A 101,491-nucleotide genomic window follows, 5' to 3' on the forward strand; every position below is an offset into this window, starting at 1 on the left:
GATCAGTAGTCGACCGGATCGCGGATGATCGGGCAGGTCATGCAGTGACCGCCGCCACGTCCGCGGCCCAGTTCGGCGCCGACGATCGTAATCACCTCGATGCCCTGCTTGCGCAGCAGCGTGTTGGTGTAGGTGTTGCGGTCGTATGCATAGACGACGCCCGGCGATGCGCACACGAGGTTCGCGCCGCTGTCCCACTGCGTGCGCTCGCGCTGGTAGTCGGTGCCGCCGGCCTCGACCACGCGCAGCTTCTTCAGGCCGAGTGCCTCGGCCACCACGTCGGTGAACGGCTTGTTTTCCGCATGCAATTCGACGCCGCTCGGATGGCTACTCGGCCGGTACGAGAACGTGCGGGTCTTCGCCATGAAGTCCGGCGCGACCAGCACGCAGTCGCGGTCCGCGAACGTGAAGACCGTATCGAGGTGCATCGCCGCGCGAATCTTCGGCATCGCCGCGACGATCACGCGCTCGGCGGCGCCCTTCTGGAACAGCGTGGCGGCCAGTTGGCTGATCGCCTGGCGCGAGGTGCGCTCGCTCATCCCGATCAGCACGACGCCCTTGCCGATCGGCATCACGTCGCCGCCTTCGAGCGTCGCGAGGCCGTGGTCCTTGGTCGGGTCGCCCCACCACACGTTGACCTTGCCCGCGAAGTCCGGGTGGAACTTGTAGATCGCGGTGGTGAGGATCGTCTCTTCGTGACGCGCCGGCCAGTACAGCGCGTTCAGCGTAACGCCGCCGTAGATCCAGCAGGTGGTGTCGCGCGTGTACAGCGTGTTCGGCAGCGGCGGCAGCAGATATTCGGTGCCTTGCGCAGCCTCTTTCGCGACTTCAAGCGCCTTGCCGCCGTGCGCTTCAGGAAAGTCGTGAGTCGACAGACCGCCGATCAACGTTTCGGCGAGCTTACGATTGTCGAGCCCTTCCAGATAGCTGCGCAATTCGTCGATAAAGCCGAGGCCGACCTGGTTCGGCACCACCTGGTTGTCGAGAATCCACTTCTTGCCCTCGGGCACCGCGACCGTTTCCGCGAGCAGATTGTGCATCTCGACCACTTCGACGCCGCGGTCGCGCATCTTCGTCACGAAATCGAAGTGATCGCGCTTGGCGTTCTCGACCCACAGCACATCGTCGAACAGCAACTCGTCGCAATTGCTCGGGGTCAGGCGCTGATGCGCGATGCCCGGCGCGCACACCATCACCTTGCGCAATTGTCCGACTTCGGAGTAGACACCCAAACCGCCCGCTTTCGCTTCTGTATTCGCCATCATGATCTCCTGAATGCCAATATTGGCCAGCTATGTTCAACCGAGTCCGTCAGAGTGCGATCCTGCCGGTCGCGAGTCCATAAATACCGATGATCGCGCCGATTGCCGCAACGATAAAGATGATCCAGTCCGAGCCATTGAAGACGCTCTTGTTCTGTTCGCGCCGCGCCCATACGTAAAGCGCGGTGCCCGGCGCATACAGCACCGCCGACAGCAGAATGAATTTGAGGCCGCCCGCCCAGATCATGAACACCGTATAGATCACCGCGACGGCCGCCATGATCAGATCGCGCCGGCGCTCTTCGGGGCGCACGTCGTAACCCTCGCCGCGATTCGAAATCATGAACCCGTACGCGGCCACGAACAGATACGGTATCAGCGACATCGCGCTGGTCAGATTGAGCATCAACGCGAACGCGTCGCGCGAGAAGTACGTGCTGATGACCAGCAACTGCACGACGATGTTGGTCAGCCACAGCGCGTTGGCCGGCACCTTGTTGGCGTTTTCCTTCGCGAACACCGACGGCATGTCCTTGGTCTTGGCCGCGGTGAACAGCACTTCCGCGCAGATCAGCGACCACGCGAGATAGGCGCCGAGCACCGAGATCAGCAGACCTACGCTGACGAACACCGCGCCCCAGTGACCGACCACCGATTCGAGCACCGCGGCCATCGACGGCTGGCGCATTCCGGCGACGTCGGCGCGCGCGAGCACCGCGTACGGCAGCATCGACACCAGCACCATCAGCGTCGTGACGACGACGAAGCCGAGGATCGTGGCCTGACCGACATCGGAGCGCTGGCGCGCATAACGGGAATAGACGCTCGCCCCTTCGATACCGATGAACACGAACACGGTGACCAGCATCGTCGCGCGCACCTGTTCGAGGATGCCGCCTTCGAGACCGCCGCCATACAGATTCGCCTGGAACAGGTCCAGCCTGAAGCCGAAGATCAGGATCACGATGAACACCAGAATCGGAATGACCTTGGCGACCGTGACGATACTGTTGATGAAGGCCGCCTGCTGCACGCCCTTCAGGATCATGAAGTGGAATAGCCAGATGCCGATCGATGCAACGACGATCGCGACGATCGTGTTGCCGTCGCCGAACACCGGGAAGAACGCGCCGAGCGTCGACTTGATGAGCACCCAGTAGGAGACGTTGCCGATACAGCTGCCGATCCAGTAGCCGAAGGCGGAGAGAAAGCCCGGATAATCGCCGAAGCCCGCTTTCGCATACGCGAACACGCCGGCGTCCAGATCGGGTTTTCGTTCGGCCAGCGACTGGAACACGCGCGCCAGCATATACATCCCAGTGCCGGCGATCAGCCACGCAATGATGGCGCCTATAGGTCCGGTGGCATTCGCGAAAGTCCGCGGCAGGGAGAAGATCCCGGCGCCGACCATGCCGCCCACCACCATCCCGGTGAGCTGCATCTTTGACATTTTCTGTGGAGTAGACGCCATTCGGATTCCTTTTCGTTACCTTTTTAACTACGGTTTGTAATCAGATACGAACGAAACGTGTCTCTCGACCAATCGAGTTTCCGATCGGCCGCACTACCCGGCAAGCCAAGACGTGAAAAGAATGGGCTGTCCGTTGGCGTTTGTCAATTGAATGGCGGATTAGATAGCTGTTCTTTTTTGATCCGTGTCGTGTGATTCGCGCACGCTTACCCTGGGAGGCGATCGGTGTCGAGCCTTTTATGAATACCCACACGATTGCCGCGAAAAATCGTAACGCGGCAATAAGGCAATTCGTCGGAGCAACCGCTTGATGCGGCGCCGTGGCGGCCAGATCGAGCGGGCGCCTGAGCGAAAAGCCACACGAACACGCGTAGTGGACGGACGCGCCAAAGACCGTTACACGGTGATTGTGCAACCGCAATAAAGCGGGGACATGCGCGGGTTTAAGAGAGCCGCAATTGGCATCATTTGCGGCTTCGATTTGACAATGTTATTGCGGTGGCGAACAAAACCCGAATGCGGCGGGATTGGCAATACATGCGCCGGTATTGCGATAAGCCATTTATGTTTAAAGCAATTTCCTCAATCTCAGGCGTGCTTCGAGTCCGCCGCCTGCGCGATTGTGCAGCGTCAGCGTCGCATCCATCGCGAGCGCGAGTTGCCGCGCGATCGCCAGTCCGAGGCCGGTGCCGCCGGTCTGCCGGTTGCGCGAGCCCTCCAGCCGGTAGAACGGCTCGAACACCGTTTCCAGTGCGTCGGCCGGAATCCCCGGGCCGCGATCGAGCACCGAGACGGTCGCCTCGCCGTCGTGCAACGCGCCGATCTCGATCCGCGCGGTCCCGCCGTACTTCAGCGCGTTATCGACCAGATTGCCGACGATGCGCCGCAACGCCTGTGGCCGCAGGGTCAGCGACTGGCCGAAGCGCCCCTGCAGCGTCACGTCCTGCCCCGCATCGACGTAATCGCACACGAGACTGTCGAACAGCGCGTCGGGATCGATCCGCAGCGGCACCTCGGCGGTGCCGTGCATCGTGCGCGCGTAGGTGACGCCCTCCTTCACGAGCGCCTCCATCTCCTGCAGATCCTGGCGCAGCTTCGCGGCCTCCGCTTCGCTGTCCATCGTGTCGACGCGCAGGCGCATGCGGGTGATCGGCGTTTGCAGATCGTGCGAGATCGCCGCGAGTATCTGCATGCGCTCGGTCATGTAGGTCGCGATCCGGTCCTGCATCGCGTTGAACGCGCGCGCGGCGCGCGCCACTTCGGACGGCCCGCTCTCGGGCAGGCGCGCGGCCTTCAGGTCGGGGCCGAGCGTGTCGGCCGCCAGCGCCAGCTGGTGCAGCGGCCGGGTCGCGAGCCGCACCGCGAGCCAGCAGCAGGCGGCCAGCACGATCAGTTGCAGCGACAGCACGAGCGGCAGCCAGCGCGACAGCGGCGCGCCGGACATCGGCCGCAGATCGATCGTCAGCGGCGTGCCGTCGGACAGGCGCAGATGCACCTGCAGGCGCTCGCGCTCGCCGGGCACCGCGTTGACCGTCAACGGATAACGCGTGCCGATGCCGTCGCCGATCGATTGCGCGACCCGCGCCGACAGACTCGCATCGACCGGCGCGCCGGGCACCCCGGGACCGAGCATGAATTCGTAGCTGCGTCGCGCGAGCCGCGGCAGCCACTGCGCGCGCTCGTCAGGCGGCAGATGATCGAGCAGCGCGACCGAACTCGCGACCTCGCGCTCGATATAACCCATCATCACATTGGTCATCGTCTGGTCGCGCTCGGTCATCGTCAGCCAGAACGACAGCGTCTGCGCGAGCGCGAGCCCGACGAACAGGATCAGCGCGAGCCGCGCGAACAGCGTACGCGGCCAGTGCGGCCAGCGCCAGCCGCGCGTGCGTTGCGGCAACGGCAGCGCGCTCATCGCGGCTCCGCGAGCGAGGTCACCGCGGCGGAGAACACATAGCCCTCGCTGCGCAACGTCTTGATGTAGCGCGGCTCGCGCGCGCCGTCGCGCAGCCGCTGACGCAGCCGGCTCACCATCAGATCGATCGAGCGGTCGAACGGATCGGCCTGGCGGCCCTGGGTCAGGTTGAGCAGCTGGTCGCGCGTCAGCACTCGCTGCGGATGGTCGAGAAACACTCGCAGCAGCCGGTACTCGGCACCGCTGAGCGCGACCATCGTGCCGTCCGCGTCGAGCAGATGGCGCGCGGTCGTGTCGAGCCGCCAGTCGCCGAAGCACAGCATCTGCGCCGACTCGCTCACCTGCATGCCGGGCGGCAGCATGCGCGCGCGGCGCAGCACCGAACGAATCCGCGCGAGCAGTTCGCGCGCCGCGAATGGTTTGGTCAGGTAGTCGTCGGCGCCCATTTCGAGGCCGACGATCCGGTCGGCTTCCTCGTTGCGCGCGGTCAGCATCAGCACCGGCACCGTGCGGAATTTGCCGAAGCGCAACTCGCGGCACAGCTCGAGGCCGTCTTCGCCGGGCAGCATCAGGTCGAGCACGATCAGGTCCGGCGCGCCGTTTTCGAGCGCCGCGCGCATCATCCGGCCGTTGGCCGCGAGCGACACGCGGATGCCGTTCTTCTCCAGATAGCCGGCGAGCAGTTCGCGAATGCCGCGATCGTCGTCGACGATCAATACGTGGTCGGTGGATTCCATTGACGGTTTAACTGTTGCGGCGTTTCGGTTGCACGGCGCCCGGCTGGATCAGGTTGCACTGGAGCGGATGCGCGAGTTCGGCCGCGAAACCGCCGGCGATCAGCGCCGCGATGGCGAGCAGGCGTCTCATGCGTCCTCCAGTACGGACAGACTCGCGCCGTCGGCCACATTGGCTTCGAGCGCATACGGGTCGACCCCGTCGAGGCAGCCGATGTTGACGCGCCATTGCCCCGGGTCCTTGCGGGTCTGATGAAACGGGTAGATGCCGCAATGCTTGCAGAAGTAGTGCTTCGCGACCTTCGTGTTGAACTGGTACAGCGTCAGCGCGTCTTCGCCGCTCAGAATCTTCAGTTGGGCGGCCGGAAAGAGCGGCGTCATCGGTGCGCCCTTGCGACGGCACAGGCTGCAGTTGCAGCGGCCGGCGGGCGTGATTTCAGTCTGGACTTCGAAGCGAACGGCCCCGCAGTGACAGGACCCTTGCAGTACAGCGGCGCTCATCGTGCACTCCGTGATTTGACAATGTCTGCTTTATAGCCTGGTTCGTCAGTCCAAATATGTCGTAATGTATCTGCCGATCGGGCCGATACATAAGCTTGCAATTAAAGTGTGCTCAGTCGCCGTTGCGCAATCGCGCGGCGGATAAATTTATCCCTGTCATTGGCATGGATAAATGCAGACAAATCCGCATAAGGGTCGGCCAGGCCCGCTATATTCCGCCGTGCAGCGCCCGCTTGCCAAGCACAATCGGAATGTGTCAGCAAGTGGACAATGAGCGAGCGCGGTTTATCCGGCGTAAAGCCGGCCGTCAAAAATGAATACGCTTGACTTTTAATCAAGGCCCACTTCCAATAGCCATGTTGCAGTGCGGCGGCGCACCAATTAAAGGCGCGCCCCGTATTCATTGCGCGCTTCAATCCCGCGTAATTCAACCGTAATTCAGCCTGCCGTTGTTTCGTCCGCCGTACTCTCGGTGTCAGCTCGAAATGGAGCACTCCTCAATATTGGAGTCGTCTTGGCCGCAACAAAAAATCAACCTACTCCCCGCGATCCCGCCCGCATCGACCTCGCGCTGCAAGGCGGCGGCTCGCACGGCGCATTCACCTGGGGCGTCCTCGACCGTTTGCTCGAAGAGCCGTGGCTGCAAGTCGAAGGTATCTCGGGGACCTCGGCCGGCGCGATGAACGCGGCGGTGATGGTGAGCGGCTATCAGCGCGACGGCGCGGCCGGCGCGCGTGCCGCGCTCGAAGCGTTCTGGCGACGCGTGTTCGAAGCGTCGGTGTACAGCCCGTTCCGGCGCAGCCCGTTCGACGTGATGATGGGCCGCTGGACGCTCGACTATTCGCCGTTCTTCATCGCGATGGATCTCGCGGCGCGGATGTTCTCGCCGTACGACCTGAATCCGCGCGGCGTGCATCCGCTGCAGAAGATCCTGCAGGAGTCGATCGATTTCGAGCTGCTGCGCGACGCGCCGATCAAGCTGTTCATCACCGCGACGCGCGTGCGCACCGGCCAGGCGCGGGTGTTCCGCAATGCCGATCTGACGCCCGAGGTGCTGCTCGCCTCCGGCTGTCTGCCGACGCTGTTCCAGGCGGTGAAGATCGACGGCGAGGACTACTGGGACGGCGGCTACGCGGGCAATCCGACCATCACGCCGCTGGTGCGCGAATGCACGTCGAGCGACACGCTGCTGATCCAGGTCAATCCGGTCGAGCGCGATGAGACGCCGCGCAGCGCGCGCGACATCATCAGCCGGCTGAACGAAATTGCGTTCAACTCGCCGCTGCTGAAAGAGCTGCGGATGATCGCGCTGCTGCGCCGCGCGGCCGACGCCGGCAGCGACGAAGGCCGTCATTGGGCGGAAATGCGCATCCACCGGATTTCGAGCGAGGTGATGACGGAGCTCGGTTATTCGTCGAAGCTGAACGCCGAGTGGGGTTTCCTGACGATGCTGCGCGACGAGGGCCGGCGCGCGGCCGAAGCGTTCCTCGCCGAGCACGGCGATTCGATCGGCGTGCGCTCGTCGCTCGATCTCGACGCGTTGCTCGACGGAGTCTGACCATGGACGTCATTACGTTGACACCGCTCGCGATCGGGCTGGGTCTGTTCGGCATGCTCGCGAGTCTGGCGCTACTGATCGGTTTCGCGTATCGCGGCTGGACCGTGCTGCTGCTCGCGCCGTTCGCGGCGATGCTGGCCGCCGCGATTTCGGGCGAGCCGATTCTCGCGCATTGGACCCAGACCTTCATGAACAGCGCCGCGCGCTTTCTCGCGCAGTTCTTCCCGCTGTTCCTGCTCGGCGCGCTGTTCGGCAAGCTGATGGAAGACAGCGGCTCGGTCAAGGCGATCGCCGGCTATATGACGGAGAAGCTCGGCGCGCATCGGGCGATCCTCGCGGTCGTGATCGGTGGGGCGCTGGTCACCTATGGCGGCGTGAGCCTGTTCGTCGCGTTCTTCGTGATCGCGCCGATGGGCACCGCGCTGTTCCAGGCCGCCAATATTCCGCGCCGGCTGATGCCGGCCGCGATCGCGCTCGGCACCTCGACCTTCACGATGTCCGCACTGCCCGGCACGCCGGCGATCCAGAACGCAATCCCGATGCCGTTCTTCGGCACGACGCCGTTCGCGGCGCCGGGGCTCGGCGTGATCGCGAGTATCGTGATGATCGGGTTCGGGCTGTGGTGGTTGTCTTTGCAACAATCGCGCGCAAAGGCGGCGAATGAAGGGTTCGACGGCGTGGCCGTTGTGGGTGGCGCGGCGGGTGCCGCTGTTGCCGCGACGCCGGCCACAAGGCCAGCGCCCGATGCGGCGCTCGTGCGCGAACGCGCAACCGTGTCGCAAAGTTTCGATCCGGAAGAAGCCGCGCGCGGCCATATCAGCGAGGACCTGCCGTCGTTCGGTATCGCGATGACGCCGTTGGTGCTGGTCGTGCTGCTGAACTTCGTGATGAACGTGCTGGTGCTGCCGCGCATCGATGCCGACTATCTGGCCGAGCCGCGGTGGGGCGAGACTTCGCTGGCGGCCGTCGGCGGCGTATGGGGCGTGTGCGTCGCGCTGACCGTCGCGATCGTTGCGCTGATCCTGCTCAATCGCCGCCGCCTGCCGGCTTTGCGCGCGACCATCGATGCCGGCGCGAACGCGTCGGTGCTGCCGGTGCTGAGCGTCGGCAGTCTGGTCGGCTATGGCGCGGTGATCGCCGCGCTGCCCGCGTTCGAGCTGGTGCGCGAATGGGTGCTCGGGATCGGCGGCGGGCCGCTGGTGTCGCTCGCGGTCGCGACCAACCTGCTCGCGGCGCTGACCGGCTCCGCGTCCGGCGGCCTGACCATCGCGCTCGATGCGCTCGGCAGCACCTATCTGCAACTGGCCGGGCAGTACGGCATTGACCCGGCGTTGCTGCACCGGGTCGCGGTGATCTCGTCGGGCACGCTCGACAGCCTGCCGCACAACGGCGCGGTTGTCACGCTGCTCGCGGTGTGCGGCTCGACGCATCGCGAGAGCTATCGGGACATCGTGATCGTCGGGATTCTCGGCGCGCTGCTCGCGCTGGTGGTGGTGATCGTGCTGGGGACGCTGTTCGGGTCGTTCTGAGTCCGCAACGGTGTTACTTCCGGCGCTCCGAATGAGCGCCGGAAGTAACGAGGGGTCTTGCATTGACGGTGGTTACCGTCGATGCAAGACCCCTTTGTGTTTCTGCCCGCTGCCAGCTGCTCAACCTGCTTTGCAGGGCTTGCTGCGCGGGCCACCGTATCGCCGCACTATCGGTAGCAGCGCGCTGATCCTCGCACTATCACGCCGCCGCGCGCGCCGCGTTCATCCGGCCGAACACGAACTGTCCCAGATACCAGACCAGCTCGGTATTCGCGAAGATCGCCTCTTCGGTCACCGTCGACGCTTCGAGCTTCATCCGCCGCAGCATCAGCTTGCCTTCGCGCGACGTCGTCCACGCATGCATCAGTTCCTTGCGGGTCTTCGCATCGGCGGCGCTGAAGTGGTCGCGGCCCTTGCGCGAGTCGTCGTTCATCCGCGCGCGCACTTCTTCTTCGCGGCTTGCATGACTGTGCGCGATGGTCTGGCGCGTTTCGGTCCTCACCGCCTGCTCCTGCGCCTCGTCGGCGAGCAGCTTGGCCTGCACGTCGACCATCGTGCGCTCGGCGTCGGACATCTTCCAGTTGTCGCGCAACGCGCGCATCAGATAGCCCGCGGGGCTCTTCTTGACCTGACCGCGCTTGATCCGGAAGCGCGTGTATTCGACCGCCTGCTGGATCCGCTCGTCGGTCCAGATATCGCGGCTCTCCGAGATCTCGGTGAACTGCTTGGTCGACAGCCCGAATTCGTCGGTGAGAATCTTGTACAGATGGCTCGCGTCCGCGAGGCTCGCGAGCACCGCGTCGGCGGTGTCTTTGCGTTTGAGCAGAAAGCGGATGCGGTCGATCTTCTTCGAGGTCGTCGACGCGGTGCGCGTCTCGTACGACAGCTCGATATCCGACACCTCGTTGATCTCGCGCACCGCCGGTTCGAGCCAGTCGCGCTTGAAATATTTGAAGATCGCCGCGTTCGCGCCCATCTTGCCGGGCCAGTTGCGCATCTCTTCGAGTTGGATCCAGTCGGTACGCGCCGCGGGTACGTGCGGCAGCACCTTGTCGTAGATTGCGCGTGCGAGCGAGCGCGTGAAGGCGGTGGAAATGCGCAGACTCAGCCAGTGCGATTTCTGCGGGTCGCGGATATGCGGCACGAGCCGCGGATGCACGTCGAAGCGCATCCGGCCGCGGTGAAAGCCGACCATACCGATCAGCTGCACCTGCACCCACAGGTCGTTTTCGGTCGGATCGCGGTCCGCCGGCGTATTGGTCACGCGGACCTTGGCGTTCTGCGCTTCGTCGGCGATCGTGCGCAGGTGCTTCAGATTGCGGCTGTCGTAACGCATCAGCCACTTGAAGTAATTCAACTCGACGTCGTACTGATCGCGCTGCTCGGGCTCCTGCGCGACGATGAAGTACGCCGCGTCGAGAAAGCGCCGCGCCGGCAGCCCCATGTTGACGATTTCGGTGAAAAAGTCATTGCGCTGATAGCCGATTTCGCGATTGGCCTCGTTGATGCGCAAGCCCTGGTCGAACATGTCTTCGAACAGCGCCAGCGCCATCTGACGCGAGGTCGCCTTCGACTTGCCCTCTTCCGGATTCTCCGCTTTCTCCGCTGCCATGGCCTTCGTCCACTTTTTCGCTCCCGGGACTCTAAGCAGGCGGTGGTGAGCTGTCAACACACAGAACCTCACCATCGCGAAAGCCGGGCCGGTGCGCAGCGAAACTCGACGTTCCGAACGCTGTTGCGCACACAAAACCTCACCGTCATACACAACCAACCTCACCGTCAAACCGCGGCGCGCAGCGGCAAAGCCTTGTGCGACGGCACTTCCGGCGCTGTGACGAGCGGGGCGCACAACCTACCTCACCTTTGCGATACCCGTGTCGTGGATCCACATCGAGCCTCACCTTGGTGGGGAAAAAGCCTCACCTTGCTGCACAGCGAACCGCACCTTTGAACACATTCAACCTCACCTTTGACACAATGCACCTCACCTTTGAAACCCTAAGTATCTGAATCAACTTGAGATTGCGTTTCTCTGTGGGTTTGTTGGTTCGTTGTCGTTTTTAAAAAACAACCTACAAACCGAGCTGAGCAGAAAGGTAAGAAATGGCGCAACGCAGCATGGTGAGGTTGATTGTGCAATTCTCGTTTTCGCTATCATGATGATTTTCAGACGATGGTGAGGTTAATTGTGCTTTGACGCTCGACGTACTTTTTCGGCCTTGGAAATGACTGCTTCGGAGCGTTGCGCAGAGATCTCCAAGGTGAGGTTCGTTGTGCGTTTGGCCTTTTGAGTGACCATGAGCTGCGTAATGGGCGTATTTCGGCTCGGCGAAGCGCGCTGAAGGTGAGGTCGATTGTGCGCAAGGGTCTAAATGACGAATCGCGGAACCGCGAAAAGGCACAAATGACCTCACCTGTTGCCGGTTTTTTGATCAAAGATGAGGCTCGGAAGGCCCGCCACGTAAGCAAGGTGAGGTCATTTGTGCCTTTTCAGGACGGCTGGCCGCGCTCACGACGGCTTGGAAACGATGTGTTTTGATCCGCTGGGGCCTGAAAAATGTGAAAATAATCAAAAAAACTGCGTAAAAACAGTAATTTAAAAAGCTATTTTCAAGTATTTCCTGTATTCTGAGGTTTCTAGAATTTCACGGAAAAACCTCAGAATGGTCAGAACGAGCCAACTTCCCGCCGTAGACCGAACCGTTCACTTTGAACAGATCAGCCAGTTCGCAGAAAAAGTCAGCATTTTTACGAATGAGCTGCGCGAGACGATTCTGGCTCCGCGTCCAAGAAAAACGGCTCCCGTTTTCAAAACCGGCGAAATCGCGGAGATGTGCAACATCTCGCATTCGCAGGTTCAGTACCTCGCGACCAAAGGCGACGGCGAATTGCCCTCCGGGACGGCTGCGGGCACCGGCCGCACGCGTACCTTCACGCTGGAAGAAGCGCGTATCTGGGTGCAAAAGATTTCCGACATCTACCAGACGCCGCTCGTCACGCGTCTGAAGGAGCCGGACGGCAAGATCATTATCACCGCGCAGCTCAAAGGCGGCTCCGCCAAAACGACCACCACGATGTGTCTCGCGCAAGGGCTGTCGCTGCGCGGCCGCAAGGTGCTGGTGGTCGATCTCGATCCGCAGGCATCGCTGTCCGAATTGTGCGGCTTGTACGCGGAAAAAGATGTGTCGCCGGAAGATACGGTGCTGCCCTACGTCTATGACCAGGATATCGAGGGCGGTCTCGAAGGCCGGATCCAGTCGACGTACTGGGACGGTATCGATCTGATTCCCGCGCATACCGAATTGATCGGCGCCGAGTTTCATTTGCCGGCGATGCAGAAAATGCGACCGGGTTTCCGCTTCTGGACCGTGCTTCGCCAAGGGCTCGAGCCGCTGCGCAAAAAGTACGACTACATCCTGATGGATACGTCGCCGTCGCTGTCGTATATGAACCTGAATGCGCTGCTGGCCGCCGACGCAATGGTGATGCCGATGGTGCCGGAAAATCTCGACTTCATCAGCTCGCTGTCTTTCTGGCGTCTGTTCTCGGACGTGTCGAAAAGCTTTATCAAATTCGAGAAGGACAAGAAATACGACTTCGTTTCGCTGGTGTTGTCGCGGGTCGATTATGGGCGCAATTCATCCGCGCCGATCGTGCGGGCATGGGCGCAAAGTGCGTACGAAAACTGGCTGCACTCGATCGAAGTGCCGGCGAGCTCGGTGATGAGCACCGGCGCCTTGGCGTTCTCGACCGTGTTCGATATCAGCAGCAACCACAGCGCGGCCAAATCGCTGCAACGCGTGCGGCAACCTCTTGTCGATTACTGTCGATGGATCGATGAGATTTATTCGGAAAAATGGAGGAACGCGCAATGAGCAATATGCGAGAACAGCTGCTGGCCAAGACGTCCGGCATTCGCAAAACTTCGTCCATTAACGAGGATGAAGTGAAGCGCAGCAATCGCACCCAGACGGCGCCGGGCCTCGCCGGCGCGCTGGCCGTTGCGCAACTTCGCGTGCAGGAACTCGAGTCGACCGGTGTTGCGTCGCAACTGGCGGTAAGCGGGATTCTGCCGAATCCGTGGCAACCGCGTCGCGTGTTCAACGAAGCCAAACTTGCCGAGCTCGCGGAGTCGATCCGCGAAGTCGGGCTGATGCAGCCGATCGTGGTTCGCCGGATGGCCGACGACTACCAGATCGTGGCCGGTGAGCGTCGCTGGCGCGCGCACAAGATGCTGGGGCTCGACACGATCAAGGCGGTGGTGGCGGATTGCACGGACTCTGACATGGCCGTGCTGGCGATGGTCGAAAACATTAGCCGCGACGATCTGGCCGACTACGAGATCGGCGTCGCGATTCGACGGTCGGAGACGGAGTTTCCGAATCGCAAGCGGCTGGCCGAAGCGATGGGCTTGTCGCGTGCGGGTCTGTATCAGTTCCTGTCGTTCGAGAATCTGCCGGATTTCATCAAGAAGGATCTGGATATTCAGCCGCGACTGCTGGGCGGAACGGCGGCGCAGGCAATCGGGGCGGCGATCAAGAAGCACGGGGACGATGGCGTTAAGGCTGCTCGTGAAATCTGGCCGCTGCTGGTTCGCGGCGAGATGGATCAGGGAAAGGCGGCTGCGGCGATTACCGCGTTGGCGACCCGGCAGACGACGTCGACCGGAACCAGCGGGCGCAGCATCGAAAAGTTTTTCGCGGGCCGGGATCAGGCGGGCAGCATCACGAAGGACATCAGCAATTTCACGATCAAGTTCAAGACGGGTGTGATTACCGAGGCGCAGGAAGTCCAGATTCGACAGTTGATTGGGCAGATGTTCCAGTCGCAACCGAAGACGAACTGATCGAGAGTCGGTTTGTTGGTTTAGAGAAGAGCCCGCTTATGCGGGCTTTTTTGTTGGTGGTGAGGCTGTGGGTGCGAGGGGTTGTTGTGTCTAGAGTCTAGACACGGGCGCGAAAGGGATGCGGTGGTTGGAAGGTGGGTGGTTAGGCGGTGGGATGCGTGCCGTGATGGGTGTTTTTCGGGTTAGGTTGGAGTTCCTAGGTTGCTTAGTGGCAGATGGTGAGTCGGGTGTCTTGGCGGAATGGTGAATGTCGGTGTCTAGAGTCTAGACACGCGCTGGGGTGGTTAAAAACCAGGCGCTGGAGTTCGGGTGCGCGGGCAAATGCTTGGACTCGGTGTTTAGAGTCACGGCACTCTGGTCTTGGAGCGGAGTGTCCAAGCTTGATGCATGGGGTGAATGGTCCGGGGGTGGTCTGTGTCTAGAGTCTAGACAGTTGGGCCAAGTGGCCGCGGTGAGTGGCCGAATGTTAGGCGGTGGGCGAAGAGCCAAGAGTTCAGTGTTTAGAGTCTAGACACTTAGGGCGGAGAATAAACGTAGGGGTTTGCGGTCTAGGCCGCCGGCGAATGGATGACGGCGAGTGTCTCGACTCTAGACATTCCGGCCACTGTTTGATGAGGTGCCCGAAATCAACGCGATCGATGGATGGGCAGCCGCCGGCGTCTAAGGTTTAGACGCCGGCCGCCTGAGCCGCTACTCAGAGGGGCATAGCTGATTGCCGAGCATTCGACGAAGGCAAGTAGCATGCTGTTTAGAGTCTAGACACTCGGCTCGATGGCCGGGCGGGGATGGCTCAGGGCTTACATGTTCAGCGACGAGGCGCAGGCAGGTGTCTAGAGTCTAGACATTTGAGTCGTTCGTTGGGGCGGGGGAGCGAGTTCGGTGGTCTGGCGGATGGGCAGAGGTAAGTGTCTAGAGTCTAGACACGCGAGTCAGCCGATGGATGTGGAGCGGTTCGAGCTTGGTCGCTCGGTGGCGATGGTGAGAAAACTCTCTGGCATCTGGAGACTTGAGCAAGCGGTTCGAGGCGAGGTCTCCGAAGCTAAGGTGTTCGGCGTCGACGGCTTCTAAATTCAAACTCAAGCCGACGTTGGCAGGGGGGCGAGTTCAACAGTTAGCGATTGGCGAATGGTGAGCTGTCTAGATACTAGACAGCCTAATGAGTGGTTAGAGACTACGCATATAAGGCGGCGATTGCGGGATGTCTCGATGTTCGGATCGCCACGATAGGGGCTCCGTCGCCGATGCGCAGTCGATCGGCGACAGCCTTAAGCTGTGCCCCGCATGAAAGATCGAATCCTCTATATCCCGCTCGCGGACTGACGTCTTCAGTGAGTGCAAGGACAATTTGCACCTCGCTCCCCTCTTGCGCTGATACTTCAGGAGAGTCGGGGGCGGCGTCTGAATTGCGGACCCGGGTGAGCGCCCAAACCGAGGCGACGAAACTCGGTTGGATGCGTCGCATGATCACAACCCAGCTAGCACTTGTTGTCTCCAACCGCTCACCGGGATTGATACACACCACGCGCGTGAGAGTGCCGAGAGCCGACCCAAGCGTGCGCCGCCCGAAGCAGATACGCCGGCTGCACTACCAGACGAACCGCGAACGGCGAATATAAGTAACGGGCTACGAAAAAATCGTCCTCAGGTGTGCCAGACAGCGTGGGCCAATGCTGGTCCGCGGATTAAGTTTGACCGCCTTGTCGCTTGCCCCCATTCCGTCCTAGGCGCTAAAACACATTCACCGCCGTCCACTGGTGTGCGGCCAATGTCTGCGTTGCCGCATTGCGCGTGGGGCAGGCGTGCCGACGATGCCGAGGTTTCGGCTCGGCAATTTGGGGTAGCTCGGGGCACGTGCGTCATCTCCCTAACCACGTGAGAAGTTAGCAGCGAGCGATTCGAGCCGACCAGCCCGCCCAATCGGCGGCAGCGTTTGCTCCAATCCCACTGATTGCTCCGGCGTCGGCTCTTTCGCGCATCATTGCTCGGGCCCGAAGCCGCAGTCTTGCAAGTTTCTCTCAACCCGGCGATGGCTAATGCACCGCGATGCAACCTGGCAAGCGGTCTCTGTCCGTGCCGCTCGAAATCCTCGCACCAGGAATCTGTTGTGCGTTGGTCCTTCCAGAAACCCGGTCCACCCGACAATGCCGGGGCCGAGGCGACCTTGGTAACCCGCTGGCTCTCTCGGTGACCTCGACCACCTCCCCTCGCCTCGAGCGATGACCGGGAAATCAAGAGTACCGATTTCAGGACGGTTAGCGGGACAGCGACAAATTCACCGCCGGGCCCCGCTGGAGTAACAAGTCCGGCCTTCGCGGTTTGCAAGAGCCGTTGCGATGACGGCAACCTCGACTGTCTGCGCAGAGGCGTCGTGCCTAAATCGTGTCCTTGGTCGGATTTTCAGAGCCGCGCCGGGGCCAGCGCAGCAGCCAGCATTCGTGGCCCTGAGCATTCGAAGCGACTTAGCACTGGTCGCCAACAAGTTCTAACTGAGTAACGAAGAAGCGTCACGATGCTGACCAACCCCGAAACCGGTGCGGTGAGTACGCCCTCACAGGCCCCTGTTGGATTAGATCAAGGCCCATGTTCGATCAAGGTGATAGCGGGAGGGCTGCCGTATCCGGGCTCGTTTCGGTAGTAAGGCAACCACCTCGATCGCGGCAGATGCAGAGCGCTACATCGACCCTCGCTCGGTTACCGCTCCGCAATCCCCCCAAGCGATGACGTGCCCAATGCGGACCACGCGTTCAACTGCCGCCATTCATCAACGCCTGACCCCGGCCGATCCTTCTAAAAAATTCAACCAGCGTCCGTCGCGCGACTGGCGTGTTGAAGAGTGGAGATAGTCATCTTGGATGAGTGCTAACGGGGCGCTGCACTAGCGGCCGCGCATCCTTCGTCGCTCGCGTTCGTGTCTGTCCGCACCTGTCATCTCCTCGCACGTCAGCTTCTCTCCAACAAAGCGACCGCGACCATTGCCACATTATCTCCGGCGAGCGGTGCCCGATGTTGGAAGAAAGAAGAGAGGGGAGGGAATCTGCGCCTGGCATCCATTGAGCACCGTCGTCCACATCGCGCCCCATCGCAAACATCCCACTGGCCATGGCTCGACTAAAAAAACTCCACCGCATGCTGACTAGCTCAGTCGCAAGACAGTGTCACCTAAGACAAGCATGCTCGGCATTTACAGCGATGACCTCAAACCAATAATTGGGGACATAACAAATAACCTTCATTCCCGCCGTTACAGGCACAGATTGACCCCACGTTCCCGCTTTGCAGCGCAATAACGCTCTATCCAACCGAATCTGCCTATTTTTTCGCCGTGAAACATCAAAGAACATCAGAATTCCCCGCCAACCTCATGTTTTTATGCGTCTTTTATGAATTCGGAGAGGAATGTTTCACGAAAAAGGGCAGTATCTACCCAAAAATCGGGCTCACTTCGACAAACTCGGGCCTCAAGTGCGCTTTATCGCCCACGGCTACGCAACCCGTAGCATTCAATACGTAATTTGTAGCGAATAACCGAACGCCTCAAAAATCGCGTCTTTTACCGTATCTCGCAGCCCACTCGCCCGCTTATTTCCCAACTCCTGCTTCCCCACAAACCTCGCCCCGCAGATCGACCTGATCGATGTCCTCATGCAGGATCCGCCGGATCTCGAGAATCGCCTGCGGCGTTTCCTGCACGCTATGCCCGGCCACGATCACCTTCTCCGAAAGCGCGCCCGCGAGATGCGCGCTGCGGAACGGAACCACACCGTCGTTGGAATCTTCGAGCGGTCCGTTCTCGCGGCGTCGCGCGATGATCGAGTGGAAGCACACCTGCGGACTGATCGGCAGCTGCGACGTCGCGCGAATCATCGGATCGCTCTCGCGCAATTGTTCGATGCTGTTCGGCACATGCAGGGTCTTGCCCTGCGAATCGATGTCGGTCGCGGTCTGCAGCACGTCCTCGATTTCATTGAGCAGCGCGAGCGGCAAGCGAACAAGGTTCGCGGCCCAACGCGACAGACGGTTGCTCGCGAACGGCGTGCCCCGATGCGGCGCGGCGATGAAGATCGCGCGTTCGACCTGCGGCATCGGCGTAAAGCTCAGCAGTCGATTGAGCCGCTCTTCCTCGCGATCGATGTCCGCCCCTTCCGGCACGTACGCGTCCTTGAACGCACCCCACAGTTCGTCGCCGGAACTCGACACCAGCAGTCGCGCCAACACCCCACCCATGCTGTGCCCGATCAGCACCATCCCGTGCGACGCAGGTGCCGAGCCATACGGATCGAAGTGCGCGAGCGTCTGTTGCGCGGCGCGCCGGATGCGCGCGAGGTTGACCAGAATCGGTACGTTGGTGGGATAGTAGACCTGCCAGACCTGGAAATGCTGGCGCAATACTTCGTCGCCCTGAATTTCGTTGGCGACGTTGACCCATGCCTCCGGGCTGCTCGCGAGACCGTGCAGCATCAGGATGATCCGGCGATTCGGGTCGTACGGCTGCATCATGTAGATGCGCGGACTGTCGATTCCGCGCGCGCGCCCGAACAACGTGCGCAGCGACTGACCGGCGAAGCCCGAGCGCGCGAGCCAGATTCCGTAGCCCGCGCTGAAGTTCGCCGCGAGCGGCACGGTCTGGCCATGCCGTTGCACGCTCTCTTCGCGATACGGATCGTAGACCGACAGCACGACGCCGTGCGACGCGAGCACCTGTTCGAGCGAGTCTTCGTTGAAGCCGATCAATGCGGTCACGTTGGGCGACGGCATTTCGCTGAAAAACTGCGTCACCTGCGCGGGACGCTTCGGCCGCGCACCGCCGCGCGGCGACATGCCAGCAGCTGCGGCCGGTGCACCTGTGCCGGCGCGGTTATCGCCGCCGCTTGCACCAACGCCGGCGGCGGCCGACGCATCGGCGCCGACCTCGCTGCGCTCCGCGTCCGCCGCATCACCATCGACCTCGCCAGCTTGTCCGGGCGGCGGCACGTTCATGACCGCAACGAGTTCCGCGCCAAGGCCATCGCGCCGGTAGATGCTGCGGATTCCCGCGAACGAAAGCCGCGATGCGGGAATCACCTCGCGCGGCTCGCGCACACCCTCCGGCAAACGCACCCGGCTCAGATCGATATGGATGCTCCAGCCCGCGATCAACTGCGTGCCCGGCTCGTCGCTGCCGGCATCGGTGTGCAGCGCGCCATGCACGAACAGCGCTCGCGCGAGTTCCTGCGCCGCATAGTTATAGTAGTCGCGCACCTGGGTCTGCCGATCCTCGAACGCGCGCTCTCCGGCGGTGCGTTGACCGAGGAACAGGAACGCATAGGAAAACCGCACGGCTCTAAGCCACAGATCGAATTGCGCGTCGCTCCATTCGGTCGCATTGGCCGGCGTGTTGTTAATGGCCATCTGCAGCGACAACTCGGCGAGGCTCGCGAGCCGGCGATCGGTGTTGATCGCGCCGAGGTTCGAAATCCTATCGATACAGTCGAGCGGCGCGCGCTGACAGGTGTTCTCGTCGAGCGCGGCGACATGCAACGTGTCGCGCGTTGCCGCGCTCAACCGGCCGGTCGACAGAATATCGCCGCGCCGCATCGCGATGTACTGCTCGGGGCCGAGCGAGCTGACCGTCACCATCGCGCAACCGGATAGCAGACTGAGTGCGAGTAGTGCGAGCGTCAGACCGCGAGAAATCCATAACGGGTGCGGGCGCGTCATCATGCGGCGGCTCCCGTCACGCGACGCGGTGTCCGGCGAGCAGCGCATGGTTCGGTCGTACCCATTGGCGTGCAGTCAGTCATCGTGCTGTGGACCGTTGTCATCGCTGAATGACCGAAAGAACCCGCCGACTGCGCGCAGGTCTGCGTGGCCGGCTGACTGTGGCGCGGCTGCGGCCGGCGACCGTCCCGCGCCGATTCGACTGACTCGCCGCAGCCCGCCGTGTGGGACCAGGGAGTCCAAAGGAATTGATCGATTCGCCGAGTACTGTACGCGTGGCCAATTGCTTGCGCAAGGACAGCAAAGGCGGGCGACATGGATCGAATGCCGGATGAAAGATTGCCGAGTGGCAATTTAACTTTGCTCGCCATAGGCGAAACGCAATTCCTTTAAACATATAGCAATTACCGGCTCGAAGCCGCTGCTTAGGAAACCGGAATAGCCATACCTGTCTTTTTGACAATGCAAGTCAAAAAACATGGAATAAATCGGCTTCCGTTGGTTGGCACCCAAAGCAATTGACGGCGTGTGCATTGATCGGCCATCATGCCGCTAATGAACTTTGCGAGGGGACGGTGACGTACACGTGACACGAGTGCTCCGCTTATTGATGTCGTTGCGATACCGCTTATCGAAGCTTAAGCGGGCTGACTGTCCGTGCAGTGCGAACAACGGATCGTCCGCATGACCGGATGCCTGATAAGCGGAGTCGGAATGCCAATACGCGTATTGCCGTTGCAGTCATTGTCTTTTAACCCAAATAGCTAATCCTCTGAGTCGTTGTCCGGAGCGCAAGTGGCCTGCCAGTTCGACTGGTTACGCCAACGAACAAGGAATGAATCTGGAACACGAGGAACCAGCATGAAAACACAGCTCCGCGCTGCGCAAGTCCCAACCGGCAAATCACCGTAACTGCCAACACAAGCCTTTGATCGATCGACGGTGCCGGGATGATAAGAGGGCGCAGGCAAGCCCCTGAATCGGACTGGCTTTGGATGTTGCAGCGAAGGCGCTCAAGGCGCCGCTGCAACGGAACCCTATGAAGTCCTGAGCAACCTGTAAAGCGACGTCGGTGCGCAACCGTCAGGTGCAGTGCTGCCGCGCGTACGACCCGGGTTGCGTCAGTAGTCAGCCGAGAACGTCATGAATGCAAACCGCTCCGCTGCAGCGCCGGTTCCCCGACTGGCCGGCGCCGCATTGCTCTGTTGTGTAGTTGCGCTGTCGCTGGCCGCGTGCCAACGCCAGACCGAAACGGTGAACGCCGATACGCGGCCGGCCGTGCAGCTGACCCGGCTCGAACCCGCCGATGCTTCGGCGATCCGCATTTTCACCGGCCGCGTCGAACAGACCAGCATTTCGCCGCTCGCATTCGAAGTGCCCGGACGAGTCGTGCAGATCGCCGTGCTCGAAGGCGCGGCGGTCAAACGCGGTCAACTGATCGCGCGGATCGATGAGGAACCCTACACGCTGCAACTGCAACGCGCGAACGCGCAGTACCAGCAGCTCGCCGACAACCTGAAGCGTCAGGCGATATTGCGCAAGGACGGGATTCTGTCGCAGGCGGCTTATGACCAGTTGTCCGCAGCCACCGACGCCGCGCGCGCGGCGCGCGATCTGGCGAGCCGCGATCTGCGCAACACCCGGCTGGTCGCGCCGTTCGACGGCCGGGTCGCTCGCCGCAACATCGAAGTCCAGCAGATGGTGCAGGCGGGCGCGCCGGCGTTCAATTTCGAAAACGTCGGCCGCGTCGATATCGGCGTCGATCTTCCGCAGAGCATCGCCGAGCGCTTGCTGGTCGACAAGACGCTGCGTGCCGAAGCCTGGCTGCCCGAGCGGCCCTCTGCGCGCTTTCCGCTGGTGTTCCGCGAACGGACCACGCAGAGCACGCCGACTTCCGGCGGCTACCGGCTGGTGTTCTCGGTGCAGGGACAGCAAAGCGCGTTGCTGTTCCCCGGCATGGCGTTGCGCGTGCAGATTTCCGATACCGCGCGCCAGGTCGCGCAGCGCGAGAACAGCTACTACGCGATTCCGATCGCCGCGGTGTCGATCGGCGCCGACGGTCAGCGCAGTCTGTGGCGCTACGATGCCGCGTCCGGTCGCGTGCACGCGGTGCCGGTCAACGTGCGCGAAATCCGCAACGACGACGCGGTCGTCAGCGGTGCGGTGGCGGAGGGCGACCGCGTGGTGGCAGGCGGCTCGCAGTTCATGAAAGAGGGAATGGCAGTCCGTCCGATGGATGCACCTCAATGAACCTCGCGCGCCCTCTTATCGAAAAGCCGCTGATCGCGTGGGTGCTGACGCTGATCTCGCTGTTGGGAGGCATCTTCGCGTACTACAACATTGGCCGGCTCGAAGACCCGAAGTTCACGATCAAGACCGCGGTCGTCGTCTCGCTCTATCCGGGTGCGAGCGCGCACGAGGTCGAGCAGGAAGTGACTGACCGGATCGAAAGCGCGATCCAGCAGATGCCTCAGGTCGAAAAGCTGACTTCGCGTTCGACGCCGGGTTACTCGGAAGTACGCGTGCAGATTCGCGACCAGTACACATCGGCACAACTGCCACAGGTGTGGGACGAGTTGCGCAAGACGGTGTCGGATGCGCAGGTCCGCTTGCCGCCGGGCGCCGGCCCGACCCTCGTGCTCGACCGTTTCGGCGACGTCTACGGGATGTTCTATGCGCTGACCGGCGAAGGCTACACGCAGGCGCAACTGTATGAATATGCGCGCGAGTTGCGCCGCCAGTTGCTGACGCTCGACGACGTGTCCGACATCGTGATCGCCGGCAACCAGCAGGAGCAGATTTCGGTCGACGTCGACCAGTCGCAACTGATCGCCAACAATCTGTCCACCGACGATCTCGCGCAGACGCTGTTCCTGCAAAACGAGGTACGTCCCGCGGGCCGCGAACGCGTTGGCGATCTGTCGTTGCGGATCGCGCCGACCGGTTCGCTCGATTCGTTGCAGGCGATCCGCTCGCTGCCGGTCGGCAATGCGGGCGGACCGCTGCTGCTCGGCGACATCGCGCGCGTGAGCCACGGTTACGCGACGATTCCGAATCAGGTGATTCACTACAACGGGCAGCCGGCGGTCACGATCGGCATCAGCGCGAGACCGCGCGTGAACGTGGTGCGCGTCGGCGAGGAGATCAAGGCGAGGCTCGTCGAACTGGAGCGCGATCGCCCGATCGGCATGAAGCTTCATTCGCTCTACGATCAGCCGCAGGTCGTCGACGAGAGCGTGCGAGGGTTCATCTTCGACGTGTTCCTTTCCGTGGCGATCGTCGGTGTCGCGCTGGGTATCGCACTCGGCTGGCGCGCGGGTGTCGTGCTCGGCGTCGAGCTGTTCCTGTCGATCCTCGGTACGCTGCTGGTCATGTACGCGGCGGGCATCGAGCTGCAGCGTATCTCGCTCGGCGCGCTGATCATCGTGATGGGGATGCTGACCGACAACAGCATCGTGGTGGTCGAGGGCATGCTCGTGAAGGTCCAGCGGGGCATGTCGCATCTGCAGGCGGCGACCGAAATTCTTAAGCAGAGCCAATGGTTGCTGCTCGCGTCGACCATCGTGGGGATTCTGGCTTTCTCGGGCATCGGCCTGTCGCCGGATTCGGTCGGGGAATTCTGCGCGTCGCTGTTCGCGGTGGCGGCGATTTCGCTGCTATTTAGCTGGGTGATCGCCATCGCGCTGACGCCGCTGTTCGGCACGTATCTGTTCAAGCCCGCGGACATCATCGATGAAGACCCGTTCAAGTCGAAGCTGTACAAGCGCTATGGCGAGCTGCTGTCGTGGGTTACCCGCCGCCGCGTGATCGTCGTGATCGGCCTCGTCGCGATGACGGGGCTCGCCGGCTGGGCGTTCCGTTTCGTAGAACAGAGCTTTTTCCCCGCGTCGACCACGCCGATCTTCTATGTCGATATGCGCCTGCCACGCGGCGCCGATATTCGCGCGGTCGTCGAAAAGAGCCGCGAAGTCGAGAAGGTGCTGCTCAAGCACGAAGACGTCACCAACGTGCAGACCTATATCGGCTCGGGCGCGACGCGTTTCTTCCTCGTCTACGATCCGGAGACGCGCGATCCGTCGTACGCGCAGTTCATCGTCGGCGCGAAGGATCAGAGCCTGATCGACCACATGCTGCCGGAAATCGAAGCGGATCTGAAGAAACGCTTCCCCGAACAGCACTGGACGGTCACGCGGCCGAACTTCGGTCCCGGCGGTGGCGCGGCCATTCAGGCGCGTTTCTCCGGACCCGATCCGGCGGTGCTGCGCCGCCTGTCGCAGGAAGCGCAGAAGGTGCTGACCGCCGACGGCCGCATCATCGCGATTCGTGACGACTGGGAGAATCCGATCAGTATCGTGCGGCCGGAATTCGACGAATCGCGCGCGCGTTCGCTCGGCGTCACGCGCCGGCAGGTCACCGACACGATGGCTTACGCGACCGAAGGTCTGCGCGCCGGCATCTATCGCGAAGGCGATCAACTGCTGCCGATCGTGTTGCGTTCGCCCGACTACACGCGTGGCGTTGCCGGTCTTCAGGACCTCCAGGTATTCAGCGCGGGGTTGCGCCGTTACGTGCCGCTCGGCGATGTGGTGGGCGGCTTCACGGTCGGCACCGAGGAAGGCCAGATCGCGCGCGAGAACCGGATCCGCACGCTGACTGTGTCGGCCAATCCGGTCTATGGGCAGAACAGCGTCGACGCGTTCAACCGCATCCGCCCGGGGATCGAGAACATCAAGCTGCCACCCGGCTACAGCTTCGAATGGGGCGGCGAGCACGAATCGTCGACCCGTGCGCAGGAGAGCCTGTTCCGGCAGTTGCCGCTCGGCTTCATCGCGATGGCGCTGATCGTGCTGATGATGTTCGGGCGCCTGAAGCCCGCGCTCGTCGTGCTGCTCGTCGTGCCGATGTCGATCTGCGGGGTGACGCTCGGTCTGCTGCTGTTCCGCGGCGCATTCGGCTTCATGGCGCTGCTCGGGCTCCTGAGTTTGTTCGGGATGCTGATCAAGAACGGCGTGGTGCTCGTCGAGGAGATGGACAGCCAGATCGCCGCGGGCGTGCCGCGCATGCAGGCGGTGACCCAGGGCGCGATGAGCCGGCTGCGGCCGGTGGTCCTCGGCGGCGGCACGACGGCGCTCGGGATGGCACCATTGTTATGGGATCCTTTCTTTAAGGACATGGCGATCACGATCATGGCGGGCCTCGCTTTTGCCACCGTGCTGACGCTGGTCGCGGTACCGGCGCTGTACTCGATGCTGTTTTCGATCAGGCAGTCGGAATGGGAGCCGGGCCAACACCCGGAGGCAAAATGATCCGCGCGCGTCCTTACCTCTTTGCGATCGCGGCCCTGCTGCTCGAAGCCGGCTGCACCGGATCGCTGCAGCTCGAGAAGCCGGCCGAGTTCGCGCCGCAATATTCGCAGGCGCAAAGCGCCGCGGCGACGCCGATGTCCGCGCAGGATCTGGCGACATGGTGGACCCAGTACAACGATCCGACGCTGAACCGGCTGATCGAACTTGCGCTGGCCCGCAACTTCGACATTGCCACTGCGTTCGCGCGCGTCGACCAGGTGCAGGCCGGCATTCGCGCGGCTCGCTCGCAGTTGCTGCCGTCGGTCGGCGTCGGCGCGAGCGCCGCGCGCTATCACGGAGGCGAAACGCAGCTCGAGTTCGAGGAAATACTCGGCATCAACAATACCGATGCGCAGTTCTGGCGTGTCGGCCTGCAGGCGCAGTGGGAGATCGATCTGTTCGGGCGCGGCCGGGCCCGGCTGTCGGCGGCCCGCGAGCAGACTCGCGCGGCCGCGGGCGATGCGGAAGCGGTGCGCCTGAGCGTGGTGTCGGGTGTCGCCGATCTGTACGTCACGTATCGCGGGCTGCTGCGGCAACGCACGATCCTGCTGCAGAGCCGCGCGATCGCAGACGATTTCGTCAGTATCGCGGAGAAGAGTTTCACCGCGGGGCTCGTGCTCAGCACCGATATCGAAGCGGCGCGCGCCGGTCGCGCGCAAGTCGATGCGCGCCTGCAGGAAGTGGAGAACGGCATCGCGCAGGCGCGGCTCAATCTGCAGAATCTGTGCGGCGTGCAGCCGGCGGAATTCACAGGAGTCCTCGACGACAGCGATACGTTGATGGCGGCGCTGCCCGGCATCGAGCCGGGCCAGCCGGTCGATCTGCTGATGCGCAGGCCGGACCTGATCGCCGCGCAGGCGCGTCTGAACGCGGCAGTCCGGCAGTCGGACGTCGCGCGCCTCAATTACTGGCCGACCGTATCGCTGAGCGGGTTGCTTGCGCGCAACGGCTGGGAGATCGCCGGTCAGAGTCTCGGCGCGAGCACGTTCTGGCTATTCGGCGCGGCGATGGCGATGCCGCTGATCGACTTCGGCGCGCGGCGCTCGCAGGTGGAGTCGTCGGATGCGCAGGCGCAGCAGGCGAACTTCGCGTATGAAAAGGCCGCGCTCGGCGCGTTCTACGACGTCGAACGCGCGTTGGCACGTTTGAACCGCCAGGACGAGCTATTCAAGGCGCGTAACGAAGAAGTCACGCGGCGCACCACGCAGCTCGGCCAGGTGCAGCGCCGCTATGAAGTCGGCGACACCGGCCGGCTCGACATCGATCAGGTGCGGGTCGCGTTGCTGGAAAGCCAGTCGTCGCAGGTCAGGGAACAGGTCGGCAAATTGCAGGCGCAGTTCGCGCTGTTCCGGGCGATGGGCGGCGGCTGGCTCGCGAATCCTCCTGTGGCTGCGAACGGGCAAGCGCCGGCGGAGCCGGCGCCGGCTCCGCAGCAAGCGGCTGAGAACGCCAAATAGGACCGGACGCCTAAATAAAAACGCCGTCGCCGCGAGATTGCGGTGACGGCGTTCTTACTATCGGCTCTGGCAGTAGGGAAGCAATCACGCCGGCGACGTCGCGCCGGCGCGGGAAGTCCCGATGATGCCCGGTTATTGAGGCGCGGACGCCGACATCGTGGCCGTGGCGCGCTGACGCGACTCCGAAACAGACTGGTTGCGCTCGTCGCGGGCCTGGCGCTGCGACTCTTTCATTTTCGCTCTGGCCTGTGAGTTCGCAGCGCGTTGCTTCTGGTTCGCTTCGCGCACTTCCATCCGCTTCTGAACGATCGGGTCGCTATGCGTTGTATTCGCGCCCGCGGCCGGCGCTGCGCCTGCGTCGGGCTGGGCCGCTGGCTGCTGCGCGAGTGCCGGTCCGGCAGCGAGAACACTGAAGACGACCAATGCAGAAGCGATTCCAAGAGTAGTACGTGCCATCATTTAGACTCCACCAGTTAAGACGACTAATTACTTTACGGAGCTGCTGAACAGATGTTTTTCTGATCGCGATCCCGACTATTGCCTGACGGGCTGCGGGAATGTTGAGGAATAAACCTTCACATTTCCGCGCGATTCCAGTGCCGCCGTACGACTGACTTGCGGATGACATAGCCATTGCAAAGTCATTCTTTTCGCCGGCGACAAAGCGCATGTACGTTGCACGCAGCGCCCACTTTAACACTCTGCTCGAAGCATGCAACGGGTACCAATCGTAAGGATGACGATTAACCCGTTGTCGAGGATAGTGGATTTGAGTCGCTTGTCAAATCCGGATGCGATTCACAATGGCGAATAGCGCGCGAGTTAGCGCGTGTATCGACCGTTTAAACACGCTTTATCGAGGTCGTGTTGATGTCACGGCGGGGAAGATAATTTATGATGGCCGTCAGGCTGGCGTTGGGTATTGCATGCGTGTTGCGGTTGCTTTCCGGATAAAACTTACTTTTCTGAATGGTAAACAATGGCAACTCAGACCGAGACCAAATTGTCGTTGCCCGCCTTGACCGCGATGGTCGTCGGCTCGATGGTGGGGGCAGGGATTTTCTCGCTGCCGCGTAATTTCGCCCGCGCAACCGGACCGTTCGGCGCGATCATCGCGTGGTGTATCGCGGGCATCGGCATGTATGCGTTGGCGCGGGTGTTCCAGGCGCTCGCCGAACGGCGCCCCGAACTCGACGCCGGCGTATTCGCTTATGCGCGCGCGGGCTTCGGCGACTATGCGGGCTTTCTCTCCGCATTCGGTTACTGGATGGCCGGCTGCTTCGGCAACGTGTCGTACTGGGTGCTGATCAAGTCGACGCTGGGCGCATTCGTGCCGGTCTTCGGCAACGGCAATACAGCGACCGCGATCATCGTGTCGTCGGTCGGTATCTGGCTGTTCCATCTGGTGATGTTGCGCGGCGTGCAGCAGGCCACGATGATCAACACGATCGTCACGGTCGCGAAGGTGATCCCGATCGTGCTGTTCATCATCATGCTGATCGTGCTGTTTCGCATCGACATGTTCCGCGCGAATCTGTGGGAAGGCAGCGACGCGTTCGGCACGGGCCTCTTTTCGCAGGTGCGCGCGACGATGCTCGTCACCGTGTTCGTGTTCGTCGGCATCGAGGGCGCGAGCGTGTACTCGCGCTATGCGAAAAAGCGCTCGGACGTCGGCGTCGCGACGATTACCGGCTTCGTCGCGGTGCTGTGTCTGCTGGTGCTGGTGACCTTGCTGCCTTACGCGACCCTGCCGCGCGCCGATATCGCGCTGATGCGGCAACCGTCGATGGCCGCGGTGCTCGGCGCGCTGCTCGGTCCGTTCGGCGTGATTTTCATCAGCGTGGGCCTGATCGTGTCGATTCTGGGCGCGTACCTCGCGTGGTCGCTGATCTGCGCGGAAGTGCTGTTCGCCGCCGCGCGGCTCGAGACGATGCCGCGCGTGTTCTCGCGGCAGAACGAACGCAAGCTGCCGGTCGCCGCGATCTGGCTGACCAGCACCGTCGTGCAGCTGTTCGTGATCAGCACGTACTGGTCGACCGACGCGTTTGCGCTGATGCTCAACCTCACCAGTTCGATGGCGCTGATCCCTTACTTCCTCGTGGCCGCGTATGGGATCAAGGCCGCGCGTCGCGATCGCGAACAGGGCGGTGGCGCGGCGAACGGCGCGCTGCGCAAAGAGTATTTCGTCGCGATCTTCGCGATGCTGTACACCGCGTTTCTGCTGTTCGCGGGCGGCCCGAAATTCCTGATGTTGTCTGCACTCCTCTATACGCCAGGCACGGTGCTTTATGTGCTGGCTAAACGCGAGCGCGGCCAGCGCGTGTTCTCGAAAGTGGAGTGGGTCATCTTCGCGGTCGCGGCCTGCGGTGCATTGGCCGCGCTGATCGGCCTCGCGACCGGGACGATCGTCATCTGAGCGGTCGCACGATGGACAAGCGCGTCAGACTTTCCGCGCCGGGCCTGATGGCGATGGTGATCGGCTCGATGGTCGGGGTCGGGGTTTTTTCGCTGCCACAGTCGCTCGGCCGTTATACCGGTGTAGTCGGTTCGCTGATCGGCTGGACGATCACCGGCACCGGCATGCTGACGCTCGCGCTGATCTTTCAACGGCTCGCGTGGCGCAAGCCCGAACTCGACGTCGGCGTCTATACCTATGCGCGGGTCGGGTTCGGCCGCTATACCGGTTTCCTGTCGGCGTTCGGCTACTGGTGCGGCAGTTGTCTGGGCAACGTCACTTATCTGGTGCTGATCAAGTCGGCGCTCGCGATCGTCGTGCCCGCGTTCGGCGCCGGCAATACGCTGAGCGCGATCGTCAGTTCGTCGGCGCTGATCTGGATATTTCATTTCCTGATTCTGCGCGGCGTGAAGGGCGCGTCGATTCTGAATGCGTCGATGACGGTCGCGAAACTGCTCGCGCTCGGGCTGTTTTCCGTGCTGGTGCTGTCCGGCTTCAAGTGGAATCTGTTCATCGACAATCTGTGGACCGCTCCCGATCCATCGACAGCCGGCCTGTTCGGCGAAGTGCGCAAGACGATGCTCGGCACCGCGTTCGTGTTTCTCGGCGTCGAGGGCGCGAGTGTCTATTCCCGCCATGCGCGCGAACGCCGCGATGTCGGCGTCGCGACCGTGCTCGGCTTTCTGTGCGTGCTTGCGCTGATGGTGATCGTTACGCTGCTGTCGTATGGGGTGCTGCCGCGCGAGCAGATGGGGGCGCTGAAAAATCCGTCGCTGGCCGGGGTGCTGAGTGCCGCGGTCGGCGGTTGGGGCGCGGTGGTGGTCAAGCTCGGGCTGCTGCTGTCGGTGCTCGGTTCTTACCTCGCGTGGACGCTGCTCGCGGCGGAAATTCTCCATGCGGCCGGCAAGAGCCGCACGATGCCGGCGTTTCTCGGCAGGGAGAACCGCAATCACGTGCCGGTCGCCGCGATGTGGATGACGAGTCTGGTGATTCAGGTGTTTCTGATCATCACGCTGTTTTCGAAAGAGGCGTTCACGCTCGCGAAGGAATTCACGACCTCGATGAACCTGATTCCGTATCTGCTGGTCGCCGGCTATGGGCTGAAGCTCGCGTCGAGTGGCGAGTCGTATGCGGGGCAACTGTGGGCGCGGCGCATCGACTTCATGCTCGCGTTGGCCGGCTGCGCGTACGCGCTGTTTCTGGTGTACGCGGGCGGGCTGCACTATCTGTTGATGTCGACCGTGCTTTATACGGCGGCGACCGCGTGGTTCTATCTGGCCGAGCGGCGCAAGGGGCGGCGGCAGGTGTTTACGCTGCTCGAGCGTGGTCTGTTTGCGGTCGTGCTGGGGGCCGCGCTGGTTGCGTCGGCGGAGTTGGTGCGAAGGTACTTTGCGACGTGAAGGTGATGTGATTCGTTGTTCGCCTTAAGCCTCCCTTAAGCAGACTCCCACCATAGTTCACCCTCTTGCCGCTGCGCGACGCGCGGCGATGACCATTCCGATCACCCTACGTATCGACTGGCAACCGCGCGACCTTGCGGCTGCTAAACGTTGGGCGTCGCGTTGCCATCACCCCATGAACATTCACCGGATCCTCGAGCGAGCCGATTTGCGCCCCACGCTGCCACGCGTGCTCGTGCTCGAGTTTTTTCATCAGCACGCGCGCGAGCACTTCAGCGCGGAACAGCTTTACAAGCGCCTGAACGGCGACACGCAAAACATGAGTCTGGGTACGCTTTACCGCGTGCTTGGACTGCTGGTCGAAAGCGGCTTGCTGAGCGGCGTCGCGCTCGGCGAAGGCCGCATGGTATACGAACTGAACGACGGCAAGCCGCACGATCACCTCGTGTGCACCGGTTGCGGCGAGATCCATGAGTTCTTCGAGAAAGAAATTTATTCGCGACAGCGGGACGTCGCGGAACGTTTCGACTTCGATGTGTCGGCGCAGCAGCAGGTGTTGTACGGCGTGTGCGCGCAGTGCCGACGGGCAGGCCGGGCAAAGCCGTTACGGTTTCGATAGGCGATAGCGAGAGCGGCCCGCGCCAGCGGCCGCTCTCACACAACCACGCAGAAGCGCGGAAGCGATAGCGTCGTACCGTTTTCGCTCAGAGCCCGCTCACCGTCTTGACCGTCACCCATTGGCCGTTCTTCACCTGATAGACCGTCGATGAGCCGTTCTTCAACGAGCCGTCAGAGTTGAATTCGATATGGCCGGTGATGCCGTCGAAGCTGATGCTTTGCAGCTTCGGCCGGTAGTCGTCGGGCTTGGTCGAATTGGCGGCCTGCATCGCCTTGATGGCCGCCCACGTCGCGTCATAGCCGAACGGCGCGTACGAAAGGACATCCTCGCCGAACTTCTGCTTGAAGCGGTCGGCGAACTTCGCACCGACCGGCGTACTGTCGAGCGGACGACCGTATTCCCATGCCATCGCGCCTTCCGACACGTCGCCCGCGAGCTTGATGAAATCGATGTCCTTGACGCCGCCGCCGCCCACGTACTGCGCCTTGATGCCGAGCTGGTTCATCTGCTTGATGATGCCGGCCGCCTGCGGATTGAGCGCACCGACGAAAATCAGATCGGGGTTTTTGGCTTTGAGATTCGTGAGCTGCGTCTTGAAGTCCGTCGCCTGATTCGTCGTGTACTCGTGATCGATGATGTTGCCGCCGTGTGCCTTGACCGCTTTGACGAACTCGTCGGCTTCGCCCTGGCCGAAAGCCGTGCGGTCGTCGATTACCGCGATGCGTTTCGCCTTGGTCGTCTGGACCGCGTACGCGCCGGCCGTGCCGGCGTTCTGCGCGTCGCTCGAAATCACCATGAAAATGTTCTTGAAGCCGCGACCGCTGATGGTCGGATTGGTGGCGGCCGGATCGATGACGGGCAAGCCCGCCTTTTCGTACAGATTGGAAGCGGGGATGGTGGTCCCCGAGTTGAAGTGCCCGACGACGACGGACACGTTTTCGTCGACGAGCTTTTGCGCGACCTGCACGCCGACGCGCGGGTCGGCCTGGTCGTCCTGCGCGATCAGTTGAAACGAAACAGGCTGACCGTTGATTTTGACGCCTTGCGCTTTCGCGTCGTCGAGCGCCATTTTCACGCCGTTCTCCAGATCCTTGCCGTAGTTGGCGTTGGGTCCGGTGAGCGGCGCGGCAAAACCGATTTTTACGACTGTATCCGCGCGCGACGCGAGCGGTGCCACAGCGACGAGTGAGACGACCGCAACTGCGATAGGACGGAGGATTTTCGCGACACGCATGTTATCTCCTGTTTGCCGTCAGGCATGAGGTTATCGGTGGGTCGTGCGAGCTGCCTCTGGTGCCACTGGGCGGGGACTGCTGCAACGAAAGCGTGATACCGGACCGGCCGCTCAGGTGAGGGATGCCGCGGCGATTGCACCAAAAGATCTGCGCAAGCCGTCTTTCCGGTTCGAGCCTGCGCGACTTCCCCTGTAAGCATTTCCACACGCCAAAATGAAGCCGGACAATCCGGATAAATACCCGCTTGGCGGTGTCACGCTCGCGCAGCGGTTCTGCACGCGTGGATCGCCGGGGTCGATATTCTTCCGATTAATACGAATAGCGAGGCTGTCGTGGGCAAGCACGTCGGTTCGGCGGCGAGTACGATGAACTCACTTGACCCATATGTCTCGGGAGGTGCGATGAAAGCGGTGTGCCCGCTGCATGGGCCAACCACCATCGTCGGGACGAACGCATACGGCTTCCCGGTCTATGCGTGTTGCCGCGACGACGTGCGCTCTGTTACGCCCGCCGACGCCTGCACGCGCGAACCGGTACGGCAGGGAGATCAGGCGGCGGAGCGACCCCGGCAACCACCGGAGCGGAAGGAATCACGCTGACGGTTCGCGCCGCGGCTCATCCTGTCAACGGCGTCACATAATCGCCGCGCTGTGAATGCAGCGAATAAAGTACTCGGCCGGCCGCGTGAGAATCGCGCCTTCGCGCTGCATCAGATTCAACTGCGCGCGCCGCGAGGTCTCGATGAAATCCAGCTTCTTCAGATGCCCGGTCAGGTTGACCACCTCGAGCGTGTGCGACGCCCATGCCATGACCGCGTCGATACTGATCGCGAGGCTGTACATCAGCGATTGCGACGTGCAGCGCGTAATCCGGCGCGGCGCAGGCAGCCCCTGACGCTCGAACAGATCGACCACGTATTGCGGATATTCGTCGGTCGTATCGGCATGTATCCATTCGGCGTCGCACAGATCGGCGAGCGAAGTGGCGTTGGCGAGCATGCCATTCGCGCGCACCGCGAACTGCAGCGGGTAAGTCAGGAGTTCTGTGCATTGGACCGACGGATCGATCGCGGCTTCGGCCGCTGAAGCGACCGCGAAATCGAGCGCGCCCTGACGCAGTTGATCCTGCAGCTTTACCGCGCTGTACTCGAGGAATTCCACCGTAATTTGCGGCATATCCTGACGAAAGCGCGCGTACGCATCGGGCAGCAATGTGAGTGCCGCCAGCGGTGTCAGGCCGATCGTCACGCGACCTTCCTGCGCGCCGCGTTCCATCGCCATCTGCTGTTCCGCGCGGCCCAGTTCGCCGACGATCAGCCGCGCATGCCGCAGCAACGATTCGCCGGTGCGCGTGAGCGCGACGCCATTCGCGCTGCGGCCGAACAGCGACATGCCGATATCGGTTTCCAACTCGCGGATCGCCTTGGTCACCGCCGGTTGGCTGACGAACAGCGCGCGCGACGCCCCGACGATCGTGCCATGATCCGCGACCGCCACCAGCGCGCGCAATTGATGAAGCTTGATTGCCATTGCCTTTATTACCCTAGGGTAAATACTATAACTAACGGTTATGGGCATAAAACTTTATCATGTTTTAATTCGCCGCGGCTCTCGTAGACTGGCTCTCAATTCGCGCCGGGGCCCTTGCCCCGCGCGGCACGACAGAGAGACAGACAGAGGAGATGGCGTTGGCCGATAACATCAATATTCATCCCGAGATTCGCGAACAGGCAGCCGAATTTGTCGAATTGCGCCGCCGCATTCATGCGCATCCGGAATTGGGATTCGAGGAAGTCCACACCAGCCGGCTGGTCGCCGAACGGCTGAAGGCCTGGGGCTACGAAGTCACCGAGGGTATCGGCGGCACCGGTGTGGTCGGCCGCCTGAAGCTCGGCGACAGCCCCCGCGCGATCGGGATTCGTGCGGACATGGACGCGCTGCCGATCATCGAGGACACCGGCCTGCCGTACGCGAGCAAGGTGCACGGCAAGATGCACGCGTGCGGCCACGATGGTCACACCGCGATCCTGCTGGCGGCTGCGCATTACTTCGCGCAGACGCGCCGCTTCGACGGCACACTGAACCTGATTTTCCAGCCGGCCGAAGAAGGTCAGGGCGGCGCCGTGCGGATGATGGAAGAGGGCCTGTTCGAGCGCTTCCCGTGCGATGCGGTGTACGCGTTGCACAACGCACCGGGCGTGCCGGTCGGCATGTTCATCGTGCAGCAGGGGGCGATGGCCGCATCGGCCGACATGGTGACGGTCACGCTGACCGGCAAGGGCATGCACGCGGCGATGCCGCACCTGGGCCGCGATCCGGTGGTCGCGGCGGCCAGCATCGTGATGGCGCTGCAGACGATAGTCGCGCGCAACGTGCCGCCGGCGGACGCCGCGGTGCTGACGGTCGGCGCGATCCAGGCCGGCACCGCGCACAACGTCGTGCCGAATACCGCGACGATTCTGCTGACCGTGCGCACGCTCAGCACCGACGTGCAGAATCTGATCGAAACGCGGCTGCGCGAGATCGTCGAAAGCCAGGCGGCCAGCTTCGGGATCAGCGCGCAGATCGACTACCAGCGGGTCACGCGGGTGTTGATGAACACCGCACAGGAAACCGAACGCGCCCGCGCGGCGGTCGCTGCGGTGGTCGGCGCACAGAACATCCTGCCGCTGCCGCCGGGCATGATGGGCGGCGAGGATTTCTCGTGGATGCTCGAGAAAGTGCCGGGCTGCTACGTCGCGCTCGGCAATGGTCACGAAGGTCACGGCAGCTGCATGATCCACAACCCCGGCTACGACTTCAACGACCAGGCGCTGCCGATCGGCGTCGCCTACTGGGCCACCCTCGTCGAGCAATATCTGAGCGCCTGAACTTCGCCAATCCGCTTTTCGCCGGCCGGCGTGCTGCCGCGCCGGCGGTCAGACTACGTCCATATCGGGGATTCACATGAAATATAAAAAGACCGTTTGCGCCGCGGCTGTGGCGCTGATGTCGCACGCGGCGTGGGCCGATTCGTATCTCCAGCGGTGGCTGTCCGAGTGGCCGACGATGCAAAGCGCGGTCCAGCAGAACGGCGTGTCGCTGTACGGCGCGGTCGACATGGGGCTGAACTTTCAGAGCGTCGGCGGCAACGCGCGCTGGCAAACCCAGAGCGGCGGCGTGCATACGTCGCAGTTCGGCATCTTCGGACGCGAGGATCTCGGCGGCGGCCTGAAGGCGGAATTCAATCTCGAGAACGGCTTTACCGCGAACAACGGCGCGCTCGGCACCAGCAACACGCTGTTCGATCGCGCCGCGTGGGTCGGCCTGAACTCGGCGAGGTGGGGCGCGCTGCGCTTCGGCCTGCAGCCGACCGCGAACCTGCCGCAATTCATCGACCCGTTCGGCGAAGTGACGACCAACTCGGTGGTCACGTGGCTCGCCGGCGGCGCGGTGCAGACCGCGAGGGACGTCGGCTACAACGCGGACCTGGGGCCCGGTTCGAGCCAGGTGCTGGTGCGCGAGAGCAACGCGGTGTCGTGGACCTCGCCGCGCGTGATGGGCTTCGGCGCGACCTTGATGTACGCGTTCACCAACCAGGCGGGGGTCTCGCCGAATGCGTCGAACCAGGGCGTGGTCGCGTCGTGGACCAACGGCACGCTGTATCTGTCGGGCGCGTACAACCGCGTGTGGAGTTCGGAGGTCGAGACCGCGGCCGGGCTGCAGACCGTGCGCAACGATATCTACGGCGTGTCCGCGATTTACGACGTCGGTTCGTACGTACTGTCGGCCGCGTTCTCGCAGGTCGCGCCGAAGCTCGAAGGCAACGGCATCGCGCGTTCGTACCTGCTCGGCGCAACGGTGCCGTGGGGACGCCATGCGGTGCGCGCGTCGGTGGTGTACCGCGACACCTCGGGCGTGCATGACGCCGCCGGCGATCCGGCCAAGGATTCGGCGCTCGGCGTAATGCTCGGCTACGACTACTCGCTGTCCAAGCGCACGTCGCTGTATGCGCGCGCGGGTTTCATCCGCAACTACGGCATCTCGACCGTGATCCTGAACAGCAATCCGTTGCCGTTGCAGACCGGCTCGGCGTCGCCTGAACTGGGCACCACGCCGATGACCGCTTCGGTCGGCATCTATCACCTGTTCTGAGTCCGGGTTGCAACGCGGACGTGGCGCGGCGCAGGCCTAACCGTGCTGCGCGCGCTTTCGTCCGCATCTGGAGAGTCACTCGCATGAAGCCAACTACCTGTCCACCGGTTGCCCCGTCGCGCGATGCCGTCGCGTCGCACGCCGCATCGAGCCCGGCGTCGGCCGCGGCGCCGACCCACCGCCGGGTCATCCTCGCGACCTCGCTCGGCAACGCGCTCGAATTTTTCGACTTCACCGTCTACAGTTTTTTCGCGGCGCTGATCGGCAAGCTGTTCTTTCCGGTCGGCGGTTTGTATGGGCCGCTATTGTTGTCGTTCGCGACTTTCGGCGCCGGTTTCGTCGTGCGGCCGCTCGGCGGAATCGTGATCGGCACGTATGCGGACCGGCGCGGGCGCAAGGCCGCGATGACGCTGACCATTCTGATGATGGCGCTCGGTACCGCGATCATCGGCCTCGCGCCGACCTACGCGCAGATCGGCATCGCCGCGCCGCTGCTGATCATCGCCGCCCGTCTGATCCAGGGATTCTCGGCGGGCGGCGAAGTCGGCGCGGCGACGACGTTCCTGATGGAATCGGCCGCGCCCGGCACGCGCGGCTATCTGGTCAGCTGGCAGCTCGCGAGCCAGGGTGCGTCGGCGCTCGCCGGCGCGCTGTGCGGGATGTTGCTCACGCATGTACTGACGCCCGCCGCGCTCGAAAGCTGGGGCTGGCGCGTGCCGTTCCTCGCCGGTCTGCTGATCGGCCCGGTCGGGCTGTACATTCGCAGCCATCTTCATGAGACGCTGCACGCGTCGCCGCACACTAGCGAGCGGGCCGCCGCGCGGGCGCGCTACGACGTGCGGCGGATCGTGCTCGGCACGCTGCTGATGGTCGGCAGTACGTCGTCGATGTACATCCTCGTGTTCTATCTGCCGTCGTGGCTCGCGCGGTTCACGCATGTGTCGGGCGCGGCGGCGTTTCTGCCGAGCGGTCTGGCCGGACTCGTCCTGACCGTGGCCTCGCCGTTTTGCGGCAAGCTGACCGACCGGCTGGGCTCGCGCAAGCCGATCCTGTACGCGACGGCCGTCGCGACCCTGCTCGCGCTTTATCCGGCCTTCGCGCTGATGTTGCACGCGGCGTCGCTGGCGCCGATTCTCGCCGCGGTCGCATTGCTGATCGGGCTGTGGGTAGTCGCGAATCCGGCCGGCTTTCTGCTGCTGCTCGAAGGCTTTCCGCGCGACATGCGCGGGCGCTCGCTCGGCATTATCTATAGCGTCGGCGTGACGCTGTTCGGCGGCTTCGCGCCGTTCGCGGTGACCTGGCTGATCGGCGCGACGGGCAGCGCTTATGCGCCGGTCTGGTACATGGCGGCGTGCAGTGCCGTGAGCTTCGCGGCGCTGATCGTATTCGACGAACGCATTACCGATTAACCGCCGGGCTCATCGCCGATGCACCCGGCCACAGACGATAGGAGAACCAATGAACGTATTCAAATTAATCAAGCTGGCCGGCGCGACGGCGCTCGTGATCGGTTGCCTGAATGCCCATGCGCAACCGCAGACGGCCGGATCGGCTGCGGCGGCTCAGCTGGCGGCGGTGACGTCGCAAAGCGCCGCCGAGAGCAGGACGGCCAACCGGCAACTCGCGCGCGATGTGCGTCACGCGTTCAGGGCCGCGAAGAATCAGGGGCTGCGCGCGAGCAATGTCACCGTGCGCGTGAACAATGGCGTGGTGACGCTAACGGGGAGCGTGCCGACCGCCGAGCAGGTCGAGCTCGCGGGCAGTGTGGCGAAGGGTGTGTCCGGCGTGCAGTCGGTGATTAACCGCGTCGCGGTGCGTAAGGAATTCAGTGGGCGAGGCAGCAACTAGACTTATCGCCGTTATCACATTAAAAGAGCGGCGCATGCTGTTCCTTTTTAGTCGAGTGTTCGTCTGGCTCTGGCCGCCTGGATGGCTTGCAGCCGGACGAATCTGCATGACAGCTCTCTCTTCCACGCCGGTCGAATCGGTTACGTCGGTTACGTCGGTTACGTCGGTTACGGCGAGGGAGGCGTGTTGACCGAAGCCGTGCGCCGGCGTCCGTATTAGGTTGTGTTACTCGATGAGATCGAAAAGGCGCACGGCGACGTGCGCGAGATGTTCTACCAGGTGCTCGATAACGCATACATGGAGGACGGCGACGGGCGCTATATCGATTTCCGCAACATGATCATCCTGATGACCAGCACGTCGGCTCGGAACTAACCGCGAGTCTTTGCGCGGACGAGATGCTGGCGCCGGAACTGTCGAAGGCGTTCCCGGCTGCGCTCGTCGGGCGGATGACGGTGGTGCCTATCGTCCGCGGGGTGAGGATTCGCTCGCGCAGATCGTGCGCCTCCATCTGGATCATGTGGTCCGGCGCATTGCGGCTAACAACGGCATAGCGTTGAGCTACGCGCCGGACGTGGTCGACTACATCGTCGGCCGCTGCATGGTGCAGAAGACCGGCGCGCGCGTGCTGACCCGCTTTATCGAGCAGCACGCTCTGCCCTGTCTCGCACGGCAATGGCTCGACGCGTTCGCATCAAGAAGCGTGTTGACCCATATCGCGATCAGCGTGGCCGATCCGGCTGCGGCGCCCGCTGAGGCACTCGTATTCGAGGCGCGCGCGAGGCGCGTGTGCCGTTATTGCCGGTATTGGTCGGTAAGCAGGAGTCCGCGCGTTAGCCGCCGTAAGTCAGTTCGGTATCCTGTGCGTCGCGCAGATGAGCGGCAATGTCGAGGTCGCCGAGATCCGCGAGCCCTGTCTGTTTGATGCGGGTTTGCAGCGCGGCGCAGCGCGCGGCGAGTGCATGTTGCCGGAACACGCCCAGCGCGCCGAGCATCGAATGCAGTTCGGCCAGCACGCGCGGCGCGTCATTGTCACGCTGGGCCATTGCAATGACCGCGAGCGACGCGTCGAACGAATCGAGGAAGGTCTGACGCAGCGCCGCGGGCAGGGGCCGGCCGCCGAGCAGGCCGTCGCCATCATGAGTGCCCGCCGGAACTCGAGGGGTGTTGTCCGCGCGATACTGCAGCACCGACTGGGTCGACGAAAGTCCAGCAGCGTCAACGCTGAACGAGCTTCCGCCGCGAAATTGCGGTGCCGAGCGGGCAACGGCAAGATCAGCGGTAGCCCGAGGCGGGCTTTCATCCCGGTAGTACAGCGGTGATCCGGTTACGCCGAGCCCGGTGACCTCGGCGAGCGTCGCTCGCAAGCGCGCGAGCGATAATGGCTTCGTCACCATTCTTGTGGTGCCCGCCGCCTCGCAGCGCGCGCGGTCCTCCGGTGTGACCGACGCGGTCGCCGCAATCACCGGCATGCGCGGCCAGCGCTGGCGCGCTTCGCGTGTGAGCTCGTAGCCGTCTATCACCGGCATCGACAGATCGGTGATCAGTACATCGAACGAGTCGCGCGACAGCCACGAGAGAGCGCGCGCTCCGTCTTCGACAACTGTCGCGGTGCAACCGAGCATCGCCAGTTGTTCCTCGAACAGACGGCGGTTGGTCGCGTTGTCCTCGGCGACCAGCACCGTCAGGCGGCGCGGCAGTACCTGCGGTGTTTCGGCGGTCACCGCGAGCGGCAGGTTGCGCAGCGTATGTTGCAACGCGCGTGCGAGCGCCGCGAGGCTGAAGGTCGATACCCGTACGAGCCGGCCTGTCGCGACCGGATGCAATGGACCGTCGGCGGTGCAATCGATCACCCACGACGCGCCTTCGATCAAGCGGTTCTCGTCGTCCGCATGCCAGGTATCGCGTTCGCCGAGCAGAAGTAGCGTGCGGCTGAGTTCGAGCGTCGCCGTATCGACCTGCACCGGATGCTGATACGCGTTGACCGTGAGGCCCCACGCCTGCAGTGCGCTGACCGCGTACGCATGCGAAGCTTCGCTGGCCGCCACCAGCGTGACCGTCTCGCTGGCGAAGCGAGGCATCTCGGGCGTGGCGAGCGGCTCGCCGAGCGGCACGCGCACAGTGAAACAACTGCCGCAGCCGGGCTCGCTGCACATCGTGATCTCGCCGCCCATCGCGCGGGTCAGCCGCGCGCACAGCGCGAGCCCCAGACCGGTGCCGCCGAAGCGGCGATTGATCGACCGGTCCGCCTGGCTGAACGGCTGGAAGATCGTGGCCTGCTGCCGTGCGCCGATGCCGATGCCGGTGTCCTCGACTTCCAGCTGCAGGCGCAGCCCCGTGAGCACCGCCATGTCGGGCACCGACACGCGCAGCGTCACGTCGCCGTGCTCGGTGAACTTGATCGCATTCGACAGCAGGTTATTGATCACCTGGCCGAGTCGCGTCGGGTCGCCGCGCATCGGTAGCGAGACCGCTGTGCCGAGGTTCGCGACGAGCCGCAGATCCTTCGCCTGGGCGATCGGCGCGAACATTGTCAGAGAGCGGGTGATCACGTCGAGCGCATCGAACTCGATGTCCTCGAGTGTCATCTCTCCGGCCTCGATCTTTGAAAAGTCGAGCACGTCGCTAATGATGCCAAGCAGTCCTTCGGACGACGCGCGGATCGTCGCGAGCCGGTCGTGCTGCAACGCGTCCAGCGACGACTGTGCGAGCAGTTCCAGATTGCCGAGTACCGCGTTCAGCGGTGTGCGGATTTCGTGACTCATCGCGGCCAGAAAGGCCGACTTCGCCGCGTTGGCCGAATCCGCGGCTTCGCGGGCTTCGCGCAGATGCTGTTCGAGACGCCGGTGCGCGGTCACGTCGGTGACCGCGACCACCAGCACGTCCTCGCCCTGGTAGCGTGACGGCGTGGCGCTGACGGCGAGATCGATCGAATCGCTGTCGCGGGTGGGCAGCGTCATCTCTTCGTGCATCACGTCGTCGTCGTCCGGGGCGCCGCTTCGCGCGCGGGCGCGATAGCGCGCCGCAAGCTCGGCCGATAGCGTCGGCGCCGGCACCACCACGCGCTTCGCCGCGGCGACCATGGTCGGGCTGCGCAACAGCGGCGTGCCGTCCTTCAACGCGATCAGTCCGAGCCCGACCGGCGCGGTTTCGATCAGCGTGCGGTTCAGCTGTTCGCTTTCGAACAGGCGTTGCGAGCGATCGAGTGCCGGACGCACCGCGCGCGTTCTGAAGGACATCAGAAAGCTCCACGCGGCGATCAGCATGATGACGGTCGCCGTCGCGCCGATCACCAGCTGCACGCCGATACCCGCGACGATGTCGCGCCACGTGCACGCATGCACCAGCATCCAGCCGGTATCGCCGAGCGGGCCGGAAATCGTCAGGATGCCGTCGTGCCAGCTCTCGCCGGCTTTTTTTGTGACGGCCAGCGTGCGCAGCGGATCGACGAGTCCGGCATCGCGCGCGAGCGGGATCGTACTGGCGACGATCGTGCCGTCGCCGGCGATGATCGTATAGATGCCGCCGAAGCGTGTCTCGGCCGCGAACGGCGCGGTCAGGAAATCGGGCTCGTATTCGGTGACGACTATCGCGAACGGTTCGTCGGCGTGCAGCAGCGGCGCGACGAGGCGGATCGCCGGTTTGCCGGTCAGCGGGCTGAGCGCGGGCGGGACCCAGAACAGTTGGCGGTGCACGCTATTCTGCGCGTCCGCGCGGCTATCGACGAAGCCGGTCACGCCCTCGGCGAGCGCGGCCATCAGCCGTTCGCGCTCGGCCGCCGTGGCGGTGGCCGGCCACGCCGCGTCGGCGCGCGGCGACGGCATGATGCCGGCGATGTCGTAGGTGATGCTGTAGAAGTAGCCTGGCAGCTGGCGGCCGCGCGCGAGCGAATGGATCGTGCGCGAGCGGCTCAGTTGCTCGGCGAGCGCGAGATAGCGGCGGATCGTGTCGTCGTGCAGCGCGGCGGGGTTGACCGCGAACACGCGTTGTTGCAGGTCGGCCGGCGTTGGCTGCAGCAGCACCTCGCCGCCCCGCTTGCGGAACTCGGCGAGCAGCGCCGGGTTAACGCTGTCGCCGTCGGGCCAGGCCCGCTCGGAACCCACCAGACCGATGCGAAACGAAGCTTCGCTCGCCCGCACCTGCTCCATTACGCGATCGTGATAGACGACGAACGCCTGACGTTCGGCGGCGATGTGCGCGCGCACCGCGGACAGGATCGCTAGCGCGAGCGCGATCAACAGCATCAGGGTCGTCACCACGCCGCCGCCAAACACGAGCAGCCGCTTATAGCGGCGCAACTGGTTCAATACGCTGTAGGAGGAGCTGGACGACATGACGATACCGGAACGTTCTGTAGAGGCGGGCGGCTTGCAAACGAAGCTCTGAAAAGCGAGCTGTCAGGCACCGACTCTTTTCACTTATCCCGGAACGGCGAGTTGACCAGACCCGGTCGTCCCATTAAATAGGACTGGTACGATTTCTTATGCATAAATTTCAGATTGTTTGGCGGCGGGCGCCTCCCTTCTCGCGCGTCGATCACCGGTCCGAATCCGCAAGGGCGGGTCGCTATTAATGGAGGTATCGCGCGCACTTCTTTTGGTGATTCTTTTGACATTTCTGATGTCGCGACAGAATCTCAGATCGAACGGAATCCTCAAAAAGTGCTCGCGTAGTCGCGTTCGCTTAAGTTATAAAGCTTAAAAAGGTCGCTATCAGGGAGTTAAGGTCATGACTCGCGAGGAGGACAGATGAAATACGCGCTGAATTAGAGGCGTCGCTTGCCGCGATTTGTTCGATTCGATACGCGCCTTTCATTTCGGCGATATTGAATCCCCATGCGCGGCCGACATACTCTCATGGTAAATTTTCGGCGCTGTTGTGCTGTTGCGAACGCTCTGCATAGCGGGCAACCAGAGGTCGGAATCAGTTAAGTCTTTCAATTGCAACCGGAATGACAGGAGAACAACAATGCTTTTCTTTAACGATGGTTTCACATTCACGAACTTTCTGGCTGACATCTTTTCCATCTTCATTTTTATTCTGTGGTTCTGGCTGCTGATTACGGTGTCCGGCGACCTTTTCCGGCGTCATGACGTATCGGGATGGGGCAAAGTCCTGTGGGTGATTTTCCTGATCATCCTGCCGTATATCGGTATCTTCGCGTATCTGATCACCCAGCATCGCGGGATGGCGGAGCGCAACGAGGCGCGCGCGAAACAGGTGCGTGAAGATCTGCGCCACGTGGTGGGCTTCAGCGTCGCCGACGAACTCGAAAAGCTCGACAAGCTGAAAGCGTCCGGCTCGATTACCGCGGAAGAGCACACCCGCCTGCGCGCGAAGCTGATGCAGTAAGCGACGCATCACGCGAGCTGACGGAACGTAAGGCGGCGCGGCCGGCGGCCGCCAGTCGCCGGCGAGCAGGGCGCGCACGGATGCGCGCCTATCCGCCAGCGCCGCCGGCCCGACGTGCACGACCGCGCATGACCACGCACGACCGACCCCAACGTTATCGGGAGAAATCCATGTTGACCCGCTCCGCCCGAGTTCCCGGCACGAGCACGCGCGCCGCGCGCGCGTCACTGAAGTGGCGCCGTGCAGCGCTGATCTGCGTGAGCGCATTGATGTTGAGCGCGTGCGCGCAACCGTGGCAGCAATTCCAGGCGGGGCAGGATCAGTCGACGATCATCGCCCGCATGGGTCAGCCGCGCGAAGTGTATGACCTGCCGGGCGGCGGGCGCCGCCTGATGTGGCCGACCCAGCCGATGGGCACGACCACCGTGGCCGCCGATATCGATGCGTCCGGCAAGATCGTCAACGTGCGTCAGGTGTTGCAGCTGAGCGAATTCAATCGCGCGGAAATCGGCAAATGGACCCGCGACGACGTGCTGATCAATTTCGGCCGTCCGGTGGAAACCGTGTTTTTCCGTCGGTCGCAACGCGAAGTCTGGTCGTACCGCTACATCGAAAACAACATCACTCCGCTGCTGTTCAATTTCTCGTTCGACACCAACGGCGTATTGCGCGAAACGCTGCGCACGCCCGATCCGTTGCGCGACCGCGACTTCCGGCGCTTCTGAGCGTGCCTGCCAGCGCAGCGGCACGACCGAACTGCGCGACCCGCGGTCGTGCCGCCCCCAACCTGACCGCTATAGCAGCGACTCGATCGGCATGATCGACAGCATCCACACCCCGAGCCGCGCATACCACGTCGTATTCGGTTCGGCGTCGTGACGGATTTCGACGTCGCCGTTGCGCTCGATCCAGTACAGCTTGCCGTTTTCGTCGAGATGTACCGAGTACGCGACCGTCGGCAGCAGCGCGAGGAACTTGCGGTCGACCTGGGTCGCAAGGTCGGGGCTGTCGATCACCAGACCCAGCTCGGTATTCAGATGCTTGGAGCGCGGATCGAAATTGAACGAGCCGACGAACACCCGCTGCGAGTCGACCACGAAGGTCTTCGCATGCAGGCTCGAGCCGGAACTGCCGAACGGTCCCGGCGACTGCTCCTTCTTGTGCGCGCTGCCCGGCACGCGCCGCAGTTCGTACAGGTGCACGCCGCTTTGCAGCAGCTCGACGCGCCGCTTCATATAGCCGGAGTGCACGGCGGCCACGTCGGTCGCTTCGAGCGCATTGGTCAGCACGCGCACGTCGACGCCGTGCGCGGCGAGGTCGGTCAGATACTGCGTGCCGGCGCTCGCCGGCACGAAATACGGCGATACCAGGTCGACTTCCTTGTGCGGGTCGCCGAGCACCTCGCGCATCTGGGGCCCAATCAATGCTTCGGGCGGCGCGTTGTTGAGACCCTTTGCGGGGTCGTCGCTGATCATCTCCGTTTTGGCCCAATCGAACGGCAACTGCCGGTCGAGCATTTTCTGCACGACGTGCGGACCGCGCAGCGCTTCCCGGTACTCGGCCGCCGCCGGGTCCTCGCCGATCGCCTGCGCCTTGCGTTCGAGTTCCGCCAGCAGTCCGACGCCCTGGTGCGGGACGATCCGCTCGACCGGATAGGCCGACGCGCTCGTCCAGTAGCGATCGAAGTCACGCGATACATCGGTGGCCGCCGGCCCGACCGCGAGCACGTCGAGGTCCGCGAACACGACGCCGTCGGTCGCATCGAAATACTCGTCGCCGATGTTGCGGCCGCCGAGAATCGTCGCGGTGCCGTCGGCGGTCAGCGACTTGTTGTGCATGCGCCGGTTCGCGCGCGGGAAGTCGGTCAGGAAGCCGACGAACTTCGGATTGCGCACGACGAACGGATTGAACAGCCGCACTTCGATGTTCGGATGCGCGTCGAGCGCCGCGAGCGTCGGGTCGAGCGCGGACGGAATCCCCAGATCGTCGAGCAGCAGCCGCACCCGCACACCGCGATCGGCGGCTTCGTGCAGCTGTTCGAGCAGCAGCGTGCCGGTCAGATCGTTGCGCCAGATGTAGTACTGAATATCGATCGTGCGCTGCGCCGAGCGGATCAGGTCCATGCGCGCGGCGAACGCGACATGCGCATCCGACAGCGGATAGATGCCGGCGAGGCCCGCATGCGTGGCCAGCTGGGGGGCGACCGCGCGGCCCAGATCGGTGCTGGCGGCCACCGCGGGCGTCAGCGCGTGCGATTCAGGACGGCTTTCGAGCGACGGCAGCGCGCAGCCGCCCACGAGGCTCGCGCACAGCAGCGCGACGAGGACCGGCCGAACTGACAATGCGCCGATGGAGCGGCGTCGCGCGAACGGCAGGGGATGTTTCTGCACTTGCATGGAGTCGGGAGGTTCCTTTGGTTCGTCGCGAGCCGGGTTGCTTCGACGATCGAAACGTCGCGTAAACAGTGCGCCGGTATCGCCTGTCGGGCCCTTGCATGCCGCGTTGCAAGGTGCCAGCAGAATACTATGGCCGCAGGCTTACCGGTATCCGCAAACCGCTCTTGTTGGCCAAACCGCTTTATCCGATGATACGGACACGCCGCGCGAATTCGAACGGGGACCAACCCGGGCTGGCGGCCGTTTAGTCCACTTCGGAGCCGAGTAACGTGAAGATCTCCCGCCTGCTGACTGGTAGCGTGCTGCTGTTCGTGGTCGGCGCGCTGTTGCAGCTGATCCGGCCGCTCGCGCAAGCGGCCTCCTACCATCACTTCGCCGACCAGCGCTCGCTGGGCCCGCTGCACAATGCGGCGGACGTGCTGTCGAATCTGGTGATTCTCGCGGCGGGTCTGCTCGCGATCGGTTGGGTGCGCCGGCATGCGGCACGCCAGCCGCTGCAGTTTCCGGGCATGGTGGTCGCCGCGTTCGGGCTGGTGCTGACGGCGTTCGGCTCGGCTTACTACCACATGACACCGACCGACGCGACGCTGGTCTGGGACCGCCTGCCGATGACGATCGTGTTCGCCGGCATTCTCGCGATGTTGTGGACGTCGTGGAGCGGCGAGCGGGTCGGCTGGCCGCAACTGCTGATTCTCGCGGTCGTGTCGCCTGCGACGGTCGGCTACTGGCTCGTGTTCAACAGCCTGTGGCCGTACGCGATCCTGCAGTTCGGCGGGCTGATGCTGATCGTCGGAATGACGCTGACGCGCAAGGTGGAGGGTGTATTCGCGTGGTCGCTGGTGATCGTTTTTTATGGCGTCGCGAAGATTTTTGAAAGCCTCGACTGGCAGATCTGGGAGCTGACCCATCACGTGATCGCCGGCCATGCGCTCAAGCACGTGTCGAGCGGTCTCGCCGGTGCGTCGATGATTCTGGTGGCCAACGCGACACCGCGCGCGGCCGCGGGCAGCGTGTCGCGGCGACCGGCCGGCATCGGTCATTCGGGCTCGCCGCGCTGAAACGCGCGGCGAGCCCCTCCCTTCACCCCGCCGTCTTCGAACTCACTGCGGTTCGTACCATGAGTAAGTCGCCAGCGTGCTGATCGGCGGCGTACCGATCTGCAGCGTGACGTCGCGCAACGAGGTCAGCTCGATGTTGCGCAGGTCGCCCATGTAGCGGCGCGAATCGCCGTTGTCGTTGATATAGGCGACCACGTCCCCGGTGATCCCCGCGACGTTGTTGCTCGTCAGCGGCTGACCCCACAGATCGAAGAATTGCCCGAGCGTGTAGGTCTTTTCGCTCGGCGCTTCGATATGGATGATGCCGGTGTGGTCGTGCGTGTGCATTTCATAGTTGCAGGACGGCGGGATGCCGATGTTCTGCGGCAGCGCGAGCCACTGACCGTCCTTGATGATCGCGAGGTGCGCGTGCACGTGGAACAGCACGCTCATGTTCGGCGAGCAGGTCAGGCCGTCGACCGGCGCGGAGCCGTCGCCGCCCGTCGCGGTGTCGCCGTCGGGCCAGAAGCCGGTGGTGCCGACCGTGCCGCCATAGACGAGCGCGATCGGGTTCGGGTCGAACGGCGGCGGATCGGTCCACGCGTAGGTCGGCACCTCGGTGAGCGGCGTGCCGACCATGATCGTGATTTCGGAGTGCGGCGTCAGCACGAGACTCGACGGGTCGCCGGTGTATTGCGCGAGCGCGCCGCCGTCGTTCACGTAGATCGCGACCGGCGAGCCGGTCAACCCCGCCACTTCGGACGCGCTCAGCGTCTCGCCCCAGATCGCGAAGAACTGCCCGAGCGTGTACGACGCGCCGGTCGTCGAGTCGATGTGGATCTTGCCGCTCGCATCGACCGTGTGGATCGGATACGCGCAGCCGGTCGGCGCAGCCATCGTCGGGTCGACGGTGCCGATCTTGGTCGGCAGCGACAGCAGTTTGCCGTTCTGATAGATCGACAGATGTGCGTACGTGTAAGCGGTGCTGCGCAGCCCGCAGGTCAGGCCGCTGACCGGCGCGCCGGTGCCGCCCGATGCGCTCACGCCGTCGGGCCAGTTGGCGTCGCCGAGCGTGGTGCCGTCGAGGATCGGCGTCGCGGCCGCGAGCGTCGGCGTGGTAGCGGTCGCGCCCGAGGCCGGTGTCGGACTCGATGCCGGTGTTGGACTTGAGGCCGGAGTGGGACTCGATGCGGGCGTCGCGCCCGCCGCACCGTTTGCACCAGTGTCGCCCGGGGAGCTGCCGCCACCGCCGCCACCGCAACCGGCAATCATTAATACCAGACCCACTGCGACGAATCGCGACCCTAGCCGTTCCAGCATCTCGTACTCCGTGCCGTGATTGAGAGCTACGTGCTGGCGGATCTCAGGTGCAGATACCGCACTGCTACGTCCACGCGGTTTTCATCGTGTGAAACGAACGGCAATACAATGCCGCCGCGCGGCGCAGGCAGTGGCGCCGTTCGTCCCAGACCGGATGAAACCCTTTTATTGAGCGTAGCAGAAGCATCTCGTAAGCGGTCCCGGTGAATCACGACACTTTGCGACTTTCTGATGGCGCATTTTGGGGTGTCCGAAACTCATTTGCCGCTCGAAGTGACCGGCGCGATCTGGCGCGCATTTTCTGGGATAGGTCATCGTTATGTGCGAAGATCGGTGCTGTCCGCCCGGCGCCGCTGGCTGCGCGGCGCGCCCCCGAGGCGAATTTGTTCGCGGATTCATGGAGCACCGACCGATGACCGACCGATTGCAGGCGTCCGTATACGTAGTAGTGCTGCTGCTGATTGTGGGGTGGCTGCTGTTCATCGGGCGCGTGGTGTTCGTACCGATCGTGTTCGGCGCGATCGCGGTCTATGTGATCGTCGATTTCACGCGGCTGCTCGCGCGGATTCCGGGGATCGGCAAACGGATGCCGGTGCAGTTGCGCTATGGGTTGTCGATCTTCCTGATCGCCGCCGCGATCTTCTTCGCGGTCGACATGCTGGTCGCGAACTATGACGCGCTCGTCGCGCTCGCGCCGCGTTACCAGGATTCGGTGCTCGCGATGATCCAGAAGATCGCGACGCTGCTGCATCTGGAGAGCGAGCCGACCTGGGAGTCGCTGCGCCGGAACATCCTCGCGCAGCTGAACATCCAGGCGGTGGTGACGGGGATGCTCGCGTCGCTGTCGTCGGTGATCATCGATATCTTCGTGGTGCTGCTATATGCGAGCTTTCTGCTGGTCGAGCGCGGCACGTTCAGCGAGAAGCTGACGCGGATGTCCGCGAATTCGAGCAATGCCGCGCGGATTCGCAGCGTCGTGATCGACATCAACCGCCGGATCGGCGCGTACCTCGCGCTAAAGACCTTTCTCGGCGTCGTGCTCGGCGCGATCTGCTGGCTCGCGATGCGCAGCGTCGGGCTCGAATTCGCCGGACTGTGGGCGGTGATCACCGCGCTGCTGAACTACGTGCCGTACATCGGCTCGGTGCTCGCGATCGTGTTCCCGGTGCTGATGTCGGTGCTGCAGTTCGGCGACGTCAACTCGATCCTGATCGTGCTGCTCACGCTGACCGCGATTCACTTCGTCATCGGCAACATCCTCGACCCGTACCTGATGGGCAATTCGCTGAACCTGAGCCCGTTTGCGATTCTCGCCAGCATGGCCGTGTGGTCCGCGCTGTGGGGCGTGCCGGGCGCGTTTCTGGCGGTGCCGATCACGGTCAGCATGACGATCATCTTCTCCGAGTTCGAAATGACGCGGCCGGTCGCGGTGCTGCTGTCGAAGAACGGCCGGCTCAGTTACGGCAAGGGCGAGCAGACCGCGTGAAAACGAAAATGGCCCGCACGGCGGCTGCCGCGCGGGCCATCGAACGAAACACGTCTACTTCGACGCGTACGGCCTACCCGCTGCCGCACGCCCTCTCAATCAGCGCTGCCGGTTCGGCGCTTACTGCGAACCCGCCCACGTCTGGCCGCTCGTCGACGAATCGCCGATAGCCGGGAAGTCGACGTACGCGGCGCTGCAATCGACCGCCTTCTTGGCGGACAGCGACTGCGACGCAGAGCCGTTCAGCACCACGCGGTTCGCGGTCGACGGGAAGATCGGCAGGTTCACGTTGTCGAGCGTCAGATTCGCATCCGATGCGGTGACCGCGACGTTCTCCGGCGAATCCGCGAGCACGTTGGTCATCGACAGGCCGAGCGGAATCTGCGCGTGCGTGATGCCGCCCGAGTTCGCCTGGAAGCCCTCGAAGATCGCCGACGTGGTGCCGATGATGTGGATGTTCGACAGCGTGATGTCGTGGAAGTCCGGATACAGCGGCGAGGTCGGATTCGACAGCGCCTTGGTGCTGTAGTACGGCGTGAACAACAGCGCCTGGCCGCTATTGCGGATACAGATGTCGTTGTAGTTGACGTTCGTCACGAGACCGCCGCGCGCCCAGTCGGACTTTATGCGCAGCGCCTGCTCGGAGCCGTCGAACGAATTGTCGTAGACCTGAACGTTGGTGACGCCCGCATTGGTCTCGCTGCCGACCGACACGCCATGCCCCGCGTAGATATGGTTGTGCGCGATCACGAAACCATACTTGCGATCGGTCGCGACGTCGCGATTGCCGTCCACGCCATACAGACCCGAACCCGCCGGGCTCGGATTGGCCGAGCCCTTGATCGCGATGTCGTCGTCGCCGGTGCTGATGTAGTTGTACGCGAACACGACGTTCTTCAGATAGCCGTCGAACGCGATCTTGCCGGCCGACGAGGTCGTGGTGCTGCCGGTCGCGAGCGCCTGGGTGACCGCCTTCGAGGCCGAACCCGGATCGAACGCGTCGGTGTTCTTCGCGGTATCGATGGTCGGCACCATGCCCAGGTAGTTCGGGTTGCCGTTGCCCGCCGGATTCGCGGAAGCCGATGCCGACGGCGTCTGCACCTTGACGTTCCACACCGTGAGGCCGTCGACGCCGCTCGGCACGACGTGGAAGTTCGCGCTGTTGTTCAGCGTGATGCCGTAGAGCGTCAGGTTCTTCGCGTAGTTGAACACCATCATCCGGAAGTTCGACTGCGAGCCGACGCCGGTCGTGCCGTTCTCGATCATGTTGCCGAGCCACGCCAGATCCCACCACGTCATATGACGCGACGAGGCTGACGTGTTGACGAAGTTGCCGCCGTCATCGCACGGCGTGCCGGTCGCTGCCTGCAGACCCTGCGCATAGGCGGCGTAGGTGTTCGTGCAGCTCAGGTCGACGCGCATCAGCGGGTACAGGCTGTTCGAGCTGACGATCTCCGAAGCCGCGCGGCTGTCGATGCTGCCGCCGCCGACCACCGCCGAATTGACGAGGTAGCTGCCGCCGATCAGCGGCAGACAGTTGCCCGAGCTGCCGGCCTTGGTCGAGCTGACCGCGGTGTTCGCGCAGTACGGACCGCTTGCTTTCGGCGCGTAGGCCATCACGTCGCGGGTCGCGTAGAGCGTGACGCCGTCGTCGATCCACAGCGTCACGCCCGAGGGCAGCGTCAGCGGACCGGTGATGAACGCGTTGCCCGCGCCGGTGCTCGACACGACGAGGCGCACCGCGAATTTCTTCGCGCGATATTGCGAACCCGCCAGCGTTTGTGCCGACGCGCCCTTGATGTTGACGTTCGGCACCGCTGCCGCGGTTTGCGATGCGGCGGCAGCGGAGTCGGCCGCGTAAATGGCGGCGCCGACTTCGGCATCGACGGCTGCGCCGCACGCGTCGAGCGCGGCCTGGATGCGGGTCTGGTCCGGATTCAGGATCGCCGCGGTGGTGCCGTTGTCGGCTTCGGGTCCGAGCGCGCCGCTCGGTTGACGCACGAGGTTGTTGCTGGCTTCGAGCGTGCTGCAGACCTGATCGCTGGTCGGCAGTTGCGGTGCCGGCGGCAACGCGGCGTCGCTGGTGGTGGTGCCGACCTTGAACGCAGCGGGTGCCGCGGCAACGGGCGTTGCGCCGCTGTTGTCGTTCGACGCGGCCGGGGTGTTGTCGCCGCTGCCGCACGCCGCGAGGGTCGCGGCGAGGCAGGTTATGACCGTGAATCTGTAAAGCATGGGGTCATCCTTTATTAAAGAATACTAAGTGTTGAGACGTGTTCCCGCGTTCCGGGCGTGCCGCCGGAAGTCCTGCTTGTTGTTATCCAGGGTGGCGCCGGCTCGGAGCGGCGCTCGACGGTCGCGGCGATGGCGCGCGTCGGCCTCGTAAGCGCGGCGCGCGCGATGCTATCTATCGATCAAGGTGGGGTGGGGCGTCGAAGCGGTGCTCGGAGAGGCGAGGCGCGGGTCTCGTGTGGAGGGGATCTTTGCGCATGCTCGCTCCTTCTTTTGTTATACGACGACGTATAAATTTTATGTGACAACGCAGTTGTCGTACATGCAGTAGTTACCCCAGCTTACGACCCATTGCTATTTATGCCCAGGATTTAAAACGAATATTCGAGATTGACTGCGATGAAAGCTATTCGATTGTAGATAGTCGGTAAATTGTATGTTATACGATGACATATGTTGAAGGGGTGGGCCGGCAATAGGGTAAAGCGGAGGCCCCGGCCTTGGTCTCATCGCTCGGTCGCATGGGCGGATTAACAAATTGAAAAACTTGCGTGCGGAGGTTGACGCAAAGTTCACTTATGGCCATGCCAGAATGACGGCTGGCGACGCCCAGGGCCAACGGCTGTCGTTCGAGTGTTCTTCCATCACTAACCAAACCGTCAAGCGATGCGCAAGACTATCTGGACGCTCCTTATCGCCGGGGCCGTTGTCGGCGCGACAACGGGCCGGGTGTCCGCCCAGGAACTCGGGCTGTATGCCGGGCCGTTGACCGGCGAGAACAATCACTCCTATTCCTGGGCGATCGACTACACCGAGGGGATCGGCCGTTACTTCGCCGGCAGCATTACCTGGCTGAACGAAGGACACATCGCCGGCCATCATCGCGATGGACCGGTGGCCCAGCTGTGGGCGCGCGTGCCGGTGCTGGACCGGCGCGTAGTGTTCGCGCTCGGCGTCGGGCCGTATCGCTACTTCGATACCGAGGCCGCCGAGCAGGGGATGAGCTATTCGAACACGCACGGCTGGGGCGTGGTCTACAGTGCGCGCGCCAGCTGGTATGCGAGCTCGCGCTGGACCGCGAACCTGCAGGTCAATCGCGTGCAGGTCACGAGCGGCGCGTCGACGACCGCGGTGCTCGTCGGCGTCGGCTACCAGCTCGATGCGCCCGACACCCCAGGCCCGCGCGATTTCGCGTTGCCGCGCACCAGCAAGGTGACGAACAACGAGATCACGCTGATGGCCGGCGCGACGATTCTGAACAGTCTCGACTCGCAAACGTCAGCGGCCGGGGCAATCGAATACCGGCGCGGACTGACGCCTTATCTCGACGCGACGCTCGGCTATCTGCACGAAGGCAGCGGGCTGTCAGCGCGGCGCGACGGCGCGACCGCGCAGCTGTGGCTGACGCGCGCGTTTTTCGACGAGAGCCTCGCGATCGGCGTCGGCGCGGGCGCGTATGTGGCGATCCATCATGGCGACGACAGCGACAATCGCCCGAGCGGCGACGGCGTTCTGTCCGGACTCCTGTCGATTACCGCGTCGTATCGTGTGACCCGCAACTGGTCGGCGCGCTTGACGTGGAATCGCGTGATGACGCGCTATAGCCGCGATACCGATGTCATTCTCGGCGGGATCGGCTACCGGTTCTGATCCGGCAGAGGAGCTTCATCACCCATGTCACCTCGTCCGCCTCGCAACACAGCGCCGCCGTCGCCCGCGGCGGCCGAGCTCCCCGCGCTCGCAGATCCGGCGTTGCTGCGCCGTCTGCTGCGCGCGAAAGACCGGATGGACGCCGCATCGCATGAGGCGTGGCCGGTGCGGCGTCTGGCGGAGGTCAGCGGCGTGTCGGACGCGCATTTCGCGCGCTCGTTCAAGCGGGCCTTCGGCGTGCCGCCGCATCGCTATCTGCTCACGCGCCGCATCGAGCAGGCGAGTTCGCTGTTGCGCGACACCGAACTCGGCATCACCGAGATCGCGTTCGCGACCGGCTGGGAGAGCCTGGGCACATTCGGCCGGATCTTTCGCGACATCACCGGTCTGAGTCCGGGCGAGCTGCGCATCGCCGCGCGCGCCAGTCAATCCGAACCCGAACGCGTGCCCGGCTGCGTGCTGAAGGCCGCGCAACGCCCCGACCTGACGATCGCAGTTTTGGAGAAGCGCCGCCGCGCGCTCGACGCTACAGTCGAGCCCTCAACCAGGGAGGTGTGATGAATCAGGGTATCGATGTGGTCGGCCTGTACGTCGACGATCAGGACGAAGCGCTCGCGTTTTATGTCGACAAGCTCGGCTTTCAGATGCACACCGACGTGCGCAACGGTGCGTACCGTTGGCTAACGGTCAGGCATCCGGAACAGCCGTCGTTCCAGTTGGGCCTCTTCACGCCGGGGCCGCCGATGCACGACGACGCGACCGCGCAAACGCTGCGCGCGATGGTCGCCAAGGGGGCGATGCCGCCGTTGGTGCTGGCGGTCGCCGATTGCCGCGCGAGCTATGCGCAGTTGAAGGCGCGCGGGGTGGAATTCACGCAGGAGCCGATCGATCGCTATGGCAACGTCGATGCGGGGTTTCGCGATCCGGCGGGTAACGGCTGGAAGATGATCCAGAAGGCGGCGGGCGCGAAATAGGCGGGGGCGGCGGCGCGGTGGTGAATCACGCGGCCGGCGCGATGAGGCGTGTGCGCCGCGTGTGCCCCCGCATCACGCTATTTATTGGCGGCCGCCGTACAGATCGAGCAGCATCAACGTCACACCGTTGGTCCAGCCGAAGCCGTCCTGCAACGGATATTCGCCACCGCCGCCGCCGCCTTCCCCCGCGCCTTCGACCACGTACTTCTCGACCAGCTTCTGCTGGGTCTTGTAGACGTTCTGCACGTCGGCCAGAAAGCGCGTGCCGACCGTCCGCGCGAGGTCGTCGCGGCCATAGCGTTTGAGGCCCTGAATCGCGATCCAGTGCAGCGGCGCCCAGCCGTTCGGCGCGTCCCATTGCTGGGTGGTCGCGTAGGTCGACGTCGCGAGTCCGCCGTCTTTCAGCAGCACGCGCTGCGCGGTCTGCGCGGTCTTCCACGCGCGATCGGGCCACGCGAGCCCGGCCATCAGCGGGTACAGCATCGCCGGCGTCTGGTTGTCGCGCGCCTTGCCGAGTTGCCAGTCGTAGTCGCCGTAGTAGCCGTTGCTATTCCACAGATAGCGGTTGATCCCTTGCGCGCGCCGCGTCGCATAGCCGATGAAGCGCGCGACGCAGCCGAAATCGCGCGTGACGGTGCAGCCGTGCGCGATCGTCGTCTCCAGATGGAACAGCAGGCTGTTCAGGTCGACCGGCACGATCGACGTCGTGCGCACGGTCGCGAGCGTCTGGTTATCGCCGAACCAGCGCGAGCTGAAATCCCAGCCGCTTTCCGCGGTCGCGCGCAGATCGCGATAGACCTCGTTGGCCGGACGCCCGCTCGCCTGCGCGGTCTGCACGTCCTCCAGATACGATTCGTTGCGCGGCGTGTCCAGCTCGTCCCAGTAGCGGTTCAGCACGGTGCCGTCGTTCAGTACCACTACGTTGCGCGTCGCGCCGCCGCGCGGCGTGCTGCTCGCGCCCCGCATCCAGTACTCGTATTCCTTTCGTAGCGCTGGCAGGTACTTCTGATAAACGGTATTGCCTTCCTTCTGCGCGGCGAGTTCGACCATATACGAGTAGAACGGCGGTTGCGAGCGGCTCAGATAATAGGTGCGATTGCCGTTCGGAATATGGCCGAAGGTATCGATCAGGTACGCGAAGTTATCGAGCATGTTGTCGACGAGATCTTCGCGTCCCGACTCCTGCAGGCCGAGCATCGTGAAATAGGTGTCCCAGTAGTAGCCTTCGCGAAACCGGCCGCCGGGGACCACGTACGGTTTGGGCAGCGGAATCAGCGAGCTGTAGTCGGGCGCGCTTGTCGTCGTGCGCGTGAGACCGTTCCACAGCCAGTCGATATGTTCACGCAGGCTTTGATTCGCCGGTGGCGTGATGCCCTGGTCGACCGGTGGCGTGAAGTACTGGTTGACGAAGTTCTTCAGCGAGAAGTTCGGCTGGTTCTTCTGTGCTTCGTACAACTGCACAATCGTGGCGGGGTCCGTATTGGGCGTCGCGTCGACGAAGGTTTTCTGGTCGTCGTAGATCTGCGCTGTTTGAACCGCGACGAACAGATCGCCGTACAGGATGTCGGGTGCGGGCGGCAGCGCGGCGCCGACCTGGGTATCGGCGAAACTACTCGCGCAAGTGAATAACAGCGCCGCGGTGCATACCGCAGTGAGCGCTGATGGCGAGCGTCGCCATTTCACGCGTATTGACTGACTACGGGGAGAAAGGTGAGGAACTGGCGAGAACTTATCGGGCGAAGCGTTAACGAGTCGCGCGTCGTTATATGACGCGGTATTACTCCGAGACCGTAACTGAATGTGCATGATGCCTCCGGGGTGGTTGGGCATTTCACTGGTTTCTTCGCATGCCGTTCGATGCCGTTCGATGCCGTTTGCTACAAGCGGCATACGCGTCCGGCACGAGGTGGCCGGATCAAAGGCCTCGCAAGCATCGCATGCTTTCAAAGCATTGGGCAACTGCGACGCAATATATCCAGCCTGCATTCAGCGTGCGGATTGCGCGGTGAATACTAGGCAATAGAAAGGTGCGGTGGAGTACTTGCGTGTGCTTCGTCGATTGAAGCAATAGAAGCGTCGATAGGACGCGATCGCGCGAAAGAAACTTGTTGGTGAGCAAGCGATATACCCACGCCGGCGATTAATCGAGCCGGCGCGGGTACGACAACGACATGCGGAGAATTACTGCGCGACCGGCTGGGTGACGTCCTGACCGAACCAGTGCATCGAGATTTTTTTCAGCGTGCCGTCCTGTTTCATTTCGGTCAGCGCATCGTCGAGTGCTTTGGCGAACTTCGGGTTGCCCTTGCGGAACGGAATCGCCTGGTTCTGCTCGGCGCCTTTGAGCAACGCGCCCGGGCGCAGCGGCAGGTTCGACGTCTTGATGATGTACGGCAGCATCAGACGGTCGTCGATCGTCGCGTCGATCCGCTTGGCCGCCAGATCGCGCAACTTTTCGGGCGCGCCGGGATAGGTCTGCACGTTGATCCCCGGCACCGCGCGCGCGAGCTGATCGTAGTTGGTGCCGAGCGTGACGCCGATCTTCTTGTCGCCCTTGAATTCATCCAGCGCTTTGAACTCGCGTTTGTCGTCGGCTCGCTGGATCAGCTGCGCGGTCGAAAACGTGTACGGCTGGCTGAAATCGAGCGCCTCCTTGCGTTGTGGCGTGATGGTCACCTGGTTGACGATCACGTCGAACTTGCCGCTTTGCAGCGCCGCGATAATGCCGCTCCACTCGGTCGGAATGAATTCGGGCTTCACGCCGAGTTTCGCCGCGACCGCTTTCGCGACGTCGACGTCGAAGCCCTCGAGCTGGCCTTCCTTATTGCGGGAGTTGAACGGCGGGTAGGTGCCTTCGAGACCGATCTTCAGGACTCCGGCCCGTTTGACCGAGTCAAGCAGATCTTCGGCGTGGGCGGTGAGCGCGGTAAAGCTGAGGGCCGACAGAGCCAGCGCGTTGACGAGCAGCAGCTTCGAAAATTTCATTGAGTGTCTCCAGTGTGCTTTGAGTGTGATTCTGCACAACGCAATGATGTCCCGATGATCGAATCGTTTCGGGTTGCTCGCGAAGGCGGTTGGTCTGGATGTAGCGTCTTCGTGGCGAGGGTGCGCAATCCGCTTGCGGGCCGCGATGCTATCCGCGGAACGGCTGGCCGATTGCGCGTTCCATCCTAGCACTCCAAAAGTCGTCTGTTGGGGCTTTGTGTGGATTCGGCGGTGGCCTGCCACGTACGCGTTAACCGTAGTCTTTGTCCATAGGGGTATCCGCCGCGCCGCGCCGTTCTAACCCGCGTGTGTGCTGCCGGCGACGCCCTGCGGCGCAGGGCGGATCGACCAGTGGGTCGGGGTAAATTCGGTCTGGAAGCGCGACAGGAATGACTGTCCGAGCAAACCGTCGACGCCGTTGCCGAGCGCCCGTCCGTGCGAATCTTCTACCGTCACGTCGACGTGATCGGCGGCGACGTGCCCGACCTTGACCGAAGCCGCCTGCGTCAACAACGCGACGCGTGGGCCGTTGGCGGTCGTCAGACGAACGTCGCGCGCCTGCTCGAGCGGCAACTGCGCGCGCTGTGCGAAGTTGCGCGTTACGAACACATAGGTTGCACCGGTATCGACGATAAAGGTTCCACTCACGCCGTTGACCACCGCCCTGACCTGAATGGTTTTGCCCGCCTGTCGCGCGAAACTGTCGGACCCCGAAGCAAACGACGTCGGACACGACTCGCGCGTCGCATAACTGGCGATCTGCTGTTGCGCTTGCGGATGATTCGCGCGACCGGGTGCCGCGGACATCCACATGCGGATCATGCTGATTGCCTCGCAGTAGCGGCCGGCTTTTGCGTGCATGTCGGCGGCGCGGATGAACAGGTTGCTGCTGACGCTCGACAGATCCGGTATCAGCGCGATCGCTTGCATGTAATCCGCCAGAGCGGCGTCGTAGTCTTTCGCGCCTTCGCGAGCCCGGCCGCGGGTGAAATAGAACTGTGGATTGGTAGCGTTGGCTTGCACGAGGCGCTCGCCGAGGGACGCCGCCGCCTGATAGTCGCCGACCGCCATCAGATCTTTCGCGGCGGCGTCGAGAAACGCGTTCGCGGGCCCGCATTGGTCGACGAATTGCACTAGCGCGTTGGCCGCCTCGCGCCGGTAACCGGTATGTTCGAGTCGCGCGGCTAATACGTTCATTGCGTCGCGATTGCACGCGTCATGGGACAGCTGCAACAGCGCCCGCGAAGTGTCCGGCGCGCTCAGATCCGTGCTGGCGACGGTGTTCAGATGGTACTGATCGACCGCGGGTTTCAGTTCGTCCGGCATGGACTGCCCACATGCACCGAGCAGCAACGACAGTGCGGCGCCGATGAGCGTGGCTTTGATCAGTGAGTCGACTTTTCTGGTTCTTCTAATCGCGTGCGTCATTTTTATTGGTCGAGCCGGCTTTGATATCGTCGGTATTCTAAAGCCAATCGCTCGCTCCTCTACGCCCTCACCACCGTGACCCCGGCCGCTTCAATCGGCTTCGTCAATTCCGCGCTGGTTTTCTTCTCGACCACGATCGTCTGCGCGAACGTGAGTTCGCCGATCACGAACGGCGACGCGGCGTTCAGTTTCGACGCCGACGCGAGCACCACCGTTTCCGCCGCGCGAGCGGCGAGCGCGCGCTTGATCGCCGCTTCTTCGAAGTCGCCGGTAGTGAGGCCAGCGCTAGGGTGCACGCCGGTCACGCCCATGAAATACAGGTCGGCGTGGATGCGCGCGATGCTCTCCATCGCGGCGGCGCCGACCGCGACGATCGAATGTTTGTAGAGCCGTCCGCCGATCAGAATTACCTCGACGCACGGATGAGCGGCGAGAGCGGTTGCGACGCTCGGGCTATGCGTGACAATCGTGGCCCGCAGATCGGCCGGCAAGTCGCTGACCAGCAGCGCCGACGTGGTGCCGCCGTCGACGATCACGGTCTGCCCCGGCGCGATCATTTCGGCCGCGCGTCGCGCGATGCGCCGCTTGGCGGCCGACTCGATATCGTGGCGCTGCTCGAACGATGCGAGCGCGGGCGAGGCCGGCAACGCGCCGCCGTGCACGCGCTGCAGCAGCCCGTCCGCCGCCAGTTCGCGCAGGTCGCGGCGAATCGTGTCTTCCGATACGCCAAAGCTGGCGCTCAGTTCGCCGGCCAGCACCTGGCCGTGGCGCGCGAGCTCGTCGAGGATCGCTTTCTTGCGTTGGGTCGTCAACATACGGTTGCACGAAATATCTTGAAATTGCACGAAGTTGCACGATACCATAACTGGCCATCATCGGTCGACAGGAGACGCCATGACTGCAACGAAGGACCGGGTTCGGATCGTCGATACCGCCTTGCTATCGGACGACTGGTACACGCTGAAGAGGGTGACGTTCGACTTTCAGCGCCGCGACGGCACGTGGCAACGTCAAAACCGCGAGACGTACGATCGCGGCAATGGCGCGACGATCCTGCTGCACAGTCCGCGCACCGGCAACATCGTGCTGACGCGGCAATTCCGCATGCCGGTGTTCGTCAATGGACACGACGGCATGCTGATCGAAGCGCCGGGCGGTTTGCTCGACGATGCATCGCCGGAGGAGCGCATCCGTCTGGAGGTCGAGGAGGAAACGGGTTATCGGGTCAGCGAGATTCGCAAGGTTTTCGAGGCGTATATGAGTCCCGGGTCGGTGACCGAGAAGCTCTATTTCTTTGTCGGCGAATACGATGCTTCGATGCGGATCAACGATGGCGGCGGGGTCGTCGATGAAGGAGAAGATCTCGAAGTACTCGAATTGCCGCTGCATACCGCATTGAAAATGATCGACGACGGCGAGATTGTCGACGGCAAAACGATCATGTTGCTGCAGTACCTCGCGTTACGCGAAGCGGGCGCCGCGCGTTCGTCGTAATCCGAGTGCAAGCATTGCGTTACGGCTCGGCGTGACAGCACACGCACAGTTTGTTGCCGTCGAGATCGCGGAAGTACGCGCCGTAGTAGTTCTCGTGATAGTGCGGCCGTAGGGCGGGCGGGCCTTCGCAGGTCGCGCCACAAGCAATCGCACCGGCATAGGCGCGATCGACGGTCGGCCGGTCGCGCGCGAGTAGCGCGATCATCTGGCCATTGCCGCCGTGCGCTGCCTTGCCGTTATACGGCTCGCCGATAATGAGCAGCGGCCGCGGCGCATCGGCCGACATCCACGCGGCCCATGGTTTCCCGCGGTCGCAGAACTTCAGTTGATGGCCGAGTTCTCGCAGCAATGCCGAGTAGAGTTCGAAGCCCTGATCGAAGTCGTTCACGCCGATGAACAGATGCGATATCAAGTTGCGTCTCCCGGAAGTGAGGCGTTCGGTCAGCGCGCGCGCTTCGATGACTGGCGACGCTCGCCGGTCAGGCTGGCCTGCACGGATCAGATCATAAATCAGTTCGGGGTCCGCGGCGACGCCGCGCTATGCGAGCGTCGCCGCGGGTTCGGCGTCGCTGTGTGAGCAGCGAGCCGCAGCGCTTAGGCGGCGGCGGCTGTCACTTCGACCGGCGCGAGATAGTCGTACGCGACTTCGCCGAGATCGAGCGTGAGATTCGCAATCACGTGACGCGCGCCGACCACGCGCTTGACCGGCAGGTCGGCGACCAGGGCGAGCGCGTGCATGGTCACAACCCAAGGGCAAATGGTAGTTACAAAACCCTTCGAGTTGAGCGGTCCGAGCGGCTGATATTCCCATTTGCCGGATGTCGCGCGCGCTCCAGTCGTTCAGCAGAACCATGCCGAAGATGTGCTCGTCAGCAGTCTTTGCGGCGATCGGCGTACCGAGCGTATTGCCGACTCCGGCGAAGAAGCCGGTTTCGAGCTCAATGTCCAGCTGGCGGCACGGCCCATAGGTAGGCCGTGCGTCATCGGGGCTCTTGCGCTGACCGTTCGGCCAGCATACCCGCGTGCCGCTGACCACGATCCAGGAAGCGCGTCCGTTGTGGCCGATCGGAATCTCGAGCCAGTTCGGCATTAGCGCGTCGTTGGGGTCTCTGAACATCGAGCTGCCGAAGAATGTGACGAGCATCAATCGACGCGTCGTTCTCGACAGGCAGTTCTCTCAGATAATCTGCAACACTCCGTTCAGAACAGCGTTGATCGCTTTTTCAAGACGCGGAAGATCCGAGGACATACGCCCCAATCGCGCGGAGTACAGCCTAATGTAACCTTCCTCCTTATGGCGTGCGAGCCTCACAACTCCTCCTCGGATCTGTGCCACAAATCCAGTAGCCAGGGCTGCGAGTATTTCGTGCACCTTGAGGTCGGATCGGGAGCCAAAGCTCACTGCGCGAGCTACTAAAAGCGTACGCCCGCTCTGCTTTTCAATCTTCGTGAGTGTCTCAACGGTTTCAAAGGAAATGCGATGTGTGTCGCCAAAGGTATGGACAACTTCGTCTGGTACTTTTGCGGCGCGCAGCAACCGCGTGACGTGCGGTTTCGAAATGCCCAAGGCGGAAGCCATTTCAGATTGCGATTGCCAGATTTGCCGATGCAAAAACCAGCTGCAAAGCCGCCCAACCATGATGATTGGCGCGTTCCGACGGCGCAGGTTGTTGTATTGAGCTAGAGCTTCTTGCTGAGGTAGCGTGAGAGAACGTGTCTTCATTTCGATGGGGCTTTTCAAATGTACGCATGCTAGCTCGGATGCTCAGAAGTCAAGGATGCTCGAGCATTACCGAGACGGTGGCAAGTCGCGTTTCGTAGAATCTGGCATGTTGGATTGATAGCGTCGATATTCCTGTCAGCCGGCTGACGCCAAAAGTTCTACATTCCCTTTTTAAATCAATGATGCGAACGAGCGATTCCATGTAACCCATGTAACGGCGAGATCCTATTCGCATGTGTTCTCGGGTGCTGCCCCGAAAGCTACCCCAAAATCGTCACCATTTCGGCTTAAGCCCGTTAGCCGGCTGACGCGGCGAATCGCTGTGGCTCTTCGCCCAGAAAGCACCCAGAAATCGCCCCTCTTTTGCATGACTTGCTTCCCATGCCGACTGATTCAATGGAGTCGGTCCAAATGGAATGAGCGCCATGCCTCTTCTCCGCAGCAAAAAGCAGATTGCACTGTCTACCGCCCCTGGGGGCTACTCCGAAGACGATCCCGAGAAGATCATCTTCGACAACGGCGCACGTCTGCGCGTTGAAGCGAATCACTGGAAGACTTTCTGCTTCATCCTCGCGTTCATTGCGGGCGGGGCAATCTACACGCGCAATCCTGCACCCTCGGAGGTCAAGTCCTATGGTGTGTCGGCGGATGTGAATGGCCACGCTGTCGTTACCCAACTGACGGCGTACAAGCCGGACGATCAGGCTATCCGCACGTCACTTCGTGAGACCGTCGAGCGGTGGTTCACGATCGAGCCGGTGCTCACCGATGACATTCAGACTTCGCGCATTGCTCGCAACATCAACGGCGTGAAGGGCATGATGGTCGGCAACGCACGCAACCAGTTCGGCGACTGGGTCAAGGGCGATGCACCGTTCCAGCAGATCACGCTCAATCCGAAGCTCGTGCGTGAAGTGCGGGTGACCAACGTTGCGATGCTCGAAGACTCAACCGCGGTGGTGGAGTTCTCGACAAGCACGACGCAATCGCCGACCGACAAGCCGGCCGTGCAGAAGTACGCCCTGACGTTTCGCTACCAGATCGTTCCACCGACTTCAGAAGACGCGCTGGGCCTGAATCCTTTCGGCATCTTCTATCCGTTGTTCTCCATTCAAAAGACCCAATGATGATCGACTCCCGCACGCTCGCCTCGTGGGTCGCGGCTTTCGCCTGCGTCACGGTGGTTTGCTCACCAGTGTCCGCTGCAAGGAAGGGCAGCCCTGTGTCGTCTGGATCCTTCGACATCGCCACTGCGATGGGCGATCCGATGAGCCCGGTGAATCCCTTTAACGCCGGTACCGATCCAATCACCATGCCCGGTGACGCGCGTATGGCGGTGTTTCCCTATAGCCGCGACCAGATCTACCGCATCATGACTGCGCCGCTCAAGACGACAACGATCGAGCTGGCGCGCGGAGAAGTGCTGGCGACTGAGCCGGCGCTTGGCGATTCGATCCAGTGGGTCGTGGATACCGACGGGTCGAACCACGTCTTTATCAAGCCGGTCAAGCCGGGTCTCGTCAACACACTGCACCTCACGACGAATCAGCGCGAGTACGACATGACGCTCGTCTCGTCGCCGATGGGCGGCCTTTTCTATCAGACGGTGCGGTTTAACTATCCCGGTTCGCTGATGGCCAAGGTTCGCGCGCGCGAGGACGGCAATGCTGACAGGGCGGACGCGGGGCAGGGCGGACCTGATGCGAACGATTCTGGCCCGCTCGGTGTCTCGCCCGACAAGCTGAACTTCGATTACAAGGTATCCGGCTCAGCGCCGTTCCGTCCGGAGACAGTATTCGATGACGGCAAGTCGGTGTGGCTGCGTCTGGCGGCGAACGCGCCTTTCGCGGTGCCGATCGTCAAGGATCACGGCGATAACGTCAGCCCCAATTTCATCCGTCGCGGGCAATACATCGTCGTGCAGGAAATGGCCGATGAGATCGTCCTGCGCGGTGGCGACGACCAGGTCATGATCCGGCGCGGTCGTCCCGGCGTCTTCGGTTTCTGAGAGCGCGCGCACATGACAGGGCAAACCGGACAACCGACCAGCGCGCAGGCGCAGATCGTTAAAGGGAAGTCGCCACGCAATGCGCTGATCAGCGCGGGTGTAGTCGCTGCTGTCGTCATTGCCGCACTCGGCTTCTACTATCAGGTCCAGGAGAGCGCGAAGGCCGACGACGAAGCGAAACTGGCAAAAAAGGACAAACAGGCGGAGGTCGTCGACAAGTCAACCAGCACGCAGGACGTCGAAAGGATCATTGAGGACCAGCAATCGGCCGCACGACGGATTGCGGCCTCGGAGGCGCGAGCTGCCGCGTTGCCGCGTGCTGCATCGGCCGCGGCGCCCAGCCTCGCGCTAGGTCTGACTGCGGACAACTTCGTCGCTGACCAGCGCACTCGCGAACTCAAGACACAGGCGGACAACGATGCGATCTACGCGTCGGCAATCTTCCGTCCCGGTGTCAAGGTCAAGGATTCCGGGTCCGTGCAGGCGACCTTGCCTGCGGGCATCCTCACGCCGCAGCAGATCGCCGCGCAGCAGACGGCGGCCCAGCAGGCTGCCGCCGGTTCGGCCGGTGCACAGGTCGCCGCGGCGCTGGCGTCAGCGGGCATCGGCCCGCAGGCGGGGCGTGGCACCGCCTCATCGACGCAGGACCGCGATACGGCGTTTATCAGGACCGCCGCAGGGCAATCCGGCAACGGCGAGGATTTTTCCCGCAGTGGCTTCGTGGGGCAGGCGCACGGCTGCGTGCTTTCGCCGCCGCACCATATACCGGTGCTCTCCATCGAAGGACTCAATTCCGATCGTCCCGGCACCGCTGCGCTCATGGTCGAAAAGGATGTCTACGACAGCATTCGCGGCGACTGCCTGATGATCCCGAAGGGCACGATGATCACCGCGCCCTACAGTTCGGATATCCAGCCGGGCCAGCAGACCATTCTCGTTGCGGCAACCGAAATGCGACTGCCCAACGGCAAACATGTGCCGCTCTATGGCGGGCAGGGTGCGGACGCAGACGGCTCGGCGGGCTTCTCAGGCGACGTCAACAGCCACTTCCTGAAAATCTTCGGTACGTCGTTCCTCACGGCGATCCTCCTGGGTGCATTCGACAAGGGCGGGACGTCGTCGACCACCACGGGCCCGCTCGGCGTCACGCAGGTTGGAACCACGGCCGGACAGGTTGCTGCCCAGACCTCGCAGTCCGTTCTCGATCGCTACAAGAACATCCCACCCACGATCACGACGGGTCCGGGGGAGCGCCGCTTCATGATCAAGGTCAATCGCGACATCTACATGGAGCCGTACCGCGGTGACTAGGCGCGTTGTCCTGATCCTCTCGCTGGCGGCGCTCACGACCGGAAGCCGCGCGGCGACCATTGAGAACGTAATCAGCCCGACGAGCGTCGTGCTGGCGCAGGCGGGCGCACGCTCGGTCGCGAACTTCGATGGCAAACCCGTTTTCTACTGCGGGCTGAAAGCGTTCGAAGCGTGGGCTACGCCGCTGGTCGGCCAACCGGTTGCGAGCAATCCTGACGCGGGTATCACGGTATCCGTGGACGCACGCGATGTTGCGCTCGAGCAGTTGCTGGTCAGCAAGGGCTGGTTGCAACCGGTCGTGCTCGATGACGAAGCGCAAGCTGCGATTACCGAGAGACGCGGAGGATGGGCCTGCGCGAGTGCGACTACCCCCTTCGATCTGATGCATACGAGTGTCGATCCGAAGGTGCTGGCAGGCATCGCATTGAACGAATCCGGCCTCAACGGCCACGCATGGCCGTGGACCCTGAACATCGCGGGGCAGGGTTATTTCTTCAGGACGCGCGAAGACGCGTATCGCGTCGTGATGTCGCTGATCGCACATGGTCGCAGGGACTTCGACGTTGGCCTCATGCAGATCAACTGGGGATATCACGCGAGACGTTTCGCGTCGCCCTGGGACGCGCTCGCGCCGGCGACCAGCGTTCACGTTGCCGAAGACATTCTTAACGAGAACTACAGCAAGACGCACTCCGTTGCGAAAGCAATTGCCTATTACCACAGCGCCAACCCCGCGCCCGGTCAGGCGTACCTCGCGCGCTTCGCACGACATCTCAACCAGATTCAGGCAGGTCTATGAAGCATATTGTTTCCCGCATCGCGCTTGCCTGCGTTGCGTTGATCAACGCGATGACGTCGAACGCTGCAAACACCGATCCGTTCGATTTCGACTATGAGGTCTCCGGTGGCATCGCGGACCGCCCCGCACTCATCTTCAACGACGGTTCGCAAACCTATATCCAGCCGCGCGCGGGGCAGGTCATCACGGCAACGGGTGGCCACCCGCAGGGTCCGTATGTCGTGGTCGACGGTACACCGGAGAACATCACATACACCGTTGGCGGTCATATCGCAACCGCGCGCTGGGCGAAAGCAAACAGCTTTATAGGTGGCCGCGGGGCGCTCGCTTCGTTGCGGGACGATCAGCCGCCAGGTTTCGACGGTTTCTCGAACCGGCTCGCACTGATTGGCGCACGTGGCGCGCTTGAACCAGTGCGACAGCTTGACGCCACGATGCCGGTAGGGGGCATCGTGAAAGCACTCGTGCCCCAGGGCTGGACCGGGTCCGCGCAGAAGGATGTCGACCTGAACAATGCCTCGTCATTCGCAACACGCCCGGGCGAAAACTGGATCCAGGCGCTGGACCGGTTGATGTCACAGGGTGGCCTCTACGCTGATGTCGACTTCAACACACGACACGTGCGCTTGCGTCGCGATACGCCCAAGTCAGCCGCGCTCAACTATGCGGCCGGCGAGCAGCCGGCGGCGACGGCGGCTGCAGCGTCAGTTTCGGCATCGCCGGCAGGCGTCGCAGCGGAACCTCATGCCGCCGAGCCGTCGGTACTCGCACAACATTTCGGAGCCGAGGCAATTCGTGACGGGGATGACGCTCACACGCAGATCCGCTTCGCGTCCCGACCATCGAAAGACCTTCTGTTCCGTGACGTGAGCGGGAAAGCGCTGCGTGCGAAGTGGGATGAGGCGACGAAGGTCATGACGATTGACCGGACGTCACCGTTTGTTGTGTCCGGCGGCTCTGCCAGCGTGGAAGTGGGCCGTACTGCGGGCACGGTCTACGACTTTGATGCGACGAGCCCTGCTCATCTCGAAGCCGTCTTTGACCAGAACGGCGAGACGTACTTCAAGTTCGCCGAGTCGGTGGTCGCGGTCACGGTCGCAGATGTTCACCACCTGGGGTCGGGCGAGCAGAAGGGACGTTATTACCGCTTTCGGGGGACCGCTGAGCAATTCATCGTTGTCGCCGACGGCAACACTGTCAACGTGACCCGCCGTCACGAGGTGAAGTACTTCGAAGAGCCCGTTGCGAGCGGTGCTAAATCCGCTACGACGACAACCGCGGCGGTGCTCCCATGATGCGCGGCACGCCAGTTTTCGCGGCGCTCATTGCCGCTTGGTGCGCCACGCCGTGCTTCGCCGATTGTCTTGACGACGCGGCGGCCTACCGGCATCTGAATCCGGCGCTGGTCCGTGCGATTGCACAGCATGAATCCGGTATGCGCGCTACCGCCGTGAACGTGAACAGCAACGGTTCCGAAGACATTGGACTGATGCAGATCAACTCATCGTGGCTGCCGGCGCTGCAGCGCTACGGCATCAGTCGGGAGCATCTCTTCGACGCGTGCGTGAACGCCTACGTGGGCACGTGGATCCTCGCGTCGAACTGCCGCCGGCTGGGCGCGACATGGAAGTGTGTCGGCGCCTACAACGCGGTGTCGCCGCAAAAGCAGCTGAGCTACGCGAACGCCATCTATCGAATCCTGCAGCGGGCAGGGAACTGAAAAACCATGCACATGAACCTGACCATTCCGACGACGCGTCGCGCCAGTCTCGCCGCGAAAGTGTTCACCGCATTGCTGCTCGCGGGCCTGAATTCGTATTGCGCCGCCGCGCAGCCGCCCATCGGGGACGGCTGGCAGATGCTGTCTGCTGCCACGTCCAATACAGGGCCGGTCGCGGCGCTGCCGTCACAGGCCGTTGCTCTCGCGAATCTTGCCACCGCACCCACATCGTCCCTGGCCGTTGCGCCGGTTGTGCTTCCTGGTGCGCCCGTCGCGCCGGCTGGTGACCTGACGTTTTCGGTCACGCCACAGGACGTGAATCTGCGCAATGCGCTCGATCGCTGGCTGCAGACGCAGGGCTGGCAGCTCGCATGGAAGATCGACGACGACCTGCCGCTCGAATTCAACGCCAGCTTCTCGGGCGATTTCACGGCTGTGCTCACGCAGGTGATGAAGGCCACCAACCACATGCGCACGCCGACGCGCATCTGCCGCCATACCAACCACGTTATCCGCGTGATCGCACGCGCCGCGAACTGCCAGGACTGACCCAATGATCCGTCATCAGAAACTGAAATCCGTCACGGCGGCGATCGCCGCGCTCGCACTTACCGGATGCACGGTGATGCAGGGCGACGTCAATGGCGCGTATGACAACGCGAACCATACGATGCTCGACGCAATGGGAAATGGTCCCCAGTCGATGGCGCTGGTCGAGGATGTGCCAAACGCGTTTCTGGGTGACCGGCTTGTGCCGGTTGCCTATGAGGCGACCCTGCCTGCGGTGTTCCGTGAAAAGACGGTCACGTTGCCCGCGAACATGAAACTGCGAACGATCGCGACCCTGGTCTCGAGTGCGACGGGCTATCCGGTGCATCTGAGCCCAGATGTGTTCATCCCGCGCGACACGCTGATTCCGCGCGGGCCAGCCGGAGAAGGCAAGGGGGCCGGTGTGTCGTTGGGCAAGACGTCCGAAGAGCCGGTGTTCGCGCAGCCATTCACCGGCAGCGTCGGCATGTACATGCGCAACATGACCGAGGATCTGGGCCTCGACTGGTCGTTCGATGGATCGACCATCAACGTATCGCGGTTTGTGACCCGCATGTTCCAGATCGCGGCGATTCCCGGCAAGGTCTCCATCAAGTCCACGATGTCCAAAGGCATGGACACCTCCACCGGTAATCAGGCGAGTGGTAGCGGCGGCAGCTCCGGCGGAAACACCGGTTCGTTCTCGGCGATCACCTCAACCGGCCGCGATGGCGAATTCGATCAGATGGAGTCGATCCGTGCGGCCCTGGGCAAGCTCAAATCGCCGATGGGCACTATCGACGTGAACCCCCAAAGCCGTCTCGTCATGGTGTACGACACCAAGGAAGCAGCGGACCGGATGGGACAGCTGCTCGCACGCGAGAACGCGATCTCGACCCGTCAGGTTGCGATTCGCGTGCGTACGCTGCAGATCGCACTGAACAACGGCAGCCAGGCCGGTGTGAATGCCGACGTGGTGTTCAACAAGATCCAGAACGGGCTGGCCCAGTACGCGATCAGCTTCGTGTCGCCGACCTCGCTCGCATCGGGCGGCGGTTCGGTTGGCCTGTCCGTGCTGCGCGCTAACGCACCCTTTTCCGGGACCAACGCTGTGATCAACGCACTGAACAGCTACGGCCGGACGGTGCAGGACAACACGCTCACCAAGCTTACGCTCAACGGGCTGCCGGTGTCGGTCGCGTCGTTCCAGAGCGACGACTATCTGCGCTCCACGCAGGCTTCGTCGGGTTCGATTTCCGGAACGTCCGGGGGCGTACCGGGGCTCACGCCTGGCACCGTTACGACAGGCGACTTCGTGAATGTGCTGCCCTCGGTGAACGATCACAACCAGATCATTCTTGCGTACTGGAGCGACAGTTCGAAGCTCAACGGGCCCTTCACGAGCGCAAGCGTCGGCTCCGGAGAAACGCAGCAGCAGATCCAGCTCGCCCACACGACCGGCAGCAAGGACGACCAGACCGTGGCGCTCGCTGACGGACAGACTGTCGTGCTCTATGGCGCGATGACCGATCACGCCGATGGCACAACCAACGGCGGTCTCGCCGGTATCACCGGGACGTGGAACAAGACGCGCACCTTCCAGGTGATCATGCTGACGGCAACTGTCGTCCCCTCGATGTGAGCGCCGGCATGCATATCACCGGACCGCTTCCGACCGACAAAAAAGCCCGACTGGTGTTCGGGCTGGACTGGCGCGCGTATCCGACGAAAAGCGCGAAGGCTGAACGCCGGCGCTACGCCGAAGACTTCGGCGCGACGCATCACGTCGAGTTCAAGGTCGGACAGGAGACGATCGCAGGCTTCGCGGCGCCCGAGGCATCCGACATTCGCGGTCTGAAGCTGTACTCGGGCGCGGCGCGTGTTGCCGTGCACGCGCGAGTGAAGTCGAAGCCCGCTGCGCTCGTGCTCCTGCAGGATGGCGACCACATTCACCTGGTCTTCGTTGTGCGCGGCGTCGTGCGTAGCGACGAGGTGCTGACGCCCGAGGCGGCTCGCGTGCGGTGTGATGCGATCCGTAATGAATGCCAGCGCCTCAATGTTCCGCTTGTAACGCTCGGCGCGGGCCAGTCCATCGGTGAGGTTGACGAGAGCTTCGCAGCGGCGGCGCTGCTTGAAGATCGCAAGGCGGGTCGGGTCACGAAGCTACCTGTCGCTATTCCGACCGCAATTCCGCTGACGATCATTGTGGTTACGCTCCTTGCGGTCGGCAGCAAGGTCTATGACGCGATGCAGCCGCCGCCACCGCCGCCGCCGCATGAGCCAACGTTTGCAGAAAAGTATGAGGCTGCGGTCCGCAAGACATTCGCGTCAGCGCCGCCCCGTGCGAATGAACTCGCGCCTGCGCTGATTGGCACGCTGGGCAGCAGCGAGACCAACCGGTCCGGCTTTCGCTTCGAGAGCGCGGACTGCGGAATATCCGGCAACTGCACCATCACGTACGGCCGCGAAGGCGGCACGTTCACAGGCTTCGATCGCGACGCAATTCCCGCCATGCGTCCGCTCACGTTCGACGCCGATGGTCGGCACCTGAAGACCCGCGGGCCCGCGATTCCGGTTGTGGCTCCTGTGTCGTCGGCGGGGCAGGAAGCATGGCCGTCCGAGCAGGGGTTGATCGAGGCGCTCCAGACACCGCCCCAACGACTCTCGCAGCGGCCGTTCGAGCTGGACAGTCAGGGCTACATCGTTCTGTTGCAGCCATCCAAACCGGTTATGTCCGACCAGTCAGGCGCGGGTCCGCGACCCAAACGGCTGATGCGGGTGGGCGACTGGCAGATCGACGGCTTCCGATGGCAGTCGGTGCTTCTTTCCCGACTGCCAGCAAACATGGCGATCGACAGTCTGAAAGTCGAATACCGGATGACCGAACCGGTAGGCATCCATTTCACAGCGAAGGGCAAATACTATGTTCTCGACTAGCCGAATCCTCGCGCGCACCGTCATCGCTCTGGGGGCGGGCGGGATCATGCTGTCATCAGCGACAGCGCGCGCCGATAGTCCTCATCTCACGCTGGACGATATCGACCAGCTTTCGCGCGACAAGGTGGTGCGCCAGCTCAGAGGGACCGGCGAGGGTGCGGCGGCGACGGGCACTGTGAGTCTGTCCGCGCCGGCGCCCACAGCGCCGGACGCGTCCCCGCCGCCGAAAGTTGCGCCCAAGCCCGCAGCCACCACACGGCCGCGCGCGGAGCCGGCCACATTCGTGGGTGCCTACACCGACCCGACAGGTGGCTATGTCCTCTACGAGCTGGGCGGCGGAATCTACTCCGCGCATCTGGGCAAAAAACTCCTGAATGGATGGGTTGCACAGAAGGTGGACGGCTATCTCGTCACGGTGGCTGAGGGCAGGCACGTGTGGAGCGAACCCATTCGTAGCGAGGCGGTCGCCGGCATGTCCTCAAGCCCGGCGCTTCAGGCGATCACCGACCTCGGCGGTCCATTGCCTCCGTCCGGTGTATTCGGCGCACCCGTTCGCGTGACTTCAGGGAGATAACAGCATGAGTATGTTTTCTGGCGTTCAATCCGACGAGCCGGCTGCCCGTGGTCTGTTCGGTCGCCTGAGGGTATGGTGTGCGGGCTTTACCGAATCGAGCCCGTCGACCATTCTTCCCGTCGCGGAGCCGCAATTCGAGAGGGAGGCCCTGCCTGTGAGCCCGCATGCGACGACGCTTGGCATGCGTCTGCGCAACGGCGACATCACCGACGTCGAGGCAAACGAGCCGGTGAAGGATTGGGAGTCGTTGCAGAGCAGTGAGCCAATCCAACGGAGTGAGCCGTTGCAGGCGGAGACGCGCTCGACGATCCACGCTGAGTCGGCGCACGACGGTGTCGGGGGCGTGCCAGAGGCCGACCGCGAAATGCAACGCCAGTCGGCCGATGTGTCGGCGCAGAGATTCAATTGCCCAGCTGGACAGACAACGGCTTCCGACAATGAGCCGGTGACCGATGCAGTGGTCGGGAAAGCGCCGCCGTCATCGCCGCAGCGCCCGCACGAACCGGTAGCGGAAGAGGGCGAGAAGGCGTTGATCGAATCGGACGTTCTCTATACGCCGATTGGCTTGCCTCAACTGATTTCGGTCGAGGGGCTGGGCCCGTTCAAACGCGTCCTGTGCGAAGCCGGCGCCGACGCTACGCTGCATATCACCGCATCTGCGCGGCGCAGCTTCGTCGCCGTGGATATGCAGGCCGGTGTCGCAATCGTTGCGGCCACCCGTGAGTTCCATGATGGTGCGCTGTACGCGACGTACATCAAGGATCTGGAACGCGCACATATCGCGATCCGCGAGGAGATGGTCGCGACCGAAGACGTGATCGCGTCGATCTACGCGTCGGCGAAGGCGCGTGAAGCTGGCAGCGTGGTACCAGAGACCTCGCGCGCGATCGGCACCTTCCGTGATGTCGTAGAGGCGGCACACGAATTCAACACGAGCGACGTTCACTGGGAGTACCGTGATTTCAACGACGAGGTGGAAGTGCGCTTCCGCGTCGACGGCGATCTTTACACGTATCGCAGGATGCCCAAGGCGCTGGTGAAGCGCGCGCTCTCAGCCGCGTATCAGGATCTCGTCCAGCGCAACACGAACTCGGGTGAGACCTTCCAGCCCAGCGCGCCGCAGTCCGCCATGATTCCGATCGTCTCGCGGGTGGATCTGCTTAACCTGCGCTGGCAAAGCGCGCCAGCGGTGGGCGGGTTCGATGTCGCCTTGCGTGTCCTCGACGGCAATTTCCGCAACGTTCGCGTGATGCAGCCAGCGGAGATGGGACTGGAGGCAAGCCAGCTGGAAATCATCGACTCGCTGGGCAATGTCAGCGGTGGTGTAACGATCCTCAGCGGAGAGACGGGCTCGGCCAAGTCCACCCTGCTGCGTGCGATGTCTTTCAACATGGCAGGGCGCGACCTGCGCAAGCAGTATGCGGTGAGCGAACCCGCAGAGTATCCGAACCCCTGGCTCTCCGAAATTTCCATTGCGCGCAGGACGGATGAGTCCGACGAGGAAGCAAGCCGCAAAAGCGCGGAGGTCGTGCGGACGCTGATGCGCATGGACCCCGACGATCTGACCGTCAACGAGATCCGCGATCGCGTGATGGCCTCGCTGGTTGCGGAGCTCTCGCTCACTGGCCATCCGGTCAGGACAACGCTGCACGCGGACAGTCTGATCGGCGTGTTCATGCGGCTCGCCGGCGGCCGGCTACAGCTGCCGATGGACGAAGTGTCGTCTGAGAAATTCGTCAATGCAGCGGGCAACCAGAAGCTCATTCCGCGGTTGTGCCCGCATTGCAAGATACCCGCGCAAGACGCTATGCCTGTGTCGCAACTCGAACTCCTGCGCTCGAAGTTCGGGCTCGATACTTCGCAGATGGCATGCCGCAACGAAGACGGTTGCGAACGTTGCCGCCTGAAGGGTCTCTTCACGCGGGCAGGCAAGGTCGCGGGCGGCACGAAGGGCCAGACACTGGCGATGGAACTCTACCGTCCGACGCCTGAATTCCTTTCACGTGTCGCCGTGCGCGACTGGCAAGGCGCGGAAAAGATGTGGCGAGCGGAACGCGCCAGCGGGTTTGGCGATGCCAATATGACCGGCAAGACCATTTACGAGCATGCGCTGTACAAGGCATCGATCGGCGTCATTGATCCGCGCTTCATCGACCTGACGATCCGCCCGTTCGCCCAATACCGCGTCATGGCGGACAGGGACGGGAGGATGCCGTCGTGATGCGTGGCCTGGTTCACTCGCTCTTCATGATGTTGCCGCCACACGAACGGATGCGCGTCGCAACGTGGCGCTTTCGCAAGGTGCGGGAGAGCTTCTATCGCGAGACGCGACTCGACGTTGCAGTGAAGGGGCTACGCAATCGCGAGACCCTGCTTGAACGCCTGACAACGCTTGAGCTGCGCAGCCGCAGTCGCAAGTCGCTCGTGTGGCCGGTGTTTCAAAGCATCGGGCGGCGTATGCGAGCGGGCGATGACTTCGCTCAGGCGATCCGGTCTTTCATTCCGGTCGATGAATATGCGCTGCTTGAACTGGCGGGCTCGTCGACGAAGGAAGACGCCGCGGTGCGCGGGCTCGAACTGGCCGAAATGGCGGCCAGTGCGAAGCGCATTCTTTCGGGGACGACATCCGCGCAGATGGCTTATCCGGCGTTCCTGCTCATCTATCTGTACAGCTTCTGCATGCTGTTCGGCGGGGCGATCTTCCCGCAGGTCGTTGATGTGCGACCGCTGGACCAATGGCCCGGTGCCGGCCAGGTGCTCTACGCGATCGACACCTTCTGCTACGAGTACTGGTGGCTAAGCGGTGCGGTCGTTGCTGGAGCGGTCTTCAGCTATTTCTCGACGTTGCGCCGCTGGACCGGCAACCTGCGCAACCGCCTGGACGCCGCGCCGCTGATGTGGCGAAACAGGCGCGATCTTCGTGCTGCGCTGCTGATCGTTTCGTTGTCGGGCCTCTTCGACTCAGGTCTTACCCTTCGTGCTGCGCTAGACCGGCTGACGCGGACCGCTGATCCGTGGCTCAGGTGGCATCTGAACCGTATGAGCCGACGTCTGACGCAAGCGCCAGATGAACCGATGCGCGCCCTGGACACCGGGATCTTTTCCGAGTCCATCGTCGACACCATTACTGACGCATCCGGTCGCGACCAGTTCGTGCAGGCCATCAAGGATCTGGGCCGCGATTCGCTCTCCCGGGTCGTCGAAAACGTTCGGCGCAACGCAAAGATCACCCATTACGTTCTGCTGGGTCTGGCTGCGATCGCGTTTCTTGTAATTGGCGTCGGTTCGTATGTGATGACCGGCGCGGCCAGCCTCGACACATCCACCTTCCAGTCCCCCACCACCATAACCGCTCACTGAGGAAACCATGCAAAACCAAATGAACGATTTCAAAAAAGACACGCTGCGCAAAATCGGTCGCCGTCGCAAACAGTCTGGCGAGCTCTCAATGATTGAAGGCGCCGCGGTGATGGCCGCGGCGGCGCTGCTCGCCCTCCTGGCATACGCCGGCGGCAAGTTCGTGATGGACCGCGTCCACGCCTCGCAGTTCAAGAGCGAAGCGCAACTCTTCCATACTGGCATTCTTGATGCCAGTGCCAACGATACCGATTTCTCGTCGGAGACGCTCAAAACCCTTTCGCAGAACCATGCGTTTGATTCCGCTGGTTCGCGCGTCGCGTCGGGCGGGTCGGGCGTTACCGGCATGTTTGGTGGCGCAGTCATGGCGGCAACCGGCACGGTGATCAACACGAATGATGCAATGGTGTTGACCTATCCGGTGCCAGCGGCTGTGTGTGCTCTCAGTATTGCAGCACTCACCAACGCGTACACGGAAGTGACGGTGAACGGCACCGTCGTTTCATCGCCAACCACAACCTTCAGCAGCAGCACGGGCGCGACCGCATGCACGTCCGCCGGCGCGACGGCGAGCATCGCGATGTACACGACGCGCAGCTAAGGGGCGAGGGACATGGGCAGCATCATCGAAATGGTGATCGTACTGGCGGCATCGGCGTTGCTGCTCACGCAGGGTATCCGCGAAGACATCGCCCATAAGCGCGCGGCGCTGATGGCTTCCGAAGGACAGAACGAGGCTGTCATCAACGACGCGCTGTCAAAGTGGGTGACGGAGAACTATGCGGCAAAGCTGGCCGAGTTCACCGCGTCGGGGTCAACAACGTTGACGCCGCCGACGATCGATGATCTCTATACGAACGGCGATCTGAAGCAGGCGCATCGCAACGGCCCGTTCTGGGGTGGAACGTACATCATCTCGATGAACATGGTCCCGAGCAACTGCTCGGCAGACGCGGGGAACTGCCACGTGGTCTATCTGCTTTACCCCTCGAAGCCACTGCTGAAAAGGGGGGTAGCCGATGTCGTCGGCGCGTCGCAGATCGCGCAGGCGGGTGGTAGCCAGTTCGGATACTCGACGCTGCAGAACAGCGCCACGGTCGCCGGCCTGAACGGTGCGTGGTCCACGCCGAATCCCCTGTCTGGCAGTCCGGCGGCCGCGATCGTCGCGACCAATGGCGTCGACTCCGATGGTGACTCGATCTATATCCGGCGCGACGGTAGTCTCACCTGGACCGGCGATCAGAACGTCAACAATGTGAGCCTGAAAAACGTCAACGACATCAAAACGCAGACCCTTGAGGCGAGCGGAGCGGTGACTGCCGCGAGCGTTGCTGCAAGTGGGGCCGTCACCAGTGCCACGGCCACAGCGACGGGGGCGATAAGCGGTAACTCAGTCACCGCGACGACGACGCTGCAGGCCGGAAATATCGCAGTGCCGCGCGCTGCGTGTTCTCCAAACGGAGCGACGGCCAGCGCCTACGACGGCTCGGGGCAGCAATTCACCTGTCAGTACGGAGTCTGGCTTCCGACAGGCGGGAATCTGTTGCGGATGGGCTACTCCCCTGTTTATGACGGCTGGAATGTCGCGAAGCCGTCCTGTCCCGCAGGGGGAACACCCATTATCGAGCTGGCACCACAGTACTGGTACGTCAACGAGTCTGCCACCGTGAACTACAACGCCTACGACTACGGTACTTACTGGAACATCAGAATCACTGACGGGCCAGGCGCCGGTATCTCCGCAATGGCGACTGCTGGAACTTACTGCTCTTACTAGCGAATTGCTATGAAAAAAAACCTCGCATCGCCACTTTTTCGAACGACGCTCATGTGTTCGCTGCTGGCCGCACAGATTGCGACCGCCGGCCCAGTCGTATGCTCACCAGGGTACTGGGATGCTACCTGCAACGGGAGACTCAACACGGGCTACCAGACGCCGCCTAGCTGTCCAACGGATGCGGGATGGACGACCCTAGCTGCTGCGCATTGGATCGGCTCGCAATATTCGGCGCCGCAGTGCGACTACAAAGTCCGCCCATATTGCGGTAGTGGATTCAACGAGACGTCTGCGCCTACTTGGAACGGCTCAATGTGGGTCGGGTTGGGCTGTTCACTGCCGCCCTCTCTGCCTGCTCCACCGACATTAACGCAGGTGGCGTCAACCTGTGTAGCCTCGATTCAAAAGGCCATGAATGGGACCCGGATTGGCTGGTACACGGGACGTTTTGGCGCTTGGTCTGGGCCGTCATCTGAAGAGCTACCCCCGCCGATAATGGGGGGCGGATTTGCTTTCGGGGCCGGCTGGGACAATAGCAGCTTTAATGGAAAGACAGACGTTTATTGGGCATATGAGCTGGATGACCAAGGGGCGAACGGGATCGGCTTCTGCTATTACGAAGCTGGCACCTCCAACTTCCTTGGGTCAGGCTATGCCTTCCGAACAATGGACCAGGGCGGCTAAATAGATTCCGGATGCAGAACGGGGGTCGCTTCCAATGCTGTCGCGACGGAAAACGGACTTCTTTCGTAGAGAATCGCATGGAAAAAGCCGTTCGGTTTGATGGTCGAACGGCTTTTTTGAGCGCTAGCGACTACTCAGCCTCCGCGGTGCGACGATTCTAAGCGGAGCCAGCGTTGAATAGGGAAGCCCCGCGCGCGCTAATGCTCGCGGTTTTTTCCTCAACGTTACGAGCTGGTCGTGAAGACCCATGTCTTGCTGACCGGCTGTCCGTTCCGCTGACCAGAGAACGTGACTGTATAGGTCGTGTTGGCGGAGAGGGGGGCAAGCGGAAGCAGGGCTGCGACACCGGCAGCAAGTGCGTTGTTCGCGTCTGCCGTCGCTCCCGTCGAGCCTTGCATCGCTGCCGAAGGAACAATGATGCGAGCTGGCACGGCCGATCCGTTCGCTGTCATGGAAAACGTCGTGACCGTCAGTACGTCACCTTGCGTCGTCGCGTTGACCCGGACCAATACCGGACGACCGGGCGACGCCAGATCGGGGGCAGGGTTCGGGATTTCCGCGACCATCGCGCGCGCAACGTTCGTCTCGCTAGGATAGGGCGTCACCGCGACCGCGCCGGAAGCCATCTGCTGGCCGCCTGCGCCGTAAAGACCATTATCAACTGGATTGCCGCTGACATTCGACGTCTCGCCAAAGTCCAGCACGCAACCGTAGGTTCCTTGACCGGCGTTCACCTGGAAGCCGACGCCGATGGTCTCTTGGATCGATGTTACAGCTTGGAGGTGATAGAGGCTGTTCAGATATTGCCCGATACAGGCCGCGCCGCTTGCGTCGGCGGTCGCCTGAGTCATTCCCACTGCAGCAACTTCGCCAATCCATTCGGTCGCCGGGGCGCCGGCTTTGCGTGCCCGGCTGAGCGGCGTTGCTTCGTAATAGTCCCCGAACGTCGGAACTTCATCGTGCGTCGTGCTGGTGATGTTGCCGTTCGCAAGATTGTTGACTTGGTACAACGCATGAGCAGATGCCGACGTGTCGAGTACCGCGTCCTGCTTCAACTGACCAACGCCCATCGCGGCGCGATACGCGTTCAGCGCGGAAAAGATCGTCGCCTGCGCACTCGCGCCCGTGTATGTAGCTGCGGGTACGGAGGTTTGCAGATTCCCAGACGAGTTACCGCTGGCCGGTGGGGTCGCGCCGGTGCTGTCGCTGCTATTGTTTTTGCCGCCGTCACTACCGCCACCGCCGCAAGCCGAAAGGGCGATAGCAGCTGCGAACGAAAAGGCGGTCAGTGCTGAGATCTTCTTCATTGTGTCGAACCTTGGATTGTTGTTGGGCGTGCCCCGTGCACGACCTTGATTTCATGTTAGCGAGCACAGCGCAAAGTCAAGTCGCGACCGGTCGCGCTCCCGAAATCGTCGGGCGATGGCGCCGATACCGGATCGCGCATTCTGGTGATAACGGATATATCTCGTAAGAATTGAGCGAGTCGTCCGGTATCGTGACCAGGAAATGCCTGCGCGAGCCCGAGAGGCGCGCTCAAGTACGCCGCTTGCGACGGCGCCAGTGAAACACGCGGAGGCCGACAAAGGCCGCGACGAGCAGTCCGCCGGTCGTAACGGGCTGGAGTTTTGCCACGACCGGGATAAGGCGCGAACCCATATAGAGGCAAAGAATGACGACGGCGACCCGGCCAAACCACGGTGCGCTCAGCATGGATAGAAGGCGGGAAGGCTGGTGACTCGCCCAATCCCTGTATCCCTCATTGATCGCTCGCAGGTCGAAGCCTTCGGCCAGTCGTGCGCGCTCGTGACGGTAGAACTGCTCGTACTGCTCGAACCGCCCGTCGCCGCGGCCCTCGAGCCACGCGGCGTTGCTTTCGGGCGCAAGATAGTCGAAGTCTTCCATCGCCTTCTTCATCAGTGTGCCCGTCCGGCATGCCATGCGATGCCGCCGACGGCGTCGGCGATCACATTGCCGTCGGCCTCCGAATGGAATGCGCCGGTGTCGGGATGCTGCCAACTGAACTGGGCCTTCCCGTCTGCGCTGAAGACGACAAGGCCGGCCGGCAAATCCGGTTGTTGCGCGGTGTCAGGCGTCACGCGTTTTCCTCCGCGGTTTTTTCGCGTTGAGCTGCTGCAGGCACGCAGGACATGCGAAGCGGTTATGCACCTCGATTTTCGTGTCGTTGTTCGAGACAACATAGTGCGTGGTACAGGAGCGGCAGGGCGCGACGGTCAGGCGAGTGTCGGCGGCCATCGAGCGTGTCAGGTTCCAGCCGCGATCGGCAGAGATGAGCCGGCCTTCGAACAGGCGCGCGTAGATATCGTTCGTCGCAATGAGCGCCTCGGGTGCGTTGGCATCCATCGCAATCGCGGACCGATACAACCACATATACGTAGTGGCGTGCAGGCGGTGAAATGGACTTTCAACGAACCAGGGCAGTGACGTGGCGACGTTGCCGCACGGCGAGCTTCTGCCGTGGATCTTCTGGTACAGCGTTCGCATCTGGTGCTGGTTTAACTGGAAGAGCGTCGAGGCTGTCGAGGCGCGCAGGCCGTGCGCCATCATCGCGGCCGCGAAGATTTCGTTGGTCGCCCGTCCGAGTCGCAACCCGCTCCAGTCGGCCCTGATCGGCAGTTCGCCCGCGCGCGCCGGGGACGTGCGCATGATCAGATGCGCGATCATTTCGTCGGTCAGGCTGCTTGCGGCGAACTCGTACCAGAAGGTGGGACTGTTAAAGCGCCAGCGGAATAGCGGCAGGCCTTGCATGCCGCCCAGCGCGAGATTGAGCTTGTACTGAGGCACCGACCGGAGATATCTGGCCAGTTCGGTCGTGATCCCGAGCAGCGGAGCACACAGCACGCTCATGTTCAGCACCTGGGTGACCAGATTCAGAAAGGCGACATTCTGATGATTGACCGCATACAGGGACAGGTGATCGAGCGGTGGCGTCTTGCGACGCAGGATGTCAACGGCCACGGTTGTCGGCGTCTGGTCGACAAAACAGCGCCAGTCCTCGACGGTTTGCAGCGTGGGCTCGACCATCAGGAAAGGCGTGCGCAACAGATTGCGCAAGGAGGCCTGATTCAGTTTTAGCTGCTCGATCTCCTCGCGAGAAATGTTCAGCACCTCGCTGAAGCGGCCGTCATGCCGCAACATCAGCTTCATGTGGTCGACGAGGTTGAAATTCGTCACCTGAATGACTTCGTTGAGCCAGTCCGGTACATAGAGCCGCTCGACGGCGCGGTAGTTGCCTTTGTTTTCCATCGTTTATTTTTCTCTCTTATATCCAGCGGCCGTCAATCAGGCTGCGCGTGCGGCAGCTTGCAGCTCTCCGTGAAATTTGCCAACGAGATCGGCCAGCGCGGTGAACAGACCGGTGAAGGTCTTGTGCGCGCCGTCTGCTGTGACCAGAAGCTGTGCGCTGTGGTAGTCCTGCATGAAATCGCCGAATTTCTGCAGCAACCCCTTGATCTTCTTCTCCAGCACCTGCTGCGCTTCGATCTTCGCGGCCTCAGCGTCGCGCCGTTGTTCGAGCGCGGCTACCTCTGCGCGCATTGCATCGGCCTTCTCGCGGGCTTCGTTGAAATCGTCCATCGCGTTCTGCGTCGCTTCCTGGAGATTCCTGATGTGATCAGGCAAGGTCGGTACCGGGACTTCCCTGGTCTGCACTTTTTCCGATGCTTCGCGCAGTTCGTTCGTCCGGGTGGTCAGTTCGCGCTCGGTATTGCCAAGCTGGTTCTGCAGCACGCTCAACATCCGCTGCGCTTCGGCGAGTTCGACGAGCGTGCCATTCGCGTTTTTCTTCTCCTGCTCGATCTGTTGTTGCAGGCGCTTGGCTTCCTCGGTCAGGCGGTCGCGGTCGGATTTCGTGTCGTCGAGCTCTCCCGCGACGTCCGATAACTGGTTGGTCACGACGTCGAGGCGGGTGTTCTTTTCCGCAATCTGCTCACGAAAATCGTTGATGAGTTTCCTGATCTCGCGTTTGCTCAGGTCAGGGTTCTCTTGCTTCGCATCGACGACCATATCGATGATGTCGTCACCGATGTCGTTGCTGGTCAGCAACTGCATGTCGCTGAGGGAAAGGATCTGCACTGCGCCGACGTTCGAGCTGAACTTTTCGTAGACCTTGATATAGAGCTTCACCCACGAACGCGAGCGTCGGAAAACCTGTTCAAGGAAGCGGTAGACGATTTCCTTAGCCGCGCTTCGGGACTTGGGCGTATCTCCAAGGCGGCTGACAAAATCGTTCTGCACACTGATCATGATGTGGGCGAAATTGCCGCCGATACGCATATGCTCCTGGAGGATCTTGCGCGTCGAGTGTGCGACTTCTTCGCTTTCGGCCACGATCGCCGCGACAAGTGAGTCATCCAGCTGGGCGGCAAAGAACTGCCGCGCGGCCTGACTGATTTCGCTCTGGTTGGGGATGTGCACGAACGTGGGGGGCAACGACTCTTCCAGCGCATCAGATCCGTCTGCACCGCCTGCGTCGAGGCGGGTCGGGTCGAACTCGTCGTTGTTGGTTTTCTTCCGGTCCTTGCTGTTGCTCATGATGTGTGTGTCCTTGCTCGATTCGGGGGAAGCCGGTTCGCAGGTGTTGCGCGAAGCGAAGCCGACGGAAGTCTGTCGGTGACGCTATGCGTTCGAGGGCGCGTGGTGGTTGCCCGGCCCGCGATAGGCCTCGATCAGTCTTTTGACTTCGCGACGTGGAAGGCGTGGGTCAGCTTTTTTGGCTTCCACGATGAGGGCGACGAGTTCATCGCTCGCACCGAAGAGCAGGCACATATCGGTCAGGCGAAGGTGCCGGGTTGCTTCCAGATTGGTCCCGAATCGCTGATGACACCGGAGGTAGAGCCTTGCGCTGGAGCGGGACAGGTTCAATTCGCGGTCGACGAAGCTGAAGGCGCAGTTGGTGGCGTGCTGCCGTACCAAAGGCGTGTCGCCGAGGTTCCGCGTCCAGTCCTGCTGGACAAGATGCATGACGTCGGCGATTGCCTTCGCGCTCGTCATGTATGCGCTGGCCCCGGAGCCGTCTTGTGAGGAATGTTTACCGTTTTTCATTTCTTTTCTGTTCCGTTTCGGTGTGGCGTGACGCTGCACCCTGGCCTTTGTGATGTGCGTAGCACTCATCCCCTGGCCAGAATACGCTTCGTTTTTCGCCCGAGTCGCCCGAAAGGCGGACAATTACATGCCGCTTTCGAGGGTCGGCATTGTCTGAAGCAAACGTTTAAATCGGCAAGCATTACGAAACCTTTAGAAATTTTCATGTAATAAATTTAGGGTTTCTGCTCGATTTATGCGGATTGTGTTACGTGTATGCGATGCGCATGACTCGCCGTGTCACTCGTGATCGCCACCGCCCGGATTGCGCGCCAGGCGCGTTGCACGTTCACAGGAAGATCCCCTTCGTGTCGTATTGAGCCTGGCGGGCTCGCAGCCATTGATCCGCGCGACGAATGAGATTGGCGGGCAGAGCGGCCGAAATCTCGCACCGGTCATTGGCGAACACACCCAGACCTTCCACTGGCCAGATGCCGGGCAAGATGCCACGGAGGAAACCAACCTTGGACCGGTTCTGGCGAAGCGGCGAGCGGCGTGTTTCGCGTTGGCCGTCGGCACCGACGCGCACAACGGTTTGTGCGTCAGGACCGGGCAGGATGCTGCCAGCCCAGTTCTTGGTTTCGATGACGAAGATGCCGAAAGGCGTGATCGCGAGATGATCCAGTTCTGCCGTCGGGAACTCACTCCCCGGCGCGTGGTTCAGCAGCAGGGCGCCAGGGTGGAGGTAGAAGTTGTCGCCGCACAGCCATTGCAGCGCGGAGCGAAGTTCCGCCTGCACGCGAGCCTCGCCTTCGTCGCCGCATTTCTGGTTGCGCTTGGCAGGAAGGCCGCTGGATTCGGGCTTGCGTTGGCGCGGGAGTGCCCGCCAGGCGAGTGCGCAACCGGACGCGACAAGGATGTAAGTCAGCATCGTGGGAACCTCGTTGAGTGGAGAAGAGTTCCAGTCTGCCGCGCAAATTCTGAAGTCAAGTCGTCGCGGAATTGACGATAAAACTTCGAAGCTTTCTTCTCGCCTTCATTCAATCCCGAAAAGCTGTATGGTTTATTCGAGCTTTCCGGGTTAAGGCCGTCAGCCGGCTGATGCAATTGCGGTTGGAACGACTAGCTGCGAGACCCACCTGCCTTTTAAGCTGCACGACTTTCGTGAGCATTCAGATATGTTGCGAGGCGTGCGCGCGGTAATCTAGGCTCATTCCGGCGTCGTCCCCGACGCATCGACATGCGCGACGGTAGTCGCCCGCCTGCGCTGCTTTCCCCTTCATTTTTTCTTCTGCGCTGGTGTTCTCGTATGGGCCCTTTCCGGGCTCCTACGAAAGTGCCTCGCGCCGAGTTTCCTTGCTCGTCCCGAGCATCGAAACCACCGGACGTTGTCCGGACATTCCCTTGTGCGTGAATTTTTCTGGAGAGAAAAATGCTGAAAGTTCTGGTCAACGGCGCTGAGAAGACACCGGGCAAGCTGCTCGCCCTCTGTCTTGTCGTCTACCTCGCCACGATTTCGTTCGCGGTTGCTCTGGTTGTCGGATTAGTCGCCGCGAGCTGGTTGCAGCGGGCGATGATGAAGAAGGCCAAGGCAATTGAAGCTGCCCAGGCCGACGCTGAGGCCGCACGCATCGAGACCGAAAAACTCGCTGCGGCTGCCAGAGCTGCTGATGCCGGCAACGCTCACACCGCAGCCGTTGCTCACGCAACGGCTGCTGCGAACGACCCGGCTGTCCGACCGGCGCCGATCAAGCAATATGCGAAATCGGCTGTCGTTGTTCCGTTCAAAACCGCTACCCAATAAGCGGGTACTGTCACCACCTACCGTCACCCTGGGCTTATGCCCTCGGTGACGGCACCTCAACCCATGCCGGGAATCCATTCCCGGTTACGGGTCATGTGATTGCCGGCCAGACACCGGAGCAATCCATGGAAACGCATGTGGCTGCCTGGCAGCTGGACATGTTCGGCGATTCCTCGCCGGTTCTCGTCACTACCCGCCGGCCTGACCCTCTTCCCGATCCACAGTTCTGGAGCGACACGGTTCGCGACAGGATGATCGACGCGCTGATCTCGTTCGCGAGTGACAGCCGTCGCGGCGACCGCATGCCGGAGTCGCTGATGGACTGCGCGGAACTGCTCTCCGAGCGTCTGCGTAACCGCAAGCTCGATGTCGATGACTACCGCGCAACGCTTGGCTGGATCATGGGTTACTGGGGTGGCGCGCTGCCGTATGTCTACGTCTGCAAGGTCAACGGCATTGATCCCGAGGCACTGCAGGACGTCATTTTGAGCACGCCCCTTCTCGCGCGGGATCTGCGCGAACTGCAACGCATGTGCTTCGGCACGTTGCTGTAGGAGTCAACATGGCAAACGCTGGATCACTCCTTAACCGCGTACTCGCGGAGCTTTTCCCCGGCAAATCTGTCGCACAACCCACCTCACCATCACCCGAGGCCAGCGCGCCGGCCGCACCTGTTCAGACGTCTTCGTCTCATGCGACCGGTAGCGGCAGTGTGCCGCACGAGATAGGGCAGGGAGCGGCAAACGAAACGGTGGTCTTGATCGGTGACACGCCGCACCTGTTCGTCGACGAGGGCGATCACATTGTTGAGTTCGTCCCCGCTTTCGATGATCACACCGAGGAAACCGAGTTCGGCCTGAAGATCGTGCCGGACCTCGCTCCCCACTGGTCACAGGTGGCTTCCCATCGTTGCACGCTCAAGGCTGCGATCTCGACCGCGATTCGTGGATACAGCACATCGGGGGGCAGCACATCGCTCAACGTCCCGAAGTCAGAGCCACGTGACACGAATGAAGCGCCGACGCCTGAAGCTGGGCTTCCTGCTTCGCACATGAGCGGCGATGAGGACCGGCCCGCACGCGGCAGCGCCACGCGCGCTCGAGTGCCACGGGAGTCGACTGACGCCGCGGTGACGGGTCGCATCCTGTCCTGGGGAGAAGAGCGGTTCCCGGATCGCAACAAGCCCGGACGCTTTTACAACTCGTTCGCCATGCACATCGACACGACGACAGGCGAGCGAACGCTTCAGGGCGAAGGTCTGAAGGACGCAATCGCTGAATGTCGCTGCGTCGTCGGTGATGTTGTTTCCGTACGGCGCCTGCGCAAGATCAAGGTCCCTGCGTTCCGTAGCGATGGCAGTCCGGTCATGGTCGATGGCAAACAGGCGCTGTGGGACAAGTGGCTATGGTCAATTACTAAATAGAGGAAATCAGAATGGCATCTGTAAATAAGGTGATTCTCGTCGGCAACCTCGGCGCAGACCCGGAAGTTCGTTATCTTCCGAGCGGTGACGCAGTGGCGAACATCCGTCTTGCAACGACCGATCGCTATAAGGACAAGGCATCGGGCGAGATGAAGGAAGCCACCGAGTGGCACCGTGTTTCGTTCTTCGGGCGTCTGGCCGAAATCGTGTCGGAGTATCTGAAGAAGGGCTCGTCGGTGTACCTCGAAGGGCGCATCCGCACGCGCAAGTGGCAGGCGCAGGACGGCACCGATCGCTATTCGACCGAAATCGTCGCAGAGCAGATGCAGATGCTCGGCGGACGTAGAGGTGGCGAGAGCGGCGGTGACTTCGAACAGCGTGGTGGCTCGCGCGCCATTCGGCCCGCGCCGGCCTCGCGTTCCAGTGAGTCGCGTGCGCCGGACAATGTTGGCACCCGCGCGCAACCTCCGCAGCCGTCTCATGGTGGCGGTGGTGCTCCGCGTGGCGGTGGCTTCGATGAGATGGATGACGACATTCCGTTCCGGGGTTTTCACACGCGTTCAGCGTGGTCGATTATCTGATCCCGGAAAGGCTCACCATTCTTCCAATTCTTCTCCCGTAACACCTCACCTTCGCACCGACACGCCTTCGGGCGTGTCGTGCGACGGATCTTCTGCACCGGCCGTTCGCGCCGGTCTTTCTTTTCTATCCAGCCAGCACGTCTGCTGAAAAAAGCCGCCTGCCAATGCGCGGACCGCTTTTTTGAGCACGCGTTCTTACGCCTGTCTCAGGCACCGACCTAACCCACTTCCGCAAAGGAGAGTGACTTATGAGTTTGAATGGAAGGGAACTCACGCCCGAGCAGTACGGGTGGCTACAGCGCAAGCTGAAGGAGTTCGCGCGCTCCCCGGAGCAATGGATCTCGCTCCTCATGAGCTATGGCGTGCCTGCTGACCGTTTGACGGGCAAGGCGTGTGCGTGTCCCGTTTGCGGCGGTGACGATCGGTTTACCTACGACAACAGGCGTGGGCGAGGCGACTGGGTATGCCGCCATTGCAACGACGGCGACGTGATGGCGGGCGACGGCCTTCAACTGATCACACGCGTTAACCGGATGGGGCTGTACCGGCTGATGCGCGAGATCGACGGTGGTTCTGCGCCGCTGGCAATCCGTTCGACTGGAACTACTGAACCGCCAAAGCCGAAGCGTAAGGCAAGCCCGGAGTTCACTGCCAGGCGTCTGAGCTCGATGTGGGATGCAGCAAAACCACTGTCGGTGGGCGACCTTGTGATGCGCTACCTGGGCGCTCGCGTGCCCGGCCTGCGTGTTGCGCCGTCGCCGGGGTTGCGGCTCGGCATGCTCGAGTACAGGTACGAGAAGAAGGTGATCGGCAGCTGGCCGGGAATTCTCGCGCGGTTCGAATTGCCCGATGGCCGACTCGGTACGCTGCACCGGACGTTTCTGGAACGATCGACGCCCGCAAAGGCGCAGATCGTGTCGGCCGACGGCGAAATCCTCGACCCGAAACTCAACGATATGACGCTCAATCCGCTCGCTGGTGGCGCGGTCCGTCTGATGGAGCCAGTCAATGGCGAAATCGGTGTCGCTGAGGGGCTCGAGACGGCCTGTGCTGCGCACATGCTGTTCGATGTGCCGACGTGGTACTGCCTGAACATTGGGCTGATGCGTCAGTTCGTTGTGCCGGACGGCCTGGGTATTCGCGTCGTGCACATTTTCGTTGACTTCGACGCCGTCGATCCCAAGACCGGCAAGTCCGTCGGCGTTGCAGGTGGCGTCGAGCTCGCAAAGCGTCTGAGAGCCGAAGGGTTCACAGCCATCATTCACCGGCCGCGCGTTCGCGGAACCGACTTCGCTGACGAGTGGGTTGCGCGGTGCACGAATGCGGCGCCGTCGATGGAGACACGTCACGGCGTCACGAAAGCTGCGCACCTCGCAGCGGTCGTCTGAAGTATTGCAGTGAGCGCGGCTTCGGCCGCTCATCTTTTATCTTGCCCGGTGGGGATATCCCCCGCCGGGGAATGTCACGTCGGGCTATTTTTCTGGAGAAGAAAATGCGCTCGTTCCAGGTTCTCGTGGGTGGTTTCGCAATCGTTGCTACGAACGGGGTCGAAGGCGGCCGTCAGCCGGTCGGCAAGTCCGAAGCCGTGGCGTACGATGTGATTGACCGGAAGGCAGCGGGCAATTCGCAATACGCCAGCCGCGACCAGAGTTTCGATGAAGCGTGGGATTTTTGCGCCCGCCGCCTACTTGTTACCGCGGCTCCCCGGCCGCACTGAATACAACCTCTGAAACGACGCGGCTCCCCAAAAAGGGAGCCGTTTTTTTTCGTCTGCGCGGTTTCGTCAGTTTCAGGATTTAAGGATGGCCAGGCATACCACCACAACGATCGCGAAGACCTTCCACAGCCGCCAGATTTCGCTCGACCACACTACGCCAGCCATGCTCGTGAGTAGCAGCATGGCGCACAGGTCCATATCGACCGTATGCCTGCTCGCGAGCATCGCAGCGAACCACCACAGGGCGACCGATGCAACAAAGATGATCGCGCGGCGGGCGAAGAAGGGCAGCGCCATAAACTTCCTGTAGTACGGGACCATCCTGTCGATGAGTTCCATTTTTAAACTCCCTTGTTCCTGTTCACATACCAGGCGAGCACATCGTAGCTGTACCAGCCTGCAAAGCAGCAGGCTGCGGCAGTCGCGAAAAACAGCCACGTACGGGCCTCGTTGAGCGGAAGACCACCTCGGACAATTTCGATCAGTTCCAGCATATAACCCCCGGAGTGTTGCACCGGTGCAAGGCGCTGCGCGCCATAAACACACCAATGCGATAACCCATCTTCGCATCGCCGCATAGAAGTCAAGTCGCCGCGCTCAGACGAACGAGCCGAACGCATCGGCTATTTCATTGACGTCGTAACTACTGACCGGGTCGCCGTTGCCGGAATCAACGGGACTCGGACCGACGCTGGCAGCAGCTTCTGGCAAAACGCGCGGCGCCTCTTCCGGAGGACGCGACAGCGCGGCCGCCGGTTGCACTCTCGACGAGAAGAAGTAGCCGGCTGCAAAGGAAGCCGCGCCGTCCATGCCTGCCGATTCCTGGCCGCGGAGGGCGGACTCGGCAAGCGAACGAAGGAGAGCGGCACGCTCCCTGTATGACGATGCCTGGTTCAGTCGCGCATGGAGAAGCGGCGTGGTCACCGCGTCGATGACCAGCTTCATGTCGAACTTCTCGCTCATGCTTTAGCAGTAGCACGCTCACGCGTGAGGCCAGCTTCTCCGACGATCAGAAAGCCCTTCGCGTTTGCCATGCAGGGTGACTCGATGACTTCCAGCGTAACGCGCGGGAACGCCTTCCGGATGGCGGGCGCATACAGGGCGCCGCCGCCTCCCGACAGGATGATCGATCGCACATTCGTCAGTTGCCCGACGTTGTTCTGCATTTCCTTCACGACTCCAGCGATGACCGGCTGCGACTGTTCCAGGTATGGGTCAAGGTCGACGTCGTTGCCATAGAAAAAGAATGGCTTGCGCTCGCGTAATGCCTTGTCAATGCGTTCGATGTCCTCGACCTGTTCGTCCTGGTCGCGCGAAATGAGTGCCGCGATCCGTTGATAGATCTGCGATGCACCGCCCGGAATACCGTCGCTTCGCTTGTCGTCCATCGTGAAGCCATTCGCATAAACCCAGTCGGTCGTGAAATAGCCAACGTCGATGACAAGATGCGCGCTGTCCCGACCGAACTCGCTCTGGCGGTTGGCCGACGCCGCGACGAGCGAGCCAAGCGGCTGCGGGATGACCACCACCTTCTCTACGGTAACGCGTCCTGCGCCGAAATCGAAGTTGCCTGTGAAGCGGTCACGCAGGGCGCTCGAATATTTCTTCATGTTGTGGACGGGCAAGCCCAGCACCAGACGTTCGATATGTGTCACACCGGCGAAATGAATCGCGCCGGCGAGCAGGGCAGCGTAGTTGTCAGACAGGACGAAGTCATTCGAGAGGGCGCGGCCGGTATTGCCGTAAGCGGCAGTCAGGGATACATCGGGACCGACCTCATACTCAATCTGGTCGATGACGATCGTCACGACCTTGCGCGAAGCAAGGACGCTGTCGCCGTAGCCGGACAGTGCGCGGCTGGCGGCAAGCGGGGCGAGAGACGGAAACATGCCGGTGGCGATGCTGCCGCTGGCTGCGCGATGTGCATACTTGGTGTTGCCGTAGCCGACGTCGACTGCGAAGACGGAGGTTTTCAAGATGACTCCATTCGATTTGAGGGATCGCGATGAAGTGACAGAAAACTGACAGATAAGTATCAGTTTGTTCGGCCACATCTCACGTGGACCGGCGAACTATCAGATTACTGACACTTAAGTGTCAGTTTGCGAATCGCGCCAGGCGTTGCTGGTGGAACTGACACTTTTCTGTCAGTTCTGCCTGATTTCGAGTCTATCGAGCGCTCATCAAAGTCAAGTCAACAAAAGCCAGCGGGTTCTGAGCAGCTTTCGGGCGGCGCACCGGGGCAATTCGCCTCTATCCTTGGTCCACCTACTGCGTCCATGACGCATCGAACCTGAGTGCAAGGCACTCGCACGTCCTTATCCTCAGGCCCGCAACGGGCCAGAAACAGCAGGTGACCGGGCCGCACGATGAAGCGGCCTTTTTCTTAAGCAAATCAAGTCCACGATGGTCCACCATGAGGACCCCCGAACAGTGCGATATCCATACGATTGGCGGTGGTTTGCCGCGATATGACGCAATGAGGACATGTGGAGAGACCGGACACCGGACACTTTTCGTATGCTCATGTGCGTTTGCACACGCCCTTTCAGCAATAGCTGGGTGCGTTCACGAAGCCCGATACACCGCGGCGGAGATGAACGTGCTTGGGGGCGGGGGAACTCCTGCGGACCGGAAAAGAACGGAACACCGCGATTCCCTGACGGAAGAGAACACGGCGCGCGCGGCCGTACACAAACGCGTATCAGGTATTGCCCGGCACATAGCGAGGGGGCGTCACCGCGAAGCGGCGAACGAACCTGACGTGCGAAGCGTCACGCTGGCAGGGTAGCCACGAAGCTGCATCAGGCGGAGTCATCCGCGCAGCGCGACGGCAGGGATGCCTCGCGAATACGTCGGTGGTGTGTTGCGCGAAGCGCGATGCACGCCGGCAGGCAGCAGGTTGGACAGTCGGACCGCATGCTCTTCCCATGCATCTGGCTGATCGGATGGAATCGCTAAAGGAACGGAAGGCAGGACCCTCGCGCCGGGGAAACGGCGAAGCCGCGCAGGCGGCGAAGACAAGACAAGCCCGCTGGTTCGGGCCACGGCATCAGGTAGGGATGCTGCGAACCAGCGAGCGCCGGACAACGATATTGCGGCGAGCTCGCCGCGCGGAGCGTCAAGATGGCCGCCATTCTCAACGTGCGTGCAGTGGTGAACAAATACAGATTCGCTCCCGGGTTCAGGGATGCGCTGCTCGCTCTATTCGATACGCACGTCACGCAGGTTCACAGCACCACCCGGATCAGTCACAAGGCGCTGTCAATCAAGACGCAGGAACGTCGGGCGACGGCACTGTGCAAGTCGTTCAGGGAGTTGCGGCATCACGGCTATGCGTTGCAGACGCCGTGGTCCCTCAAGCACAAGCATGTCGAATGTCTTGTCAGGCACTGGGTCGCGGACGGCCAGAGCGGTGGAACGATCGAGAACAAGCTGACCTACCTGCGGGCGATCGCGCAATGGATGGGCAAGCCAAAACTGGTGCGAACGCTGGCCGACTATGTTGACCGCCGCGAGCATGGTCTTGTGCGTAGTTACGTCGCGACCGAGGACAAGTCATGGGAGGCGCACGGCATTGACGCTGCAGCCAAGATCGAAGAGATCGCACAGACGTGCCCCTACACGGCGGTGCAACTGAAGCTACAGGCGGCGTTCGGTGTGCGCGTCCAGGAGAGTTTTATGTTGCGCCCGGTTGAGGCCGTCCGCAATCCACAGGTGCTGGCCGTCGTACGCGGGACGAAGGGCGGCCTTCCGCGCGAGGTGCCGCTCGAAGCGAAGATGGCGATTCTGGAAGAAGCGGCGAGCCTGAGCAACGGCGTGACGGGCTCGACAGTGCCGGCTGGCCGGACGCTGACGCAATGGCGTGACTGGTATTACTACGTGCTGGAAAAGCACGGCGTGACCAAATCGGGTCTGGGCATCACGAGTCACGGCCTGCGCCATGGCTATCTGCAATCGCTATATGAACGGACAGCAGGAACACCGGCGCCGATCAAGCGGGCCAGTGAGCGTCCAGATCCACAGGCGCACCAGGAGGCGATGCGCCGCGTTGTTCAGGCGGCAGGCCACAGCCGCGTGACCAAGGCGAACGCTTACCTGTCGACGTTTGCGAAACAGGAGCGGCTACAGAGGAAGTTGCCGACGGCCGAGGCGGTTCGCGAGGCGCTCAGGATAGCCGAGGGCAACAAGAGCCATGCCGCCACGGCCCTGGGTATCTCGCGTCAGGCGCTCTATCGGATACTCGGGGCGGCAGGGGGGAATGAACCGGAAATTGGCACGCCATAGTCCCGAAGCCGCTCAGTCGAAGTGCCGCAAAATGGATTCTCTCTCAGGTTCCGGCGGCGGCCGTCAGATCGTTCAAGCCGGCTTTCAGAGTCGGCTTTTTTTCTTCGCAGAAAGTCCTTTGGAAGGCTCTGTTCGACCCCACAGCGGTCGGATGCATCTATCGAGAGCAGACGTTCAATGCCTGCTTCGTCGTATTCGGAAGATTAAATCTTTCACTGCTATTGAAACACCACGGCGTGCCAGTAGGCCCGCGGATCCCGGAACCAGGGCGCGAATTCCTGTCGGTCAAAGACGCGAAGCTGCTCCATCTCCACCGCAAAACGCTGGAACAGAGCAAGCAACTCGCGCAAAGCACTCTCGTCGACTTTGGTCTCATCGACATAGATACTTAATACGTCGAGCTCGCCTTCATAGCGCTTCACGCTCGACAGCTTGTCGAGCCACTCAAAAAATGCAGTTTCGTCGCACTCCGAGTAGTACCGAACACGCTTTGCAGAGAGAACTATTTCATTTGTCATGATGTCTGCCTCCGGAGTTGCTGGGTGTTGCCAGACGAGATTGTCGACCAGCTGGTTCCAACAGTCGAGCGACGGCATTTGGTCGGCTAGTGCCCGACGACCAACCTCGGCAATCGGGTCGGGCTCACCTCCTATGCGAAAGGCATAATCCGACCCTGAACGGTCCCTCAGATTCGCTGATAACGGACATTTGACGTGGAAAGCATTACTGCGTTAAACCATACAAAACATCGGGGCAGCCTTCTTCGTTTCTAGTTCCATCGCTGTATGCAATAGGCAAGATTTGCTTTCTAACCCAATGGGGTCCCGCGTCCCAACGTGGTCCTTGTGTCTTGCGCCTAGTCGTGCAGACATGGGAGCAACTCACTGTGGATATCCAATTGGCATTTAATCAATATTTAGATTGACTGCGCTTGGAAGTTTCACTACTGTTCCCAAAAAAAGGATTTCCCAGATGAAAACCTTTGTTGTTTATTTAGTCATTGGTTGTGCTGCGATAGCAACAACATATTATTTTATAACACGAGCGGAAAGTCAAAAACCGGTCTTATCGAACAAAGGGGTCATTGCCACAACGTCCCCGGGTACTTCCGCCTCCGGCGCTCCGGAAGCTGAGCATTTGCGAAACGCGTATGGCGACACGACGACTAACGGACGATCGTCAGCGATAAGTGGTGACGCCAACCACAATGGCGTACGGGATGACATTGATGAAGTGATAAATAACAAATATCCGGATGGTGAACAACGGCGCGCATTCTTTCAATATGCACATGCGGAACAGAAATTTCTTTCCGCTGGCGGAAGCCCGGCCGGAGCACGCCAAGGTATCCAGGAGATCGATAAAGCAATTCAATGTTTGAGGGCGAAGGCCCCGGAGCAATACCAGATACAGTCCAAACAGCTACTCGCGCTTCTACTCAATACACCTGAAAACTTCAGCGCGTATGCGCTTGCCACGAAAAACCTCGGGGGTCAGGTGATCCCCGGATACAGTGGGAGTAGTCCATGCGAATGAATAAAACTTTAAAATTAGTGTTTTTGCTCTCAATTTCATTGTTTTTTCAACACGCGTTGGGAGATGAGCAGGAAAATCGATGCGACTCACCATTTCGCATATATTTCGGAAATGGGATCATGAATACGCCAGATGATTGGGTCGAAAGCCGGCTGGAACTTCAATCTGCCATTGGTCCGAAATACCATCGGATGCCCGTATCGTATGGTAATTCGTTCAATCCAAGCGGGGGTTTCCTTGCAGACTTGACGACCGTATTCCAGCAAAAGCTTACTGAGGACAGTTCTCTCTCGTGGGAGCTTCTGGTGAAGGTGTTTTTAGGCCTTACCGCGGACATCAACCCTGTGGTTGTTGCATCCGTAAATTCGCTGATATCGACCGTCGCCAACCAGTCCTCCGAGGAACTGAAACAACAGTTCGAGTCAGAGTACGCCTACGTAGATGATAAGGTTCTGCAGGACGTTGGTGCATATACCGACGACATCCTGAATCATGGTCGACGTGTACTGGTCGTTGGACATTCACAGGGCAACCTGTATGCGAACGCGGCATACAGGCTCCTCTATACAAACCCTGCAATCACGACTCAAAGCTTTAAGGTCGTCGGGGTTGCGAGTCCAGCGGATTTTGTCGCGGGTGGCGGACCATACGTAACGTCGGATAAGGACATGGTTATCAACGCGCTCCGCTTCATGGTTGCGTCATCAACCCTTCCCGCAAATGTCCCGGTCGACTTCAATGAAAATGATATATCGGGCCACAATTTCGTTGCGACGTACATGAACTCTGCGCTCTATGCACGCTCACAAATTGTCGGAATGGTCCTCTCGCAGTTGAACAACATAGAGGAGCCGTTGTCTTCGTACGATTACAGGGTCCAGATGGATATTTCCAAAATCGCGGGCGATGGACCTGATTTACCCACCTATATTCCTACTTACCTGTGCGACTCGTTATCCCAGCTGGTGGCTGGCTGTGCCAGGACTACGCTACGCTATCTAACCGACCACGATGGCAATGCGTACGACCCTGACACTTCCCCTGGTTTCGCCGGAACAGCATCTACGATAATTGACCGATTAGCGGTCGTGGCGCCCGAAGTCACTGATCAGCGTAGTGCGGTCAACTTGTTCATCAGAGCGCAATATCCAGTGCTAGGGACGTCCTCTGTGGAAGTTGGCGACGGAGCGTACTACTATTCGCACCATTTCAATTCCGCCGGAACGTTCGACCCTACCCCGCTATTGCATTTTTCCGATGAATTCAGATACCAAGCGAACGGGGCCGCTGCAATAATGAATTACATTAATCAGGGCACACCCGCCACCTTCTATACAAGTCTGCCAAACACCGGCCAGGTCTTTTCGGAGTCGTTCGACTTACCTCTTGCGGACACGGCTCTTAAACTTCAGGGCAAGGTTTCGTATGAGACAGGTGAGTTGGAAACATTTTCAACAGAGACCGTCCGTCTGAGCAACCTAACTTATCGAATGAGAGTATGTCGCGCAGAAGGCTAGCGCTTCTAACAGTGCAACAAACGGTTTTTACGAAGCGGGACGGTGTCAGGGTATGGTCTGGAACACAGCTCTACTCCACTCGACGGCAGATCGCACACAAAGGAAATGCCGGAAAATAGTCTAGGCTGATTCGACGCAAAAGGTTTCTTCGGCCACTCAATCGGTAGGTGATTTCAAGGTTGACGCGCGACAGCGAGTTTAATGTTTAGTTGGGTACCTAACTCCTTCTGGGACTGCAGAGGGCCAATCGGTCATGGCGGGATTGGGCGGCAGGCTGAGTAAAAAGGATTCGTGCTAAGGTCACCACCGTTGGACCTTTGTCACGGCCGCGGCAAATATCACCCCAATGCCCACCACAATTGTCGACGATGTGTATGTGAGTTTCCACCGACCGCTCTTGGCCGACCGCTGCCTCATGTGATTTGGATAACGGGCCAGCGGCGGCCACATCGCCAGCTTTGCTCAAGCGTCAGCCGGCTCCGTCCTACATCGGGTTTTGACGTCGGCATGCATGCATTATCTCGTTGACCGCAAACGCTCCTCTCACGGTCTGCACATTTTGCAGTACGCATCGGTGGTACGCTCTTTCGCGCGGAAGAAGCATTTCGCCATTTCTATAAAGAGCATCGCACGAGTCGCTAATCGCGCGAGCCGCAAAACTGCTCTGACTGTTTTGCAACGACTGCAGGATGCATTGATCGTAGCTTGGATTGTTACCACCGTATGCCAAAGTCGAGACGGGGATGACGAGGGTGATCCAGAGGAACAGACAGGCGAGTTTGCGCATTATTGTGGCCAATATCAGGAGGTTGACAGCGGCAGTCGCCGATTGTCAGCGATTCAGGCGTCAGTGTCGAGAGACCGTTCCTGGCCGACTACTGCCCGCCGCGGAAGGCTGTGGTCAACTCTGAACTGTCCTTCGACCCGCCGTCTCAGCGAGGTCCGCTTGCAAAACGATAGCCGTCATTGCCCCTGGTGAACTGCCGTAGCGACTTGCTTCCATGCGTCATTTCGAATATATTGGAAATATGGAAGATAAAGATGTTATCCGCGCCCTTGCGGCGCTCGCTCACGAGCTACGCCTGCGTGTGTTCCGCATGCTGGTCGTCGCAGGTCCGACCGGCTTGACGCCGGGTGGCATGGCGGAACAGCTCGATGTTCCCAACGCGACACTCTCCTTTCACCTGAAGGAGCTGATGCACGCGGGGCTCGTCACGCAGGAGCGCGACGGGCGCAGCCTGATCTATCGGGCCGCCTATGACCAGATGAGCGCGGTCCTGGGTTTCCTGACCGAAAACTGCTGTCAGGGGCAGCCTTGCCTTGAGCCTGGCACTACCTCATGCAAATGCTGACGGAGAACCACCATGAAGCGGTTCCACATCCACGTCCACGTTGACGACCTCGCAACCAGCGTCGCGTTCTACTCGAAGCTTTTCGCCGCCGAACCGGCGCGCGTCGAGGCGGACTACGCGAAATGGATGCTGGACGATCCCCGCGTGAACTTCGCGATTTCAACGCGCGGCACGAAGGCCGGTGTGGACCATCTCGGTCTCCAGGTGGACGACGCGGCCGAGCTTGCCGAACTCGCAAAGCGGGCCGAGGCTGCGGACATGGCCCTGCTCGATCAGGGTGAAACCACCTGCTGTTATGCGCGCAGCGACAAGCACTGGGTTCTCGATCCGCAGGGTATCGCCTGGGAACACTTCCATACGCTGGACGGCGCTCCGGTATATGGAGAGAGCAGGCAAACATCGTCGTCGGCAGGGGCAACGTCCTGCTGTGCCCCGAGCGGCAAACCCATTGGCATCCCTGTTAAGCCCGCCGGTTCGGCCTGCTGCTGATGACGCTGCGCACAGACAACACCGTGACCACAAACGTACTCATCCTCTGCACGCACAATTCCGCGCGCAGTGTGCTTTCCGAAGGCATGCTGAACCACTGGGCGAAGAAGCTCGGCAAGGACGTCCGCGCGTACAGCGCGGGCAGCGCCCCGAGCGGACGCATCAATCCGTTCGCGCTCGGAGCGCTGACGAACGCAGGTATCGATACGCAAGGCTATCGCAGCAAAAGCTGGGATGAATTCGTGCAGGACGGTGCACCCGAGATGCGCATCGTCATCACAGTCTGCGACAGCGCTGCGGCCGAACAGTGTCCGTTCTGGCCGGGCAGCCCTGTCAAGGTCCACTGGGGCTACGCCGATCCGTCGAACGCGCCGGGCGGCGATGAAGGCAAGCGGCACGCATTCGAACTCACGCGCGAAGCGATCGGCTACCGCATGCTGCAACTGCTCACGCTCCCACTCGAAAGTCTGGACAACACCGAGCTGCAGCAGGCGCTAAACGACATCCTTCAGAGCTGAATCCTCTCCATCAAGTCACCCCATGAACACCCCCAATGTTGCCGCTTCGGGGAAGTCGGCCGCGAAACCGGCCATCAGCTTCTTTGAGCGATACCTGACCGTCTGGGTCGCGCTGTGCATCGTCGCCGGCATTCTGCTTGGGCAAGTCCTGCCTGGGGTCTTCCAGGCGATCGGCCGGATGGAATATGCGCACGTCAATCTGCCGGTCGGCCTGCTGATCTGGGTGATGATCATCCCGATGCTCGTCAAGGTCGACTTCGGTTCGCTGCATGAGGTGCGCCAGCACGTTAAGGGCATCGGCGTGACGCTCGTCGTGAACTGGCTGATCAAACCGTTCTCGATGGCATTGCTCGCATGGCTCTTCATCAAGCACCTGTTCGCGCCGATGCTGCCTGCAGAGCAACTCGACAGTTACGTCGCGGGCCTGATCCTGCTTGCCGCCGCGCCCTGTACGGCGATGGTCTTTGTCTGGAGCCGGCTGACCGGTGGCGACCCGCTGTTCACGCTTTCCCAGGTCGCGCTGAACGACAGCATCATGGTGGTCGCCTTTGCGCCGCTGGTCGGCCTGCTGCTCGGCATTTCCGCGATCACAGTGCCATGGGCGACGCTGCTTACGTCGGTCGTGCTCTACATCGTGATTCCGGTCATCCTCGCGCAGATCCTGCGCAAGATGCTCCTTGCCAAAGGGCAGGCGGCGTTCGATGCCGCGATGGCAAAGATCGGCCCATGGTCCATCACCGCGTTGCTGGCGACGCTGGTGCTGCTCTTCGCGTTTCAGGGCGAGGCCATCCTGAAGCAGCCGCTTGTCATCGTGCTGCTCGCTGTGCCGATTCTGATCCAGGTATTCTTTAACTCGGCGCTTGCGTACGGGCTCAATCGCGTGGTCGGCGAGAAGCACAACATTGCCTGTCCATCGGCGCTGATTGGCGCCTCGAACTTCTTCGAACTGGCTGTCGCCACTGCAATTGGTCTGTTCGGATTCAACTCAGGGGCCGCGCTTGCGACGGTCGTGGGCGTGCTGATCGAGGTGCCGGTCATGTTGCTCGTGGTGCGCATCGTCAACCGCTCGAAAGACTGGTACGAGTGCGCCTAACGAATATGGAAACGCCACTGATGGTAAACGTGCCCGATCTCATGACTGATCTCCCGCAGGTGTACCCGGCTCTATTTCGCGTACCCGATATCAATTGCCTGCAGCCTGCCAAAGCGTCGCCCCGTCCGCCGCGCATCCTGCTGCTCTATGGTTCGCTCCGTGAGCGCTCCTTCAGCCGCCTGCTGAGCGAAGAAGCGGCACGCCTGCTCACGGCGATGGGTGCCGAAGTTCGTACGTTCAATCCAAGTGGCCTGCCTCTGCCGGACGACGCGCCGGACAGCCACCCCAAGGTGGCCGAGCTACGCGAGCTGGTGCTGTGGTCGGAAGGCATGGTCTGGTGTTCGCCGGAGCGGCACGGCGCGATGACCGGCATCATGAAGGCGCAAATTGACTGGATTCCGCTTTCGGTCGGGGCGGTGCGGCCGACCCAAGGCAAGACACTCGCCGTAATGCAGGTCAGCGGCGGCTCGCAGTCGTTTAACGCCGTCAACCAGATGCGCGTGCTTGGACGATGGATGCGCATGTTGACGATCCCCAACCAGTCGTCGGTGGCCAAGGCGTTCATGGAGTTTGACGAAGCCGGCCGCATGAAGCCTTCGGCCTATTTCGACCGCGTCGTTGACGTGATGGAGGAACTCGTCAAATTCACGCTGCTGACGCGCGACATCGGTCCGTACCTGGTAGACCGGTACAGCGAGCGCAAGGAGAGCGCCGAGGAACTGATGAAGCGCGTGAATCAATCGGCCATCTAATGCGATCGGTTCCGGTTGCCGCTCTCGTTCAGCGTCGGTCCGAAATTCTTCCGGCCTTTGAGGCCCCATTGGCAAACTAGGACCCGCATCATGCATCTTCGATCAGCAACCGCATCCGACCTCGCCACGATAGAGGCATTACTCGCAGCCAACAATTTGCCCACGGTTGGCGTTGCTGAGCACCTGACCAATTTCGTTGTAGGAGTGAAGTCGTCAGTGATCATAGCGTGTGGCGGCGTCGAATATTACGCAGACTTCGCCCTTATGCGTTCGATTGTCGTTGTGGGGGACGCCCGTCGTGCCGGTCTCGGCAAAACCATCGTTGCCCATTTGTTGGCAGCATGCCAACTGCGAGCCGTTCGATCGGTGGTGTTGCTAACTACTACAGCTGAGCACTATTTTGCTGGTCAAGGCTTTGCACGCGTCGAGCGCGAGGAAGTGCCGCTGCCTCTGCTGGCATCCAGCCAGTTCCGGGGCGTGTGTCCGGCTTCTGCCACCGCGATGTTAGAAGTGCTCAAAGTCGAAGAGCGAGACCATTGACCTTTGCGTTCAGCGTCGCGCTCCGCGCGAACATGAGTCATTCGAAGGACAACATGCAGCGCGATAGAAATGTCGGCCCATGGCCGACTAGTGCCCGATGCGTCATGCATCGAACGGCTCGGCACCGTCGCTTCGCGATGGGCCTTAGCGCATACCTCCGGCAGAAGGGTAGGCAGGGTCATTGACAATCGATGTGTCCACGCCCTGCCACTTGAAATAGTAGAAGCCTATGACAATGCACATCACACAGATCGTCAATGCCACTACGATGATTTTCCCAGTCGGACGACTCATGAATCAACTCCATAGTGACATCACAAAGTTGGACGGATTGTCGACGATTCAGGCCGCAGTGTCGAATGGCTGAAGCTGGGCCGCACAGAGCCCGACGGCGACCGGTTCAGGACGACCTGTTGCGGACCTTGGGACCTTCCGAACGCAGCCGTCCATGCCACGGTCACACTACGTCACGACGGGACAGGGTCGACGAAACAATCGAAACTGAATCTTGCGAATCTCAGCGCTGCAATGGTCAACGACCTCGGTGCTACATCTGATTTTGACGTCGGCATGCATGCAGTATCTCGTTGACCGCGAACGCTCCTCTCACGGTTTGTACATTTTGCAGAACACACAAGTGATACGCTCTTTCGCGCGGCAGAAGCATTGCGCCATTTCTGTAAAGCGCGTCGCACGAGTTGCTAATCTCGCGAGCCGCAAAGATGCTTTGACTATTTGCTAAGGAATGCAGAATGCATTGATCGTAGTCTGAACTATCACCACCGTATGCCAAGGCCGAGAACGGGGTAGCGAGCGAGATCGAGAGAAAGAGATAAGCGAGTTTTGAGCATGCTTGTGGCCGAGGTCCGGAGATATCACAGGGTGCAGTCACCGATTGTCGACGATTCAGGCCCCAATGTCGAACGTCTCAGACTGACCGAATTTGCAAGTGAAGATTGCGCACGTAGAGTGTGATGGCAAAATTCTATTGCCGTATCGACGCGTTCGACTGCCTATCGGCAGATCAGCTGTCTATGTGACCCTGAACCGCTGGAGCACCGATGA

The 101,491-nt window shown here is 61.9% G+C and carries 86 protein-coding genes and 3 pseudogenes; 52 read left to right on the forward strand and 37 right to left on the reverse strand.

Features of this window, described 5'->3' with window-relative positions:
- Positions 1–2 precede the first annotated feature (2 nt).
- From arcA to BTH42_RS35140, 7 genes are all read right to left on the reverse strand, one after another.
- A complete protein-coding gene (arcA, locus tag BTH42_RS31320) occupies positions 3–1,265 on the reverse strand; it encodes an arginine deiminase (RefSeq protein ID WP_372237299.1) in 1,263 nt (420 codons plus the stop codon).
- 46 nt (positions 1,266–1,311) lie between these two features.
- Positions 1,312–2,733: a basic amino acid/polyamine antiporter gene (locus tag BTH42_RS31325; RefSeq protein WP_075305062.1), complete on the reverse strand. Its 1,422-nt coding sequence runs from the start codon at positions 2,731–2,733 to the stop codon at positions 1,312–1,314.
- Between the two features lie 568 nt (positions 2,734–3,301).
- Positions 3,302–4,648 carry an ATP-binding protein gene (locus BTH42_RS31330; protein WP_075305063.1) on the reverse strand — a complete coding sequence of 449 codons (1,347 nt, stop codon included), beginning with the start codon at positions 4,646–4,648 and terminating at the stop codon, positions 3,302–3,304.
- A complete protein-coding gene (locus BTH42_RS31335) occupies positions 4,645–5,385 on the reverse strand; it encodes a response regulator (RefSeq protein WP_075305064.1) in 741 nt (246 codons plus the stop codon). Before BTH42_RS31335 ends, BTH42_RS31330 begins: the two co-directional genes overlap by 4 nt.
- Positions 5,386–5,392: 7 nt before the next feature.
- Entirely contained in the window at positions 5,393–5,515 is a 123-nt protein-coding gene (locus BTH42_RS36195) for a hypothetical protein (protein ID WP_256702451.1), read from the reverse strand.
- Complete coding sequence (locus BTH42_RS31340; protein ID WP_075305065.1) at positions 5,512–5,883, reverse strand: GFA family protein; 372 nt, start codon at positions 5,881–5,883, stop codon at positions 5,512–5,514. The genes BTH42_RS36195 and BTH42_RS31340 overlap by 4 nt, the downstream gene beginning before the upstream one ends.
- Positions 5,884–5,984: 101 nt before the next feature.
- Positions 5,985–6,287 (reverse strand): hypothetical protein, encoded by a 303-nt coding sequence (locus BTH42_RS35140; protein WP_143752273.1) that lies wholly within the window; start codon positions 6,285–6,287, stop codon positions 5,985–5,987.
- A gap of 110 nt (positions 6,288–6,397) precedes the next feature.
- On the opposite strand from BTH42_RS35140, the gene BTH42_RS31345 reads away from it, so the two are divergent.
- Both BTH42_RS31345 and BTH42_RS31350 read left to right on the forward strand, forming a co-directional pair.
- Positions 6,398–7,441 carry a patatin-like phospholipase family protein gene (locus tag BTH42_RS31345; RefSeq protein WP_178392271.1) on the forward strand — a complete coding sequence of 348 codons (1,044 nt, stop codon included), beginning with the start codon at positions 6,398–6,400 and terminating at the stop codon, positions 7,439–7,441.
- Positions 7,442–7,443: 2 nt separating this feature from the next.
- On the forward strand, positions 7,444–8,970 hold the full coding sequence (locus tag BTH42_RS31350) for a GntP family permease (RefSeq protein WP_075305066.1): 1,527 nt from the start codon (positions 7,444–7,446) through the stop codon (positions 8,968–8,970).
- A 199-nt stretch (positions 8,971–9,169) separates the two neighbouring features.
- Here the strand turns inward: BTH42_RS31350 and BTH42_RS31355 are convergent, their stop codons facing one another.
- Positions 9,170–10,582: a replication initiation protein gene (locus BTH42_RS31355; protein WP_075305067.1), complete on the reverse strand. Its 1,413-nt coding sequence runs from the start codon at positions 10,580–10,582 to the stop codon at positions 9,170–9,172.
- A 1,051-nt stretch (positions 10,583–11,633) separates the two neighbouring features.
- Here BTH42_RS31355 and BTH42_RS31360 point away from each other — a divergent pair.
- On the forward strand, positions 11,634–12,845 hold the full coding sequence (locus BTH42_RS31360) for a ParA family protein (RefSeq protein ID WP_178392272.1): 1,212 nt from the start codon (positions 11,634–11,636) through the stop codon (positions 12,843–12,845).
- Positions 12,842–13,816 (forward strand): ParB/RepB/Spo0J family partition protein, encoded by a 975-nt coding sequence (locus BTH42_RS31365; protein ID WP_075305068.1) that lies wholly within the window; start codon positions 12,842–12,844, stop codon positions 13,814–13,816. The genes BTH42_RS31360 and BTH42_RS31365 overlap by 4 nt, the downstream gene beginning before the upstream one ends.
- Before the next feature lie 3,579 nt (positions 13,817–17,395).
- Here BTH42_RS31365 and BTH42_RS31370 read toward each other — a convergent pair.
- Positions 17,396–19,516: a triacylglycerol lipase gene (locus BTH42_RS31370; RefSeq protein ID WP_256702454.1), complete on the reverse strand. Its 2,121-nt coding sequence runs from the start codon at positions 19,514–19,516 to the stop codon at positions 17,396–17,398.
- A 1,140-nt stretch (positions 19,517–20,656) separates the two neighbouring features.
- Between BTH42_RS31370 and BTH42_RS31375 the strand changes: the two genes are divergently transcribed.
- From BTH42_RS31375 to BTH42_RS36515, 6 genes are all read left to right on the forward strand, one after another.
- A complete protein-coding gene (locus BTH42_RS31375; RefSeq protein ID WP_256702455.1) occupies positions 20,657–21,763 on the forward strand; it encodes an efflux RND transporter periplasmic adaptor subunit in 1,107 nt (368 codons plus the stop codon).
- A complete protein-coding gene (locus BTH42_RS31380; protein WP_075305069.1) occupies positions 21,760–24,819 on the forward strand; it encodes an efflux RND transporter permease subunit in 3,060 nt (1,019 codons plus the stop codon). The genes BTH42_RS31375 and BTH42_RS31380 overlap by 4 nt, the downstream gene beginning before the upstream one ends.
- Complete coding sequence (locus tag BTH42_RS31385; RefSeq protein ID WP_075305070.1) at positions 24,816–26,315, forward strand: efflux transporter outer membrane subunit; 1,500 nt, start codon at positions 24,816–24,818, stop codon at positions 26,313–26,315. Before BTH42_RS31380 ends, BTH42_RS31385 begins: the two co-directional genes overlap by 4 nt.
- A gap of 979 nt (positions 26,316–27,294) precedes the next feature.
- Positions 27,295–28,731, forward strand: coding sequence for a basic amino acid/polyamine antiporter (locus tag BTH42_RS31395; protein ID WP_075305071.1), 1,437 nt, complete (start codon positions 27,295–27,297; stop codon positions 28,729–28,731).
- 11 nt (positions 28,732–28,742) lie between these two features.
- On the forward strand, positions 28,743–30,170 hold the full coding sequence (locus BTH42_RS31400; RefSeq protein ID WP_075305072.1) for a basic amino acid/polyamine antiporter: 1,428 nt from the start codon (positions 28,743–28,745) through the stop codon (positions 30,168–30,170).
- Between the two features lie 175 nt (positions 30,171–30,345).
- Positions 30,346–30,789 (forward strand): Fur family transcriptional regulator, encoded by a 444-nt coding sequence (locus BTH42_RS36515; RefSeq protein ID WP_075305073.1) that lies wholly within the window; start codon positions 30,346–30,348, stop codon positions 30,787–30,789.
- Between the two features lie 85 nt (positions 30,790–30,874).
- Here BTH42_RS36515 and BTH42_RS31410 read toward each other — a convergent pair whose 3' ends face one another.
- Together BTH42_RS31410 and BTH42_RS31420 are read right to left on the reverse strand one after the other, a co-directional pair.
- Entirely contained in the window at positions 30,875–32,023 is a 1,149-nt protein-coding gene (locus BTH42_RS31410) for a branched-chain amino acid ABC transporter substrate-binding protein (RefSeq protein WP_075305074.1), read from the reverse strand.
- A 633-nt stretch (positions 32,024–32,656) separates the two neighbouring features.
- On the reverse strand, positions 32,657–33,553 hold the full coding sequence (locus BTH42_RS31420; RefSeq protein ID WP_083654990.1) for a LysR substrate-binding domain-containing protein: 897 nt from the start codon (positions 33,551–33,553) through the stop codon (positions 32,657–32,659).
- Positions 33,554–33,711: 158 nt separating this feature from the next.
- Here BTH42_RS31420 and BTH42_RS31425 point away from each other — a divergent pair, with 158 nt between their 5' ends.
- From BTH42_RS31425 to BTH42_RS36205, 5 genes and pseudogenes are all read left to right on the forward strand, one after another.
- On the forward strand, positions 33,712–34,893 hold the full coding sequence (locus tag BTH42_RS31425) for a M20 aminoacylase family protein (RefSeq protein WP_083654995.1): 1,182 nt from the start codon (positions 33,712–33,714) through the stop codon (positions 34,891–34,893).
- Between the two features lie 76 nt (positions 34,894–34,969).
- On the forward strand, positions 34,970–36,157 hold the full coding sequence (locus BTH42_RS31430) for a porin (protein ID WP_075305077.1): 1,188 nt from the start codon (positions 34,970–34,972) through the stop codon (positions 36,155–36,157).
- A gap of 83 nt (positions 36,158–36,240) precedes the next feature.
- Positions 36,241–37,566, forward strand: a complete 1,326-nt coding sequence (locus BTH42_RS31435) for an MFS transporter (RefSeq protein WP_075305078.1) — start codon at positions 36,241–36,243, stop codon at positions 37,564–37,566.
- A gap of 49 nt (positions 37,567–37,615) precedes the next feature.
- Entirely contained in the window at positions 37,616–38,005 is a 390-nt protein-coding gene (locus BTH42_RS31440; protein WP_075305079.1) for a BON domain-containing protein, read from the forward strand.
- 156 nt (positions 38,006–38,161) lie between these two features.
- A pseudogene (locus BTH42_RS36205) lies at positions 38,162–38,780 on the forward strand (AAA family ATPase); the annotation flags it as partial.
- A 58-nt stretch (positions 38,781–38,838) separates the two neighbouring features.
- Here the strand turns inward: BTH42_RS36205 and BTH42_RS31450 are convergent.
- The gene (locus BTH42_RS31450) at positions 38,839–42,339 is read right to left on the reverse strand and encodes an ATP-binding protein (RefSeq protein ID WP_083654991.1); all 3,501 of its coding nucleotides are present in this window, start codon (positions 42,337–42,339) and stop codon (positions 38,839–38,841) included.
- A 634-nt stretch (positions 42,340–42,973) separates the two neighbouring features.
- Here BTH42_RS31450 and BTH42_RS31455 point away from each other — a divergent pair.
- Positions 42,974–43,357, forward strand: a complete 384-nt coding sequence (locus BTH42_RS31455; protein WP_075305081.1) for an SHOCT domain-containing protein — start codon at positions 42,974–42,976, stop codon at positions 43,355–43,357.
- 170 nt (positions 43,358–43,527) lie between these two features.
- Positions 43,528–44,082 carry a hypothetical protein gene (locus BTH42_RS31460; RefSeq protein WP_075305082.1) on the forward strand — a complete coding sequence of 185 codons (555 nt, stop codon included), beginning with the start codon at positions 43,528–43,530 and terminating at the stop codon, positions 44,080–44,082.
- Between the two features lie 69 nt (positions 44,083–44,151).
- Here the strand turns inward: BTH42_RS31460 and BTH42_RS31465 are convergent, their stop codons facing one another.
- A complete protein-coding gene (locus BTH42_RS31465) occupies positions 44,152–45,753 on the reverse strand; it encodes a phospholipase D family protein (protein WP_075305083.1) in 1,602 nt (533 codons plus the stop codon).
- A 269-nt stretch (positions 45,754–46,022) separates the two neighbouring features.
- On the opposite strand from BTH42_RS31465, the gene BTH42_RS31470 reads away from it, so the two are divergent.
- Entirely contained in the window at positions 46,023–46,811 is a 789-nt protein-coding gene (locus BTH42_RS31470; protein WP_075305084.1) for a hypothetical protein, read from the forward strand.
- A gap of 42 nt (positions 46,812–46,853) precedes the next feature.
- Here the strand turns inward: BTH42_RS31470 and BTH42_RS31475 are convergent, their stop codons facing one another.
- Positions 46,854–48,110 carry a hypothetical protein gene (locus BTH42_RS31475; protein ID WP_178392273.1) on the reverse strand — a complete coding sequence of 419 codons (1,257 nt, stop codon included), beginning with the start codon at positions 48,108–48,110 and terminating at the stop codon, positions 46,854–46,856.
- 412 nt (positions 48,111–48,522) lie between these two features.
- Here BTH42_RS31475 and BTH42_RS31485 point away from each other — a divergent pair, with 412 nt between their 5' ends.
- Positions 48,523–49,596 carry an AI-2E family transporter gene (locus BTH42_RS31485; protein ID WP_075305086.1) on the forward strand — a complete coding sequence of 358 codons (1,074 nt, stop codon included), beginning with the start codon at positions 48,523–48,525 and terminating at the stop codon, positions 49,594–49,596.
- Between the two features lie 120 nt (positions 49,597–49,716).
- Here the strand turns inward: BTH42_RS31485 and BTH42_RS31490 are convergent, their stop codons facing one another.
- Complete coding sequence (locus BTH42_RS31490; protein ID WP_075305087.1) at positions 49,717–51,828, reverse strand: glycoside hydrolase family 28 protein; 2,112 nt, start codon at positions 51,826–51,828, stop codon at positions 49,717–49,719.
- A gap of 663 nt (positions 51,829–52,491) precedes the next feature.
- Between BTH42_RS31490 and BTH42_RS31495 the strand changes: the two genes are divergently transcribed.
- Genes BTH42_RS31495 through BTH42_RS31505 form a run of 3 tightly spaced genes read left to right on the forward strand, consistent with a single transcriptional unit; the run spans position 52,492 to position 54,449 of the window.
- On the forward strand, positions 52,492–53,475 hold the full coding sequence (locus BTH42_RS31495) for a hypothetical protein (RefSeq protein WP_075305088.1): 984 nt from the start codon (positions 52,492–52,494) through the stop codon (positions 53,473–53,475).
- Positions 53,476–53,499: 24 nt separating this feature from the next.
- Positions 53,500–54,033, forward strand: a complete 534-nt coding sequence (locus BTH42_RS31500) for a helix-turn-helix transcriptional regulator (RefSeq protein ID WP_075305089.1) — start codon at positions 53,500–53,502, stop codon at positions 54,031–54,033.
- A complete protein-coding gene (locus tag BTH42_RS31505; RefSeq protein ID WP_075305090.1) occupies positions 54,033–54,449 on the forward strand; it encodes a VOC family protein in 417 nt (138 codons plus the stop codon). Before BTH42_RS31500 ends, BTH42_RS31505 begins: the two co-directional genes overlap by 1 nt.
- Positions 54,450–54,530: 81 nt before the next feature.
- Here the strand turns inward: BTH42_RS31505 and treA are convergent, their stop codons facing one another.
- The 4 genes from treA to BTH42_RS31525 form a co-directional block, all read right to left on the reverse strand.
- The gene (gene treA / locus BTH42_RS31510; protein WP_075305091.1) at positions 54,531–56,255 is read right to left on the reverse strand and encodes an alpha,alpha-trehalase TreA; all 1,725 of its coding nucleotides are present in this window, start codon (positions 56,253–56,255) and stop codon (positions 54,531–54,533) included.
- A 375-nt stretch (positions 56,256–56,630) separates the two neighbouring features.
- Positions 56,631–57,434, reverse strand: coding sequence for a transporter substrate-binding domain-containing protein (locus BTH42_RS31515; RefSeq protein ID WP_075305092.1), 804 nt, complete (start codon positions 57,432–57,434; stop codon positions 56,631–56,633).
- Positions 57,435–57,731: 297 nt separating this feature from the next.
- Entirely contained in the window at positions 57,732–58,760 is a 1,029-nt protein-coding gene (locus BTH42_RS31520) for a retroviral-like aspartic protease family protein (protein ID WP_178392274.1), read from the reverse strand.
- Positions 58,761–58,921: 161 nt separating this feature from the next.
- The gene (locus tag BTH42_RS31525; protein ID WP_075305138.1) at positions 58,922–59,677 is read right to left on the reverse strand and encodes a DeoR/GlpR family DNA-binding transcription regulator; all 756 of its coding nucleotides are present in this window, start codon (positions 59,675–59,677) and stop codon (positions 58,922–58,924) included.
- Positions 59,678–59,756: 79 nt separating this feature from the next.
- Here BTH42_RS31525 and BTH42_RS31530 point away from each other — a divergent pair, with 79 nt between their 5' ends.
- Positions 59,757–60,356, forward strand: a complete 600-nt coding sequence (locus BTH42_RS31530; protein WP_075305094.1) for an NUDIX domain-containing protein — start codon at positions 59,757–59,759, stop codon at positions 60,354–60,356.
- 19 nt (positions 60,357–60,375) lie between these two features.
- On the opposite strand, the gene BTH42_RS31535 is transcribed toward BTH42_RS31530, so the two are convergent.
- The 4 genes and pseudogenes from BTH42_RS31535 to BTH42_RS31545 all read right to left on the reverse strand — a co-directional run bounded on the left by BTH42_RS31535 (position 60,376) and on the right by BTH42_RS31545 (position 62,097).
- Positions 60,376–60,768 (reverse strand): VOC family protein, encoded by a 393-nt coding sequence (locus tag BTH42_RS31535; protein WP_075305095.1) that lies wholly within the window; start codon positions 60,766–60,768, stop codon positions 60,376–60,378.
- A 182-nt stretch (positions 60,769–60,950) separates the two neighbouring features.
- Positions 60,951–61,094 (reverse strand): annotated as a pseudogene (locus BTH42_RS36210) (acetoacetate decarboxylase); the annotation flags it as partial.
- 88 nt (positions 61,095–61,182) lie between these two features.
- Positions 61,183–61,500: pseudogene (locus BTH42_RS36215) on the reverse strand (fumarylacetoacetate hydrolase family protein); the annotation flags it as partial.
- Between the two features lie 33 nt (positions 61,501–61,533).
- A complete protein-coding gene (locus BTH42_RS31545) occupies positions 61,534–62,097 on the reverse strand; it encodes a hypothetical protein (protein WP_256702459.1) in 564 nt (187 codons plus the stop codon).
- Positions 62,098–62,504: 407 nt separating this feature from the next.
- Here BTH42_RS31545 and BTH42_RS31550 point away from each other — a divergent pair, with 407 nt between their 5' ends.
- Genes BTH42_RS31550 through BTH42_RS31615 form a run of 14 tightly spaced genes read left to right on the forward strand, consistent with a single transcriptional unit; the run spans position 62,505 to position 77,090 of the window.
- Complete coding sequence (locus tag BTH42_RS31550; protein ID WP_075305097.1) at positions 62,505–63,206, forward strand: type IV secretion system protein; 702 nt, start codon at positions 62,505–62,507, stop codon at positions 63,204–63,206.
- A complete protein-coding gene (locus BTH42_RS31555) occupies positions 63,203–64,087 on the forward strand; it encodes a TrbG/VirB9 family P-type conjugative transfer protein (RefSeq protein WP_075305098.1) in 885 nt (294 codons plus the stop codon). Before BTH42_RS31550 ends, BTH42_RS31555 begins: the two co-directional genes overlap by 4 nt.
- Before the next feature lie 12 nt (positions 64,088–64,099).
- Positions 64,100–65,398, forward strand: a complete 1,299-nt coding sequence (locus BTH42_RS31560) for a TrbI/VirB10 family protein (protein WP_075305099.1) — start codon at positions 64,100–64,102, stop codon at positions 65,396–65,398.
- Positions 65,391–66,197, forward strand: coding sequence for a transglycosylase SLT domain-containing protein (locus BTH42_RS31565; RefSeq protein WP_075305100.1), 807 nt, complete (start codon positions 65,391–65,393; stop codon positions 66,195–66,197). Before BTH42_RS31560 ends, BTH42_RS31565 begins: the two co-directional genes overlap by 8 nt.
- The gene (locus tag BTH42_RS31570; protein WP_075305101.1) at positions 66,194–67,492 is read left to right on the forward strand and encodes a TrbG/VirB9 family P-type conjugative transfer protein; all 1,299 of its coding nucleotides are present in this window, start codon (positions 66,194–66,196) and stop codon (positions 67,490–67,492) included. Before BTH42_RS31565 ends, BTH42_RS31570 begins: the two co-directional genes overlap by 4 nt.
- Positions 67,492–67,917 carry a lytic transglycosylase domain-containing protein gene (locus BTH42_RS31575; RefSeq protein ID WP_256702465.1) on the forward strand — a complete coding sequence of 142 codons (426 nt, stop codon included), beginning with the start codon at positions 67,492–67,494 and terminating at the stop codon, positions 67,915–67,917. Before BTH42_RS31570 ends, BTH42_RS31575 begins: the two co-directional genes overlap by 1 nt.
- Before the next feature lie 12 nt (positions 67,918–67,929).
- On the forward strand, positions 67,930–68,466 hold the full coding sequence (locus BTH42_RS31580; protein ID WP_075305139.1) for a toxin co-regulated pilus biosynthesis Q family protein: 537 nt from the start codon (positions 67,930–67,932) through the stop codon (positions 68,464–68,466).
- A gap of 7 nt (positions 68,467–68,473) precedes the next feature.
- On the forward strand, positions 68,474–70,087 hold the full coding sequence (locus tag BTH42_RS31585; protein ID WP_075305140.1) for a type II secretory pathway protein: 1,614 nt from the start codon (positions 68,474–68,476) through the stop codon (positions 70,085–70,087).
- A gap of 8 nt (positions 70,088–70,095) precedes the next feature.
- On the forward strand, positions 70,096–71,382 hold the full coding sequence (locus BTH42_RS31590) for a hypothetical protein (protein ID WP_075305141.1): 1,287 nt from the start codon (positions 70,096–70,098) through the stop codon (positions 71,380–71,382).
- Positions 71,369–71,956: a hypothetical protein gene (locus BTH42_RS31595; RefSeq protein ID WP_075305103.1), complete on the forward strand. Its 588-nt coding sequence runs from the start codon at positions 71,369–71,371 to the stop codon at positions 71,954–71,956. The genes BTH42_RS31590 and BTH42_RS31595 overlap by 14 nt, the downstream gene beginning before the upstream one ends.
- Positions 71,957–71,960: 4 nt before the next feature.
- The gene (locus BTH42_RS31600) at positions 71,961–74,177 is read left to right on the forward strand and encodes an ATPase, T2SS/T4P/T4SS family (protein WP_075305104.1); all 2,217 of its coding nucleotides are present in this window, start codon (positions 71,961–71,963) and stop codon (positions 74,175–74,177) included.
- Complete coding sequence (locus tag BTH42_RS31605) at positions 74,177–75,316, forward strand: type II secretion system protein (protein WP_372237302.1); 1,140 nt, start codon at positions 74,177–74,179, stop codon at positions 75,314–75,316. The genes BTH42_RS31600 and BTH42_RS31605 overlap by 1 nt, the downstream gene beginning before the upstream one ends.
- A 19-nt stretch (positions 75,317–75,335) precedes the next feature.
- Entirely contained in the window at positions 75,336–75,914 is a 579-nt protein-coding gene (locus tag BTH42_RS31610; protein WP_256702461.1) for a hypothetical protein, read from the forward strand.
- Positions 75,915–75,926: 12 nt separating this feature from the next.
- Positions 75,927–77,090 carry a hypothetical protein gene (locus BTH42_RS31615; protein WP_075305107.1) on the forward strand — a complete coding sequence of 388 codons (1,164 nt, stop codon included), beginning with the start codon at positions 75,927–75,929 and terminating at the stop codon, positions 77,088–77,090.
- Positions 77,091–77,998: 908 nt separating this feature from the next.
- Here the strand turns inward: BTH42_RS31615 and BTH42_RS31625 are convergent.
- The 7 genes from BTH42_RS31625 to BTH42_RS31655 form a co-directional block, all read right to left on the reverse strand.
- Complete coding sequence (locus BTH42_RS31625) at positions 77,999–79,081, reverse strand: CAP domain-containing protein (protein WP_075305109.1); 1,083 nt, start codon at positions 79,079–79,081, stop codon at positions 77,999–78,001.
- Between the two features lie 229 nt (positions 79,082–79,310).
- Positions 79,311–79,691: a hypothetical protein gene (locus tag BTH42_RS31630; RefSeq protein WP_083654993.1), complete on the reverse strand. Its 381-nt coding sequence runs from the start codon at positions 79,689–79,691 to the stop codon at positions 79,311–79,313.
- Positions 79,691–79,873: a hypothetical protein gene (locus BTH42_RS31635; RefSeq protein ID WP_075305110.1), complete on the reverse strand. Its 183-nt coding sequence runs from the start codon at positions 79,871–79,873 to the stop codon at positions 79,691–79,693. The genes BTH42_RS31630 and BTH42_RS31635 overlap by 1 nt, the downstream gene beginning before the upstream one ends.
- Entirely contained in the window at positions 79,863–81,041 is a 1,179-nt protein-coding gene (locus tag BTH42_RS31640) for a FlhC family transcriptional regulator (RefSeq protein ID WP_075305111.1), read from the reverse strand. The genes BTH42_RS31635 and BTH42_RS31640 overlap by 11 nt, the downstream gene beginning before the upstream one ends.
- 36 nt (positions 81,042–81,077) lie before the next feature.
- Positions 81,078–82,328 (reverse strand): hypothetical protein, encoded by a 1,251-nt coding sequence (locus tag BTH42_RS31645; RefSeq protein ID WP_075305112.1) that lies wholly within the window; start codon positions 82,326–82,328, stop codon positions 81,078–81,080.
- Between the two features lie 84 nt (positions 82,329–82,412).
- Complete coding sequence (locus tag BTH42_RS31650) at positions 82,413–82,838, reverse strand: hypothetical protein (RefSeq protein ID WP_075305113.1); 426 nt, start codon at positions 82,836–82,838, stop codon at positions 82,413–82,415.
- A 328-nt stretch (positions 82,839–83,166) separates the two neighbouring features.
- A complete protein-coding gene (locus BTH42_RS31655; protein ID WP_256702462.1) occupies positions 83,167–83,748 on the reverse strand; it encodes a nuclease-related domain-containing protein in 582 nt (193 codons plus the stop codon).
- Positions 83,749–84,249: 501 nt separating this feature from the next.
- On the opposite strand from BTH42_RS31655, the gene BTH42_RS31660 reads away from it, so the two are divergent.
- From BTH42_RS31660 to BTH42_RS31685, 6 genes are all read left to right on the forward strand, one after another.
- Positions 84,250–84,621 carry a hypothetical protein gene (locus BTH42_RS31660; RefSeq protein WP_075305114.1) on the forward strand — a complete coding sequence of 124 codons (372 nt, stop codon included), beginning with the start codon at positions 84,250–84,252 and terminating at the stop codon, positions 84,619–84,621.
- 125 nt (positions 84,622–84,746) lie between these two features.
- Positions 84,747–85,175, forward strand: coding sequence for a hypothetical protein (locus tag BTH42_RS31665; protein ID WP_075305115.1), 429 nt, complete (start codon positions 84,747–84,749; stop codon positions 85,173–85,175).
- 8 nt (positions 85,176–85,183) lie between these two features.
- Positions 85,184–86,044 (forward strand): hypothetical protein, encoded by an 861-nt coding sequence (locus tag BTH42_RS31670; RefSeq protein WP_075305116.1) that lies wholly within the window; start codon positions 85,184–85,186, stop codon positions 86,042–86,044.
- 11 nt (positions 86,045–86,055) lie between these two features.
- On the forward strand, positions 86,056–86,625 hold the full coding sequence (locus BTH42_RS31675) for a single-stranded DNA-binding protein (protein WP_075305117.1): 570 nt from the start codon (positions 86,056–86,058) through the stop codon (positions 86,623–86,625).
- A 248-nt stretch (positions 86,626–86,873) separates the two neighbouring features.
- Positions 86,874–88,013: a primase-helicase zinc-binding domain-containing protein gene (locus BTH42_RS31680; RefSeq protein ID WP_075305118.1), complete on the forward strand. Its 1,140-nt coding sequence runs from the start codon at positions 86,874–86,876 to the stop codon at positions 88,011–88,013.
- A 104-nt stretch (positions 88,014–88,117) separates the two neighbouring features.
- Positions 88,118–88,342, forward strand: a complete 225-nt coding sequence (locus BTH42_RS31685; protein ID WP_075305119.1) for a hypothetical protein — start codon at positions 88,118–88,120, stop codon at positions 88,340–88,342.
- A 72-nt stretch (positions 88,343–88,414) separates the two neighbouring features.
- Here the strand turns inward: BTH42_RS31685 and BTH42_RS31690 are convergent, their stop codons facing one another.
- The 4 genes from BTH42_RS31690 to BTH42_RS31700 form a co-directional block, all read right to left on the reverse strand.
- Entirely contained in the window at positions 88,415–88,681 is a 267-nt protein-coding gene (locus BTH42_RS31690; RefSeq protein WP_075305120.1) for a hypothetical protein, read from the reverse strand.
- Between the two features lie 2 nt (positions 88,682–88,683).
- Positions 88,684–88,836, reverse strand: a complete 153-nt coding sequence (locus BTH42_RS35715) for a hypothetical protein (RefSeq protein WP_178392275.1) — start codon at positions 88,834–88,836, stop codon at positions 88,684–88,686.
- Positions 88,837–88,939: 103 nt separating this feature from the next.
- Entirely contained in the window at positions 88,940–89,305 is a 366-nt protein-coding gene (locus tag BTH42_RS31695) for a hypothetical protein (RefSeq protein WP_075305121.1), read from the reverse strand.
- Positions 89,302–90,318, reverse strand: coding sequence for a PRTRC system protein D (locus BTH42_RS31700; RefSeq protein WP_075305122.1), 1,017 nt, complete (start codon positions 90,316–90,318; stop codon positions 89,302–89,304). The genes BTH42_RS31695 and BTH42_RS31700 overlap by 4 nt, the downstream gene beginning before the upstream one ends.
- A 1,150-nt stretch (positions 90,319–91,468) precedes the next feature.
- Between BTH42_RS31700 and BTH42_RS31705 the strand changes: the two genes are divergently transcribed.
- Positions 91,469–92,629 carry a phage integrase N-terminal domain-containing protein gene (locus BTH42_RS31705; protein WP_075305123.1) on the forward strand — a complete coding sequence of 387 codons (1,161 nt, stop codon included), beginning with the start codon at positions 91,469–91,471 and terminating at the stop codon, positions 92,627–92,629.
- Positions 92,630–92,847: 218 nt separating this feature from the next.
- On the opposite strand, the gene BTH42_RS31710 is transcribed toward BTH42_RS31705, so the two are convergent.
- A complete protein-coding gene (locus BTH42_RS31710; protein ID WP_218642031.1) occupies positions 92,848–93,225 on the reverse strand; it encodes a hypothetical protein in 378 nt (125 codons plus the stop codon).
- Between the two features lie 376 nt (positions 93,226–93,601).
- On the opposite strand from BTH42_RS31710, the gene BTH42_RS35145 reads away from it, so the two are divergent.
- Positions 93,602–94,165, forward strand: coding sequence for a hypothetical protein (locus tag BTH42_RS35145; protein ID WP_143752275.1), 564 nt, complete (start codon positions 93,602–93,604; stop codon positions 94,163–94,165).
- 119 nt (positions 94,166–94,284) lie between these two features.
- The gene (locus BTH42_RS31715; protein WP_143752276.1) at positions 94,285–95,682 is read left to right on the forward strand and encodes a hypothetical protein; all 1,398 of its coding nucleotides are present in this window, start codon (positions 94,285–94,287) and stop codon (positions 95,680–95,682) included.
- Positions 95,683–96,166: 484 nt separating this feature from the next.
- On the opposite strand, the gene BTH42_RS36365 is transcribed toward BTH42_RS31715, so the two are convergent.
- A complete protein-coding gene (locus tag BTH42_RS36365) occupies positions 96,167–96,469 on the reverse strand; it encodes a VF_A0006 family four-cysteine protein (protein ID WP_075305125.1) in 303 nt (100 codons plus the stop codon).
- Positions 96,470–96,710: 241 nt separating this feature from the next.
- Here BTH42_RS36365 and BTH42_RS31725 point away from each other — a divergent pair, with 241 nt between their 5' ends.
- The 6 genes from BTH42_RS31725 to arsN2 all read left to right on the forward strand — a co-directional run bounded on the left by BTH42_RS31725 (position 96,711) and on the right by arsN2 (position 100,426).
- Positions 96,711–97,034 carry a helix-turn-helix transcriptional regulator gene (locus BTH42_RS31725; protein ID WP_075305126.1) on the forward strand — a complete coding sequence of 108 codons (324 nt, stop codon included), beginning with the start codon at positions 96,711–96,713 and terminating at the stop codon, positions 97,032–97,034.
- Between the two features lie 12 nt (positions 97,035–97,046).
- Positions 97,047–97,523 (forward strand): ArsI/CadI family heavy metal resistance metalloenzyme, encoded by a 477-nt coding sequence (locus tag BTH42_RS31730; RefSeq protein ID WP_075305127.1) that lies wholly within the window; start codon positions 97,047–97,049, stop codon positions 97,521–97,523.
- A gap of 23 nt (positions 97,524–97,546) precedes the next feature.
- Complete coding sequence (locus BTH42_RS31735; RefSeq protein WP_075305144.1) at positions 97,547–98,041, forward strand: arsenate reductase ArsC; 495 nt, start codon at positions 97,547–97,549, stop codon at positions 98,039–98,041.
- 22 nt (positions 98,042–98,063) lie between these two features.
- A complete protein-coding gene (arsB, locus tag BTH42_RS31740) occupies positions 98,064–99,134 on the forward strand; it encodes an ACR3 family arsenite efflux transporter (RefSeq protein ID WP_075305128.1) in 1,071 nt (356 codons plus the stop codon).
- Positions 99,135–99,175: 41 nt separating this feature from the next.
- On the forward strand, positions 99,176–99,886 hold the full coding sequence (gene arsH / locus BTH42_RS31745) for an arsenical resistance protein ArsH (protein ID WP_372237300.1): 711 nt from the start codon (positions 99,176–99,178) through the stop codon (positions 99,884–99,886).
- Between the two features lie 90 nt (positions 99,887–99,976).
- Complete coding sequence (arsN2, locus tag BTH42_RS31750; protein WP_075305129.1) at positions 99,977–100,426, forward strand: arsenic resistance N-acetyltransferase ArsN2; 450 nt, start codon at positions 99,977–99,979, stop codon at positions 100,424–100,426.
- A gap of 547 nt (positions 100,427–100,973) precedes the next feature.
- On the opposite strand, the gene BTH42_RS36370 is transcribed toward arsN2, so the two are convergent.
- On the reverse strand, positions 100,974–101,300 hold the full coding sequence (locus tag BTH42_RS36370) for a VF_A0006 family four-cysteine protein (protein WP_075305146.1): 327 nt from the start codon (positions 101,298–101,300) through the stop codon (positions 100,974–100,976).
- Between the last annotated feature and the right edge of the window lie 191 nt (positions 101,301–101,491).

The sequence above is a fragment of the Burkholderia sp. SRS-W-2-2016 genome (genome assembly GCF_001931485.1).
Taxonomy (GTDB): domain Bacteria; phylum Pseudomonadota; class Gammaproteobacteria; order Burkholderiales; family Burkholderiaceae; genus Paraburkholderia.

Bases quoted from the DNA above. Each gene is read 5' to 3' on its own strand.
- arcA (WP_372237299.1), bottom strand. From the start codon at position 1,265: ATGATGGCGAATACAGAAGCGAAAGCGGGCGGTTTGGGTGTCTACTCC.
- BTH42_RS31325 (WP_075305062.1), bottom strand. From the start codon at position 2,733: ATGGCGTCTACTCCACAGAAAATGTCAAAGATGCAGCTCACCGGGATG.
- BTH42_RS31330 (WP_075305063.1), bottom strand. From the start codon at position 4,648: ATGAGCGCGCTGCCGTTGCCGCAACGCACGCGCGGCTGGCGCTGGCCG.
- BTH42_RS31335 (WP_075305064.1), bottom strand. From the start codon at position 5,385: ATGGAATCCACCGACCACGTATTGATCGTCGACGACGATCGCGGCATT.
- BTH42_RS36195 (WP_256702451.1), bottom strand. From the start codon at position 5,515: ATGAGACGCCTGCTCGCCATCGCGGCGCTGATCGCCGGCGGTTTCGCG.
- BTH42_RS31340 (WP_075305065.1), bottom strand. From the start codon at position 5,883: ATGAGCGCCGCTGTACTGCAAGGGTCCTGTCACTGCGGGGCCGTTCGC.
- BTH42_RS35140 (WP_143752273.1), bottom strand. From the start codon at position 6,287: ATGAATACGGGGCGCGCCTTTAATTGGTGCGCCGCCGCACTGCAACAT.
- BTH42_RS31350 (WP_075305066.1), top strand. From the start codon at position 7,444: ATGGACGTCATTACGTTGACACCGCTCGCGATCGGGCTGGGTCTGTTC.
- BTH42_RS31355 (WP_075305067.1), bottom strand. From the start codon at position 10,582: ATGGCAGCGGAGAAAGCGGAGAATCCGGAAGAGGGCAAGTCGAAGGCG.
- BTH42_RS31360 (WP_178392272.1), top strand. From the start codon at position 11,634: ATGGTCAGAACGAGCCAACTTCCCGCCGTAGACCGAACCGTTCACTTT.
- BTH42_RS31365 (WP_075305068.1), top strand. From the start codon at position 12,842: ATGAGCAATATGCGAGAACAGCTGCTGGCCAAGACGTCCGGCATTCGC.
- BTH42_RS31370 (WP_256702454.1), bottom strand. From the start codon at position 19,516: ATGATGACGCGCCCGCACCCGTTATGGATTTCTCGCGGTCTGACGCTC.
- BTH42_RS31375 (WP_256702455.1), top strand. From the start codon at position 20,657: ATGAATGCAAACCGCTCCGCTGCAGCGCCGGTTCCCCGACTGGCCGGC.
- BTH42_RS31380 (WP_075305069.1), top strand. From the start codon at position 21,760: ATGAACCTCGCGCGCCCTCTTATCGAAAAGCCGCTGATCGCGTGGGTG.
- BTH42_RS31385 (WP_075305070.1), top strand. From the start codon at position 24,816: ATGATCCGCGCGCGTCCTTACCTCTTTGCGATCGCGGCCCTGCTGCTC.
- BTH42_RS31395 (WP_075305071.1), top strand. From the start codon at position 27,295: ATGGCAACTCAGACCGAGACCAAATTGTCGTTGCCCGCCTTGACCGCG.
- BTH42_RS31400 (WP_075305072.1), top strand. From the start codon at position 28,743: ATGGACAAGCGCGTCAGACTTTCCGCGCCGGGCCTGATGGCGATGGTG.
- BTH42_RS36515 (WP_075305073.1), top strand. From the start codon at position 30,346: ATGAACATTCACCGGATCCTCGAGCGAGCCGATTTGCGCCCCACGCTG.
- BTH42_RS31410 (WP_075305074.1), bottom strand. From the start codon at position 32,023: ATGCGTGTCGCGAAAATCCTCCGTCCTATCGCAGTTGCGGTCGTCTCA.
- BTH42_RS31420 (WP_083654990.1), bottom strand. From the start codon at position 33,553: ATGGCAATCAAGCTTCATCAATTGCGCGCGCTGGTGGCGGTCGCGGAT.
- BTH42_RS31430 (WP_075305077.1), top strand. From the start codon at position 34,970: ATGAAATATAAAAAGACCGTTTGCGCCGCGGCTGTGGCGCTGATGTCG.
- BTH42_RS31435 (WP_075305078.1), top strand. From the start codon at position 36,241: ATGAAGCCAACTACCTGTCCACCGGTTGCCCCGTCGCGCGATGCCGTC.
- BTH42_RS31440 (WP_075305079.1), top strand. From the start codon at position 37,616: ATGAACGTATTCAAATTAATCAAGCTGGCCGGCGCGACGGCGCTCGTG.
- BTH42_RS31450 (WP_083654991.1), bottom strand. From the start codon at position 42,339: ATGTCGTCCAGCTCCTCCTACAGCGTATTGAACCAGTTGCGCCGCTAT.
- BTH42_RS31455 (WP_075305081.1), top strand. From the start codon at position 42,974: ATGCTTTTCTTTAACGATGGTTTCACATTCACGAACTTTCTGGCTGAC.
- BTH42_RS31460 (WP_075305082.1), top strand. From the start codon at position 43,528: ATGTTGACCCGCTCCGCCCGAGTTCCCGGCACGAGCACGCGCGCCGCG.
- BTH42_RS31465 (WP_075305083.1), bottom strand. From the start codon at position 45,753: ATGCAAGTGCAGAAACATCCCCTGCCGTTCGCGCGACGCCGCTCCATC.
- BTH42_RS31475 (WP_178392273.1), bottom strand. From the start codon at position 48,110: ATGCTGGAACGGCTAGGGTCGCGATTCGTCGCAGTGGGTCTGGTATTA.
- BTH42_RS31485 (WP_075305086.1), top strand. From the start codon at position 48,523: ATGACCGACCGATTGCAGGCGTCCGTATACGTAGTAGTGCTGCTGCTG.
- BTH42_RS31490 (WP_075305087.1), bottom strand. From the start codon at position 51,828: ATGCTTTACAGATTCACGGTCATAACCTGCCTCGCCGCGACCCTCGCG.
- BTH42_RS31495 (WP_075305088.1), top strand. From the start codon at position 52,492: ATGCGCAAGACTATCTGGACGCTCCTTATCGCCGGGGCCGTTGTCGGC.
- BTH42_RS31500 (WP_075305089.1), top strand. From the start codon at position 53,500: ATGTCACCTCGTCCGCCTCGCAACACAGCGCCGCCGTCGCCCGCGGCG.
- BTH42_RS31505 (WP_075305090.1), top strand. From the start codon at position 54,033: ATGAATCAGGGTATCGATGTGGTCGGCCTGTACGTCGACGATCAGGAC.
- treA (WP_075305091.1), bottom strand. From the start codon at position 56,255: ATGCACATTCAGTTACGGTCTCGGAGTAATACCGCGTCATATAACGAC.
- BTH42_RS31515 (WP_075305092.1), bottom strand. From the start codon at position 57,434: ATGAAATTTTCGAAGCTGCTGCTCGTCAACGCGCTGGCTCTGTCGGCC.
- BTH42_RS31520 (WP_178392274.1), bottom strand. From the start codon at position 58,760: ATGCCGGACGAACTGAAACCCGCGGTCGATCAGTACCATCTGAACACC.
- BTH42_RS31525 (WP_075305138.1), bottom strand. From the start codon at position 59,677: ATGTTGACGACCCAACGCAAGAAAGCGATCCTCGACGAGCTCGCGCGC.
- BTH42_RS31530 (WP_075305094.1), top strand. From the start codon at position 59,757: ATGACTGCAACGAAGGACCGGGTTCGGATCGTCGATACCGCCTTGCTA.
- BTH42_RS31550 (WP_075305097.1), top strand. From the start codon at position 62,505: ATGCCTCTTCTCCGCAGCAAAAAGCAGATTGCACTGTCTACCGCCCCT.
- BTH42_RS31555 (WP_075305098.1), top strand. From the start codon at position 63,203: ATGATGATCGACTCCCGCACGCTCGCCTCGTGGGTCGCGGCTTTCGCC.
- BTH42_RS31560 (WP_075305099.1), top strand. From the start codon at position 64,100: ATGACAGGGCAAACCGGACAACCGACCAGCGCGCAGGCGCAGATCGTT.
- BTH42_RS31570 (WP_075305101.1), top strand. From the start codon at position 66,194: ATGAAGCATATTGTTTCCCGCATCGCGCTTGCCTGCGTTGCGTTGATC.
- BTH42_RS31575 (WP_256702465.1), top strand. From the start codon at position 67,492: ATGCGCGGCACGCCAGTTTTCGCGGCGCTCATTGCCGCTTGGTGCGCC.
- BTH42_RS31580 (WP_075305139.1), top strand. From the start codon at position 67,930: ATGAACCTGACCATTCCGACGACGCGTCGCGCCAGTCTCGCCGCGAAA.
- BTH42_RS31590 (WP_075305141.1), top strand. From the start codon at position 70,096: ATGCATATCACCGGACCGCTTCCGACCGACAAAAAAGCCCGACTGGTG.
- BTH42_RS31595 (WP_075305103.1), top strand. From the start codon at position 71,369: ATGTTCTCGACTAGCCGAATCCTCGCGCGCACCGTCATCGCTCTGGGG.
- BTH42_RS31600 (WP_075305104.1), top strand. From the start codon at position 71,961: ATGAGTATGTTTTCTGGCGTTCAATCCGACGAGCCGGCTGCCCGTGGT.
- BTH42_RS31605 (WP_372237302.1), top strand. From the start codon at position 74,177: ATGCGTGGCCTGGTTCACTCGCTCTTCATGATGTTGCCGCCACACGAA.
- BTH42_RS31610 (WP_256702461.1), top strand. From the start codon at position 75,336: ATGAACGATTTCAAAAAAGACACGCTGCGCAAAATCGGTCGCCGTCGC.
- BTH42_RS31615 (WP_075305107.1), top strand. From the start codon at position 75,927: ATGGGCAGCATCATCGAAATGGTGATCGTACTGGCGGCATCGGCGTTG.
- BTH42_RS31625 (WP_075305109.1), bottom strand. From the start codon at position 79,081: ATGAAGAAGATCTCAGCACTGACCGCCTTTTCGTTCGCAGCTGCTATC.
- BTH42_RS31630 (WP_083654993.1), bottom strand. From the start codon at position 79,691: ATGAAGAAGGCGATGGAAGACTTCGACTATCTTGCGCCCGAAAGCAAC.
- BTH42_RS31640 (WP_075305111.1), bottom strand. From the start codon at position 81,041: ATGGAAAACAAAGGCAACTACCGCGCCGTCGAGCGGCTCTATGTACCG.
- BTH42_RS31645 (WP_075305112.1), bottom strand. From the start codon at position 82,328: ATGAGCAACAGCAAGGACCGGAAGAAAACCAACAACGACGAGTTCGAC.
- BTH42_RS31650 (WP_075305113.1), bottom strand. From the start codon at position 82,838: ATGAAAAACGGTAAACATTCCTCACAAGACGGCTCCGGGGCCAGCGCA.
- BTH42_RS31655 (WP_256702462.1), bottom strand. From the start codon at position 83,748: ATGCTGACTTACATCCTTGTCGCGTCCGGTTGCGCACTCGCCTGGCGG.
- BTH42_RS31660 (WP_075305114.1), top strand. From the start codon at position 84,250: ATGCTGAAAGTTCTGGTCAACGGCGCTGAGAAGACACCGGGCAAGCTG.
- BTH42_RS31665 (WP_075305115.1), top strand. From the start codon at position 84,747: ATGGAAACGCATGTGGCTGCCTGGCAGCTGGACATGTTCGGCGATTCC.
- BTH42_RS31670 (WP_075305116.1), top strand. From the start codon at position 85,184: ATGGCAAACGCTGGATCACTCCTTAACCGCGTACTCGCGGAGCTTTTC.
- BTH42_RS31675 (WP_075305117.1), top strand. From the start codon at position 86,056: ATGGCATCTGTAAATAAGGTGATTCTCGTCGGCAACCTCGGCGCAGAC.
- BTH42_RS31680 (WP_075305118.1), top strand. From the start codon at position 86,874: ATGAGTTTGAATGGAAGGGAACTCACGCCCGAGCAGTACGGGTGGCTA.
- BTH42_RS31685 (WP_075305119.1), top strand. From the start codon at position 88,118: ATGCGCTCGTTCCAGGTTCTCGTGGGTGGTTTCGCAATCGTTGCTACG.
- BTH42_RS31690 (WP_075305120.1), bottom strand. From the start codon at position 88,681: ATGGAACTCATCGACAGGATGGTCCCGTACTACAGGAAGTTTATGGCG.
- BTH42_RS35715 (WP_178392275.1), bottom strand. From the start codon at position 88,836: ATGCTGGAACTGATCGAAATTGTCCGAGGTGGTCTTCCGCTCAACGAG.
- BTH42_RS31695 (WP_075305121.1), bottom strand. From the start codon at position 89,305: ATGAGCGAGAAGTTCGACATGAAGCTGGTCATCGACGCGGTGACCACG.
- BTH42_RS31705 (WP_075305123.1), top strand. From the start codon at position 91,469: ATGGCCGCCATTCTCAACGTGCGTGCAGTGGTGAACAAATACAGATTC.
- BTH42_RS31710 (WP_218642031.1), bottom strand. From the start codon at position 93,225: ATGCCGTCGCTCGACTGTTGGAACCAGCTGGTCGACAATCTCGTCTGG.
- BTH42_RS35145 (WP_143752275.1), top strand. From the start codon at position 93,602: ATGAAAACCTTTGTTGTTTATTTAGTCATTGGTTGTGCTGCGATAGCA.
- BTH42_RS31715 (WP_143752276.1), top strand. From the start codon at position 94,285: ATGAATACGCCAGATGATTGGGTCGAAAGCCGGCTGGAACTTCAATCT.
- BTH42_RS36365 (WP_075305125.1), bottom strand. From the start codon at position 96,469: ATGCGCAAACTCGCCTGTCTGTTCCTCTGGATCACCCTCGTCATCCCC.
- BTH42_RS31725 (WP_075305126.1), top strand. From the start codon at position 96,711: ATGGAAGATAAAGATGTTATCCGCGCCCTTGCGGCGCTCGCTCACGAG.
- BTH42_RS31730 (WP_075305127.1), top strand. From the start codon at position 97,047: ATGAAGCGGTTCCACATCCACGTCCACGTTGACGACCTCGCAACCAGC.
- arsB (WP_075305128.1), top strand. From the start codon at position 98,064: ATGAACACCCCCAATGTTGCCGCTTCGGGGAAGTCGGCCGCGAAACCG.
- arsH (WP_372237300.1), top strand. From the start codon at position 99,176: ATGACTGATCTCCCGCAGGTGTACCCGGCTCTATTTCGCGTACCCGAT.
- arsN2 (WP_075305129.1), top strand. From the start codon at position 99,977: ATGCATCTTCGATCAGCAACCGCATCCGACCTCGCCACGATAGAGGCA.